The following is a 115,343-nucleotide window of genomic DNA, read 5'->3' as shown; positions in this document are numbered from 1 at the left end:
GCCACGGCGGGGCGATCGTCAACGTCTCTTCCGTCGCGGCGCGCCTGGGTTCGCCGAACGAATACATCGACTACGCCGCGTCGAAGGCGGCGATCGACACGCTTACCGTCGGACTGGCGAAGGAAGTCGCTGCCGAAGGCATCCGCGTCAACGCGGTGCGGCCGGGCTCGATCTACACCGACATCCACGCCAGCGGCGGCGAACCCGGACGCGTGGACCGGGTGAAGGCGCGCATCCCGATGCAGCGCGGCGGCGAGGCGGAGGAGATCGCGCGGGCGATCGTGTGGCTGCTGTCGGACGAGGCGTCGTACATGACAGGAAGCCTGGTGGATGTGGCGGGCGGGTTGTAGGTGCCTCGGATCGCATCGCCCTGAACGATTGCGCCAGCCCCTCCATCCCGTCATCCCGGCGAAGGCCGGGACCCAGGCCGACACGCCCTCCGACGTCTTTCCCGTCATTCCAGCGAAAGCTGGAATCCATTTTGATCTGCGTAGCGTTCGGCATGCAGGTGCGGAGAGTGATGGCGAGCGCGTGCCTCGACACTCCGCCGCCCCTCACCCCAACCCCTCTCCCGGTGGGAGAGGGGCTCAAAAGCGGATCAGCGGCGGGCTAAATACAGCCCGCCTTCCCCTCCGCCACCGGCGCCTTCATCCGGTACAGGTCCATCTTCCCTGCGCGCGGCGCCTTGGCCGTGCCGCTGACGATCAGCTCGCCCGGCTTGTTCCAGTCCACCACCGGCCCGAGCGTGGTTCCCTCGGCCGTGTTGAACGACAGGGCCAATGGCCCCGCGTCGTCGTAGCGCGCGCCGTCGCAATGGGCGAGGAACAGCCGGACCGGCTTCGTCGCCGGGTCCTGCGAACGGGCGTACACCAGCGTGCGCCCGTCGCCGAGCCAGGCGGCGTCGAACTCGTCAGCCTTCGTGTTCACCCCCGGCACCGGCTTCGGATCGACGAACGCCTTCCCGTCCCAGCGCGCGACGAACAGGTCGTGCCCGCCCGCGCCACCCTGGCCGTCGCTGGCGAACAGCAGGCGCGTGCCGTCGCGGCTGGGCGTGGGCGCCCATTCGTCGCCGCGCGTGTTCACGCCGCGGCCGAGGTTCTCGACGGGGCCGAAGCTGCCATCGGGCTTGATCGCGGCGCGGTACAGGTCGTCCCCGCCGATACCGCCGGGGCGGTTGGAGAAGAAGTACAGCCAGCGGCCATCGCCGCTGAACAGCGGGTCGAAGTCGTTGGCGGGCGAGTTGATCGCCAGCGGACGGGCGTCCTGCCAGCGGCCGCCCTTCAGTCTTGCCTGCCACAGATCCCAACCGCCCGCGCCGCCTTCACGATCGGTGCTGCCCCAGACGATATGCTGGCCATCCGGGCTGACGCTGCCGCGGATTTCGCTGGCCTTGGTCGATACCACGTTCATGCCTTCGATGCCGAACTCGGACAGGGTCATGCCCGATGAAAGCGACGACGCCGGGCCGGACACCGCGACACCGCCCACGATGAGCGCCGCCAGTACACTCGAAAGCCTGCAATGCCTGCACGCCAAGGCCGGGCTGCGTTGCATCGTGCGTCTCCTGTCTTTGTGAACCCCAGTCTATTCGAGGCCCGCCCGTGTCCAACTTCGCCTCCGTCGCAAATCCGGCCGTGGTCAAACGGTTCGCTGTCATCGGCCACCCGGTCGCGCACTCGCTGTCGCCGCGCATCCATGCCTCCTTCGGCCGGCAGACCGGCGTGGCGCTGCAGTACACCGCGATGGACGCGCCGCCGGAGCTGTTCGACGCGATCGTCGCGGAGTTCGCTGCGGAAGGCGGTGTGGGCGCGAACATCACGCTGCCGCACAAGAACCGCGCGGTCTCGATCTGCACGACGCTGACCGAGCGCGCACGCCGCGCCGGCGCGGTGAACACGCTCGTGCGCACCGCCACCGGCTGGGAAGGCGACAACACCGACGGCGCTGGTCTGGTGCGCGACCTCACCGAACGCCAGGGCCTGGACCTGCGCTCGCGCCGCACGCTGCTGATCGGCGCCGGCGGTGCCGCGCGCGGTGTGGCGCCGGCGCTGCTCGATGCCGGCATCGGCGATCTGTACATCGTCAACCGCACGCCCGAACGCGCCGATGCGCTGGCCGACGCACTCGCCATGCCGGGCCGCGTGCATCCGCGCTATCTGCGCGACATCGACACGCTCGGCACCTTCGACCTGATCGTGAACGCCACCTCCGCCGCACGCGCCGACGGCCTGCCCTCGCTGCCGATGGCGCTGGCGAATCCGCGCACCGCCGCCGTGGACCTGAGCTACGGCGAGGTCGCCATCCCCTTCCTCGCCTGGGCGCGCGCGGCCGGTTCGCACGACTGCATTGACGGGCTGGGCATGCTGGTGGAACAGGCCGCCGAAAGCTTCCTGCGCTGGCACGGCACGCGCCCGGAAACGGACGAGGTGTACGAAGAGCTGCGCGAGCATCGCGCCGAACTCGTCACCGCCGACTGACCGGCCACGACATCGAACCCATGGACTGCCGCGCCCATTGCGGCGCGTGCTGCATCGCGCCGTCGATCACCTCGCCCATTCCCGGCATGCCGCACGGCAAGCCGGCGGGTGTTGCGTGCGTGCAGCTGGATGAGGACCTGCGCTGCCGGTTGTTCGGAAAGCCCGAGCGGCCGGCGTTCTGCGCGTCGTTGCGACCCGGTCGCGAGATGTGCGGCGATTCACGCGAGGACGCCAACCTGTTCCTGCTCGAACTGGAACGGCTGACGCACCCGCATGCGGTGCCGGTTCCACCTTGATCACGTGCATTGCGGATGTGCGGTCGCGCGATCGCGACACTGCACTTCGCGCGTGACCGGCGGCAATGCTCCGCCCCGTTTGAAGTAGGCACGCTTTCGGTCATCAACAGGGCCGCACGAAATGCCCACTCGCCGCCCAACTGGAGACTGACATGTCCCGCTCGCGTTCCGTGGCACGAGTCCTGTTCGTTGCGATGCTGCTCGCCGCGCTTCCCGTGCTGCACGCCGCTGCCGAGGTGCGACCCTTCCCTGCCGACTTCCGCGAAAGCCAGATGACGGTGAGCGGTGGCACGCAGTATGTCCGCATCGGCGGAAAAGGCCCTGCGGTGGTGTTGCTTCATGGCTTCGGCGACACGGGCGACATGTGGGAGCCGCTGGCGGCCAGGCTCGTCAAGGACCACCTCGTCATCGTGCCTGACCTTCGCGGCATGGGGCTGTCGTCGCATCCGGAAGACGGCTACGAGAAGGCGGCCCAGGCGCGCGACCTCGTCGGCATCCTCGACAAGCTCAAGGTCGGCAAGGTGCAGCTGGTGACGCACGACATCGGCAACATGGTCGGTTACGCGCTCGCCACGCACTATCCGGACCGCGTCACGGCCTGGGTGGTGATGGACGCGCCGCTGCCCGGCATGGGCACGTGGCAGGCGCAACTGGTGAATCCGAAGGTGTGGCACTTCAACTTCCGTGGCCCCGACGTGGAACGCCTGGTGGCCGGACGCGAGCGCATCCTGCTGGACCGCTTCTACAACGACCTCGGCGGCGACCCCAGCCGCATCGACGAACCCACGCGCCAGCACTACGCCGAACTCTATGCGCGGCCGAACGCGATCCACAACGCATTCGGCGGGCAGTTCGAGGCGTTCTCGCGTGATGCGGAAGAGAACAAGGCCACCTTCGCCAAGTCGGGCAAGCTCACCATCCCGGTGCTCGCAATCGGCGGCGAGCAGTCGTATGGCAGCTCGATGAAATCCGAGATCGATTACGTCGCATCAAACGTCGAAGGCGCCGTCATCCGGAACTCGGGGCACTGGATCATGGAGGAGCAACCGCAGCAGGCGGTCGACCTGATCCTGCCGTTCCTTGCCAGCCACTGAGGATTGCGCCGGCACGAAGACGCATGTGATGTCCGATTACGGCCGCCGCGCGCCCAGCGTTCGCGCTCCGCCGACAGCGAACGTTCGCATCACGAATGCCCCGGATGAAAACCGCCCTCGACCTCGGACGTGGGCTGCTTGAACTCGCCCCAGAGCGATTCGAGGATCTGATGCGCGCTCTCTGTCGGGTCCAGGCCGCTTCTCTCCTCAAGTGCATTCGCTACGTGGCGGATCACGTCTGCCAGCAGGATGCCCCAGGCTGCCGTCTCGTTTCTCCCCTGCGCCTCCCACAAGCCGACATTGAGGCTGCAGTGCAATCCCTTCTCGGCGATCCAGCCGCTGATCATCTGGATCGAATTTCCGTCGCGCTGTGCAGCGGGCGGAATGACGAGCGGCTTCATGCGGGTCGGTCCTTGTAATGTCGGAGCTCAATGTCTGACGGTGTCCGCGAAGGATTGAAAGCAGCCCGCGAGATCGCCGCGCTACAGCAACCCGTCGCGCTTGACCGCCAGGTAACGTTCCACCAGCGACGCAGCGAGCTGATCGCATGCCACGTCCAGCACCATCACGCCGTGATTGCGCAGCGCCTCGTGCGCGGCGTTGCGCTGCGCGAGGTAGTGCGCGGTGGCGCCGGCACGCACGGCGCCGGGGAGGTCCTGCACGGGTTCGGCCAGCGCCGCGTCGAGCGAGCCTTCGCGCAGGCTCGCCACGCACACCAGGTGGCGCTTGCGCAGCATCGTCACCGCGGCGAGCAGGTCGTCCATGTCTTCATCGCGCAGGTTCGTCACCAGCATCACCAGCGAACGCCGACGTTGATGCACCGACAGGCTCGTAGCGGCCGCGAGGAAATCCGTCGCCACCGGTTGCGGTTGCAGCGCGTAGGTCGCGCGCAGCAGTTCGTCGATGGCGCCCACGCCCCGTCGGGGCGGCACCCACGCGCCCGCGCCGCCGCTGGCCAGCAGGCCGACCGCGTCGCCCTGACGCAGCGCGAGGTACGCCACCACCAGCGCCGCATCCAGCACGTGATCGAAATGCGCCAGCGCGCCGTCGCGCGCCATCAGGCGGCGGCCGGTGTCGAGCAGCAGCACCAGTTGCTGGTTCTTCTCGTCCTGGTATTCGCGCGAGATCAGGCGGCGTGCGCGCGCGGTGGCCTTCCAGTCGATCTGGCGCAGGCTGTCGCCGATGCGGTATTCGCGCATCTGATGAAAGTCCGTGCCCTCGCCGCGCCGGCGGCGCAGGTGCGCACCGACCAGTCGCGACGCCTGGTCCGCACTGAACATCGCAAACTTCGCCAGCGGGGCGAAGTTGGGGAACACGCCGACGCCCTGCGCCTCGCCGGCCACGCGCAGCTGCCACCACAGGCGCAGCGGCGAATGCAGCCGCAACTGCACGCCGTCGAAGCGGAAGTCGCCGCGCTCGTTCGCGCACAGGTGGTAATCGAATGCGGCTTCCTCGCCGCGCCGCAATGCCAGCCGACGCGGCAGTCCCTGCATGCGCCAGCCGCCGGGGTGCAGGTCGAACACGTCGACGCGCTGTCGGCGCGCGCTTTCCAGGCTCAGCGTGACGGGACGCTCGATGCCGATCGGCCAGGTGTCGGCGAGGCGGCGCTCGACGCGCGGCGTCGGCGCCCACCACAGCAGCGCGGCGTCGAGCAGCAACAGCATCAGCAGCGCCGCACCCGCCGCGTACCACGACGGCTCCGCCGCGACGCCGAACGCCACCGCCAGCCCGTGCAGCGACCACAGCACGAGCAGGACGATCGCGACGGGCGCGGGACGCGGCACGCTGCGCATCACTTGCGCGGCGCCTCCACCTTGGCCAGCAGCGCATGCAGCACGTCGTCGGGCTCCTGCCCTTCGATCTGCAGTTCCGGCGCCAGCGCGATGCGGTGACGCAGCGCGGGCTTGGCGATCTCGCGCACGTCGTCCGGCGTGACGAAATCGCGGCCCGACAGCACGGCCTGCGCGCGCGCCGCGCGCACCAGCGCCAGGCTGCCGCGCGGGCCGGCGCCGAGCGCGATGCCCGCCCAGTCGCGCGTGGCGGCCACGATGCGCACGGCGTAGTCGATCACCGCATCGTCCACCGCCGTCATCGCGGTGCCGGCCTGCATGGCGACGATGTCCTGCGGGCCGAGCGCGCGCGCCACCTGCGACAGGTCGAAGTCCGATGCGGCGCGACCCTGGCTCACCGCCGCCACCATGCGCTTCTCGTCGTTGCGCGACGGATAGCCGATGAGCACCTTCAGCAGGAAACGGTCGAGCTGCGCCTCGGGCAGTGGATAGGTGCCTTCCTGCTCCACCGGGTTCTGCGTGGCGAGCGTGAGGAAGGGCGGCGCGAGCTGGAAGCTGTGGCCTTCGATGGTCACCTGCATTTCCTGCATCGCTTCCAGCAGCGCGGACTGCGTCTTGGCCGGCGCGCGGTTGATCTCGTCGGCCAGCAGCAGGTTGGTGAACACCGGGCCGCGGCGGATGTTGAACGTCTCCGTCTTCGGGTTCCACACCGCGTGGCCGCTGATGTCGCTGGGCATGAGGTCGGGCGTGAACTGCACGCGCGCGAAGCCGCAGTCGATCGCCCGCGACAGCGCGCGCACCAGCAGCGTCTTGCCCAGTCCGGGCACGCCTTCGATCAGCACGTGGCCGCCGGCGAGCAGCGCGATGAGGATCTGGTCGAGCACGGCTTCCTGGCCGATGAAGGCCTTGCCGACTTCATCGCGCACGGCGGCGGCGCGGCCGGCCAGCGCTTCGCCGGTGATCGGAACGATGGGAGCGGGTGCGGTGTCGGCGTTCATGTCGGTGGTTTCCGGTTCAAAGTGAATTGCGCATGCGCATCAGCAGCGCGACGCGGTGGCGGAAGGCGGTGTAGTCGCGCGCGATGGGGGTGGCCAGCGCGTCGCGGATGTCGGAAGGCGGCAGGCTGAAACGTTCGGCGAGCATCGCGGCCTGCGCCTCGCCTTCCAGCGCGGCGGCCTGCGGGTCGCGCCGGCGCAGTCGCGCGAGGAAAGCCTGCCGCGCGGCGTCGTGCAGCAGATGGGCGTAGCCGTAGCGGTAGACATGCTCGCCGCTGGCGGTGATGTGTTCGAGCAGCGATCGCCGCTCCACCGCCGCCGCCGGCAGCATCGGGCCGAAGCGCTGCATGCGGCGCCACAGCCACGCCAGCAGCGCCAACAGCAGCGGCGCCCACACCATCCAGTTGTCGAGCAGCAGCGCCATCCAGAACGAGGGCATCTGTGCGGCGTAGATCAGGTGGATCGTGCCGGCGCCGTAGTTGGGCGCCAGCAGTTGCCGCGCCAGCGCGATGTGCGGACCGTCCTTCAGCGAATCGTTGTCGAGGAAGTCGAAATCGCCGACGACGTCGATCGCGCCCTGTCCATGCGGCAGGCGCACGAAGACGTAACCGCGCTCCTCGTCGCCCCAGCGCAACTGCGTGGGCGGGGCGTCTTCGCCCACGTCGAAGCGGCGGCCGCGGCAGAACTCGATGTGGCCGTCCTCGCCGCGAACGTCCAGACCGGCGCATTCGGGGCCTTCGTTGCGCACCGCGATGCCCATGTCGTCCAGCAGCGCGATCGGCGCCTCGACATCCAGCGGGCCCGGCGGCGGCGTGCGCACCAGCAGGTGGCCGCCGCCCTCGACCCAGGCGAGCAGCGCCTTCGTGTCGGCCTTGGTCAGCGTGCGCGGGTCGTTGTAGAGCAGCACCGTGTCGCGCGCGGCCAGCGTCACGCGATCGCGCTGCAGGCGCGGACGCGCCTGCGCCTTCACGCCGTCGGCGCGCAGGGCGAGCTTGAGGACGTAGAGCGGATTGCGCTGCGCCTCGCCGGTGCGCGGCAGGTCGACCCATTCCTCGGTGCGTTCGTAGGTCGCCTTCCACCAGGCGAATCCGCCGGCGAGCAGCGCCGCGGCGGCGATCAGGCCCAGCGCGATGAGTCCGTGGCGTGAGGTGAGTTTCATGCCGGCACGCTCTCGTCGGAGCGCACATGACCGCTCCAGCCGAAGCGCGCGGCAAGATCCCTCAGCAGCGTCTCGAAATCGGTGGCGTCCGGGAACGCGTGCGCATAGGCCGCGTACTGCCACGTCCGAACCGCGCGTGCGAAGGCGTCGCGATCCTCGCCCAGCGGCAGGCGACGTGAGGCGCGCAGCACTTCGGCCTCGGTCGCGCCGGGCACCAGGATGGCCTGGGTGCGCGCGACCATCGTCTCCACGCTGGCGCGGTAGAGCATCGCCAACGCTTCGCGCTCGCGACCTTCGCGCCACAGGCGGCGGATCGCGGTGGGAATGTCGTCGGGCAATGGCGCCTGCATGGCGTCGGCGTCGCTGCGGCGGATTTCGTCGGCCTCGCGGCCTTCGCGCGCGAGGCCGCCGCGGAACCACTTCAACCAGCGCGGCGACGTCCACAGCAGGACGCCCGCGAGTGCGGCGACCAGGATCCACAGACCATACGAGCCGATGGTCGCCAGCACTTCGCCCACGCCCGCCAGCGGTGGTGGCTGGCGTCGCGGTTCGTCGGGCTTCTTCTTCACCTCGCGCTTCTTCCAGGTCACGACCTTGCGTTTGGGCGTGACCGTGGGATCGGCGTAGGCCTGCTTCACCGCGCGGCGCAGGCGCCCGTCGTCGGCGAGCGCATGCCCCGCGCCTGCGGTGCCCGTCGTGCCGCCACCCGGCGTGCCAGTGCCGGGTGACACCTCGACCGCAGGCGGTGCGGGCTGCGGCGTCTTCTGTGCATCGACGCCATCGCGCAGGCCCTGGTCGTCGGCGATCGTGCCGAAAACCTGTTCGAGCGTGACGCGGGCGATGTCTTCCTCGCCCTCGCTCTCTTCGGCGTCGTCTTCGGCGGATTGCGCCGCGGTGTCGTCGGCGTCCTGCGCGCGCACCGTCGTCGGCATCAGCGCCACGCCGAACGCGAACACGAGCAGCAACGGCGCCGCGCCGCGCAGCAGGCGGTCGCGAAGGCGGCGCAGGGCGAGTTCGATGTCCCACGCTTCCACTTCGGTGCGGCGGTTGAGGTACAGGCCAAAGCCGGCGCCGACGTAGAACGGTTCGATCAGGCTGGTTGCGATCCAGCCCAACGCATTGGACAGCAACAGAAACCACGGCGGGGCCTCGCGCAGCACGGCCCAGGCGCGGGTCAGCGCTTCCTTCACGTATTCGTCGGGCACGAACACCATCGCCAGCGACGCCGTGCCCAGGTACACCGCCACTTCGAAATGCAGGCACACCAGCGTGAGCAGGATGCCCACGCCGTTCACGGGCGCGCCGAGCGCGCGGCGGCGGTCGCGTGCCTCGCTGCCGTGCGCGCCTTCGAGCAGGTCCACGGGCAGGTTCAACGAACGCAGCGGGCTCAACCGCCGCCAGGTCAGGTAACCCAGCATCGACGACACGCCCCAGCGCCGCTGCGCCACCAGCGTCTGGCGGGGCGTTGGCACGTCGCCGAACACCGCGCGGGAGAGCACGAACAGCGGGATGCGGTCGAACGCCGGCTTGAGCCACCACATCGCCAGGCCCGCCAGCCACAGCACGTCGAGCGCCCACGCCGCCGCGTTGAGCACGGCGAACAGCGGCAGCGTCAGCAGCAGCCACGGCGTCCAGATCGCTTTCGCATGCCGACGCACGAGCGCGCTGCCGAGCTCCACGGCTTCCCACGCGGAGCGCGGGCGCAGCGCGACGGTCAGCGCTTCGATCTTCATGCGATGTCGTCCGCAGCGGGCAGGTTGCGGCCGCCGAGCAGCAGCCACGCCGCGGTGAGTGTCCACAGCACGCCGCCGACGCTGTACTTGATCCACGCCGGAATCCACGCGATCGACGACCAGAACGCTTCGACAAACGCCGCGAACACCAGCATCGCCAGCACGCCCACGCACAGCAGCGCGCCGCGACGTCCGCCTTCGATCAGCGAATCCACGCGCCGTCGCTGGCCGGGCGCGATCAGCGAAAGCCCCAGCCGCAACCCGGCGCCGCCGGCTATGACGATGGCGGTGAGTTCAGGCGCCGAATGCGCCGCGACGAATCGCCAGAACGGATCGCCATGCCCCACCGCCTGCAGGTGGCCTGCGACGCCGCCGATGATCACGCCGTTGACCAGCACGACGACGATCGAGCCGATGCCCGCGAGCAGGCCGCTGGCGAAGGTGCGGAAGCCGATGCTGACGTTGTTCCAGATGTAATGGCCGAACATCGCCACGTCGGTGCCGCTGTCGCGCCCGAGCTTGCGCGCCGGATCGGCCGGGTCGTACATCCGCTCGAACTCCATCAGCTGCACGGGATCGAACAGCGAGGACGACAGCTCCGGCTGGTGCTGGATCGCCGCGAACACGATCACCAGCGGCGCCCAGAACAGGAGGAAGGAGGCGATCATGCAGCCGCGTTCGGCGCGCACCAGGCGCGGGAATCCCGCGATCAGGAACTCCACCGCGCGCCGCCAGCGCGGCGCCGGCGTTCGATAGAGCAGGCCGTGGCCGCGCTGCATCAGCGCCTGCAGGCGGTCGGTCACCAGCGGGCTGTAGCCGCGGCGGCGCGCGAGGGCGAGCTGCTGGCACAGCCGGCGATAGCGCGCGGGCAGTTCGGCGTCCGACAGGCCCTGCCAGCTGCGCCGCTCCATGCGTGCCTTGCGCGCGCTTTCGCCGCGCGCGTCGAGCCAGTGCTCGAAGGCGATCCATTCGGCCTGGTGACGCTGGACGAAGTGCTCTTGCTTCATCGGGATGGCCGGGATTCGGGATTCGAGATTCGGGATTCGATGACGCGACCCGACTGGTTGACGGATTCACGCCGCGCAGATGCTGCGGCACGCGCCGCGCGTCGCGCCGCGCTTTTGCGAATCCCGAATCCCCAATCCCGAATCCCGGCCATCCTCATCGCCGCCCCAGCAACCAGTTTGCCATCCCGTACAGGCGCGTCACCGAGAGCGTGCCGCGCGCGCCGGTGAGCGGCTCGGCCAGGTCCGCCAGTTCCGCCTGCCGCGCTTCGCTCAGGCCCGGACCGCGCTCGGCGAAGGCCACCAGTGCGATCTGCTCGTGCGGACGCAGCACGATCGACGGTGCCAGCGGAGGGTCCGCGCGCGCCGCACGCGCGTCGCGCGGGCGTGCGTCGTGGACCACGAGCGTGCCGGCCACCATGTCGCCCAGCCGACGGCCCCAGGGATCGAGCAGGCTTGCGACCAGGCCGGTCGCGTACGCCAGCGGGAGCATGTCGACCACGCGCAGCAGGTTGCGCGTGAACGCGGCCAGCCAGCCCACGGGCGCACCGTTGGCCGCGATCACGCGCAGGCCGAGCGAACGCTTGCCCGGCGTGCGGCCGTCCCACATCGCCTCGAACACCACCGGGTAGAACCAGAACACGAGGAACATCACCACGGCGTACACGCCCATGCCCACGCGTCCGAACACGCCCAGCACCGTGCCCATCGCGATCATCACGCCGGCACGGATCAGGAAGTCGATCAGCCACGCCAGCGCGCGCGGTACGGGGCCCGCCGCCGGCAGATGGAGGGCGACGCCCTCCGGGGTGACGACTTCCCGATACGTGTCGAGCATCAGACGTTCACGACGATCGTGTCGGCGATGTGGTCATGCAGGCAGCGGCGTTCCTCGCCGAAGATCCACAGGATGTTCGCCAGCGAGAACAGCCCGCCCACGAACGGAATGGCGCCGATCACGGCCGGCACTACGATGCGCAGCCCCAGGATCCGGCCGACGCCGATGGGCTCGCCGCTGCTGCGCACGATGCGGATGCCCTGCTGGCGCTTGCCCCAGGTCTGGCCGTGGCGCGACAGCAGCGTGAGCTGGAAGACCAGCAGGGCCAGCAGCGCGAGGAATCCGATGACGATGAGGACGATGCCCACAACCCGCTTGTCGCCCTCGGCCAGCGTGACGCCGATGAACAGGGGAACCCAGGCGACCATCGCCAACAGGCCGTCTATCAGCGACGCGATTAGGCGCGTGGAACGCTCGGCCTTGCGCGCAGGCGACGACACGAGGGCCGCATCCACGGACAGGTCCGCGGTCGGGGCCGAATAAGGGTTGTGGTCCATTTCGCTCATTTCCCTGTTCCTGACGGTGTGGAGCCATCGACTCTGCATGGCGCGCCGTCGCCGGTGAATCGGACGATTCGCAAATTCCCGCCACTTCGTCGGCGGCCCGCGGGCCGCCGCGTCCGATCAGACGTTCACCACCATCGTGTCGGCGAAATGGTCGTGCAGGCAGCGACGCTCCTCGCCGAAGATCCACAGGATGTTGGCCAGCGAGAACGCCGCGCCGAGATACGGGATGCCGCTGATCAGGCCCGGCACGAAATAGCGCAGGCCGAGCAGGCGCAGCAGCCCGGCGCGTTCGCCGTCGGTGCGCACGATGCGGATGCCGATGACGCGCTTGCCGATGGTCTGGCCTTCGCGGGCCAGCAGGAACAGCGTGTAGACCATCAGCGCCAGCATCGCGATCACCGACAGTCCGATGAGCGAGCCGCCCAGTTCGCCGATGCCGCGTTCGGGCTTGAAGCGCAGGATGCCGATGAAGGCCGGCGCGAGCAGGACCAGGTTGATGCCCAGGTCGATCAGATAAGCCAGCAGGCGCGGCAGGCGCCCTGCTTTCACCAGGCCGTCGTCGTAGTGTTCGATCGGCGCGGTCGGCACCTGCGCGGCGGGCGCCGCGTAGGGATTGCGGTACTCGAAACCTTCCATGTGCTTCCCCGTTCCTGGGACGCCGCTCCGGGCGTCCTGTGGTGCGGTGACCGCGGCCCCCTGCCGCGCCCTGCCGCCCCGTTACCCGGCCATGCCGAGGTAGCGGTCCTTCAATCGTACATAGTGCGCGGCGCTGTAGTGCAACTGTTCGATCTCGCGATCGTCGAGGCGACGCACCAGGCGCGCCGGGTTGCCCACCCACAGCTCGGCCTCGCCGACCTGCTTGCCCGGCGCGACCACGGCACCGGCGCCGACGAAGCCGTGCTTGTGCACGCGCGCGCCGTCGAGGATGCGCGCACCCATGCCGATCAGGCAGAAGTCGTCGAGCGTGCAGGCGTGCAGGATCACGCCGTGGCCGATGGTGACGTCGTTGCCGACCACGGTCGGCAGGCCGCCCGGGCGGGTGAACGGGCCCTCATGGGTGACGTGGACGATGGTGCCGTCCTGCACGTTGCTGCGTGCGCCGATGTGGATCGAGTTGACGTCGCCGCGGATCACGCAGCCGGGCCAGACGGACACGTCGTCGCCCAGGGTCACATCGCCGATCACCACCGCCGACGGATCGATGTAGACGCGCTCGCCCTGGACGGGAAAGGTGTCGAGGTAAGGTCGCGTGGTCATGCTCCGGAGTTTAGCGCGCGAGGCACCTCACCCGGCTTCCGCGCGGCCGCGACGCCCCCCGGACCGCGCCGGTTTGGCCCCTGCGGCGGTCGCGGCCCGGGTCTACACTCGACCGTATGGACATCACCGCCGACACGCCGCTCGACGAACTCGCCACCACCCGCGACGGCCTGCGCCGCGCCTGGCTGGCGCGCAAGCCAGACTTCGCCCAGCGCCGCGCCGACCTGCTGCGCCTGCGCAAGGCGTTCCGCGAGCGCATCGGCTCGATGGACGAGGCGATCCGCGCCGACTTCGGCCACCGCAGCGAGCACGAGAACCTCCTGTCGGAGGCGATGATCGTGCTCGCCGAACTCGATCACGCCATCAAGCATCTGCGCCGCTGGACGAAACCGCGCCGCGCCGCCGTGGGCTGGCGCTTCTGGCCGGCCAGCGCGCGCATCGTGCCCGAGCCGGTGGGCGTGGTCGGCATCCTCTCGCCCTGGAACTACCCGGTGAACCTGGCGCTGGTGCCGCTGGTGTCGGCGATCGCGGCCGGCAACCACGTTTACCTAAAGCCGTCCGAACACACCCCGCGTACCAGCCGCTGGCTGCGCGAATTGGTGTCGGAGGTGTTCCCGGCCGACCGCGTCGCCGTCGCACTCGGCGGACCCGAGGTCGGCGCCGCGTTCGCCGCACTGCCCTTCGACCACCTGCTCTTCACCGGTTCCACCGCGGTCGGCCGCAAGGTGATGGCCGCCGCCGCGCCGAACCTGACGCCGGTGACGCTGGAACTGGGCGGCAAGGCACCGGCGGTGGTGTGCCCGGATTTCCCGCTCGACCGCGCCGCCGCGCGCATCGCCACGGGCAAATGGTTCAACGCGGGCCAGACCTGCATCGGGGTGGACTACGTGCTGGTCGACGAAGCGCGCGTGAGCGCATTCGTCGAGGCAGTGCAGTCCGAACTGCGTGCGCGTTATCCCGACTTCGAAGCCACACGCGACTACACCCGCATCATCAACGACGGCCAGTACGCGCGACTGCGCGGCTACGTCGACGATGCCCGCGCGCGCGGCGTGGTCCCGGTGGAACCCGTTACCGCCACGCTCGACGACGCCGCACGCGAGCGCCTGGCGCGGGAACGACTGTTCCCGCCGACGCTGCTGGTGGAACCTCCGGCGGACAGCGAGGTCATGCGCAACGAGATCTTCGGCCCGATCCTGCCGGTGATTTCCTACCGCGGCCTCGCCGATGCCATCGCGCGCATCCGTTCGATGGACCGGCCGCTGGCGCTGTATCCCTTCAGCAACGACGCGCGCGAGGTGAACAGGATCGTCGAAGCCGCGCTCGCGGGCGGTGTCACCGTCAACGACACGCTGCTGCACTTCGGTGCGCACGACCTGCCCTTCGGCGGCATCGGCCCCAGCGGCATCGGCGCGATCCACGGCCGCACCGGATTCGACACCTTCAGCAAGCTGCTGCCGGTGTTCCGCCAGCGCCGCTTCGCCGGCAGCGATCTGCTGAAGCCGCCGTACCGGGGTTTCGTCGACCGCATGGTGCGCTTGCTGGTGCGTTGACGCCTCAGCCGGCGGCGAACGCGCGCAACGCCTGCACCGTGCGCTCCACGCCCCCGTCGTCCACGTCCAGGTGCGTCACCAGCCGGATCGCCGGCGTATAGCCGATCGACACGCGGATGCGCGCATCGTCCAGCGCGCGGCGCAGGGCATCGTGGCGTTCCACCGGCACGTCGATGAACACCATGTTGGTGTGCTGCGCGACGACGTGGATGCCGTCCGCGCCGCGCAATCCTTCGGCGATGCGCGCGGCGCGCGCGTGGTCGTCGGCCAGGCGCGCGACGTGGTGATCCAGCGCGAACGACGCCGCGGCCGCGAGCATGCCCGCCTGGCGCATCCCGCCGCCGACGACCTTGCGCCAGCGCCTCGCGCTTTCGATCAGCTCGCGCGTGCCGAGCAGCACCGAGCCGACCGGCGCGCCGAGCCCCTTCGACAGGCACACCGACACGCTGTCGAAGTGCCGCGCGATCTCGCGCGGCGCCACGCGCAGCGCGACGGCGGCGTTGAACATGCGCGCGCCGTCCAGGTGCAACGACAGTCCGCGGCGATCGCACAGCGTGCGCGCATCGGCGAGGTAGGCCAGCGGCAACGCGCGGCCGTGCCAGGTGTTTTCCAGGCACAGCAGGCGCGTGCGCGCGAAGTGCGGGTCGATCGGCTTGATCGCGCGCTCCACCGCGTCCAGCGGCAGCGTGCCGTCGGGCGCGTGCACGAGCGGCTGCGGCTGGATCGAGCCCAGCACTGCCGCGCCGCCGCCTTCGTACTTGTAGGTGTGCGCGTCCATGCCGACGACGTACTCGTCGCCGCGCTGGCAGTGCGCCATCAGGCCGATCAGGTTGGACTGCGTACCGCTGGGCACGAACAGGCCGGCCTGGAAGCCAAGATCGTCGGCCAGCCGCGCCTGCAGCGCATTCACCGACGGGTCCTCGCCGTAGACGTCGTCGCCCACCGGCGCGCGCATCATCGCCTCGCGCATGGCGGCGGTGGGCTGGGTGACGGTGTCGCTGCGCAGGTCGATCCAGTGCATGGCGGGGTCGGCTTCGGGAACTCCATCGAGTATGCCAGCGCACCGCGGCGGACTGGCAGTGCGCGGCCGGGCGGCTACACTTCGCGCCATGAAGATCGCCAGCTGGAACGTCAACTCCCTCAACGTGCGCCTGCCGCACCTGGAACAGTGGCTTGCGCAATCGCAGCCGGACATCGTCGCGCTGCAGGAGACCAAGCTGGAAGACGCACGCTTCCCCGATGATCCGCTCATCGCGATGGGCTACCGCAGCGTGTTCGCGGGGCAAAAGACCTACAACGGCGTCGCCGTGCTCTCGCGCGAGCGTGCCAGCGACGTGCAGGTCGGCGTGCCTGGCTTCGAGGACGAGCAGAAGCGCGTGATCGCCGCGACCGTGGGCGATCTGCGCATCGTCAACCTGTACGTGGTGAACGGGCAGGACGTGGGCACCGACAAATACGCCTACAAGCTGCGCTGGCTGGAGGTCGTGCACGATTGGCTGGCGCAGGAACTCCTCACCCATCCCCGGATGATCGTGCTGGGCGATTTCAACATCGCCCCGGACGACCGCGATGTGCACGACCCGGCGGTGTGGAACGACGACCACATCCTCACCTCGCGGGCCGAGCGCGATGCACTGCGCAGGCTGTATTCGCTGGGGCTGCACGATGCCTACCGCGCGCTCAACCCCGAAGAGGGGCAGTTCAGCTGGTGGGACTACCGGCAGGGCGGCTTCCGCCGCAACCTCGGCCTGCGCATCGACCTGACCCTGGTGTCCGAAGCACTGCGCCCGCATGCGATGGCTTCGGGCATCGACCGCGAGCCGCGCACGTGGGATCGACCGAGTGATCATGCGCCGGCGTGGGTGGAGCTGGGTTGAGAGGGCTTGCGGTTGTAGCTGTCGCTTGAGCTTGAGCTTCTTGCTGTTGCTGTTGCTGTTGCCTTCGTCTTCTTCCGCAAAGGCCCTGGAGCCAAATCAAAATGGATTCCAGCTTTCGCAGGAATGACGTGACGGAGCGGAATGCGTGACGGCGTGGGTCCCGGCCTTCGCCGGGATGACGGGGAGTTCGGGTTCCCGAGAAAAGCGAAGGCCCGGCAAGCCGGGCCTTTCGCCTTGCACATCGCGTACGACGCGCCTCAGCGCACGCGACCTCGCCGGAACAGATTCACGATCGCCAGCAGCACGATCGCGCCGACCAGCGACATCAGCAGCCCGCTCAGGCTGAAGTCGCCGCTGTTGATATCGCCGCCCAGCCCGAACATCCCACCGAGCCATCCGCCGATGAAGGCGCCCACGATGCCCACGATGATGTTCAGGAACAGGCCCTGCTGCGCGTCGGTGCGCATGACCAGGCTGGCGATCCAACCGATCACGCCGCCGACAATGAGCCAGATCAGGATGCCCAACATGCTCGCGCCTCCTGCGATGAAGGGGGTGCCCCGCGCGGGGCGACGCGAGTCTGTGCCCGCCGATGTGACGGACGCGTGCAGCGACGTGCTCAGGCCGGCGCGTGCGGCTCGTGTGCGTGCAACAGCACTTCCAGCGCGTGGCGCGGGAGCTTGCCGGTCTCGTTGCGCGGCAAGGCGTCCACACGGCGCAGCGGACGCGGCAGGAACACCGGATCCAGCTGTTGCCGCAGCGCGTGGTGGATCGCCGCCTCGTCCAGCGTCGGCGCGACGACCAGCGCGGCGATGCGCCGCACGCCGATGGCGTCTTCCTCGTCGAGCTGGAACATCACGCCGTCCTCGACGCCCGGCACCGCCAGCAGCTTGCGCGTGAGGTCGCCCAGCGAGGCGCGCTTGCCGGCGATCTCGAGCAGGTCGGCGTTGCGTCCGCGCAGCTCGAAACGGCCATCGGCGTGGATTTCCATCAGATCGGCGAGCACCACCGGCTCGGCCAGGTGCGGTGCAAGCACGGCGGTCCCGTCCGGCTGCGGCGCCAGGCGCACGCCCGGCAGCGGCGTCCAGGCGATGTCGCGCGCCGTACGACGGCGCGCGAACACGCAAGTTTCGGTGGAACCGAAGACTTCGCGCACTTCGCAGGCGTAACGGGCTTCGGCCTGCTCGGCGAGCTCCGACGGCAACGGCGCGGTCGCCGAGACGATGCCGGCCAGTGGCGGCAGGTCCAGGCCCGAGGCCACCAGCGCGCGCAGGTGCACGGGCGTGGTGATCAGCAGAGGCGGCGTCGGCGAATCGTGCAGCGCGCGCGCGACGTCGGCCGGGAACAACGGCCGCGCCGCATGCACGGCGACCGGCCCCAGCAGCGGCAGCAGCACCGACATCTCCATGCCGTACATGTGCTGCGGCGGCACGGTGGCGATGACGTGGGTGACGTCCTCGCGCAGCAGGCCGTCGAAAGCGGCGAGGTTCTGCGCGGTGCTGGTGCGGAAGCTGTCCCAGCGCTTGGTGTAGGCGCGCGGCTGGCCGGTGCTGCCGGAGGTGAAGCCGATCGCGACGAGCGCCTGCGCATCCAGGGCCAACGGCGGGCCGTCGAGCTCCTCCAGCTCCGCGGGCATGCGCACGCAGTGCGGCGGAGCGGGCGAGAGTTCGACGTCGGTCAGGCAGTAACTGTCCGGGTAATGCGTCAGCACCTGCTCGACCACGCCCGGCGCGCGCGAGGACGGCATCAGCGTCGTCTGTCCGCGCACCGCCACCGCGCAGAAGGCGACGAGGTAGCGGTAGCGGTCTTCGCACAGGTTCAACGCGTGGCGCGCGGCCGGAAGCCGGGCGGCCAGCGCGCGCACGTGGCGGGCGAACGCGGCGCGGTCGATGGCGTGGCCGCCTTCGTCGAAGGCGATGGGAAGCGATGGCGCACCGTGCATGAGCGGCACGGGCGAGGACGGGACGATGGTGGATTCGACGACCGCGGACATTTGGCGTTTGGCTGTGTTCTGCGGCGACGCCGCTTCCCCTGGCGTTACTTTACGCTGGCGGCCGCCACGGCTCCCCAACGACTGTTTCATGTCCCTGTCCGAACCCGCAACGAAGTGCCGGACCCCGGTGCGCTGGGCCTGGCGGCCGCACCCGCCGCGCGCCCCGGCCGAGCCGCTGGCGCGCGAATGGCTGGCCGCGGAGCTGGGCGTGCCGCCGCCGGCCTTGCCGCTGGGTCGCGACGCGCGCGGCCGGCCGCGGCTGGGCGGCGCCCTGGGCGCCTGGGACTGCAATTGGAGCCACAGCGGCGACGGCCTGCTGATCGCGCTGGGTCACGGCGTGCGGGTCGGCATCGACCTGGAACACCTGCGCCCGCGAGCGCGTGCGCTCGATCTGGCGCAGCGCTACTTCACCGCGCCGGAGCTGGCCTGGCTGCACGCCGCGCCGTCCGCGGCGGTGCGCGACCACGGCTTCCTGCGCCTGTGGTGCGCGAAGGAAGCGGTGCTCAAGGCGCACGGGCACGGCATTTCCTTCGGCCTGCACCGCCTGCGCTTCGCCGAGTCGCCCGACGGTCTGCGCCTGGTCGAATGCGACCCCGCGCTGGGAGCGCCGGGCGACTGGTCGCTGCTCGAATTGCAGCCGGAGCCGGATTACCTCGGTGCGCTGGCGTGGCGAAGCCGGGATTCGTGATTCGTCAGGAGCGGCACGGCGGCCCCCAAGGTACCCTGTGCGCGCTTTTGCGAATCCCGAATCCCGAATCCCGGGCGTTCCCATTCCCCATTCCCGTTCCACCGCATGAACACCCCCGCTCCCTTCGACCCCTCGCTGCGCCGCACCCTGGACGATGGCCTGCGCGCGCTCGCGCTGGACCCGGCCGCGGCCGCGCCGCTGCTGGACTACCTCGCCCTGCTGCTGCGCTGGAACAAGACCTACAACCTCACCGCCGTGCGCGATCCGCACGAGATGGTGGTCAAGCACCTGCTCGATTCGCTGGCGATGCACCCGTACCTGGACGAGCTGGCCGCGCGCGGCGGGCACCTGGCCGACCTGGGCACCGGCCCGGGGCTGCCGGGGATTCCGCTGTCGATCGTCAAGCCGGGCCTGAAGGTCACGCTGGTGGAAAGCAACGGCAAGAAGGCGCGCTTCATGCGCGAAGCGATCCGCCAGCTGGGCCTGCCGGGCGCGCGCGTGGCCGAATCGCGCATCGAAGCGGTGGACGAGCCCGGCGCGTACGACGCGATCACCGCCCGCGCCCTGGCCACGCTGCCGCTGATCCTGGAACTGGGCGGCCACTTGCTCAAGCCCGACGGTCGCCTGCTGGCGATGAAGGGCGTGCACCCGGCCGACGAGATCGCCGCGCTGCCGCCGGGCTGGCGGGTCGAGGGCTCCCATCCGCTGCGGGTCCCGGGGCTTGACGCGGAGCGTCATCTGATCGTGATCGCCCGGGCAGGTTCGTAAACCGGACGCAACCGTCGGTCTACCGGGACCGTCGCAAGTGCTTGATCCGGCGCAGCCCGCGCCCGCAGGCGCATGGCCGGAGCCCATACAGCTACCGGCGAAGGCGCGCGCGAGTTCCCATCCGGGCATAATCACCGGTCCGGCCCCACGCCGGCCTCATTCCGCGCCTTAACCATTACCAGCCCAGGACGAGCCGCATGGCCCGCATCATCGCCGTCGCCAACCAGAAAGGCGGGGTCGGCAAGACCACCACCGCCGTCAACCTGGCCGCCGCGCTCGCGCGCACGCCCAAGCGCGTGCTGCTGGTCGACCTGGACCCGCAGGGCAACGCGACCATGGGCAGCGGCATCGACAAGCGCGAGATCGAGACTTCGATCTGCGACGTGCTGCTGGGCGAAGCCGAGGCCCCGTCGATCCTCAAGCGCACCGCCGAGGAATTCGACCTGCTGCCGGCCAACATCGAGCTGACGGCGGCCGAAATCAGCCTGATGAGCGCCACCGACCGCGAGCAGCGCCTCAAGGCCGCGCTCGCCCCGCTGCGCGCCAACTACGACTACATCCTGATCGACTGCCCGCCGGCGCTGTCGCTGCTCACGCTCAATGCGCTGACCGCGGCGGACTCGATCATCGTGCCGATGCAGTGCGAGTACTACGCGCTGGAAGGCATCAGCGCGCTGCTGGACACCATCGAGGCGCTCAAGGCCAGGCTCAATCCGGCGCTGGAGATCGAAGGCGTGCTGCGCACCATGTTCGACGTGCGCAACAACCTCGCCAACGCGGTCTCGGCCGAACTCACCAAGCATTTCGGCGATCGCGTGTTCCGCACCATCGTGCCGCGCAACGTGCGCCTGGCCGAGGCACCGAGCTACGGCCAGAGCATCGTCGGCTACGACCGCGCCAGCCGGGGCGGCATTGCCTACATGGGCCTGGCCGGCGAAGTGCTGCGCCGCCAGCGCGAGCGCGACACGGCAGCCAAGTCCGCACGCGCCGAAGTTAAGGAGACGACGGCATGAGCGTAGCCAACAAGAAGCGCGGCCTGGGCCGCGGTCTGGAAGCATTGCTCGGGCCCAAGGCCGCCGCCGAGGCGCCGGCCCTGGAGGCCGTGGAAGGCGACGTGCTGCGCCACCTGCCCGTGGACGCGCTGACGCCCGGCAAGTACCAGCCGCGCAAGCATTGGGACCAGGAGAAGCTGGCCGAGCTGGCCGAGTCGATCAAGGCGCAGGGCGTGATCCAGCCCATCGTCGTGCGCGACCTGGGCGGCAAGCGCTACGAGATCATCGCCGGCGAACGCCGCTGGCGTGCGACGCAGCTGGCCGGGCTCAACGAGATTCCGGTCGTCATCCGCGAAGTCGACGACCGCACCGTGGTCGCGATGGCGCTGATCGAGAACATCCAGCGCGAGGACCTCAATCCGCTGGAAGAGGCCACCGCGCTGCAGCGCCTGATCGACGAATTCGACCTGACGCACGCCCAGGCCGCCGAGGCCGTCGGCCGTTCGCGCGCCGCCGTGTCCAACCTGCTGCGCCTGCTGGAACTGCCGGCGGAAATCCGCGTCCTGCTGGAAACCCATTCGCTGGAAATGGGCCACGCCCGTGCCCTGCTGGCGCTGACGCCGCAGGCGGCGATCGCCCTGGCGCGCCAGGCCGCCGAACACGGCTGGTCGGTGCGCGAGGTCGAACACCGCGTGCAGCAGCTGTCCGCCGGCCAGATCCCGACCAGCAGCGCCGCCAAGCCCAAGGCCGCCAAGGCCCGGCCGCAGGCGGACATCGCCGCGCTGGAACGCGAGCTGTCGGAGTCGCTCAACACCAAGGTCAACGTGTTGCACGGCCGCGCCGGCAAGGGCCGGCTGGTGATCCACTACACCGACCTCGACTCGCTGGAAGGCGTGCTCGAGAAGCTGCGCGGTACCGTCACCGAGTAAGGACGAGGCGGCCGGCATGAATCCGTACCGCTACAAGGTTTCCCTGCGCGCGATGCACCCGCGCGACGACCTGCGCCCCCTGTTCGACCAGCTCGGCCTGGCGCCGGTGCGCACCTGGCGCGCGGGCGAGCGTCGCGCCACGCCGTCCGGCGCCGCCCTGAGCGGCGTGTACCGCGAAAGCTACGCCTACACGAATCTGACACATGGATCGCGAAACTGGTCGGATGAGGACCTCCAGGACTACCTGAAGGGCGTGCAGCAGCGGCTGGCGATGCATCGCGACACCCTGCACACGTTCTACATCCGGGGCGGACGTTGCGGCCTGTCGATCGGACTGTCGGGCGAAAGCGGCTTCGGCTTCGAGCTCGATCCGGCATTGGGCGCGGGACTGGCGGACCTCAAACTGACCCTGGGTTTCGATTTCCACGCCGAACCCGACTGACCTCCACCCCCACGGGACCCCGATGGCTGACATTTCCTCCGGCACCATCCTCGTCACCGGCGCCGCCGGCTTCATCGGCGCATACACCTGCCGCGCACTGCAGGCACGCGGCGAGACCGTCATCGGTCTGGACAACTACAACGACTACTACGACCCGAAGATCAAGCGCGACCGCGTGGCCGCGCTGTGCCCGGACGTGGACATCCGCGCGCTCGACCTGACCGACCGCGACGGCCTGGCCGCGCTGTTCGACGAAGTCCGCCCCACGCGCGTGGTGCACCTGGCCGCGCAGGCCGGCGTGCGCTATTCGCTGACCAACCCGCACGCGTATGTCGACAGCAACCTGACCGGCTTCGTCAACATGCTGGAGTTGTGCCGACACCGCGGCGTGCGGCACCTGGCGTACGCGAGTTCGTCTTCCGTGTACGGCGATTCGGCGACGCCGCCGTTCTCCGAAGACCAGCGCATCGACCAGCCGCGTTCGCTGTACGCCGCCACCAAGGCCGCCAACGAACTGATGGCCCACACCTACGCGCACCTGTACGGCCTGCGCGCGACGGGCCTGCGCTTCTTCACCGTGTACGGCCCGTGGGGCCGGCCGGACATGGCGCCGCTGCTGTTCTCCCGCGCGGTGCTGGCCGGACGGCCGATCGACGTGTTCAACCACGGCAAGATGCAGCGCGATTTCACCTACGTCGACGACATCGTCGCCGGCGTGATCGGCGCGCTCGACCACCCGCCGGAAGGCGAAGTGCCGCACCGCGTCTTCAACCTCGGCAACCACACGCCGGTGGAGCTGGAGCGTTTCATCGCCGTGATCGAGGCCGCCGCCGGCGTCACCGCGCAGAAGGTGTACAAGCCGATGCAGCCCGGCGACATGATCCAGACCATGGCCGACACGCAGCGCGCGCACGACGCCTTCGGCTTTGATCCGGCCACCTCCATCGAAACCGGCCTGCCACGCGTCGTGGCCTGGTGCCGCGACTACTTCGGCCAGAACGCATGAGCGCATCCCCGCACTTGTCCGTCGTCGTCCCGGTGTTCAACGAGCGCGACAATGTGGCGCCGCTGGTGCACGAGATCACCGCGGCGTTGCGCGGCCGCGCGCCGCAGGACGGCGGCGATTTCGAGATCGTCTACGTCGACGACCAGTCGCGCGACGACACGCTCGACGTGCTGCGCGCGCTCAAGGCCGACGTGCCCGAACTTCGCGTGGTGCACCACGTCACCCAGAGCGGCCAGAGCACCGCGATCCGCAATGGCGTGAAGGCCGCGCGCGGTCAATGGATCGCCACGCTCGATGGCGACGGCCAGAACGATCCGGCGGACATTCCGAAGCTGCTGGCCGAGCGCGCGAAGTCCACGGGCGAGGTGAAGATGTTCGCCGGCTGGCGCGTCAACCGGCGCGACAGCGGCAGCAAGCGCTGGGCGTCGAAGTGGGCCAATGCGATCCGCGCGCGCATCCTGCGCGACGACACGCCCGACACCGGTTGCGGGATCAAGCTGTTCGAGCGCGCCGCGTTCCTGGAACTTCCGCACTTCAACCACATGCACCGCTACCTGCCCGCACTGATGCAGCGCGCGGGCTACAAGACCGTGAGCGTGCCGGTGAACCACCGCGCGCGTTCGACGGGCGTGTCCAAGTACAACAATCTCAACCGTGCGCTGGTGGGCATCAGCGACCTGCGCGGCGTGGCCTGGCTGATCCGACGCGGCAAGGTCACGCGCACTGAAGAAGTCTGACCAGGGGGTTCCAATGGAATACGACTTCATGAACCACCCCATCGCGTGGCTCGAATGGACCGGGCTGCACATGTCGCCGTGGAAGATCATCGGCCTGACCGGCGCGCTGATGTTCGGCGGCCGCTGGCTGGTGCAGTTCGTCGCCTCGCGCAGGCACGGGCGGCCGGTCATCCCGCGCCTGTTCTGGTACATGAGCCTGATCGGCAGCGCGATGACGCTGGCGTACTTCGTGTTCTCGCAGAAGCAGGACTCGGTGGGCGTGATCCAGAACCTGTTCCCGGCCTTCACGGCGGCCTACAGCCTGTACCTGGACATCAAGCATCGCGGGTGGAAGCGGGATCGCGCGACGCATTGAGCGGGTTCGGGAATCGGGAATCGGGAATCGGGAATCGGGAAAGCGTCTCCGAAGCCGTCATCCCGGGGAAGGCCCGGGATCCAGGCTGTCACGCGGTCCGACACTTCCCGTCATTCCAGCGAAAGCTGGGTCTCTTGGGCCGCCGCCTGGCGGCACTATCCATTTTGCTGTGCTGCTCACAGGCATCGGGAAGGCGTGAAAAGTCCCTGGATTCCCGCCTACGCGGGAATGACGGTGGGGCGGTTTGCCGGAGAGGAAGTGCCCGTACGCCATAAGGTTGCGGACCTACGTCCCGGCCTCCGCCGCGATGACGGCAACCTTTGGGGTGCGCCACCACCCCGCCCCCTGTGCCAAATGTGTCCATCCGCCCCGCCACCGCGGCCTTCGTCGCGCTCCCGCTTCCGGCCCATGCCATCGCCCCATCCGCGATGCGATCATCCGGCGATCCATCGCCCGGGGAATTCCGTGAAACGCCTCCTGCTCGCGGCCGCGCTGTCGGCCCATGTCGCCCTTGTCTCGTCCGCCGCCCTCGCCGGGCCCGTCGACGACCGCTTCCAGGCCATCTACAACAAGGAATGGACCTGGCGGCAGGCCGAGACCGGAGCCGCCGACGAGGACAATGACGGCTCCAGCGACCGCCACACGCTGCCGTCGATCGACGCGGCCAGCCAGAAGGCGCGGCTGAAGGTGTGGGAAGACGTGCTGCGCCAGCTGGACGGCGTCGACGTCGCCCAGCTCGGCGAACAGAACAAGGTCAACTACGCCGTCTACCGCGCACAGGTGGAGAACCTCGCCGCCGACGTGCGCCTGCGTTCGTACGAGATGCCGTTCAACTCGGACTCCTCGTTCTGGTCGAACCTGGGCTTCATGACGCGCCGGCCGCTGCGCACGACCGCCGACTACGAGGCCTACATCGACCGACTGCGCGACGTGCCGCGCTACTTCGACCAGAACGTCGCCAACATGCGCGCCGGCCTGTCGCGCGGTTTCAGCGTGCCGCGCGCGGTGCTGGACGGACGTGACGTGTCGATCGCGGGCGTCGCGGAGGTGAAGGACCCGCAGCAGTCGAACTTCTACGAGCCGTTCAAGCGCATGCCGGCGTCGATTTCCGCAGACGACCAGGCGCGCCTGCGCGAAGCCGGCGCGGCGGCGATCCGCGATCGCGTGATCCCGGCGTACGCGAAGCTGCTGACGTTCTTCCGCAACGACTACGTGCCGCACGCGCGCAAGACGCTGGGCGCGGAGCAGATGCCGGACGGCCAGGCGTTCTATCGCCAGCAGATCCGCGAATACACCACGCTCGACCTGAGCCCGGAGGAGATCCACCAGATCGGGCTGACGGAAGTGGCGCGCATCCAGGCCGAGATGGACGCGATCATCAAGCAGGTCGAGTTCAAGGGGAGCTTCGCGGACTTCCTGAAGTTTCTGCGCACCGACAAGCAGTTCTACGCGACCACGCCGCAGGAGTTGCTCGACAAGGCCGCGTGGATCTCCAAGCGCGTCGACGGCGAGATCGGCAAGTTGATCGGCACGCTGCCGCGCGGACGGTTCACCATCGTGCCGGTGCCGCCGGACATCGCGCCGTTCTGGACCAGCGGCCGCGGCGGCGCGGGCACGTACTGGGTGAACACCTACAACCTGCCCTCGCGCCCGCTCTACAACCTGCCGGCGCTGACGCTGCACGAATCCGCGCCAGGCCACGCCCTGCAGGGTTCGCTGGCGAAGGAACAGGGCGACCTGCCGGCGTTCCGTCGCGAGACCTACATCTCCGCCTACGGCGAGGGCTGGGGCCTCTACAGCGAGAAGCTCGGCGTGGAGATGGGCATCTACCAGACGCCGTACGAGGACTTCGGTCGCCTGACCTACGAGATGTGGCGCGCGTGCCGCCTGGTCATCGACACCGGCGTGCACCACAAGGGCTGGACCCGCGACCAGGCGCTGGCCTATCTGCGCGACCGCACCGCCCTGAGCGAGCACGAGGTGACCACCGAGGTCGACCGCTACATCTCCTGGCCCGGCCAGGCGCTGAGCTACAAGCTGGGCGAGATCACCATCGTCCGCCTGCGCGCCGAGGCCGAGAAGGCGTTGGGGCCGAAGTTCGACGTGAAGGCCTTCCACGACGCCCTGCTCAGCGAGGGCTCGGTGCCGCTGCCGGTGCTGGAGGAGCAGGTGCGGGCGTTCATTGCGAAGTCGGCCGGGGCCAAGACGGGCTGACCGCCGGCCGCGTCTGGCGGGAGGCGGGCTCCCCGCCTCCCAGCGCGTTCGGCCTGCCCCGCGCGGCGGCGCGCTCGACGCACGGGCTGGCAAATCGTGCCGCGGCGCGGCATAATGCCCGGCTCGCTGCGTCCGGTCTGTCCGTCAGGACTCGACCGGGCGGGGTCCGGAAGCACGATTCCGTCCCGCCGCCGGCAGCCAGGATTCACCACCCGCATCGTGCATCGCTTCCGGAGGTCCGGACGCGGAGGGGCCGCCGCCTCCCTGGCCAAGGGAGACACCATTTACCTTTCGAGGTGCGTATGGCCCGTATTTGCCAAGTAACCGGCAAGCGAACGACGACTGGCAACAACGTCTCGCATGCTATGAACAAGACCCGCCGCCGCTTTCTTCCCAACCTCCACGAGCGCCGCTTCTGGGTCGCTTCGGAGAACCGTTGGGTGAAGCTGCGTGTTTCCAGTGCCGCCCTGCGCACCATCGACAAGAATGGCATCGATGCCGTCCTCGCCGACCTGCGTGCTCGCGGCGAGAAGATCTGAGGAGAACTGACCCATGGCTTCCAAGCGCGACAAGATCCGCCTGATCTCCTCGGCCGGCACCGGCCACTTCTACACCACCGACAAGAACAAGAAGAACACGCCGAACAAGATGGAGGTCAAGAAGTACGACCCCGTCGTTCGCAAGCACGTGATCTACAAGGAAGGCAAGATCAAGTAAGCCGCCTTCCGGCTTGTTGGTTGCAATACCGAAACCCGCCGAAAGGCGGGTTTCTTTTTGCATGCACGAAATTTCTGCCCCCGCCACCATGCCGCTGCGCGTGGAGCCAAAAAAGCTACGGCCCCTTTCGGGGCCGTAGCTTTTTTGCTTGTTACTGGGCAACAACGAGTATCAGAAGCGCTGACGATACTGCAGGTAGTAGAACGCACCCGGCAGGTCGTACTGCGGATCGAACTGGTTGTACGGCGCCTTCAGTGAGAGCGGTGGCTCCTTGTCGAACACATTGTTGGCGCCTAGCGCGACAGTCGCATTCCACGGCGTGTTGTAGCGCACCTGGATATCGTGGTACGTCACGGCGCCCAGGTGGTTGCGCGGCTCCGGACCGTCGGCAGTGACGCGGTCAGGGTCAGAGCAGTAAGCCCTGGCGTCGTTGCTGCCGCCCGCGTACGGGCACTCTTCTTCCAGACCGGACTTATATCGCATGCCCCACGTCGCGCCCCAGTCGCCCATCGTCCAATCCAGGGAGAGGTTCGATTTGATGCGCCAGTACGGGTCACGCGCGAAGTACAACCCTTGCCGATGCTCCTCAACCGAGTCGGCCGTGGCCTGGGTGGCCCAGTCGGAGATGTAGGAGCTATCCCAGGTGATCGAGAACTTACCGAACGAGGTTTCCGGCAACTTGTAGTGAACCGTCATATCCCAACCCTCGACGTTATACGACGCGAGGTTCAGCAGCGGCATCCTCAGATGCGTGATGATGTTCGGATCGCCTGGATATGCGGGATCTCGAGAATAGAGGCCACAGTAAACAGCCTGCTCACCCGGCGTTCCCGCGTAGCACTTGTCCAGGATGAACTCCGCATCGGGACGAATGATGGCGTTGTCGATCTCGACCTTCCACCAATCCAGCGAGATGTCGAAACCCTCCAGCCAGCTCGGGTTGTACACGAAGCCCAACGTGCGGGTCTCCGAGGTTTCCGGTCGCAGCTGCTGGTTCGACGCCCAAGTGAAAGGCTCCAGCGTCTGGCGCGAGGAACCGTCGCCCGGCTGCTCGAACGTGATCGGAACGCCCTCTGCATTGCATCGGGCCGCGATCTGCGGATTGCCGCGCATACCCGAGTGCGAGGAGCACGGGTCGATATAGCTCTCGAACGAGTCGGAGTCGCCCGCGAACAGATTGTTGATCGTCGGAGCGCGGAAGCCCTGTGACCAGTTTCCGCGGATCAGCAGGTCGTTGATCGGCTTCCAGCGGAAGCCGAACTTGCTGTTCAGCGTATCGCCAAAGTTCGAGTAGTCCGAATAGCGCGTAGCCAGCGAGAAGTCGAGCAACTTAGCGCCAGGCATGTCCGCCAGCACGGGCACAGCCAGCTCGAGATAGGCCTCGTCCAGCGAGTAGCCACCGGCCGTAGGCTTGGTGCCGTTGCCGGTACTTAATCCTGCGGCGATGAATGCGTCCGGATCGAACTGACCGCTCTCGGTGCGATGCTCGTAACCGGTGGCGAACGCAAGCGGGCCGGCCGGTAGGTCAACGATGTCGCCGCTGACGTTGGCGTAGTAGCTCTTCGAAGTGACGCGGCTGGAATCATGCGCAGTGAATCCGGTGAAATCCAGCGCCCCCTGCGAGAGGCCGCCCAGCCCAGCCAGAGGGTCCATCGGCACGCAGCCTGCGATCACATTGCCTGCGCTTCCGCACTTCACGATGCCGTCGGCGTCGCGGAATGACGGACCATAAGCGGCCTCAATCGCCCCCACATTGAACAGACCATAGGTCAGATCGTTCTCGTCGGTGCGGTCGTACCGGTATCCCATGTCCCAATCGAATGGGCGGTCAGCGACATCGAAAGAACCTTCGAAGCCACCGTAGAAATGCCAGTTCTTGACGTTCTGATTGAAAGATCGACCACCGGACTCTTGAAAGCGGCGGTTGACGCTTCCCACCAGATCGACCGCGCCACCTGGCACGCTCCCATTGTACTTACCGTTCGGGTTCGTCGGGTTGTAGTAGCTGTCCGCCGAAAGTGTCATGCCCGTGACCGGCATTGCGGCGAGCAGTTGCTCCGAAATGCGTTCGTTGTAGAGCATCTCGGTCTTGAAGCGCACATCATCTGTGATGTCGTAGTTCGCCTGGGCGAACAGAGACGTACGCTCCTGAGGTGTCAAAAGGTAGTTGTCGGGCGCCGTGTTATAGCCATCTACCGACGAAACATACCGGACCGGTCGGCCTTGTGCGTTCAGGACATAGCGCTTGTTGTCGGCCGGATTCACGAACGATCCCGGAAAGCCCGTGCCCGATTGGCCACCGAAGAACGGGGGGCCGCCAGCGGAGATCTTGCGATCGCCAGCCATCACGGCCTCTTCCTTCACATACGAGGCTCCGATCATCACGTTGCCGCGATCATTGCCCGTGCCGATGGTGAAGTCGTACGCCTGGCGCTCGCCGTCACCCTGTTGGTATTGGCCAACGTAGGCACCGGCCTCGGCGCCTTCGTAGTTCTTGCGCGTGATGATGTTCACCACGCCGGCGATTGCGTCGGAACCGTAAATCGTCGAAGCGCCGTCCTTCAGGATCTCCACGCGCTCGATCATCGCCACCGGAATCGTGTTGAGATCGACAGTGCCTGACATGTCCTGAGTCCAGCGACGGCCATTGACCAGCACGAGAGTACGACTCGCGCCGAGGTTACGAAGGCTGATCCCCGAGGAGCCGTCACCGCCGTTGTTGAACGTCGAGTTCAGCGCGGCGCCGTTGCTCGAGATGCGCTGGAGCACGTCGGCGACCGAGGTCACGCCCTGTTTCTGGATCTCAGCGCGGGTCAACGTGAGGATCGGCTGCGAGGTCTCGACGTCGGCGCGCTTGATACGCGACCCCGTCACCTCGATCTTGTCCAGCGTGGTCGCGTCCTTGCCAGATTCCTGCGCCATGGCGAACGCCGGCGACAGCGCGATCGCGATGCCCGCCGGCAGCAGGCCGACGCGCACGGCGGTGCGCAAACTACGATGCTTCATTTCTCTCTCCAGATATCTGTTATGGGCGCGTTAAAGCGCTACGAAACCTTATGGCCCGAGTGCGCCGCGACGGTTTCCCGTGCGTAGCGGACGCGCTCGCGACTCGCGGCAATGTGGTTTGCGCGCGAAGGGGCGCACATTTGCGCAGTGGGCTGTTCGCTGTGTGCGATCGAGTTTCGGTAGTCCGATGCGGTCATGCCGAAATGCGCGCGGAAGCTGCGGGCGAAGCTGCAGTTGTTGTCGAAGCCACTGGCGATGGCGACCTCGCCGATGGTCATCGGTGTGGTCGACAGCAGGTTCGCCGCGTGTCGCAACCTCAGGTTGGCGCAGGCGGCCTGCGGGCTTTCGCCGTACAGGCGGTGGAACACCTTGGAGAAGTACCACATGGAGAACTGGGTGCGTTCGGCCAGTTCGGAGACGCGGATGATGCGGTCGCAGTTGCCTTCCATGAACAGTCGCGCGCGCTGCATGCGCTCGAACACCTGGCGCTTGCGGGCCAGCGAGGCCCCCGGGCACTGCGGGATGCGGCTGCGGTCGTCGCCCTGCATGGCCTCCAATGCCAGCAGCAGCGAGCGCACGCGCGCCTGGTAGCCCGTCGCGCCGGCCGTGGCTTCGGTGTGGCGTGCGGCGCGGTACCACGCGCGCGCGATCGACCGCGCCTGCGCCGCCGGCACCTGCCCAAGGCCGACGTGAAGGTCGAAGCTGCCGAAACGCGTCATGGCCTTGAGCGCTTCGTCCGACACGGCAATGCCGATGCACACGCCCTGCGCGTCGGCCTGGACGAGCGGGGCGGAATCGCGGGCGAAGGCGATCCAGTCGCCGGCGCGCAGGTAGAAGCGGCCTTCCTTCGCCTCGACCCAGGCGCTGCCGCGCATCTGGATCCAGATCGACAGCTCCTGCCCGTGGAACTCCACGCTGCCCAGGCGCGAGGCGCCGACGCAACGTGTCCACTGGCCTTGCGCCGGGCCGATGCGCAATAGGTGTCCCCGGTCAGCCCACTTTGCCTTATCCATGAATCTTCATGTCGTGTGAGGGTCCCGCAGGCTGATCGAGCAACGCGAAGGCCGCCACGTGAGAAATTCGCAGGCAGGATCAGCACGTTTTCCGGCCCGATGCGGGCATCCCGGTCTCATGCTCCAATGCCGCCCATGGGCATCGAACTGCACCCGGGCTATTGGCTGTTGCTGCTCGACTGGCTGATCCGCCTCGCCGCACTGGCGTGGATTCCGGTGAAGAGTCCGCCCGCGGCGGCGCGCACCTGGCTGCTGCTGGTCGGCTTCCTGCCGCTGTTCGGGCTGCCGCTTTATCTGCTGCTTGGCCACCCATGGCTGGCGAAGCAGCGCCGGCAGCGTCAGGCCCTGGCGTCGCAGCTGATCCGCGACCGCCAGCGCGACCTGTCCATGCTGCGTTGGACGCCGGCGGCGCACGGCATGTCGGCCGACATCGCGCGACTGGCCGAACGCCTGGGCGATTTCATGCCGATGCACGGCAACACGGTCGCGCTGCTGGACGATTACGACGCGTCGCTGGCTTCGCTCATCGCCGATATCGACGCCGCGCAGGACGAAGTCCACCTGCTCTACTACCTGATGTTCGACGACCACGTCGGCCAGGCGGTGACGGCGGCACTGATGCGCGCCAGTGCGCGCGGCGTGCGCTGCCGGCTGCTGCTCGACGCCGTGGGCGCCAAGCCCGGCCTGCGCGCGTTCGCCCGGCCGTTGCGCCAGGCCGGCGTCGACGTGCGCGCGATGCTCGCCGGCGGACTGCGCTGGCGCAGCCTCTCGCGCATGGACCTGCGCAACCATCGCAAGCTCGCCCTGATCGACCGGCGCATCGGCTACATCGGTTCGCAGAACCTCGCCGACGCGGAGTTCGTGCGCGAGCGTCCGAATCGTGAGCTTGTCGCGCGCGTGCAAGGCCCGGTGGTGCGGCAGATCGCGGCGCTGTTCGCCAGCGACTGGCTGATCGAGACGGGCGATCGGCTGGTGATCGGCGAATTCCCCACCCTCGTCGAAGGCAGCACACCGGCGCAGTTGCTGCCGAGCGGCCCGGCGTATCCGTTCGAGAACGCACGCAACGTGGTGGTCGCGCTGGTGCAGCGCGCTCGCAAGCGCGTGGTGCTCGTCACGCCCTACTTCGTACCTGACGACATGACGCTGGGTGCATTGCGCGTGGCGGCGCTGTCGGGCATCGACGTGCAGCTGGTCCTGTCGATGAGCAACAACCAGCGCATGACGCGCTGGGCGCAGCGTTCGTACTACGACGAGCTGCTCAAGGCCGGCGTGCGCATCGCGCTGTACCGGCCGCACTTCCTGCACGCCAAGCACCTGAGCGTGGACGACGAGGTGGCGCTGATCGGTTCGATCAACCTCGATTTCCGTTCCTTTGCGCTCAACGCCGAGGCCGGCCTGCTGTGCTACGACCCCGCCGTGGTGGCGCGCCTGCACGAGGTGGAGCGCGATTACCTCGCCGACGCCCAGTGGCTGGACCTGCACGACTGGCGCCGCCGGCCGCGCTGGCACCGCAGCGTGGAGGGCATGGCGCGGCTGGCCGATTCGCTGATGTAGGGCGGCCGGGCGCCGGGGCCGCGCCTGGCCGACGCCGGCGTTCTACACTCGCCATGTCTACCTGCGAGGCGGGCCTTACGTGATTCCGGGCTGGATTCTGCTGCTGGTGTCGGCGGGCTACGTCGGCGTGCTGTTCGCGGTCGCCTATTTCGGCGACCAGCGCGAGACCACGCCGCGCGCGCGCTGGCTGCGGCCGGCCGTCTATTCGCTCGCGCTGGCGGTGTACTGCTCCTCGTGGACGTTCTACGGCGCGGTGGGCACGGCCGCGCGCACGGGCCTGGGCTTCCTGCCGATCTACCTGGGGCCGCTGCTGATGCTGGCCTTCGGCTGGCGGATCCTGGAGCGGCTGGTGCTGATTTCCGGCGAGCACCGCATCGTTTCCATCGCCGACTTCCTCTCCTCGCGATACGGCCGTGCACCGGGGCTGGCGGCGCTGGTCGCGTCGGTGGCGTTGACCGCGGCTGTCCCGTACGTCGCACTGCAGTTCAAAGCGGTGGCGATGAGCGTGGAGGTGTTGGCCGACGTCCCCAGCGATGCGGGGCTGCTCTCGGACCCCGCGTTCTACGTGGCGCTGCTGCTGGCGGCGTTCGCGATCTTGTTCGGCACACGCCAGATCGACGCGACCGAGCACCATCGCGGCATGGTCCTGGCGATCGCGCTGGAATCGCTGGTGAAGCTGCTGGCCTTCCTCGCCATCGGCCTGTTCGCGCTGATGCACCTGCCGGGCACGGGCAACCTGATGGAACGCATGGTGCAGGCCGCGCCGGTGGTGATGGCGCCGGGGCTGCCGGCGGGATTCGTCGCGCAGACGCTGCTGGCCTTCACCGCCATCGTCTGCCTGCCGCGCCAGTTCCACGTCGCGGTGGTCGAATGCCAGGACCCGTCCGACCTGCGCCCGGCCCGCTGGCTGTTCGGCGGTTACCTGGTGCTGATCTCGCTGCTGGTGGTGCCGATCACGCTGGCGGGGCAATCGCTGCTCGCCGGCAGCGGTGCATCGCCGGACACCTACGTGCTCGCCCTGCCGCTCGCGCTGCAACAGGAGACGCTGGCGCTGATCGTGTACATCGGCGGGTTCTCCGCGGCCACGGGCATGGTGATCGTCGCCAGCGTGGCGCTGGCGACGATGGTGAGCAACGATCTGGTCATGCCGCTGCTGCTGCGCGGCGGTGCACTGCACGAGAGCCAGGGCATCGACAAGCAGGTGCTGTGGGTGCGTCGCATCACGATCTTCGTGCTGGCGATGATGGCCTACGGCTATCACCGCGGCTCGGCCTACTACGCCGAAGGCGAGGACACGCTCGCGCAGCACGGACTGCTGGCGTTCGCGGCGGTGGCGCAGTTCGCGCCGGCGCTGATCGGCGGCCTGTACTGGCGGGGCGCGAGCCGTTCGGGCGCATTCGCCGGTCTGTTCGCGGGCACGGTGCTGTGGCTCTACACGCTGCTGTTGCCGGCGCTGGCGCGCGGTGGCTGGTTTGGCAGCGGCTGGATCGAGCAGGGCCCGCTCGGCGTGGACTGGCTGCGGCCGGAGCAGCTGTTCGGTCTGCACGGGTGGGATCCGCTCACGCACGGTACGTTCTGGTCGCTGCTGTTCAATGTCGGCGTGTTCCTCTTCGTGTCGGTGCGACAGCGCCCGCGACTGCAGGAGCAGCTGCTCGCCGCGCCCTTCCTCGATCCCTACGTGCAGCGCCCCGCGCTCGGTCCCGGTGGCTGGGCCGGCAGCGTTCGCGGCGGCGAACTGCTCGCGCTGGCCGAGCGCATCGTCGGCGAGCGCCATGCGCGTCGTGCATTCGAGGAATACGCCCAGCAACAGGGCCGCGCATGGCAGCCCGAACAACCCGCCGACCGCGCGCTCGCGCAATTCACCGAGCGCCTGCTCGCCTCCGCGATCGGCGCGGCGTCGGCGCGCCTCACGCTCACCACCGCGTTGCGCGGCTCGGGCATGGAGCTGGGCGAAGTGGTCGCGCTGCTCGACGAAGCGAACCAGGAGCTGCGCTTCAACCGCCAGATCCTTTCCACCACGCTGGAAAACATCAGCCAGGGCGTGAGCGTGGTCGACGCGGAGATGCGCCTGGTCGCCTGGAACCGGCGTTATCAGGAGCTGTTCGAGTACCCCGACGGCATGCTCTATGTCGGACGGCCGGTGAACGACCTCATCCGCTGGAATGCCGAGCGTGGCGAAATGGGACCGGGCAGCATCGAGGACCAGGTGCGTCGTCGCCTCGCCCACCTGCGCGCCGGCGCGCCGCATGTGTTCGAACGCGTGCGCGCCAACGGACAGGTGATCGAAATGCGCGGTCGCCCGCTGCCCGGCGGCTACGTCACCACCTACAGCGACGTCACCGACTACAAGCGCGCCGAACAGGGCCTGCGCGAAGTCAACGAAACGCTGGAGCAGCGCGTGGAACTGCGCACGCGCGAAGCCGAAGCGGCGCAGCAGTCCAAGACGCGCTTCCTCGCCGCGATCAGCCACGACGTGCTGCAACCGCTAAACGCCGCACGGCTGTTCGCAAGCGCGCTTCGCGAGACGCCGGACGCCGTGGAGCAGGCGCACCTGGCCGAACGCGTCGACGCCTCGCTGCGCGCCGCCGAGGACCTGCTCGACGGTCTGCTCGACATCTCGCGCCTGGATGCCGGCGCACTGCGCATCGAGATCACCGACTTCGACGTCAACGAGCTTCTGCGCGAGCTCGTGGCGCAGTACGCGCCGGTGGCCGCCAGCCGTGGTCTGCAACTGCGCGTGCGCGCGCCGGACACACCGCGTCCGGTGCGCAGTGACCGCCGCCTGCTGCGGCGTGCGCTGCAGAACTTCCTGGCCAACGCGTTGCGCTACACGCGCGAAGGCGGCGTGCTGATCGCCGCTCGCGTGCGCGATGGCGCGGTGGAATTGCAGGTGTGGGATACGGGGCCCGGGATTTCCGAGCATCACCTGTCGCAGATCTTCGACGAGTTCCGCCGCTTCGAGCAGCCCAGCACTGCGGGCGAGCGCGGCCTCGGCCTGGGCCTGTCGATCTGCCAACGCGTCGCGCGCACGCTCGAACACCCGTTGCGCGTGCGATCGCGCGTCAACATCGGCAGCGTGTTCTCGATCACCGTGCCCTTCGGACGCGCGATGTACGCCGCGCCGACGCCCGAGCCGCACCTGGTGATGGGCGGCGATTCATTGGCCGGACTGCGCGTGCTGTGCGTGGACAACGATCGCGAGATCCTCGACGGCATGCGCAGTCTGCTGCAACGCTGGGGCGTGGTGCCGCTCACCGCCGCCAATGCCGACGAAGCGCTGGCGCTGTTGTCCGAGCATCCGGACGTGGCGCTGGTGGACTATCACCTGCACGACCGTCTCGATGGGCTCGGCGTGATCGATGCGCTGCGTTCGCAATGCGGACGTCCTCTGCCCGCCGCGTTGCTGACCGGCGACGGCAGCGACGCGCTCAAGCTCGCCGCGCGCGAGCATAACTGCCGCGTGCTCACCAAGCCCGTGAAACCGGCCTCGCTGCGCGCCTTCCTCGCCGCGCAGCGTCAGGCCGTGCAGGTGTGACCCTCAGCGCGAAGCACTCACGCGCCACACGGCGTTGCCGACGTCGTCGGCGACCAGCAGCGCACCGTCGCGTGCGATCGCCACGCCGACCGGGCGACCGCGCGCGTTCTCCTGCGCATCGAGGAAGCCGGTGAGCACGTCCACCATCGTGCCGCGGGGTTGTCCATTCGCGAACGGCACGAAGACCACCTTGTAGCCCGACAGCGGTTTGCGGTTCCAGGAGCCGTGCAAGCCGACGAAGGCGCCGTCGGCGTAACCGTCGCCCAGTTTCTGCCCGCGCGCGAAGGTCAGCCCCAGCGGCGCCACGTGCGAACCCAGCGCGAGATCCGGCACGCGCGCACGCGCCACCAGGTCCGGCTTCTGCGGCTTCACGCGCGCGTCGACGTGCTGGCCCCAGTAGCTGTAAGGCCAGCCGTAGAACGCATCGGCATCCACGCGCGTGAGGTAGTCGGGCACCAGATCGCTGCCCAGTTCGTCGCGCTCGTTCACCACGGCCCACAGGGCGCCGGTGTTCGGCTCCCATGCCAATCCAACGGGATTGCGCAGCCCGCTCGCGAACACGCGCCGCGAGCCCGTGGCCGGATCGATGACGAGCACGGCGGCGCGGTCGATCTCCGCCTCCATCCCGTTGTCGGCGATGTTGCTGTTGGAGCCCACCCCGACGAACAGCTGCTTGCCGTCCGCAGAGGCCACCAGGCTCTTGGTCCAGTGATGGTTGAGCTGGTCCCCGCTGCCGGGCAGGTCGAGCACCTTCTGCGGGGCGGCGCTGGCCTGCTGCTGCCCCGTGGTGTACGCGAATCTCACCAGCGCATCGGCATTGGCCACGTACAACGTGTCGCCGACGAGCGCCATGCCGAAGGGCGAGTTGAGTCCCTGCGCGAAGACAGAGCGCGTTTCCGCGACGCCATCGCCGTCGGCATCGCGCAGCAACGTGATTCGGTTCGCGCTGGGCACGCCGGAGCCGGCACGCTTCATCACCGATCCCATCACCTTGCCCTTGATCCCGCCGATGCCACGCTTGCCCGGCGGTGCGTTGCTCTCGGCGACCAGCACATCGTCGTTGGGCAGCACGTACAGCCAGCGCGGGTGATCCAGGCCGCTCGCGAATTCCTTCACTTCAAGGCCCGCGGCCGGCACCGGCATCTCGCCCACGCCCCATCCCTTCGCGGGCGCGATGTGCACGGTGGGAATCGCGGAGGATTCCGGCGCCGCGAGCGTCGGCTTCTTCCCGGTGTCTTCGCCGCCACGCAGTTGGGCCTCACCGCCGCAGCCGGCCAGGCTTGCAAACAGTGCGAAGGCGATGGCTTTTCTCACGGCATTCACGGCGCGCATCCGCTACGGAATCGGTCTGCAGCAGTACGCCAGACGGCGTGGATCGGACGTGATCGGTGCAGGCTGCGGTTCAGCGGGATGCGTGGGTCAGCACGGCTCGGTGAGCGCGACGAAACGCCGCTGCATCTCCTGTGCGGTCACGTCCTCGATGCTGTGGCCGATGTTCCAGCGATGGCCCGCAGGGTCGCGCACCACGCCGGAGCGCTCGCCGTAGAACTGGTCGCGCGCAGGCATCACCAACTCGCCGCCGCGGGCCAGGGCGCGCGCGATCACCGCATCGGCGTCGTCCACATGCACATGCAATGTGACGCACGACGGTGCCGACGCCTGCGGCGGCGCGATGCCGTACTCGGGGTACGGCTCGCACAGCATCAGCGTGGTGCCGGCCAGCGTGACTTCGACATGCCCCACGCGTCCGCCGCTGTCGACCAGGCGCAGTGTTTCCTGCGCGTCGAAGACCTCGCGATAGAACGCGACGGCCGCATCGGCATCGGGCACGCACAGGTACGCGAACAGCTCACGGGTGCTCATGGTCGGTCTCCGCAATGAAGGTGGCCCACGCTATCGCGCGGTTCCGCTACGGTCTTGAAGGAAATTGACCTCAACGTGGCGGCCACCGGCCGGATTGCCGGCCCGGTATGTCTGCGGCGTAAGTCCCGAGAGCGCACGGAATTCGCGCCCCAGGTGCGCCTGATCGCTGTAGCCGGCGGCGAACGCGACGTCGGCGAGCGCGCGCTCCGGCATCAGCGCGAGCGCGCGCCGGAAGCGCAGGACGCGCGCGTACTCCTTCGGCGACAGCCCCGTCGCGGCGCGGAAGCGCAGGAGGAAATGGCGATGGCTGAGGCCGCTGTCGGCCACGGTCTCGCGCACGAGCCGACCTTGACGCAACGTCTGCATCGCGCGGGCGATGGCCGGATGCATGGCGCGGATCGGCCGCACCTGCGCAAGCAGCGCCTGCTGCAGCACGATCGCCCGGTGCTCTGCACCGTCCGCGCACGCCAGGCGATCGCGCAGGCGCTCCACGTCGAGCGGATTCCACAGGTCTTCGAGCGCGACGTGTTGCCCTTGCAGTGCATCGGCATCGCAACCGAACAGCGCCTGCATCGCACCGGGACGCAGTACCGCGCCGACGGACGCAGCGCCATCGACGTGTTTCGCGTAGAAGCCGTCGCGTGCCCCGGCCAGCGTCGCCGTACCCGCGCATCGGCCGTGCGCATCGGACGCATCGCGATAGAGCCGCAACGGCGCGTCGAGGCGAACCGACAGGTGCATCGTGCCGGACGGCAGTACGTGTTCGCGATGCGGCGCCACATGCAAGGAAGCCTCACGCGACCAGACGGCCTGCACGAAGGGGCGCAATGCGGCGATGGGGCGCGACGGGCGCATGGTGCGGAGCCTACACCCGGGGCGGGCAAGGCGCCGTCGCGGAGCGGGTCAGTCGACTTCTTCGGGCGGGGGCACGATCGCGCTGGGGTCCAGCGCGAGGCGGCCTGCGATCAGCACCGCCTGGGTGCGGTTGCTGGCGCCGAGCTTGCGCAGGATCGCGGTGACGTGCGCCTTCACGGTGGCCTCCGACACGCCCAGCTCGTAGCCGATCTGCTTGTTGAGCAGACCCGCGCCGAGCATCTGCAACACGCGGAACTGCTGCGGCGTGAGGTCGCGCAGGCGTTGCGCGGCGTCGTGCTCGTCGGCATGCGCGGCCGGCGCGGACAACGCCACCGCCGGCGCCCAGCGGTCGCCGTCGAGCACGCGCGTGATGGCTTCGCCCAGCGTCGCCGCGTCGGCGGATTTTGGAATGAAGCCGACCGCACCGTGGTCGAGCGCGCGACGCATCACCGTGGGTTCCTCGCGCGCGGACACCACCACGATGGGCAGCTGCGGATGCAGCGCGCGCAGGTGCACCAGCGCGCTGAAGCCCTGCGCGCCGGGCATGTTGAGGTCGAGCAGGAGCAGGTCGGCGTCCGGCTCGGCTTCGACCAGCGTGTAGAGCGCCTCGACGCTGTCGGCCTCGCGCAGCTGCGCGTCGGGCAGCACGCGCGCGACCGCGCCGCGCAGGGCTTCGCGGAACAGCGGGTGGTCGTCGGCGATGAGGAGTGTGGGCATGGGGTTGGCTCGTCATTCCCGCGAAGGCGGGAATCCAGGTATCAGAGTCGACTCCGCTCTCCGGCGGGTGTGACGCGGTTCGAGTTGGATCCCCGCCTTCGCGGGGATGACGCAGCGTGCCAGATACGCTGTCTGCGCAGAATCGTCAGCCGCGCCTCACGGCACGCGCCGTTCCTTCACCAGCGATTCCACCACGCTGGGGTCCGCCAGCGTGCTGGTGTCGCCCAACTGATCCGGCGCGTTCTCGGCGATCTTGCGCAGGATACGGCGCATGATCTTGCCCGAACGCGTCTTCGGCAGGCCCGGCGCCCATTGCAGATGGTCCGGCGTGGCGATGGGGCCGATCTCCTTGCGCACGTGCGCGATCAGCTCCTTGTGCAGTTCATCGGTCGGCGCCTCGCCGGCGATCAGCGTCACGTAGGCGTAGATGCCCTGCCCCTTGATGTCGTGCGGGAAGCCGACCACCGCCGCCTCGGCGACCTTCGGATGCGAGACCAGCGCGCTTTCCACTTCCGCCGTGCCGATGCGGTGGCCGGAGACGTTGATGACGTCGTCCACGCGGCCGGTGATCCAGTAATAGCCGTCGGCGTCGCGACGGCAGCCGTCGCCGGTGAAGTACGTGCCCGGGTACGTGCGGAAGTAGGTATCGATGAAGCGTTGATGGTCACCGTAAACGGTGCGCATCTGGCCCGGCCAGGAATCCAGCAGCACCAGGTTGCCCTCGGCCTCGCCTTCCAGGCGCGTGCCGTTGGCGTCGACCAGCGCGGGCTGGATGCCGAAGAAGGGCTTGGTCGCGGAACCGGGCTTGAGGTCGATCGCACCCGCCAGCGGCGTGATGAGGATGCCGCCGGTTTCCGTCTGCCACCACGTGTCGACGATGGGGCAGCGTGAATCACCGACCACTTCGTAATACCAGCGCCACGCCTCCGGATTGATCGGCTCGCCCACGGTGCCCAGCAGGCGCAGCGAGGCGCGCGAAGTCTTCTGCACCGGCTCGTCGCCGTCGCGCATCAGCGCGCGGATCGCGGTGGGCGCGGTGTAGAAGATCGTGACCTTGTGCTTGTCGATCACTTCCCAGAAGCGCGACACGCTCGGGTAGTTCGGCACGCCTTCGAACACCAGCGCGGTGGCGCCGTTGGCCAGCGGGCCGTAGACGATGTAGCTGTGGCCGGTGACCCAGCCGACGTCGGCGGTGCACCAGTAGATGTCGTCCTCGCGCAGGTCGAACACCGTCTCGTGCGTGTAGCTGGCGTAGGCGAGATAACCGCCGGTGGTGTGCAGCACGCCCTTGGGTTTGCCGGTGGAACCGGAGGTGTAGAGGATGAACAACGGGTCTTCCGCGTTCATGCGTTCGGGTGCGCATTCGGCCGGCTGGTCGTCGACGACAGCGTCATACCAGCGGTCGCGCGGCATCTGCATGTCCACCGCCGAGCCGGTGTGGCGCACGACGAGCACGGTCTCGACCGTGTTGGTGCCGGGCATCTTCAACGCAGCGTCCACATTCGCCTTCAGCGGCACCTTCTTGCCGCCGCGCAGGCCTTCGTCGGCGGTGATGATGAGCTTGCTCTGGCAGTCGGCGACGCGGTCGGCGATGGACTGCGGCGCGAAACCGCCGAACACCACCGAGTGGATCGCGCCGACGCGTGCGCAGGCGAGCATCGCCACCACGGCCTGCGGGATCATCGGCAGGTAGATCGTGATGCGATCGCCCTTGCGCACGCCCAGCGAGCGCAGCGCGTTGGCGAGCTTGCACACGCGCTCGTGCAGCTGGCGGTAGGTGACGTGCTCGGCGGGCTTGGCCGGATCGTCGGCCTCGAAGATCAGCGCGGTCTTGTCGCCGCGTTCGGCGAGGTGGCGGTCCAGGCAGTTGACGCTGGCGTTGAGCTCGCCGTCCTCGTACCAGCGGATGTGGAAATCATCGAGGTTGTAGCTGACATCCTTGATCTTCGTGGGCGCGACGAACCAGTCCAGCCGTTTGGCGACCTTGCCCCAGAACGCCTCCGGATCCTTCACCGATTCGGCGTACTGGCGCTCGTAGTCCTCGCGCGTGACGCGGGCCTTGGCGGCGAAGTCCGGATCGATCGGATAGACGGTGGCGGGGTGGTTCATTGGCGTGCTCCGGGACAGCGTCGAAGTCATGGGCGAAGGGCATTCCCGCCGCCGCGCGGGCGGCCGGCACGCCAGTGTGCCGCATTCGCTGTTAAGCCTCATCCGGCGGGGTTTAGACGTTAGTCGTAAAGCACCGCGCCGGGGCTGCGTCTACGACCAATGGGGAATGGTTGTGCAGTGCGATGGCCCAGCAGGCTCGCTGGAGCCGAGCATCGGGCCCGGCGTTCCTTTGGGAGGGGAATCATGTCCGCAAGCATTGCCACGACGTCGAAGGCCGCGACGCCCCGTCGCCGCCCGCTCGCCGCCGCATTGCTGGTCGCGCTGGCGTTGCCGGGGATGGCCTTCGCGCAAACGGCGAAAGAAAAGGAGCTGGAGGCGCGTGTCGCCCAGCTCGAAGCGATGGTCCAGCAGCTGGTGGCGCAGCAGCAACAGCAGCAGAGCCAGATCAGCGAAGTGAAGACCGCGCAGGCCGCCGCGCCGGCGACACCGGCCGCACCGGCCACGGCAACGGCGGGTGCTCCGAAGGTGCAGCCGATCCAGACCACGACGATCACGCCGAACGCGAACCCCGGGACGCGTTTCTACTACGGCGGCTTCATCAAGCTGGACGCCTCGGTCACCGACACCAACGACGGCGACATTCCCGACGGCACGGTCGGTCGCCTGTTTTACGTGCCCAAGGCGATTCCGGTCGGCGGCGGGCATCTGGCCGAAGGCGGCACCGACACCGACATGGGCGTGAACTTCTCGCGCTTCTGGTTCGGCGCCGACACCGACCTGGACAGCGGCGACAAGCTCAAGGCGTACCTGGAGTTCGACCTGTTCGGCGGCGGCAGCACTGCCTTCACCGGCAACGAGATCGCCACCAACACCTACGCGCTCACGCTGCGCCAGGCGTACGTGCAATGGAACAACTGGCTGGCCGGCCAGACCTGGAGCAACTTCCAGGACACCGCCGCGCTGCCCGACACGGTCGACTTCCTCGGCCCGACGGAAGGCACGGTGTTCGTGCGCCAGGCGCAGGTGCGTTACACCAACGGTCCGTGGTCGTTCTCGATGGAGAACCCGGAAACGGTGTTCACGCCGTTCAACGGCAACATGGCGCAGGTCGCCGGCGACGACGGTCCGATGCCCGATTTCACCGGGCGCTACACGCTCAAGGGTGATTGGGGCCACTTCGGCATCGCGGGCCTGGTCCGGCAGCTGAAGTACCAGGCCGCCGGCGTCGCCGCCACGCCGACCGCGCCGGCGCGTCCGGCCGTGGAAGACGAGAGCACCGGCTACGGCCTGAGCGTCTCGGGCAAGTTCAACCTCGGCAAGAACGACGACATCCGCTACATGATCACCGGCGGCAGCGGCATCGGCCGTTACCTCGGCCTGGCGCTCAACAACGACGCCGTGCTCGATGCGCCGGACACCAACCCGAACCGCGGCCTGGACAACATCGACGTCATCGCCGGCTTCGTCGGCTGGCGCCATGTCTTCAGTCCGAAGCTGCGCACGAACCTGTTCTACTCGCGCGCCGAGTACGACCAGGACACGGACTTCACTGGCCTTGGCATCACCAAGGGCGCGCAGTCGGCGCACTTGAACCTGATCTACACGCCGCTGCCCAAGCTCGATGTCGGTGCGGAGCTGATCTGGGGCCAGCGTGAACTCGAGAACGGCGACCGCGGCGACCTCAATCGCCTGCAGACGCACGTGAAGTACAACTTCTAAGGGGCAACGACCGTGTCCACCATCACCGCAAACAGCTCCAAAGACGTACCGCTGACGCAAGGGCACAAGAAGGTCATCTTCGCGTCCAGCCTGGGCACCGTGTTCGAGTGGTACGACTTCTATCTGTACGGCTCGCTCGCGGCGATCATCGCCAAGCAGTTCTTCAGCGGCCTGAACGAAACCAGCGCCTTCATCTTCGCGCTGCTCGCCTTCGCGGCGGGCTTCGCGGTACGCCCGTTCGGCGCGATCTTCTTCGGCCGCATCGGCGACATGATCGGTCGCAAGTACACGTTCCTGGTCACCATCGTCATCATGGGCCTGTCGACCTTCCTCGTCGGCATCCTGCCCAACTATGCGTCGATCGGTTTCGCCGCACCGGCCATCCTCATCGTCCTGCGCTTGCTGCAGGGCCTGGCGCTGGGTGGTGAGTACGGCGGCGCGGCGACGTACGTGGCCGAGCACGCACCGCACGGCAAGCGCGGCCTGTATACGAGCTTCATCCAGACCACCGCGACGATCGGCCTGTTCCTGTCGCTGCTGGTGATCCTAGGCGTGCGCACCTACCTGGGCACGGAAGAGTTCGAACGCTGGGGCTGGCGCATTCCGTTCCTGCTGTCGATCATCCTGCTAGGCGTGTCGGTGTGGATCCGCATGCAGCTCAACGAGTCGCCGCTTTTCCAGCAGATGAAGGCCGAGGGCAAGCAGTCCAAGGCGCCGATCACCGAGAGCTTCTTCTCCAAGAACGGCAAGATCGTGCTGCTGGCGCTGCTGGGTGCGACCGCCGGCCAGGCGGTGGTGTGGTACGCGGGCCAGTTCTACGCGATGTACTTCCTGACGCAGTCGTTGAAGGTGGACGCCACTACCACGTGGCTGCTGATCGCCGCCGCGCTCGCCATCGGCACGCCGTTCTTCATCGTGTTCGGCTGGCTCAGCGACAAGATCGGGCGCAAGAAGATCATCATGGCGGGCTGCCTCATCGCCGCGCTGACCTACTTCCCGCTGTTCAAGGCCCTCACGCACTACGCGAACCCGGCCATCGCCGAGGCCAGCACCAACGCCCCGGCCGTGGTGCATGCCGATCCGGCGACGTGCTCGTTCCAGTTCGATCCGGTGGGCAAGAAGGTCTTCACCAACTCGTGCGACATCGCCACCGCTGCGCTGGCCAAGGCCGGCGTGCCGTACACGATCCAGCCGGCGCCGCAGGGCAGCGTCGCGCGGATCACCGTCGGCGCGGTGGAAGTCGGTGGCTTCGAAGGCGCTGGGCTCTCCAAGGAAGACAGCAAGGCCAAGACCGATGCCTTCGGCGCGGAACTGAAGAAGGCGCTGACGGCCGGCGGTTATCCGGAGAAGGCCGATCCGGCGCGCATCAACAAGCCGATGGTGCTGTTGATCCTGGTCATCCTGGTGCTCTACGTGACGATGGTCTACGGGCCGATCGCCGCGTGGCTGGTGGAGCTGTTCCCCACGCGCATCCGCTACACCTCGATGTCGCTGCCGTACCACATCGGCAACGGCTGGTTCGGCGGCTTCCTGCCGACGATCGCCTTTGCCCTGGTCGCGGCCACCGGCAACATGTATTACGGCCTGTGGTACCCGATCATCATCGCGCTGATGACGTTCGTGATCGGCTCGCTGTTCCTGCGCGAGACGAAGGACGTGGACATCACCGCGAACGATTGAGGGTGGTGGTTGGTTGAAATGCGACAACGCCGGCCTTGCGCCGGCGTTGTTGTTTATGGCGTTTGGAGCCAGGCATCCTCGCCTCCGTTCACCTCGCCCTTCTCTAACGTCATCCCGGCCTTCGCCGGGATGACGGTGCGAGGTGCGTGCGCGGCCAGCCCTCTTCCGAGGCCTCCTCACCCACCAGCTCCCGTCGCCGCTTCCTGCTCAGCGTTCCAAACGCACGCTGATACGACCACGTCACCAGCTCGCGCAGATAGTCCTCCGGCACGCGGCGCACATCGACGACCGTCACCCAGTACCAGCGCCCCATCCATCGCGCGGGTTTGATACCCGGCTGGTCGGTGAGTTCGACGAAGCGCTCGGGCGTGGCGCGGAAGCTGAAGCGCCAGCGTTCGGGCTGGCTGGTCTTGAAGTACGCGAACGTCTTGCCGCCGACCGAATAGACGAGGATGTTCGACGGCTCGCCGTGCAGGACCTCCTTCGCCGCGGGGAAGGAGGCGCAGAAGCGTTTCAGACGCGCAGTGTCCATGGGCGCATTGTCGCGCGCGGGCTGCTGACAGCGCAGTGTCAGCAGAGCTGAAGGCCCGGTGCGGGCCCATTGCGAAGCCACGCATGAAGAGCCCTGGGATGTAGCCCGGGTGAGCCGAAGGTGCACCCGGGGCAGGTTTGCGGCGGCCGCCGTCCCGGCTGCGCTTACCCGGGCTACGAGACTTGCGTTCGCGGCGACGCAAATGAAAAACCCCGCCGAAGCGGGGTCCTTCACGCATGCGCCGGCGCATCACGCCACGCCTTACGCCACCTTCACGATCCGCAACGGATTGCTCCATTCCTTCAGCAGCTCCGCTTCGCGCGCCTTGGCCTTGTGCAGGTGGTCTTCCTTGACGTGGCCGTAGCCGCGGATGTGCTCCGGAATCGACGCGATCTCCGCCGCGAGGTCCACGTTGGAACGGTCGAGCTTGCCGAGCAGGCCTTCGATCGTCCTGAAGTAGTCCTCGATCAGCTGGCGCTCCATCTTGCGCTCCTCGGTCTTGCCGAAGATGTCGAACGTGCCGCCGCGCAGGAAGCGCAGCTTCGCCAGCCACTTGAACGCGGTGAACACCCACGGGCCGAATTCCTGCTTGATCAGGCGGCCCTGCGCATCCTTCTTCGCCAGCAGCGGCGGCGCGAGGTGGAACTTGAGTTTGTAGTCTCCGTCGAACTGCTGCTCCAGCTTCCGCTGGAAATCGCCACTGGTGTACAGGCGCGCGACCTCGTACTCGTCCTTGTAGGCCATCAGCTTGAACGCGTAACGCGCGACGGCCTCGGTGAGATCGGTCGTGCCGGCGACGTTGCGCTCGGCCGCGTGCACGCGCGCGACGAAATCGCTGTAACGCTTGGCGTACGCGGCGTCCTGGTACTCGGTGAGGAACTTGGTGCGACGCTCGACCACTTCGTCCAGCGAACGCGACAGGCGCGCATCGTCCAGCGGCAGGAAGGCGACGTTGTCGGCGCTGCCGTGCGCGGGCACGTGGCGCAGTTCGTCTTCCTTGCGCGTGGAGCGCGGCGCGGAGGTCGCGCCCCACTCGGTGCTTTCCCACGGGCCCGGCGAGAGCATCGGCAACTCGTGCGGCGTGGCCTCGGCCTGCGTCGGCGCGTTGCGGATCAGGCCGGCGGCTTCGGCGACGGCGTTCGGATCGATCACCGCCAGGCGGCCCCACGCGAACGCGGTCTTGTTCATCTCGATCGCGGCGCCATTGAGCTCGATGGCGCGCATCAGCGAATCCATCGACAGCGGCACCAGGCCCTGCTGCCACGCGTAGCCGAGGATGAACAGGTTCGTCGCGATGGCATCGCCCATCAGCGCGGTCGCCAGCTGCGTCGCATCGACGACGTGCGGATCGTTGCCGCCCAGCGCGACCTTCACCGCGGAGATGATGTCGGCCGCCGGGAACTGCATGTCCGGACGCGTGGTGAACGTGCCCGGCATCGCTTCGTAGCTGTTGAGCACGACGTTGGAACGGCCCGCGCGCACCTTCGACAGCGCCCAGTAGTCGTTGACGACGACCATGTCACAACCGATCACCAGGTCCGCCTCGCCCGCGGCGATGCGCACGGCGTGGATGTCGTCCGGCGACTTCGCGATACGGATGTGCGTGGTGACCGCGCCGCCCTTCTGCGCCAGGCCCGTCTGGTCGAGCACGGAAGAACCCTTGCCTTCCAGATGGCCGGCCATGCCGAGCAGCGCGCCGATGGTGACCACGCCCGTGCCGCCGACGCCGGTGATCAGGATGTTCCAGGGCTGCGAGAGATCGGTGGCGACCTTCGGCATCGGGAGATCGGCGAGGCGATCCTTCGCGCCGGAGCCCTTCTTCTTGCGCAGGCCGCCGCCTTCCACCGTCACGAAGCTCGGGCAGAAGCCGTTGACGCAGCTGTAATCCTTGTTGCAGTTGCTCTGGTCGATCTCGCGCTTGCGGCCGAACTCGGTTTCCTTCGGCAGCACGGAAACGCAGAACGACTTCTTGCCGCAATCGCCGCAGCCTTCGCACACGAGCGAGTTGACCATCACGCGCTTCTGCGGATCGACCATCTTGCCGCGCTTGCGGCGGCGACGCTTCTCGGTGGCGCAGGTCTGGTCGTAGATCAGCACGGAGGTGCCCTTGATCTCGCGCAGGCGCTTCTGCACGTTGTCCAGTTCCTTGCGGTCATGGAATTCCATGTCGCCCGGGAAGATCTCGCGCTTGCTCCACTTCGCGATGTCGTCGGAGACGAGGATGATCGTCTGCACGCCTTCGCTGCGCACCTGGTGCGCGATCTGCGGCACCGACAGCGTGCCGTCCACCGGCTGGCCGCCGGTCATCGCCACTGCGTCGTTGTAGAGAATCTTGTAGGTGATGTTGACGCCGGTCGCGACCGACTGGCGGATCGCCAGCGAGCCCGAATGGAAGTACGTGCCGTCGCCCAGGTTCTGGAACACGTGCGGCGTTTCGGTGAACGCCGCCTGGCCCGACCACGTCACGCCTTCGCCGCCCATGTGGGTGAAGGTGTCGGTGCTGCGGTCCATCCACGTCACCATGTAATGGCAACCGATGCCGCCCAGCGCGCGCGAACCTTCCGGCACGACGGTGGAGATGTTGTGCGGGCAACCCGAGCAGTAATGCGGCACGCGCGGGAACTGCGCGCGCGGCAGGGCGAGTTCGGATTCCTTCTCCGCCATCCATGCCATGACGTTGCGGATGTGTTCGGAATCGTGGAAGCGCTGGATGCGACGGCCGATGACGCCGGCGATGGTCGCGGGCGTGAGTTCGCCGGTGGAGGGCAGGATCCACTCGCCGCTTTCGTCGTACTTGCCGACGATGGACGGGCGCTGGCCGCTCCAGTTGTACATGTACTCCTTCATCTGGCGCTCGATGAAGGCGCGCTTTTCCTCGACGACGACGATGTCCTCAAGGCCCTGCGCGAACTTGGTGATGCCCACCGGCTCCAGCGGCCAGGTCATGCCCACCTTGTAGACGCGGATGCCCAGGTCCGCGCACGCCTGCTCGTCCAGGCCGAGGTATTCCAGCGCCTGCAGCACATCGAGGTAGGACTTGCCGGTGGTGACGATGCCAAGGCGCGCACGCGGCGAATCGATGACGACGCGGTCGATGTTGTTGGCCCGCGCGAACGCCTGCGCGGCCTTCACCGCGTACTTGTGCAGGCGCATTTCCTGGTTCATCGGCGGATCCGGCCAGCGGATGTTGAGCCCGCCTTCCGGCATCTCGAAATCTTCCGGCAGCACGATGCGCGTGGCCATGGGATCGACGTCGACCGAGGCCGACGACTCCACGGTTTCGGCGATCGTCTTGAAGCCGACCCAGCGGCCGGTGTAGCGCGACATCGCCCAGCCGACCAGGCCCATGTCGAGGATGTCCTGCACGCCGGCCGGGTTGAGGATCGGCATCATCGCGCTGACGAATTCGTCTTCCGAACCGTGCGGCAGCGTCGAGGAACGGCAGGCATGGTCGTCCGCCGCGAGCGCGAGCACGCCGCCGAACTGCGAGGTGCCGGCCGCATTGGCGTGCTTGAACACGTCGCCGGTGCGGTCCACGCCCGGGCCCTTGCCGTACCACATGCCGTAGACGCCCTGCACTTTCGCGCCGGGGAACAGGTTGGTCTGCTGCGTGCCCCAGACCATCGTCGCGCCGAGGTCTTCGTTGAGACCGGGCGTGAACTTCACGCCGGCGTTCTCGAGGAACTTGCGCGCGCGCCACAGCTCCAGGTCGAAACCGCCCAGCGGCGAACCGCGATAGCCGGAGATGAAGCCGGCGGTGTTCAGGCCCAGCGCTTCATCGCGCAGGCGCTGCATCAGCGGCAGTCGCACCAGCGCCTGCACGCCGGACAGATAGATGCGGCCCTTCTCGCGGCTGTACTTGTGTTCGAGCGTGTAGTCGGCGTCGAGCACGGAGTTGGTGAGCGCGGTGTTCGCCGAGGACGGCGAGCTGAGTTCGGCGGTGCTGGTCATGCGTGGCTCCGGCGCGGCGGGGACCGCGGAGGTGGCTGCGAACGCCCGGCGCCGGGCCTCACGGCCGGCGGGCCGCGAGGTCGAAAGTGCCGAGCAAAGACTCGGAATTATAGCAGCCCGTCCCAGTCCGGCCCGGACGCGGGGTGCCGGAGAGCGTCGGGAGGTGACGTTGCCTGTTCAGCATGGACGCCACACTCCCGAACAAGTAGCCCGGGTAAGCGGAGCGCACCCGGGGCGCGGCAGGCAGAAATCCCCGGGGGCGGCTTCGCCTTACCCGGGCTACGGGATCACTGGATTCACGCCTTCCCGGCAATCCAGGTGCCCTGCACCTTCAGGTCCTCGTCGAGCACGACCAGGTCCGCCCGGTAGCCCGGCGCGATCCGCCCCAGCTCGCCGCCCAGGCCGATGAAGTCGGCCGGGTACTGCGACGCCATGCGGCACGCCTCGTCCAGCGGCAGGCCGAGGCGCTGCACGGTGTTGCGCACGGCCGAGGCCATGTCGAGCGCCGAGCCGGCCAGCGTGCCGTCGGCGGTGGTGCACTGGCCGTCGCGGCAGATCATCTCCACGCCGTACAGCGAGAACGCCTCGCGCTCGCCGCCCACCGGCGGCATCGCGTCGGTTACCAGCATCATCTTTCCGCGCGGGCGCGCGGCGATGGACACGCGCAGCGTCGCGTCGTGCACGTGGAAGCCGTCGACGATCAGGCCGCACCACGCGTCGGCGTTCTCCAGCGCCGCGCCGACCGCGCCGGGTTCGCGCGAGTTCATCGGCGTCATCGCGTTGAACAGGTGCGTCACGCCGGTGATGCCGTGCGCGAACGCGTCGCGCAGTTGTTCGTAGGTCGCAGCGGTGTGGCCGGCGGCGATGATGACGCCGCGTGCGGCCAGTGCCTGCAACGTCGCGGCATCGAAGCGTTCCGGCGCCAGCGTGACGAGCGTGATGCCGTCGTTCCCGAGCGAGGCGACCAGATCGAGTTCGCCCGCATCGGGCGTGTGGAACTTCGACGGATCGTGCACGCCCTTGCGTGCGGCGTTGAGGTACGGCCCTTCCAGGTGCACGCCGAGCACGCCCGGCACCTTCTGCGCGATCGCTTCGCGGGTGGCGTCGATGGCGCGGCGCATCACTTCGACGTCGTCGCTGATCAGCGTCGGCAGCATGCCGGTGGTGCCGTACTTGCGATGCGCGGCGGCGATGCGGCGCAGGCCTTCGACCGTGGGCTCGTCGTTGAGCAGCACGTCGCCGCCGCCGTTGACCTGCGTGTCGATGAATCCCGGCACGAGATAACGACCCGCAAGATCCACCACCTGCGCGTCCTTCGGCGGCGGGCCGGGGAGCACAGCGACGATGTGGCCGTCCTCGACGAGCACGCTGAGGTCGGTCTCGAAACCGCGTTCGGTGAGGATGCGGCCGTGGGTGAAGGCAATCGTGGTCATGGCGATCTCGGGATTAGAGATTCGGGATTCGGGGCGCGCTGATCGGCCTTCGCCTGACCAATCGCGAATCCGGAATCACGGTTTCACACCGTCTCCGTCACCTTGTTCAGATGCGGCGGCACGTCCGGATTGTGGCCACGCGTGACCGCCAGCGCATTCACCGCCTTGTAGAAACTCTGAACGGCCAGCAGCGGGGTGCACGCAGGGTGCGGCGCCAGCGGCATCGGCAGCACGCCTTCGCGTGCGACCGCGCCGGGCCAGGTCAGCCACACCGGCGCGCCGCGCGCGCGGAATTCCTCGGCGACCGCGGCGGTACCGCTGCCGGTGTCGTCATCCTGCGCGAAGGCCAGCACCGGGAAGCCCGGCCCGACGATCGCCATCGGCCCGTGCTTCACTTCCGCCGAGGAGAACGCTTCGGCGTGCAGGCCGCAGGTTTCCTTGAACTTCAGCGCCGCTTCCTGCGCCGCGCCCAGGCCCAGCCCGCGGCCGACGACGAACAGGTTGCGCGCGTCCTTCAAGCCTTCCACCAGCGGCGACCAGTCCTGCTTCCACGCTTCGCGCAGCGCATCGGGCAAGGCGTCGACCGCGGCGAGCAGCTTCGCGTCGCCGCTCCAGCGCGCGGCGAGTTGCAGCAGCGCGGCCAGCGAACACAGATAACTCTTCGTTGCCGCCACGCTCTTCTCGGGGCCGGCGCGCAGCGGAATCACCGTATCGGCGATCTGCGCCAGCGGCGAGTCCTCGACATTCACCAGCGCCACGACCAGCGCGCCACCGGCGCGTGCGATCTCGGCATTGCGCACCAGGTCCGGGCTCTTGCCCGACTGCGAGATCGCGATGAACAGCGCGCCCTGCAAATGCGGGCGCACCGCATACACCGAGCCCACGGACGGCGAGGCCGAAGCCGTCACCAGCCCCAGCGTGGTTTCGAACAGGTACTTCCCGTAGGTGGCGGCATGGTCGGAACTGCCGCGCGCGCAGGTGACGATGAACGCCGGCGGCGACTGCTTCAGGCGCTGCACCAGTGCGTCGATGACCGGCGCGTTCGCGGCGAACTGCCGCGCGATGGCGTCGGCGGCTTCCTGCGCCTCGACATGCATGCGCGTGGCCGAAGCGGTGAGTGCGACGCTTTCGTTCGACGGTTCGCTCAAGGGATTACTCGCTCTGGAGTTCGGCAACGAAGTCGTAGGCATCGCCGCGGTAGAAGGATCGGGTGTATTCGACGACGCGGCCGTCGTCGAGGAAGGTGCGCCGTTCGATGAAGAGGCCGGGACTGCCTTCGGGCAGGTTCATCAGCCGCGCCTGCTCGGCATCGAAGGCGATCGCGCGCAGGCGCTGCAGCGCGCGCGTGGGGCGCAGGCCCATCTTCTGGAAGGTCTCGTACAACGAGTTCTCGACCAGATTCGGATCCGGCAGCACGGTCTGCGGCACGACGGTGCGCTCCAGCGCCAGCGCCATGTCGTCGGCGATGCGCAGGCGGTAATAGCGCACCACCTGCGCGCCGGGCGACAGGTTCAGCGCCATGGCTTCATCGGGCGTGACTTCGCCGATGCCGCGCTCGATGAAACGCGACTTCGGATCCAGCCCGCGCGCGCGCAGATCGTCGGTGAAGCTGGTGAGCTTGGAGAACGACTTGACGATGCGCTCGGCCACGAACGTGCCCGAACCCTGGCGCTGCATGAGCAACCCGTCGGCAACGAGACCGGAGATGGCCTTGCGCACGGTGACGCGCGACAGGTCGAGCAGCTTGGTCAGCTCGCGCTCGCTGGGCAGGGCCTGGCCGGGCGTGAGTTCGCCGTTTTCGATCGCGTGCTGCAGCGTTCGGCGCAGGTGCTGGTAGGCCGGGGCGCGTCGGGCGTCCGCCTGGCGGTGGAACTCGTTGACCAGATAGTCCTGCATGGCCGGGGAGAATACCAGTCAGATACCAGTTACGGCAACGGATGCCACGGCGGGAGCAGACCGGCGGCACCTGGCGGTACGACCAAAGTCGAATGAAGGCCCGAGGCGCGCTCCCCGCAGTCGGATTTCGCGCCGCCGTAACTTCAACCGCATGAAATTGCAGGAATATCGGGTGAAGCCGCCCCGCGTCCCCGCCGTTCATCGCGGCCTTTAGCCCCATTTGCACCAGTGGTATCGGACTGGTATCTTCACTGGTATGCCTGTGGTCTTGAAAACCTACCCCTTCCGGAGCGCTCCGTGACCGCCTCCATCGCGCCGATGGCGCCTTTCGACCTGATCATCTTCGGCGGCACCGGCGACCTCGCCCTGCGCAAGCTGCTGCCGGCCCTGTTCCATCGCTACGTCGACGGCCAGATCGTCGCCGGCACGCGCATCTACGCGCTCGCCCGCGACAGCCAGAGCGACGAGGCGTACCGCGAGCGTGTACGCGAGGCGCTGCAGAAGCACCTCTCCTTCGACATGCGCGCGCCGACCGCGCTGGAACCGTTCCTGCAGCTGCTGCACTACCGCCGCATCGACCTGCAGGCCGATGGCGGCTGGGGCGAGCTGGCGGGCGAACTCAACGACGAATCGCGCGTGCGCGTGTTCTACCTCGCCGTCGGCCCCGACCTGTTCGGCAGCGTGGGCGCACGGTTGCAGGCGCACGGACTGACCGGCGCGAACACGCGCGTGGTGGTGGAAAAGCCCATCGGCCACGACCGCGCCAGCGCCGCCGCCATCAACGACGCGCTCGGCCAGGTGTTCGCCGAGTCGCAGATCTATCGAATCGACCATTACCTGGGCAAGGAAACGGTCCAGAACCTCACGGCGCTGCGCTTCGGCAACGCGTTGTTCGAGCCGCTGTGGAAGGCCGAGCACATCGACCACGTGCAGATCACCGTGGCCGAGACCGTGGGCCTGGAGCGCCGCGCCAGCTACTACGACAAGTCCGGTGCGCTGCGCGACATGGTGCAGAACCACATGTTGCAGCTGCTGTGCCTGGTCGCGATGGAACCGCCGTCCTCGCTCGCCGCCGATGCGATCCGCGACGAGAAGCTCAAGGTGCTGCATTCGCTCAAGCCCATCGAGAACGGCACGACCTCGCACGTCACCGTGCGCGGCCAGTACCGCGCCGGCGCGGTCGAAGGCCGCCCGGTGCCGGGCTATCCCGAGGAACTGGGCGCCACCGATTCGCGCACGGAAACCTTCGTCGCGCTCAAGGCCGAAGTGCGCAACTGGCGCTGGGCCGGCGTGCCGTTCTATCTGCGCACGGGCAAGCGGCTGGCCGAGCGCATGTCGGAGATCGTGGTGACGTTCCGCAAGGTCCCGTATTCGATCTTCGGCGATGAACCCATCTCGCAGAACCAGCTCGTCATCCGCCTGCAGCCCGACGAAGGCGTGAAGCTGTGGCTGATGAACAAGATTCCTGGCCCGGGCGGACTGCGCCTGCGCCGCGTGCCGATGGACCTGAGCTTCGCCGAGACCTTCGGCGGCCGCCAACCCGAAGCGTACGAGCGTCTGCTGATGGACGTGGTGCGCGGCAATCCGATGCTCTTCATGCGCCGCGACGAAGTGGAAGCCGCATGGGCGTGGATCGATCCGATCCGCGCCGCGTGGGAAGCCAGCGCCGAAGCACCCAAACCCTATACCGCGGGCAGCTGGGGACCCAGTGCAGCCGTGGCCCTGATCGAACGCGACGGAAGGACGTGGCATGAGGACGCTGTCTAAAAGCGCATTGGCGGAGCGATTGACCGTGCTGACACCTGATCCGTTGCCCGTTCGCGAACACCTCTTCGACGACAAGTCGGAACTCGCCGTCGCGCTGGCGAAAGCCGTCGCCGCCGACCTGCGCGGCGCGATCGCGCGCCGCGGCGCCGCGCGCCTGGCGGTGTCCGGCGGCACCACGCCGCGCGCGTTCCTGAGCGAGCTGTCGAAGCAGACGCTCGACTGGGCGCATGTCACCGTCGTGCCGGTCGACGACCGCTGGGTCGCACCCGACCATCCGCGTTCGAACGAACGCCTGCTGCGCGAGACGCTGTTCCAGGGCGCCGCCGCGCAGGCGCAACTGCTGCCCTTGCGGCGGCCGACGTCGACGCCCGAGGCCGCACTGCTTCCCGTGCTCAGCCAGGTCGCCAACGAGGCGCTGCCGCTCGACGTGGTCGTCCTCGGCATGGGCGAAGACGGACACGTCGCTTCCTTGTTCCCCGATCTCGCGCGTCGCGATATCGGCCTGCAACCCAGCGGCCGTGCACCCGTGCTGGCCATCCGCAGCGCCGCCGCGCCGGAACCGCGCATGACGCTCACGCTCAGCGCGATCTTCACCGCGCCGTCGCTGTACCTGCACATCGAAGGCGCGAAGAAGCGCGACGTGCTCGACAACGCCGCACGCGATCCGCGTTCGACGCTGCCGATCCGCTCGGTGCTGTCCGGTGCGCCGGTGGTGCCGCTGCTGTACTGGAGTCCGTAGTTCGATGTCCAACCTGCATCCCGTCATCGCCGACGTCACCGAGCGCATCCGCAAGCGCAGTGCGCAGCGTCGCGCCGACTACCTGGCGCGCATCGATGCCGCCTGCGGCCGTGGCCCGCACCGAGCCACGCTCTCGTGCGGCAACCTCGCCCACGGCTTCGCCGCGTGCGGCAGCGACAAGGACGCGCTGCGCGCCGGCCATTGCGCGAACATCGGCATCGTCAACGCCTACAACGACATGCTCTCCGCGCACCAGCCGCTGGAGCGCTTTCCGTTCCTGATCAAGAACACCGCGCGCAGCGTCGGCGCAACCGCGCAGGTCGCCGGCGGCGTTCCGGCGATGTGCGACGGCGTGACGCAGGGCCGCGCCGGCATGGAGCTGTCGCTGTTCTCGCGTGAAGTGATCGCGCTGTCCACGGCGGTCGCGCTCTCGCACGACATGTTCGATGCCGCGCTGTACCTGGGCGTGTGCGACAAGATCGTTCCGGGCCTGCTCATCGGCGCGCTGAGTTTCGGCCATTTGCCCGCGATCTTCGTGCCCGCCGGCCCGATGACGTCGGGCCTGCCGAACGACGAGAAGTCGCGCGTGCGTCAGCGTTACGCCGTCGGCGAAGCGACGCGCGAGGAACTGCTCGAAGCCGAGGCGCAGAGCTACCACGGCCCAGGCACGTGCACGTTCTACGGCACGGCCAATTCCAACCAGATGCTGATGGAACTGATGGGCCTGCACCTGCCCGGCTCCAGTTTCGTCAATCCCGACAACCCGCTGCGCGATGCGCTCACGGCCGAGGCCACGCGCCGTGTCGTGCAGATCACGGCGCTCGGCGACGACTACCGGCCGATCGGCCGCATCGTCGACGAGCGCGCGATCGTCAATGGCGTGATCGGCCTGCACGCCACGGGCGGCTCGACCAACCATCTGCTGCATCTCATCGCGATTGCCGCGGCCGCGGGCATCGAGCTGCGCCTGGAAGACTTCGACGCGCTCTCCTCCGTCGTGCCGCTGCTGGCGCGCGTGTATCCCAACGGCAGCGCCGACGTGAACCATTTCCACGCGGCGGGCGGCCTGGGCTTCCTCATCGGCGAACTGCTCGACGCGGGCCTGCTGCACGGCGACGTCGAAACCGTCGCGGGCCCGGGCCTTGCGCGCTATCGCGTGGAAGCCAGGCTTGCGCCGGAACAGCGTGTCGATTTCGTACCGGCCACCGGACGCAGCGGCGATCCCACGGTCCTGCGTCCGGTGGCCGAGCCGTTCCGTCCCGACGGCGGCCTGCGCGTGCTGCACGGGCCGCTCGGCACGGCGGCGATCAAGGTGTCGGCGGTGCCGGAAGATCGCTGGATCATCGAAGCACCGGCGCGCGTGTTCTCCGATCAGCCGCAGGTGAAGGCGGCATTCGAGCGCGGCGAGCTCGATCGCGACGTGGTGGTGGTCGTGCGTTTCCAGGGCCCGCATGCGAATGGCATGCCGGAGCTGCACCAGCTCACGCCCACGCTCAGCGTGCTGCAGAAGCGCGGTCATCGCGTCGCACTGGTGACCGACGGCCGCATGTCCGGCGCGTCGGGCCAGGTGCCCGCGGCGATCCACATCAGCCCGGAAGCCGCCGTGGGCGGGCCGCTGGCGAAGCTGCGCGATGGCGACATCGTGCGCGTGGACGCAGTCGCCGGCACGCTGGAAGTGCATGTGCCGGCGGAAGAATGGGATTCGCGCGAGAACGCCACGACCGATCTCACGCCGAGTCATTTCGGCATGGGGCGGGAGTTGTTCGCGGTGTTCCGCCAGGCGGCGGCGCCAGCGCATCTGGGGGGCGGGATTTTCAATCCTGGTGCTTAGTTTTTTGAACTCCCTCCCCTGCTTGCAAGGGAGGGTTGGGGAGGGGTTGCGAAGCCGCACCGCGGCGAGCTCAGCGCTGTCGCGCCTCACACCCCTCCCAACCTCCCCTACACGCAGGGGGAGGGGCAAGAAGGCTTCATCCGACACAACACACATACCCAATTGGAGAAGAGAAGTGGGCCTGCTGGAATCCGTATTGCACGTCGCCCCGGTGATGCCGGTGGTGGTGATCGAAGACGCGAAGCACGCCGTGAAGCTTGCGCGCGCGCTGGTGGCCGGTGGCATTCCCGCCATCGAGATCACGCTGCGCACGCGCGCGGCTCTGGATGCAGTGCGCGCGATCGCCAATGAAGTCGACGGCGCCATCGTCGGCGTCGGCACCGTGCGCAAGCCACAGGATCTCCTGGATGCGCAGGCCGCGGGCGCACGCTTCGCCGTTTCGCCGGGCTCGACGCCCGACCTGATCGCCGCCGCGAAGGACGGCCCGCTGCCGTGGCTGCCCGGCGCAGGCACCGCCAGCGAGGCGATGACGCTGTCCGAGCACGGCTTCATCTTCCAGAAGTTCTTCCCCGCCGAAGCCGCCGGCGGCGCGCCGGCGCTGCGTTCGCTGCACGGCCCGCTGCCGGAGATCCGCTTCTGCGCCACGGGCGGCATCGGCGCGCACAACGCACGCGATTACCTGGCCACGCCCAACGTCGCCTGCGTCGGCGGTTCGTGGCTGACGCCGTCGCGCCTGGTGGCGGCGGAGGAATGGGGCGCGATCGAAGCGCTCGCGCGCGCGGCGACGCTGCTGCGCGCCTGAGGGCGACACCACACGACGGCGGCGAAGGCGTCCCTGCCTTCGTCGCGCGTCGACGCCGTTACTTCTTCAGCTCGATCACGAGCGTCCTGACGGGCTTGCCGCTCTCGTTCAACGTGTCGTGCGTGACGGGGCCGCTCCAGACCACTTCGCCCGGTTTGCGCTCCATCTCTTTCGTGGTGCCGTCCTCGTTCGTCTGCTTGGCCTTGCCGCCGGTGAGGAAGACGACGAGCTGGTCCGTCGTGTGCGTGTGCACACCTGTGCTGGCGCCGGCCGGCATGTTGAGTTCGATCACGCGCACTTCGTCGTTGTCCAGGACGACCTTGGCGTTCTTGCCTGCGGCCGTGACGAGGTCCTGCGCCGACACGGCCGATACGCACAGTGCGGCGCAAGCGACGGCGAGGGCCGTCGCGGTGAGATGTTTCATGATTGGAACCTCCCTACTCGTGGAAGCGAGCGGGGCGTCCGGCTTCAGGGCATGTCGCGGGGCATGTCGGGGATGGCCGTCGGGCGCTCGCCAGAAGGCCCGACGTTGGGGGATCCGCAGCGTGGGTCGGGTGGCCGCGCCGGGCTTGGATGCAAACGCGGGGCCGTCGCGAGGCAGGCCATGTGGCCCGGATCGCACGGGCCGCCATGCTGGGGATCACGGTATTCCTGATTCCTCGATCAGCTCGTCCTCGAACGCCACGAAGCGCTGCAGGTCCAACCGGTCCAGGCGCAGGCGCTGCACCGCGGTGGAGAAGGCCATCGTCGCCAGCACGCGTTGCGGGTCGCGCGCCCACGGCGGCACGTACAGCGGCGGCGCGATGAGGCCGTTGTCGCGGTAGGGCGCCAGTTCGATCACGTCGGCGGTGGTGAGGCGGCCGGCGAACAGCATCGGCAGCAGGTCGGCGCGGCCTTCCTGCAGCGCCTTGCGCACGAAGACGTGGATCAGCATCACGCCTTCCAGATACGCACCGTCCTTGGTGAAGCACACGCCGCCGCGCACGTCGCCGCCGCGGAACACGCGCTGCGCGCTGCAATAGCTCTCGCGCTCGGTCTGCCCGGCTTCGAGGAAGCCCTTGAACACTTCGATGAAGTCCGCGCCGTCCAGCGCCTGCTTCACCATCACCACGCGCAGCGCGATGCGGCGCAGGCGCGCGATGTCGAGCGCGCCGGTGACGATCTCGGAGAAGGTCGCCAGCCCTTCCTGCACGCGCGTGGTGCGCGGCGCGCCGATGCCAAGTGCATGCAGGTGCGGCTGGTGGATGCCGTTGAGCAGCGTCGCGGTGTGGATGAAGGCTTCGTGCTCGACCAGCTGGTTGAGGTCGCGCTCGGAGAACATCGCGGTGGAGCGCAGGGTGATGCGGCGGCTACCGGCCGTGGCCTTGGAAGGCAGCTCCGGGTCGAGCACCACCTTCACTTCGTCGTGATTGAAGAACGGATCGATGCGCGCGCGCAGACGCTGCGCGAAGTCCTCCGCCGGAATGTCGGCCGGCACGTCGGGCAGCAGGCGGCTGTCGATCAGCTCGTCGGTGATGGTCAGCACTTCGCGCGCGCCGTCGACGTTGGTGATGTCCTGGCTGCGGTAGCGGTAGTCGGGCCGCCCGTACAGCAGCGCCGAGCAGCGCGTGAACTCCGGCGTGCCGATCGCGCCGAGCATGCGCGCGGCGACGGCGTAGCTCCATGCGGTCTTGTACAGCCAGCGGCCGACGGGATGGCGGCGGTCGATCTCGTGCATGAGCGCGTGCAGGCCGGCGATGGTGTCCGACAGGTCCACCGGCACGGTGGTCGGCTGCGGCAGTTCCGGCCGGCCCTGGCGCCACTGTTCCAGGAACCGCGTCTCCATCGAGGCGGGCCAGCCGATGGCCTTGAGCACGCAGACCTTGCGGCCGAGGGCGACCAGCGCCTGGTCCTGTTCAAGCAGCCGGGCGATGCCCGGCTCGTGCAGCACGGATGCGAACTGCGGACTCGCGTTCATGGTCGGCCCCAATCGATGCGCCCGGCTGCGTAGCAGAGCATTGGGGTCGTTTCGCTGCCGTGAGGCCGGTTGCTGGAGCCCCTCTCCCGCCGGGAGAGGGGTTGGGGTGAGGGGCAACGCAGCGGGAACGCCAAACCACCGGAATGGCACTGCGCTGCGAGAGTGAACGATGCCGCTTCGTCCCCCCTCATCCGCCCTTCGGGCACCTTCTCCCGGAGGGAGAAGGAATCACCTCACACCTTCGGCCGCGGCGGCGCGGTCGATCCGCGTACCACCAGCTCCGGGCTGAAGCCCTCGTTCGGCACGGCCTTGGGCGCGTGCTCGCGGATCTCCTGCAACAGGCGCAGTGCCGCGTGGCGCGCGATTTCCTGCGTGGCCTGCTTGGCCGTGGTCAGCGCGGGCCAGCTCTGCTTGGAGAACGGGCTGTCCTCGAAGCCGGCGATCGACAGGTCGTAGGGCACGTTCATGCCACTGGACTTGGCCGCGGCGAGCACGCCCGCCGCGATCTCGTCGTTGCTGCCGAAGATGGCCGTCGGACGATCCGGCAGCGCCAGCAGGCGGCGTGCGCCGCGGAAGCCGTCGTCGAACGAATAGTCGCCTTCCACCACCAGATCGGCGTCGAGCGGGATGCCGTACTCGCGCAGCGCGTCCTCGTAGCCCTTGTAGCGTTCCCACGAAGAGCCGTGCGACTTGCCGCCCCACAGGAAACCGACGCGCGTATGGCCGAGCTGGATCAGGTGCTCGGTGATGTCGTAGGCGGCGTCGCGGTCGTCGACGTACACGCAGGCGCTGCCGTCCTGCGGATCGGCCGCAGCGGAGACGATGCGCACCAGATGGATGCCGTGCGCGACCAGTTCGGTGACCAGCTCGTTGCGTTCGGACATCGGCGGCGCGAGCACCAGCCCGGCCAGGCGCGAGTGCTGCACCAGGTCGATGAGCTCGGCAGCAAGGTTCTTCGACGAGGAGTCGCAGGGATGGATCTGCAATCCGTAGCCGGTTTCGCGGCACACCTGCAGCACGCCGTTCTGCACGGCGATGACGTAGTACGGGTTCGGGTTGTCGTACACCAGCCCGAGCGCATACGGCTGCGCGCTGCGCAGGCTGCGCGCCGAGGGATCGGGCTGGTAGCCCAGTTCGGCGATCGCCACCCGCACGCGTTCGCGCGTGCTGGCCTGGACGCTGGGTTCGTCGTTGATGACGCGCGAGACGGTCTTGAGCGACACCTCGGCGCGCTCGGCGACGTCTTTGATCGTGGGTCTGCGCACCTGGGCCTCGCGTGGTTCCGACATCACTGCCGTCGGGAAAGTGCGACTAGCCTAACCACCGGCACCGTCGAAGTGAATGACGTGCGGTGGCGTGTGGTTGGGCGGTCGGCGTGGTTTTGTCGTTGCGCAATCAACTGTGCTGCGATGCCGCCGCGCCGTTGACCACGTCGTGCCGCTGCCCGGCACGGTGCCCGCGCATCGCGAAATACAGGATGTACAGGTAGCACGGCACCATCAGCACGACGAACACCAGCTGGAAGTCGTAGACCTGCTTGAGGTGCACGAACAGCTGCGGGATCACCGCGCCGCCGGCGATGCCCATGATCAGCAGCGCCGAGCCGTACTCGGTGAAGCGGCCCAGCCCCTGGATCGCCAGCGGGAAGATCGCCGGCCACATCATCGCGTTGGCGAATCCCAGCGCGGCGACGAAGCCCACCGAGACGTAGCCCTTGGTGAGGAACGCGCCGATCGCCAGCAGTGCGCCGAGCACGGCGGAGAACGTGAGGTAGCGCTCCTGCGAGATGAAGCGCGGGATCGCGATCAGGCCCACCACGTAGCCCAGCAACATGCCGAACAGAGTGAAGGAGGTGAAGAACTTGGTGCTGTCCGGCGGCAGGCCGAAGCCCAGGCCGTAGGTGCCGATCGCATCGCCGGCCATCACTTCCACGCCCACGTACACGAAGATGCACAGCGCGCCCAGCCACACGTGCGGGAACTGGAACAGGCTGGTCTTGCGCGTGGCGCCGGTGTCGCTGTCGGCGTTGACTTCCTCGGCTTTGATTTCCGGCAGCGGCGAGAACAGGATGCCCACCGCCAGCAGCGCCAGCAGCCCCGCCATGAACATGTAGGGATCGTGGATGCGCGAGGCGAACTCGTTGAGCAGCTGCTCCTTCGTCGCCGCATCGGCGTTGGCCACCTGCGCCGACAGGTCGCCCATGCCGTGCATCACCAGCGTGCCGATGACCAGCGGCGCGAGGATGCCGGCCACCTTGTTGCAAATGCCCATCACCGCGATGCGCTGCGCGGCGCCCTCGATCGGGCCGAGGATGGAGATGTAGGGATTCACCGCGGTCTGCAGGATCGCCAGGCCCGCGCCGATCACGAAGATGCCCGCGACCGCGCCGCCGTACACGCGCTGCGTCGTGTACTGGCCGAACACCACCGCGCCCACCGCCATCAGGAACAGGCCCAGCGCCATGCCCTTCTTCATGCCGGTCTTCTTGAGGATCCAGGACGACGGCAACGCAAGGCAGAAGTACGAGATGTAGAACGCGCTGGGGATCAGGAACGCCAGGCTTTCGCTGACGTTGAAGGCCAGCTGCGCGAACGCGATCAGCGGGCCGTTGAGCCAGGTGACGAAGCCGAAGATGAAGAACAGCGCGCCGATGATCGCGATGGAGCCGTAGTGGCTGCGCGAGGCGGCGGTCGTGGACATGGACATGCGGATTCCCCTCCCAAGGAATGCGTTCGGGGATGGCGTGGGTTGACCTGCACGACATCCGTTGGCGCAACGTTGTCACAACTCGTGTCCGCAAGCCAGAGCACGGGCCAAAAGTCATAAGGACGGCCCTGCGCAAGCGTTTTCTTCCTGCTGCGACGCAGCAAAATCTGCCGTTCGTCGGAGCCGTTATTGGTGTTTCTGACAATTTCATAACTTTCGGTTGACAACGTTGTCAGGCCCGCGCCAATCTCGGCCGCGTCGGTGGGAGCCGGCGGTGAGCGGAGGAACCATGCAGTGGGATACGAAGGAAGCACCAGCCCGGCCATGCCTGTCCGCGAGCGCGCAGTCCCTGCGCGGCGTCTGCGGGTGAGCGCCGTGCCGCCGCTGACCCAGGTGGAACCCCGCTTCCTTGCCGCCGACGTGGGCGGCACCCACACCCGCGTCGGCCTGGTCCGTCCGGGCGGGCAGGACGAATCCGCCGTCGTGGTGCTGGCGCACCGCAAATACGTGTGCGCCGACTACCCGAGCCTGGCCGCGATCCTGGCCGACTTCATCGGCAGCCATGGCGCATGCGCGGGCATCGACCGCGTCACGATCGCCTCGGCCGGCGTGGTGCTGGACGACGTCGTCGTCAACGCCAACCTGCCCTGGCGCATCTCGCTGTCGCAGTTGCGCAGCGAACTGCACCTGACCGAACTGCACTACATCAACGATTTCCAGGCCGCCGCCCACGCCGCACAGTGCATGGATCCGGCCGATTCGCTGCTGCTCACGCCCGGCGTGAGCGCCGCCACGCACGGCCCCGTGCTCGTGGTGGGCCCGGGCACCGGCCTGGGCGCGGCCGTTCGCATCCCGCACCACGGCGGCACCGTCGTGCTGCCGACCGAAGCCGGACAGATCGCCTTCGCGCCGGGCAACGCGCGCGAGACAGCGATGCTGGAATGGACGCGCCAGCGCGGTTTCTCGCACGTGCCGACCGAGCGTTTCGTCTCCGGCCCGGGCCTGGTGAACCTGTACGACGCGATCTGCGCGCTGGATGGCCTGGAAGCGGGCCTGCGCGCACCGGCCGCGATCACCGACGCCGCGCGTCACGGCGATGCGCCGGCACGCGAAGCGGTGCTGACGTTCTGCGCATTGCTGGGCAGCGTGATCGGCGACCTGATCACCGTGAGCAGCGCGAAAGCGGTGTTCATCGCCGGCGGCATCCTGCCGCAGCTGAAGGATTTCCTGCCGCACAGCGCGTTCCATGCGCGATTGCTGGACAAGGGCGTGATGCACGCCGCGCTCGAGCGCGTGCCGGTGCGCCTGATCGAGAACGAGCGCCTGGGCGTGATCGGCGCAGCCACCTGGTACCTGGAACACCTGTCGCAGGACGGCGCGTGAGCGTCGTGGGACATCGCACACGAAATACGGCCGCGCGTTCATGCGCGCAGGCCAGGAAACGGGCTCTGTAACGCCGGCGAGCAAGAACCGGCACTGCGGAGTCGTATATCAACCCGTGGGAGGGAGAGCAATGAAACTTCGCAAGACCGCACTATCGGCCAGCATCGTGTTCGCACTGAGCTTCGCCGCAGGCGTGCAGGCCCAGGAGGCCGCACCGCAGACCACCGCTTCACAGGACGCCACCGACCTGGACTCCGTCGTCGTCCGCGGCATCCGCGGGGCGATCGAGCAGTCGCTTGAGACCAAGCGCGATGACGTGGGTCGCGTGGAAGTCATCACGTCCGAAGACATCGGCAAAATGCCCGACAAGAACGTGGCTGACTCCCTCTCGCGCGTGTCCGGCGTGAACATCAGCGCCGCGAGCGCGAACGAGGGTGCGTTCGACGAGAACGATCGCGTCAGCATGCGCGGCACGAGCCCGAGCTTCACCCAGACGCTGATCGACGGGCACAACATCGCCAGCGGCGACTGGTTCGTGCTGAACCAGACCGGTACCGTCGGTCGCAGCGTCAGCTACTCGTTGCTGCCGTCCGAGCTGGTCGACAAGGTCGTGGTGCGCAAGTCGTCGGAAGCCAAGCTGGTGGAAGGTGGTGCCGTCGGCACCGTCGACCTGATCACGCGCAACCCGCTCAATTTCGACACCGGCTTCAGCATCTTCGGCTCCGTTGGCGCCGTGTATGCCGACAACCCGAGCAAGACGGACCCGCAGATCTCGGTGCTGGGCAACTACAAGAACCAGGACGGCAGCTTCGGCATCACCGTCCAGGCCTTCAGCGAAGAGCGCCACCTGCGCCGCGACGGACAGGAGCTGCTGGGCTACGAGCAGATCGCAGCGGGCTCGCCGGTCGCACTTAGCAACCCCGACCTGGCCGGCGTCTACTACCCGACGCTGATCGGCTCGGCGTTGTTCGAGCAGGAGCGCAAGCGCACGGGCGGCATGGTGTCGCTGCAGTTCAAGCCGACCGACTCCACCGAGATCGAGGCCAACTACTTCCGTTCCGACCTGGAAGCCGACAACTACAACCGCAACTACATGCTGTGGGGTGCACGCATCCTCGGCCAGGGTGCCGGTCGCGCTCCGCTGCCAGGCTACGTGGTGCGCAACAACACGCTGGTGAACGCACAGTTCGCTCCGACTCCAGGCGCGGATCCGGCCAACGTCTCGGGCATCTACGACCAGATCTCGCGTCCGGGTGCCGAGTCGAACACGGAGTACTTCTCCCTGGGCGGCAAGTGGGACGTGAGCGAGCGCTTCAAACTGTCCGCCGAGGCCGGCACGTCCGAGGGCCACGGCAAGACGCCGGTGCAGGACGTGGCTGAGTGGGATACCGCGCTCAACAGCGCCGCTGGCTGGACCATCTACGGACCGGGCGCGGCTTCGTGGAATCTTGGCGCGACCAACACCGCGGCGCCGGGCGTTCCCAACGTCGACTACCGCCTGGACTGGATCTTCGGCTTCCAGGACATCGACGTGGAAGACAAGGAGGATTGGGCGCAGATCGACGGCACCTACTTCTTCGACGGCGGCGTGCTGAAGTCGCTCGAATTCGGTGTCCGCGACGCGAAGCACGAGCGCAACCTGGACCAGGTCACCGCGCAGGGCCCGGCATGTCTGGTCAACGGCCAGGTCGACCCGTCGTGCCCGCCGGGCTCGCAGTCGCCGTTCGACGCGGCCAATTGGCCGCAGGGGTTCTCCAACTATCCCAGCGACTTCGCCCAAGGCATCGGTGCCAACTTCCCGCGCGACATCTGGTACTTCTCGCCGGGACAGCTCGCCGATTTCAACCGTTTCACCAACCGCGATCCCGTCACGCGCTTCTACTTCCCGGGCGCTTACGGCCTGGAAGAGCGTAGCTCCGCGGCCTACGCTCAGCTGAACTTCTCCGGCGACCGTTGGGACGGCAACTTCGGCATTCGTTTCGTGCGCACGGAGGACGAAGTCACCAACTACGTGAACACCTCGGCCAACGACCCGGAAGCCATCACCACGTCGCTGTTCGGTCCGTTCAAGACCGTGCTCACGAAAAACACGTACAACGACTGGCTGCCCAGCGCGAACATCAAGTACAACCTCAACGACGAGATGGTGCTGCGTGCAGCTGCCTCGCGCACGCTGACGCGCCCGGATTACTCCGCGCTGGCCGGCGCCGTGTCGCTGCTCCCGCCCGCCACCGTCGGCGGCGTCGGCAGCGGTACGGGCGGCAATCCGAACCTGGAGCCGATCCTGTCGACCAACCTCGACCTCACGTTCGAGTGGTACTACGGTGAGCGTTCGTTGATGTCGGCCGGTGTGTTCTACATGGACATCGACAACTACGTCGCGCTGACGCGCGTGCGTCAGCAGTATCTGACGATCGACTCCAACAACCCGCCTCCGGGTCGCATGGTCGACTACGACGTCACGATCCCGTTCAACTCCGGCGCCAAGGTCAAGGGCTTCGAGCTGGCGTGGGAGCAGCCGCTGAGCGACTACTTCGGCATGTTCGCCAACTACACCTACGCCGACGGCGACACGGACGCTGAAGACAACTTGGGCAACCCGCAGCCGATGCTGGGCACCTCGGAGAACACCTTCAACATCGGTGGCTGGTTCGAGAACGAGAAGTTCAACGCCCGCGTGAACTACACGTGGCGTGACCAGTTCTTCAGCGGTCTGGACCGTGCCTCGGCCTTCTGGCAGGACAGCATTGGCAGTCTCTCGGCCTCGGTGGGCTGGACGATCAACGAGAACCTGTCGCTAAGTCTTGATGCGATGAACCTCAACAACCCCAAGACCACCTACTTCGCCGAGAACCGGGACCGCCCGCGTTCGGTGTACGAGAACGGTCGCCAGTACTATCTGAATTTCAGGTTCAAGTACTAACGGCCAAGTACTGATCTACCGTGCGGTAGAGGTGTGATCCACAAGCGGGCCCGGTCATTGCCGGGCCCGTTTGTTTCCGGCGTCGCGAAGACGCCAGCCGAATGAAAGTGAGGGATCGATGAAACGGCAATTCGTACTGGGCGCCGCGAGCGTGGCGCTGGTGATGGGAATGGCGGCCTGCCAGCGCGATGGCGCTCCGGCACCCGAGGCGGCCAAGCCCGCGACGGCGGCGCCGGCTGGTGGTGAAGCTTCGACGACGGCCCTCTCGGCCAGCGCCGCCGCGACGCCGGTGATCCCGCGCCCGGCGAAGGTGGAAGCGCGCGAAGGCCGCTTCGTGTTCGGTCCGCAGGCGCGCATCGCGGTCGCAGGCGACAACGCCGAAGCGACCCGCATCGCCCATGATTTCGCGGCGCGCGTGCAGCAGGCGCGCGGCTTCACCCCGCAGGTCGGCGGTGCGGGCGACGGCGCCGCCGTCGTGTTCGCGATCGACCCGGCCATCGCGCCCGCGGGCGACGAGGCCTACGTGGTCGACATCACGCCGCAGGGCGTGAAGGTCAGCGCACGCGCGCCGGCCGGCCTGTTCTACGGCGCGGTGACGCTGTGGCAACTGCTCGCCGATGGCGCGCAGGGCGAGGCGTCCATCGCCGCGCAGCGCATCGAAGACGCACCGCGCTTCGGCTGGCGTGGCGTGATGCTCGATGTCGCGCGCCACTTCCGCACGCCCGACGAAGTGAAGGAAGTGCTGGACCAGATGGCGCTGCACAAGCTCAACACCTTCCACTGGCATCTCACCGACGACCAGGGTTGGCGCATCCAGATCAAGCAGTACCCCAAGCTCACGGAGGTCGGCGGCTGCCGCATTCCGGCCGGCGCGGCCGGCGTCGATGCGAAGGGCAAGCCGAAGCCGTATTGCGGCTTCTACACGCAGGACGAGATCCGCGACGTCGTGAAGTACGCCGCCGATCGCTACATCACCGTCGTGCCCGAGATCGACCTTCCCGGCCACGCGCAGGCCGCCATCGCGTCGTATCCCGAGCTGGGCGTGACCGGCAAGGCGCCGTCGGTGTCGCCGGACTGGGGCATCCACACGTGGTTGTTCAACGTGGACGACGGCACGTTCAAGTTCCTGGAGAACGTGCTGGATGAAGTGATGCCGCTGTTCCCGGGCAAGTACATCCACCTGGGCGGCGACGAGGCGGCGAAGGACCAGTGGCAGGCGTCGCCGGCCGTGCAGGCGAAGAAGAACGAGCTGGGCCTCAAGGACGAGATGCAGTTGCAGACCTGGTTCATGGGCCGCCTGGGCAAGTACATCGAAGGCCACGGCAAGCGCCTGCTGGGCTGGGACGAGATCCTCGAAGGCGGCCCGCCGGCCGATGCGACCGTGATGTCCTGGCGCGGCACGGACGGTGCGATCGAAGCGGCGCGTGCCGGTCACGACGTCGTGCTGTCGCCCTCGCCGGCGCTCTACCTCAACCACATCCAGAGCGACGCCGCCGATGAAACGCCGGGCCGCGCGGACGTGATCTCGCTCAAGAGCGTGTACGACTTCCAGGTCGTGCCGGTGCAGCTCAATGCGGAGCAAGCCAAGCATGTGCTCGGTGCGCAGGGCAACCTGTGGACCGAGCACCACCGCACGCAGCAGCGCGTGGAACGCGGCCTGTTCCCGCGCGCCGCCGCGCTGGCCGAAGCGACGTGGACGCCGGACGACCGCAAGGACTGGAACGATTTCCTGCAACGCATGGCCTTTGAAACGCAGCGCTACCGGCTGACCGGCTTCGACGCGGCCGACAGTGCGTTCGCCGTGCGCTTCACCCCGCAGCCGGCGGCCGACGGGAAGGCGACGCTGGCGTTGTCGAACCAGACCAACTTCGGCGTGCTTCGTTACACGCTGGACGGCAGCGAGCCGACCGCGCAATCGCCGCAGTACACGCATCCGCTGGAACTGCCGCTGCCGACGACGGTGAAGGCGAACGCCTATGTCGACGGTCGCGCGCTGGCGGCGACGCGCACGTTCGCACTCGATACGCGCAGCGTGCTCGCGCGCAGCAGCAACCGGTTGCGCGCGTGCAAGGGCGATCTGCTCCTGCGCATGGAGGACGACGCACCGGCGCAGGCGGACGGCGAGCGCCAGCTGCTCACGGCCGACGTCTTCGACCCGTGCTGGATCTACGACGACGCGCCGCTGGACGGCATCGCCACGCTGCAGGTCCGCGTCGGCCAGCTGCCGCACAACTTCCAGCTCTGGAAGGACGCCAAGCTGGTGGTGACGCGTCCGGCGAAGATCGAAGGCGGCGCGCTCGAAGTCCGCCTGGGCAGCTGCGAAGGCGAGCCGATCGCCGTCCTGCCGCTGGCCCCGGCTCGCAAGTCCGCCGGCCTGACCACGCTGGAGGCGCCGCTGCCGACGCAGGCCGGCCGCCACGACCTGTGCTTCACCTTCGCCTCGGGCGAGTACAACCCGATGTGGGTCGTGGACGAGGTGACGCTGCTGCCGGCGGCGCGCTGAGCGCCTCCCACAAGTCCTACTCCCTCCCCTGCGTGCAGGGGAGGGTTGGGGAGGGGTACGCGAAGCCGCAACGCGGCGAGCTCGGCGCGGTCTCGCCTGACTACCCAACCTTCCCCTGCACGCAGGGGGAGGAGCAAGAGCACGGCGGGGGCGGGGCTTCGGCTTTCCCCCGCCCGGCCGATAACCCTAATCGGCAAGTTCAAACGCCTCGATCCCGGCCCAGTACGGGTTAGGATTGCTGCGTTGCACAGGGGGATCCACCACATGTTCAGTCGCACTCTTTTCGCGACGGCCCTGCTGGCCGTCACCGGCGCCGCGTCGGCGCAAAGCCTGCCGCGTCCGGCGGAGTTCTACTTCGACGCCGACGCCAACACGCTCAAGCCCGTCGTCGCCGTGCGCGAAACGGGCGATGTTGCCGCGCAGAAGCTGGCCAAGGCCATCGAGCGCAACCCGCACGCCAAGGCCGAAGTCGCGCAGCTCGCGCATCTGGCGATGGCCGCCGGTCGCATCGACCTGGGCAAGCAGCTCTACGCGCGCGCTCTGTCGGCGATCGACCGCAGCGACAGCCTGTGGCGCGCCGTGGTCTGGAACTACGGCTGGGACCTGTACCGCACCGGCGACTTCGAAGGTGCGTTCGCACAGTGGCGTGCGCTGGTGGAATCGCGCAGCGTCACCGCGTCGTGGATGCCGCCGACGCTGGCGCTCTCGCTGTGGTCGATGGGCCGCAAGGACGAAGCCGTGCAGTGGTACGCCGCCGCCGTGCGCAGCGAGCCGCAGCAGTGGAACACCACCGCGCAGTTCGCCCGCCTGCTGCCGGACTGGAGCGACGCCGACCGGACCCTCCTGTCCGAAGTCCAGGCCGCCTGGGCCGCGAACCCGCCCCGCTGGCCCTGATACCGCGCCCGCGTCCATACACCGCCGTACCTTTGAACCCCTCTCCCGCGAGAGGGGTTCTTCGTTGTGGGACAGCCTTTGCCGCTGCGGCGCGTTGACGGCCGCCCCGCCTTCCGGCACGCCCCGCCGCGTGAAGGCCGCGTTAGGATGCGACTTCGTCCCAAGAAGCACCGTCCATGCGCCTGCTGTTCACCGCTGCCCTGCTGAGCCTGCCGTTCACCGCCATGTGCGCCGATCGCATCACCGGAAAGCTTTTCGCTACCCGCAGCGAGGTGTACGCACCGCATGCGATCGCCGCCACCTCGCACCCGCTGACCACGCAGATCGCGCTGGACGTGATGAAGGCCGGCGGCAGCGCGGTGGACGCGGCCATCGCCGCCAACGCCGCGCTCGGCCTGATGGAGCCCACGGGCAACGGCGTCGGCGGCGATCTGTTCGCGATCGTGTGGGACCCGAAAACGAAGAAGCTCTACGGCTACAACGGCTCGGGCCGTTCGCCCAAGTCGCTGACGCTGGCCGAGTTCCAGCGCCGCGGCCTGAAGGACATCCCGCCGCACGGCCCGCTGCCGGTCACCGTGCCGGGCACGGTCGACGCATGGTTCGCCCTGCACGACCGCTTCGGCCGCAAGCCGATGAAGGACGACCTCGCCCCGGCCATCCGCTACGCGCGCGAAGGCCATCCGGTGCACGAGGTCATCGCGTACTACTGGGGCCGCAGCGTGCCGACGCTGTCGAAGTGGCCGGGCTTCACCGAGCAGTTCACGGTCGACGGGAAGCGCGGCCCGCGCACCGGCGAGATGTGGAAGAACCCCAACCTCGCCAGCACCCTGGAAAAGATCGCCAACGGCGGCCGCGACGCGTTCTACAAGGGCGACATTGCGCGCACCATCGACGCCTACTTCAAGGCCAACGGCGGTTTCCTGAGCTACGACGACCTCGCCTCGCACAAGGGCGAGTGGATCGAGCCGGTCAGCACCAACTACCGCGGCGTCGACGTGTGGGAACTGCCGCCCAACGGCCAGGGCATCGCCGCGCTGCAGATCCTCAACCTGCTCGAACCCTACGACCTGAAGTCCTACGGCTTCGGAAGCCCCGAGCACGTGCACCTGTTCGCCGAAGCCAAGAAGCTCGCCTTCGCCGACCGCGCCGCGTCCTACGCCGATCCGGATTTCTACAAGACGCCGGTGGCCAGGCTGATCTCGAAGGACTACGCACGCGAGCGCGGCAAGCTGATCTCGATGGACAAGGCCGCCAAGGCGGTCGAGCCCGGCGTGATCCCGCAGCTCAACGAAGGCGACACCATCTACATGACCGTCGCCGATGCGGACGGAATGATGGTCTCGCTGATCCAGTCCAACTACCGCGGCATGGGCAGCGGCATGGCGCCGCCCGGACTGGGCTTCATCTTTCAGGACCGCGGCGAGCAGTTCGTGCTGAAGGAAGGTCATCCCAATTCCTTCGCGCCGGGCAAGCGTCCGTTCCACACCATCATCCCCGCCTTCGCGACGAAGAACGGCAAGCCGTGGCTGAGCTTCGGCGTGATGGGCGGCGCGATGCAGCCGCAGGGCCACGCGCAGATCATCATGAACCTGGTCGATTTCGGCATGAACCTGCAGGAAGCCGGCGACGCGCCGCGCATCCAGCACGACGGCAGCACGGAGCCGGCGGGCCAGGCGACCGCGATGGAAGATGGCGGCGAACTCGATCTGGAAACCGGCTTCCCGTACGAGACGGTGCGCGCGTTGATGGGCATGGGCCATTCGGTGCGTTTCGCGCTCGGCCCGTACGGCGGCTACCAGGCGATCATGGTCAATCCGAACGGCGGCTACATCGGCGCCAGCGAATCGCGCAAGGACGGCCAGGCCGCGGGCTACTGAGATGGAGGCGCTGACGTGAGCGGCGCCGACGTCACCGCCCTGCTGCGACGCGCGTGGCTCGCGCTGCAGCAGGGACAACCGGCGCCCGCGCGCGCCGACTGCGAAACGGCGTTGCGCCACGCGCAGGATTCCTTCGATGCATGGCGCCTGTACGCGATGTCGCTGCAGGCGCTGGGCGATGCGGCCGGTTGCCGCGCCGCGTTGCAGCGCGCCCTCGCGCTGCGACCCGACGACGGCGCCACCGCGCTCGACCTGGGCACGATGCAGTTGCACGCGGGCGAGCACGGCGCCGCGATGGCCTCGCTGCATCTGGCCATGCAACGCTTGCCGCAGGAACCGCGCGCGGCGTTCCGCTACGGCACCGCGGCGTTCCTCGCGGGCGATCACGCGCAGGCGGCGCAGGGTTTCGAAGTCGCCGCGCGACTCAAGCCGGACTGGACCGAAGCCTGGAACAACCTCGCCGCCGCACACGGCAAGCAGCAGGACTACGTCGCCGCGATCGCTGCTGCGCGCAACGCGCTGGGCCTTCGCCCGAACGATGCGAGCACGCACCAGGCGCTGGCCGCACTGCAATCCAACCTGTTCGATCGCGAATCGCTGCAGGAGGGTCTGCAGCATGCGCTGCACGCGTTACGGCTCGATCCGTCACTGGCCGAAGCCCATCGCAACGCGGCGATCCTTGCGCGCAAGCTCGGCGACGCCGCCGGCGCCGAAGCCTACGCGCGACGCGCGCTGGAACTCGCACCGGGCGACGTCGAAACCGTGAACACGCTGGGCGAGCAGTTGCAGCTCAATCGCAAGACCGATGAAGCGGTGAGGGTCTACGCGCACGCGCTCGATGCCGGCGTCGAGTCGCCGCTGCTGCGCCGCCAGCACGGCATCGCGCTGCTGCACGACGACCGCGCGGACGCGGCGCGCACGACGCTCGCCCATGCGCTTCGCCAGGCGCCCGACGACCAGCGCGCGATCGCGCACCTGGGCGTTGCGATGGCGCAGGACGATGCGGCGCGCGCGACGCAGTGGCTGGGCCTGCATCGTCATGTGCACGCGATCGCGCTGCCGACGCCGGAGGGCTTTGCAGACGCGGACGCCTTTCACGTCGCGCTCGCCGACGACATCCGCCGCCACAGCCAGCAGCGCTGGGAACCGGCGGGGCTGGCGGCGCGCAATGCGTATCTCAGCGGTGATCTGCTCGCCGATCGCACGCCGGCCATCGTCGGTTTCGAGCAACGGCTGCGCGAGGCGATCGATGCGTTCCTCGCGCGCTGCCGTGAAGCGCGCGCGGGCGACGCCGCATCGGGTGAGGAGGATGTGTTCCTGCGCAACGTGCCCGCGCGCTATCGCATGCACGTCTGGGCGACGCAGGCCGCCGAACGCGGCTTCATCGACACGCACATCCACGAGGATTCGTGGCTCTCCGGCGCGTATTACGTCGAACTGCCGCCGGCGATCGGCGACGACGACGCCACGCACGCGGGCTGGATCGAATTCGGCCGACCTTTCGCCAACCTCCCGTCGCCGCCCGACACCGCGCTGCGCCGCGTGCGCCCGCAGGTCGGCACGCTGCTGCTGTTTCCGTCGTACCTGTTCCACCGCACCCTGCCCTATGCCGGCGAAGGCGAGCGGATCAGCATTTCGTTCGACCTTGCGGCGGTGTGATCAGCCTTCGCCCTGCTCGATCGGCTGCCCTTTCGCTTCCCGGTACGCCGCATCGGTGAAGGGCTGCGTCCAGTAGCGATCGAACCAGCGCGTCAGCCAAGGGTCGTCGCCGACGAACACCGCGCGGTCTGCCGAGAGGTCGACGCGCTTCTTCGCTTCTTCCATGCTCGTGCCCTGCTTCGCCAGTGGTGCTACTGCGTCGCGCGTGTGGCCGATCAGCGCGATGACGCGCCCGGCGTACGCGCTGTCGCGCATCGGCGCACCGTGGCCGGGGATCCACACCGCCGGCCGCTTCGCTTCCAGCGCGCGCAGCGTGGCCTGCCAATCCGCCGGATAGGCGTTGAAGCCGAAGGGAATCGGCGCGACGAGCAGATCGCCCGTCGCCAGCACGCGCTGGCGCGGCAGCCACGCGACGAGATCGCCGTCGGTGTTGCCGCGGCCCGGGTGCAGCAGCTCGACCGGACGCAGGCCGTCGTCCAGCCGCAGCGAATCGCCGAACGTGCGCGTCGGCAATGCGAGCACGAGGCCGCGCGTGTCCTGGCGGTACTGCGCGAACAGGCGGTGCGAGGCTTCGAAACCCGCGCGCTCGCGCTCGGACAGGCCGGGCTTGGCGAGCGTGTCGCGCAGGAAGGTCTCGGCGCCGTCCAGGCGCGCGTCGAACGCAGCCTGCAATGCCGCATCCGGCGCGCCTTTCGGATAGGCCTTCATGGAGCGCCCGCGCAAATGCGCATCGGTGACATCGGTGGCGACGATCTCCGTCGTCGGCCACGCCTGCGCGATCGCCGACAGACCGAGCACGTGGTCGCCATGCCAGTGGGTGATCGCCACCGCCTTCACTGGCTTGTCGCTGACCGAGCGCACCAGCTCGACGATGCGCCGGCCCGCGCCGGGCGAACCGCCGGCGTCGACCAGCACCAGACCATCGGACTGTTCGATGACCACGACGTTGCCGATCGGCTGTATGTGGAACGGCTGCGGTTGCGCGATCAGCCAGACACCGTCGTCGACGCGGACGATCGTCTGGAAGTAGCCGTCCTCGGCCGTGGGGCGCGCGGGCACGTCGGCGGACGGAGCGGCGGACAGCGCGCCCGCCAGCACCAACGCGGCGGCAAGCAGGCCGGCTTGGAATCCCTGGATCGGTCGCATCGACGGAGCTCCGCGTGGACTGCCGCCATGCTGGAGCGCGCCGGGGCCCGCTCGCGCGGCCCGTAGGTCATGCTCAGTCCGCCGGAACCGTCCTTCCCTGCGCCCACTCGCGCAGCTCGTGCACGCGCTCGGCCATCAGCACCGAGAGCGGACGCGTCTGCTTCAGTTCCGCGCGCAGCAGGAAGTCGTTGAGCGGCGCCTTCGCCGCATGCGCGGCATAGAGCGAGGCGACGATGGCCTGCTCGATCTCCGCGCCGGAGAAGCCATCGCTCGCGGCCGACAACCCCGACAGGTCGAACGACGCTGCATCCAGCGCGCGGCGACGCAGGTGCAGTGCGAACAGCTGCTCGCGCGCGGCGGCGTTGGGCAGGTCGACGAAGAAGATCTCGTCGAAGCGTCCCTTGCGCAGCAGCTCGGGCGGCAGCGCGTCGATCTGGTTCGCGGTGGCGACGAGGAACACGCGCGACTTGCGTTCGGCCATCCACGTCAGCAGATAGCCGAGCACGCGCCGCGAGACACCGCCGTCGCTGTCGCCGCCGTCGCCGGCCAGGCCCTTCTCGATCTCGTCGATCCACAGCACGCACGGTTCCAACTGTTCGGCCGAGGACAGCGCGGCGCGCAGGTTCTTCTCGGTCTCGCCGTGGAACTTGTCGTACAGCGTGCCGAAGTCCAGCCGCACCAGCGGCACGCCGAAGCCGGCGGCGACCGCTTTGGCGAGCATCGACTTGCCGCAGCCCTGCACGCCGAGCAGCAGCACGCCCTTCGGCGGATCGAGGCCCGCCGGCGCGTCGCCGCTGACGAACACGTCGCGACGCTGCTGCACCCAGCGCTTGAAGCGCGAGGCGCCCGCTACGTCGTCCATGCGCGCGGTGTCGTATTCGTAATGCAGATGGCCGCTGCGGTTGAGCAGCTCGAACTTCAGCTTCGCCAGCGCGGGAAGGTCGTCCGGGCCGAGCGCGCCGTCGCTGAAGATCAGCTGGCGCGCGATGCGGCGCGCGTCGATCGGATCGAGGCCGCGCAGATTGCGCACGATCTGCTTCACCGCCTCGCCGTCCACTTCGACGCGACGGCCGCCGTTCTCGCGCGCGTAGTTCTCCGCTTCCTCGCGCACCAGCTTGAGCAGCGCGTTGGCGTCGGGCAGGCGCGGCGTGTAGCGAACGGCGAGCGAATCCAGTTCCGCCGGCAGTTCGACCTTGTGGCCCACCAGCACCAGCACATGCGGCTGACAGTCGCGGCGCTGCAGGATGTCGCGCAACTGGCGCTGCGTGCCGGCGTAGCCCAGGTACGGGTGGAAATCGAGCAGCACGTAGATGCCGCGCTGGTCGGCGTTGCGGATCGCCTGCAGCGTGTTGGAGGCATCGGGCGCGATCTCGGCCTCGTCCTCGCGGTCCAGGTCGATGCGTCGCAGCCCTTCGGTGATCGACCAGCGGTGCAGCGCGCGCCACACGTGCATGAGCGCCTGACGGAACAGCTCGACCACGCGGGCTTCGTCGCGGGTCTCGATGACGATGAGCGGGGTGTTGGCGCGGATCAGCGCGGTGAGGTCCTGCAGGTCGGTCATCGTGCTTGAGGGCGTCCGTGTCGGTGCGTGGATGATAGGGGATGGGGCGGCGCGGGCCGGGTTCGGGAATCGGGAATCGGGAATCGGGAATCGGGAATCGGGAATCGGGAATCGGGATTCGGGATTCGGGATTCGGGATTCGGGATTCGGGATTCGGGATTCGGGATTCGGGATTCGGGATTCGGGATTCGGGATTCGCAAGAGCATGTCATTCCCGCGCAGGCGGGAATCCAACTGCGGGAGGCTCACACTCTCCGGAGAGCATGTCGCGGCTGACCTGCGCGGGGATGACGGCATTACGTAGGGCGATCCACCCGCCATTCCTTATCCCCGCCGCCGCTTTTACAGTGGTCGCCCCCGCAATGCGCCCCACCCCATGGCTTTCGACGCCTTCGCCCTCGTGCTGCTCATGCTCGCGCTGGGCTACCTCTTCCAGCGCCTGCGCGTGCTGCCCGGCGATGCCGCGCGCACGCTGAACCTGGTCGTGCTCTATGTCTGCCTGCCGGCGGCGGTGCTGCGCTACGTGCCGCAACTGCATCTGGAACCGGCGCTGCTGGGCGTGATCGCCGTGCCGTGGCTGCTGCTGGGCGTAACCGTGGCGGCGGTGGGCGCGCTGTCGCGCTGGCTGAAGTTCCGGCGCGACGAGACCGCCGTGCTGATGCTCACCGTCGCGCTGGGCAATACCAGCTTCCTCGGCTATCCGCTGACGCGTGCGCTGATCGGCGAGCATGCGCTGCCTTACGCCGTGGTCTACGACCAGTTCGGCACCTTCCTGGTGCTGTCCACCTTCGGCTTGTGGACGCTGGCGCATTACGGCGGCGAGCACGCGCCGTCATGGCGCGAGATGGCGTTGCGCGTGGCGAAGTTCCCGCCGCTGTGGGCGCTCGGGGCGGGTTTCACGGTGATGCCGGCCGACCCGCCGGGCTGGCTTGCGAACGGACTGCAACGCCTGTCCGATGCCCTGCTGCCGCTGGCGATGCTGACCATCGGCCTGTCGGTGCGCTTCGCCCTGCCGCGCGACGAACTCAAGCCGCTGGCGGTCGGCCTCGTACTGAAGCTTGCGGTGATGCCCGCGCTGGCCCTGCTGCTGGTGCCGCTGCTGGGCCTGCACGGTCCGATGGCGCGCGTCACCGTGCTGGAGGCCGCGATGCCGTCGATGGTCACCGCCGGCGCGCTGGCCATCGTCCATGGGCTGGCGCCGCGCCTGGCGGCGGCGATGGTCGGGTACGGGCTGCTGCTGTCGCTGGCGACATTGCCGCTTTGGGCCGCCTGGGGCGCCGGGGCCTGACGCCCGGGCGCGGGCTTCACCCACAGCTGAACCTGCCGCGGCGGAGGGCGCACCCGGCCGCACCACGCATGGTTCCGTCGGCCCACCCCGTGTACGCTGCGGCTTCCATCCAGAGGGGAGTCCGCATGAAGACCGTGCTGGTGGCCAGTTCCAAAGGTGGCGTGGGCAAGACCACGATCGCCACGCACCTCGCCGCACAGTCGGCACTGGAAGGCCTGCGCACCGCGCTGGTCGATGCCGATCCACAGGAATCCTCCACCCGTTGGGCCCAGCGCCGGGCCGGGCTGGAAAGTGCCGTGCTGCCGCTCGACGGCACCCGCCGCAAGGCGTGGCGCAAGCAGTTGCCCGACGACACCCAGCGGCTCGTGATCGATGCGCCGGCGGGCTCGATGGCCGACGATCTCGACGTGTTCCTCGAAGAGGCCGACGCCGTCATCGTCCCGGTGCAGCCCTCCGCGCTGGACATCGAGGCGACGGTGCCGTTCCTGGACTCCCTCGCGCGGCACCCGCGGGTGCGCAAGGGCCAGCTGCGGGTCGGACTGGTGGGCAACAAGCTCAAGCCGTGGACCAACGCCTCACAGCAGGCGCTGGAACTGCTGGCCGCCTGGCCGTACCCGGTCGTGGCGCAGCTGCGCGACAGCCAGGCGTACGTCGTGCTGACCGGACTGGGAAAAAGTCTGTTCGACTACCACTCCGTGCAGGTGCGCGAGCACCAGGACGATTGGCAGCCTTTGCTCAAGTGGTTGAAGAAAGGCTGAGCCATCACGTCGTTACGTGATAATGGCGGTCCTTGAACCCGCCTCACCCCAGCGACCCGGAGCCGCGCGCGCATGCGTGAACTGATCCTGCTACGACACGCCCACGCCGAACCCGCCAGCAATGGGCAGGCCGACCTGGACCGCCCGCTCTCCGCCGAAGGCCTGGCCGAGGCCGAGGCGGCCGGCCGCTGGCTGGCGGAGAACAATCTGATCCCCGACTGCGTGCTGTGCTCGCCCTCGCGGCGCACGCGCGAGACGCTGGAAGCCGTGCTGGCCGCCATCGGCTACGTCGACCAGCGCATCGAACCGTCGATCTACGAGGCCACGCCGGGCACGCTGATCTCGCTGGCCGATGCGCACGGCGAGGTCGAGCGGCTCATGCTGGTCGGCCACAATCCCGGACTGGAGCGGCTGGCAGCGCTGCTGCACAGCGGCCAGTCCGGCGACTATCGCGGCATGCCGCCGTCCGGGATCGCGGTGCTGAGCGTGCCGGCCGGCGTCAGCCTTGAGCCGGGCGTCGCCCAGCTCAGCGCCTTCTGGTGGCCGTGAGGGAACGCACGCCGCGCATAGCCTGTCTACTGCTGCTGTGCCTGCTGGCCCTCTGGCCGGCCTGGGCACAGGGGCCGGCCGATGTCGCCGAAGTGACGGGCAAGCGTTCGTTCGACCCGGCCTACACCCGCTTCGGCTTCGAACTGCGCACGCGCTGGGGTCAGCGCGTGTCGGGCGTGTTCCCGCAGTACGAGGGTGAGGTCAGCACCCTGGCCGACGGCCGTCACCGCGTGCGCATCGTGCTGCGCACCGCCGAGGTGATCGTCGCCGGTTCCGATCGTTACACCGCGCTCGCGCGCGGCCCGAGTTTCTTTGATGCGCAACGCTACCCCTACATCGAATTCGTCTCCGACCCGCACCCCGACACGCTCATCCAGACCGGCGGGCGCATGCGCGGGCGGCTTTCGATGCACGGCGTGACGCGCATGGAGACGTTCTACCTCTCCGACGCGAACTGCGAGCGTCCCGGCACCGATTGCGACGTCCTCGCCAGCGGCAGCATCAGCCGCGACGACTACGGCCTGGACGGCTGGCAGTTCGCGCTCGTCGACCGGGTGCGTTTCATGCTGCGGGTGCGCCTGGTCGAGGCGACGACGCCGTGAGAGCGATTGTGCGGATCGGCGTGGCCGTGCTGTCGCTGGCGCTTGGCGCCTGCGCCTCGCTGTCCGGCGCCCAGCGTGACCGCGCCACGGAAACGGTGGTGCAGGCGCGCTCCACCCAGGTGGATGGCACGCGCATGGACGCGTGCGCCCAGCGTTCGCCACTGCGCGACCTGGCCGCTCGCGCCTTCGCGCAGTCCACTCCAGAGGCGCCGGTGCATTACGCGCTGATCCTGGACCGCGGCCCCGACGCCCTGCTCGCGCGCGTCAACCTGATCCGCAGCGCGACCACCGCCATCGACCTGCAGACCTACATCTTCGACGAGGACGACGCCGGCCGGCTCGTGCTGGACGAACTCCTCGCCGCCGCGCGCCGCGGCGTGCGCGTGCGCGTGCTGATCGACCAGCTCGCCGCGCTTAAGCACGTGGAAACCCTGGCCGCGCTGGCCGGCGCGCACGTCAATTTCGAGTTGAAGCTGTACAGCCCCGTGTTGGGTCGTGCGCAGATCAGCTACCCGCAATACGCGCTGGCGGCGGCCTGCTGCTGGCGCACGCTCAACCAGCGCATGCACACCAAGCTGCTGCTGGTGGACGGCGCGGTCGGCATCACCGGCGGGCGCAATTACCAGGACGACTATTACGACTGGGACGACGAGTACAACTTCCGCGACCGCGACCTGCTCGTCGCCGGCCCCGTCGCGCACGTCATGCGCGATGACTTCGCACTGTTCTGGAACGACCGCCGCAGCACGCCGGTGGAACGCCTCGACGACGTCGGCGGCTGGCTGCTGACCGCCGGCGTGCCGGCGCTGCCGCCTGCGCATTTCGAGCGCCCGCAGCGCGCGCAGGCGATGCTGCGCGATGCCGCCGACAGTGCGTTGATCGAACAGCGCCTGGTGTCGCAGGCGATCCGCGTGGGCCACGTGCGCTACATCTCCGACACGCCGGAGAAGCACCAGGCCGTCAACGCCGACCAGCAGGCGGTGGCTTCGGGCTCGCTGCGCAGCCTGATCGAATCGGCGCGCGAGGAAGTGGTGCTGCAGACGCCGTACCTCGTTCTCTCCGACGCCGCGCAGGACATGTTCCGCCAGCTGCACGAGCGCCCGTTCGACGAGCGGCCGAAGATCATCGTGTCCACCAACAGCCTGGCGGCGACGGATGCGTTCATCGCCTACGCGCTGTCGTACAAGTACAAGCGCCGCTACCTGCGCGAGTTCGGCTTCAACATCTTCGAGTACAAGCCGTTCCCGGAAGATGCGCCGATCGACATCGCCGCCACCGGCGCGGAACTGCCGGACCTGGGGTTCGACGAGGATTCGGCCGCCGACCCGGCGTCCCTCTCCGCCAGCCGCGCGCTGAAGGGCGAAAGCGGCGGCACCGTGGCATCTGCGGCAAGTCCGTCGCAACCGCCGCCGCAGGACCTGAGCCAGACCCACCGCGAACTGCGCGAGCGTTACGACCGCCGCAGCGCGCTGGAGCGCGACCAGTACCGCCGCGCCCTGTCGCGCGAGTACAGCGCGCTGCGCTACAGCTCGCGTGGCGCGAACCAGCCGGTGCCGCTGCAGCGCGCGGGCGTGCGCATCGGCCTGCACGCCAAGTCGATGGTGATCGACGGCCGCATCGGCGTGGTCGGTACGCACAACTTCGATCCGCGCGGCGATCACTACAACACCGAGAGCGCGGTGGTGATCGAGGACCGCGCGTTCGCGCAGGCACTGCGCGCGAGCATCCATCGCGACATCGCGCCGGCGAACTCGTGGGTGATCGCGCGGCGCGACAAGCCGCCGGTGTTTTCCGGGCTCAACTATTCGATCGGCAAGATGTTCGAGGCGATGCCCGTGCTGGACCTGTGGCCGATGCGCTACGCCACCAGCTACGAGTTCGTGCCCGGGCCGGACTGCCCGCAGCCCCTGCTGCCCAGCAATCCCGATTTCCGCGCGTGCTACCAACCGGTGGGCGACTTCCCCGAAGTGTCGACGGGCCTGAAGGGCATCACGACGCGGATCTTCACCGCGTTCGGCGCGGGGCTGGCGCCGATCCTCTGATCGGCGATTGAGGGGCTCGCCGCCCCCGGACAACGGGCGGAATCCCCTTCCTCGCGTGCTCGCGCCGGCCCCCGGGCTCGGCCGCCCGGGGCGTTTTTGCGCACTGGCCGCTCCGCCCCCCATGCGGACGAGCGCAGTCACCTTCCTGAATGTGACGGTCTTCACCCTCCCTCTCGTCCCAGCTGGCGACCGCGAGGCGTGTCCGCGTGGGCCCAGGCCGCACCCCTGCCATCAGTCATGGCAACGGTAGCGCCGAAATGTCCATCTATATCAGCAAGTTCCGGCTCCGGCCGTGCCCCGTCAGATAGGTCTTCGGTGGGGTGACTTATGGCCCATGGCGGAATAGATCTGGTGTTGTACTTTACCAACACACCGAGGCAGTAACCCACCCCCACGAAGGACCCCGCCATGAACGCCCTCACCACTTTCGCCCCGTCCGCCAAGTCCGCTCCGGTTTCCCCGCTGGCCCTGATGAACGCCCCGTCGCGCAACCACCGCGAACGCGATTTCGGCGTCGGCTACGGCACCAGCAGTGGCTATGCCAGCAACCGCCGCTACACGACCGAGTGGGCGCCGCCGCGCTTCCGCTTTGCCTGATTCACCACGCAGTACCGAATTCCAGGACACCGCCATGAACGCCTTCCGTGCCATCCCGACCTCCCCCTCCGCCCCGCGCGCGAACGTCGTCATTCCGCTGCCGGTGCGTCACGTCCATCGCGAACGCGACTTCGGCGTGGGCTACGGCAACAGCAGCGGCTACGCCACCAGCCGCCACTACGCCCAGGACTGGATGCAGCCGCGTTTCCGCTGCGCATGACGGCGTCCTCCAGGCCCAGCGCCTGACCGCGCTTCCCCCGGCGCCAAGAACAACTCGTCCGGCAACACCTCGTCTCCCGTAGCAGGACCCATGCAGGAACCGATCGAACCCCAGTCCATCGAAACCATCCCCCATTCCCCCTGGCCCGGAGCCGGTGCGTCGGATTCTCTCCGTAACGACGCACTGACTGCCGGGCCCCTTTTATTCCCCGGCCTCGCTAAAGTGGCCGCATGAGCGACGCCCCCACCGCCCCCCGTTCGCCGTTCCGCACTCCGCCGGATCTGGCCGCCCTCAACGCGATGTCGCGCAACACGGCGATGGAGCCGCTGGGCATCGTGTTCACCGAAGTCGGCCACGACTTCATCCGCGCCACCATGCCGGTCGATCACCGCACCCATCAGCCTTACGGCCTGCTCCACGGCGGCGCCTCCGTGCTGCTCGCCGAAACGCTGGGCAGCAGCGCCGCGATGCAGTGCGTGGGCGAGGACGAGGCCTGCGTCGGCATCGAGATCAACGCCAACCACCTGCGCGGCGTGCGCGAGGGCCATGTCACCGGCACCGCGCGGCCGCTGCACGTGGGCGGTCGCACGCAGGTGTGGGAGATCCGCATCGAGGACGAGCGCGGCAAGCTGGTGTGCATCTCGCGGCTGACGGTGGCGGTGATCGCGCGCCCGTGAGTCGTGTCGCGAAGGCGCATGCGCGCGGCGCATTGCGGAACCTGTCTGGACGCATCGACGCATCCCGCTCATGGCGCTGGTCGCCGCGGCGGTGCTTAGGTATCGTGCATCAATGAATGCGCCGTCTCCCCACGCCGGCGCGACGGCGCCGACCACGGCGCCCGCCGCGCGCGCGCTCCGTTACCTTGTCCGCGTGCCGCTGCTGCTGTGGCACGTGTTCGTCGACCTGCCGCTGACGCTGCTCACCGCCGTGCCGTTCCTGGAGAACGTGCGCGTGGGCGATGAGCCGCTGGAGCATCGCGCCATCCGCGCCTGGTCCGCCGGGCTGATGTGGATCTTCGGCTTCCGCCTGCGTCGCGTCGGCACGCCGCTGCCGGGCGCGGCGATGTTCGTCGCCAACCACGTCAGCTGGATCGACATCGAGACCCTGCACAGCCAGCGCATGATGGGCTTCGTCGCCAAGCGCGAAATCGCCAGCTGGCCGGTCGTGGGCTGGCTGGCCTCACGCGGCGAGACGATCTTCCACGCGCGCGGCAGCACCGAATCGCTCGGCGGCGTGCTGCACGAGATGCTGGGCCGGCTGCGTGAAGGCCGCTCGGTCGGCGTGTTCCCCGAAGGCGGCACGCGCGGCGGACGCGAGATCGGCCCCTTCCACGCCCGCATTTTCCTGGCCGCCGTCGAGGCCGGCGTGCCGGTGCAGCCGGTCGCGCTGCGCTACGGCGAGCACGGCGATGCCCAGCACGTCGTGGCCTTCCAGCCGGGCGAGAGCTTCCTGGCCAATTTCCTGCGTCTGCTGGGCGAACCGCCACGGCTGGCCGAGGTGCATTTCCTCGAGCCGATCCTGCCCGGCGAGACCGACGGCCGTCGCCGCATCGCCGAGACTGCGCGCTCGCGCATCATCGCGGCCATGACGAGCTGAACTTCACGTTCTTGGGTGTAAGGCACTAGTGCGAGCACTCGATTCCGTACGGCTATGGTCCCAGGCATGCTGACCGCCTCCGACTACTCTCCGCCCCGCTGGCTGCGCAATGCGCATGTCCAATCGGTGCTGGGTTCCAGTCCACTGCGTCGCCGACATGGCGAGCGCAGTCTCGCGGACCTGAATGCGGTCAGCACCCTCCACACCGTCGACGCCGGCGAAGGCGTACGCCTGCAGGGCGTGCATTCCACCCTGCCCGAGCGTCCCTCGCGCGGCCTGGTGCTGCTGCTGCACGGCTGGGAAGGCAGCGTCGATTCCAGCTACATGCGGCTCACCGCGGTGCAGCTGCTGCGCGAAGGCTTCGAAGTCTTCCGCCTCAACTTCCGCGACCACGGCAATACGCACCATCTGAACGAGGGGCTGTTCCACTCCAACCGCATCGACGAAGTGGTGCGGGCGGCGGCGGCGGTCGCGAAGCTGTATCCGGACCGGCCGATGGCGGTGGCCGGTTACTCGCTCGGCGGCAACTTCGCGCTGCGCCTGGCGCTGCGCGCGCCCAGCGCCGGCGTGCGCCTGGAGCACGTCGCGGCCGTCTGCCCGGTGCTGGATCCGGCACGGACGATGGAGTCGATGGAGCAGGGGCTGCCGGTGTACCTGTGGTACTTCGAGCGCAAGTGGCGCGGCTCGCTGGCGCGCAAGCGCGAGCTGTTCCCGCAGACGCACGCCTTCGACGACCAGGTGCTGGGCCTGCGCATGCGCCCGCTCACGCAATGGATGGTCGAACGCCACACCGAATTCGGCACCCTGGAGAGTTACTTCGACGGCTACTCCATCGCCGACCACCGCCTCGCCTCGCTGCAGGTGCCGGCAAGCATCCTGATGGCCGAAGACGACCCGGTGATCCCGGTGGACGGCTTCCGCAAGCTGCAACTTCCGGACAGCGCCCAGGTGGAGATCTCGCCCTGGGGCGGGCATTGCGGCTTCCTGGAAAGCGCGAAGCTGGATGGTTTCGCGGAACGCTGGATCGCGCGCCGCATCGGCAAGGCGCTGGCCTGATCGCGAAGTGCGTGTGTCGTGGATGACACAAAAATGCCCGGTTGCCGACAGCGCGCATTCAAGCGCGCGTTGATAGCGTCGAAGTCGGCGACGCGTCGTTCGCCCGTCCATCGAGACCTGCCATGAAGCGCTCCCCCCTGCGTGCCGTCCTGTTCGCGACCGGCCTGAGCCTGTGCACGGCGGCGATGGCGCAGGACGATGTCGATGCGGCTGCGCTGGACCTGAGCGTGCCGCAGCAGCGCATCGGCTTCACCAGCACCGATCCGGACGTGAGCTATCGCAACGATCCGCCGGGCAGCTGGTACGGCGACCACGGCCGACGCACCACGCTTCGGAGCGCGCAAGGCGACGACCCCAACGACTGGCGCGTGCACGGCAGCGTCGAGGCCGGCATCGGTTACTCCAGCCGGACCGGCAACGCCAACTGGCAGGCCGCCAACATCAACCTCGACAAGACCTACATCGATGACGAAGGCGACGCGAGCCACGTCAACATCGACATCAACGTCGGTCGCAGTGAGGGAGCCCTGTTCGGGCCGGGCTACTACCCTGCCTGGGAGGGCTACGGCCCGATGGGCCCGGGTCCGCGCATGCAGGCACGGCCGCCCTTCATTCGCTGACGCCTGCCCCGCCGTGCGCGGGGCTGCGGACACCGCCCAGCACACAGCGGCGGGCACGGTCGGACATACCGCTACAATCGCGGTTTTCGCCTGATCCGAGCCGTCCATGCACGAATCCATCATCGAGGCCCTGCGCCGCGGCGACGCCGCCGACGCAATCGCCACCGCCCGCGAGGCCATCGCCGCGCAGCCGCAGGACGCCACCTCGCACCGCCTGCTGGCCGCCGGCCTGCGCCTGGGCGGTGACCGCGAAGGCGCGCTGGCCGCGATCGACCAGGCCATCGCCCTGGCGCCGGAAGACGCCACGCTCCACCTCGAACGCGCCGGCCTGCTGCTGCACGAGCGCCAGCTCGACGAAGCACAGGCGGCGCTTGCCCGCACCACCGGCCTGGACCCGAACCAGTTCCCGGCCTACATCATCCAGGGCCACCTGGCGCTGGCGCGCGGCGATCTGGACGAAGCCGCCCGCCTGTCGCGCACCGCCTCGCGCATCGCGCCGGACCATCCGCACATCGCTGCGCTCGAAGGTGGCCTGGCGATTCGCCGCGGCGACGCCGACCGCGCCCTGTCCATCATCAGCGCCGCCGCCGAACGCGCACCGGGCGACGCGCAACTGCGCCATGCGCTGGGCTTCGCCTACCTCGCCAAGGGCCATTTCGCCTTCGCCGAACAGGCCTTCCGCGGCCAGCTCGAACAGGACCCGACCTCGCGCCCGCTGCGCTTGCTCGTCGCCGACCTGGTCCGTCGCCAGGGCCGTCCGGCCGATGCCGCCGACGAACTCGCTCCGCTGCTGGAAAGCGGCGACGTCACCGTGGCGATGCAGCGCATGGTCGGCGAGCTGGAGCTGGAAGCCGGCCGCAACGAGCGCGCCCTGGAACTGCTGAGCCAGACCTTCGCCGCCGACCCCCAGGATCGTCGCAACGTGCTGCCGCTTCTGGAGGCCTGGCGCCGCACGGAGCGCTTCGAGGAAGCGCGCACGACGCTGGATGCCGCACTGGAAGAACACGTGGCGTCGGCGGACCTGTGGCGCGCGCGACTGCTGTTCGAGGAATTCGCCAGCGAGGAATCGCGCAAGGTGATCGAGCGCTGGCGCGCGGCGATGCCGGATTTCGTCCCCGCGCTCGAAGCGCAGGCCACGCTGCACGATCGCGTCGGCGAATCCGAACAGGCCGAGGCCATCGCCCGCCGCATCGCCGAACTGCAGCCGGGCCACACCCAGGCCGAGCTGCGCATCATCGACGCCCTGCTGCAGCGCGATCCCGACGCCGCCGTGGAGCGCGTGGAAAGCCTGCTCGCGCAGGCGCCGGATGCCGGCGTGAAGCGCGCGCTGCGACAGCTGCTCGGTCGCTGCTTCGACATCGCCGGTCAGCCCGATGCCGCCGTTGCGACCTGGGCCGAGCTGCACGCCGAAGTCGTCGATCAACGCCTGCCTTTGCCGGAGATCAGCGTCGGTGCCCCGCAGTGGCCCGACATGGCGCCGCTGCCGGACCCGGCCGGTGCGGTGCTGCTGCTGTGGGGTCCGCCGGGTTCGCTGGTGGAGCGCATCGCGCTCACCTTCGACCAGGCCGGTGCGCCGCTGCGTGCGGACCGCTTCGGCGCGCAGCCGCCGAACGACCCGCTGCAGCGCTACACGACGGTGCCGGGACTTCTCGACGGCACGCTCGACCCGGCGTACATGATCAGCCTGTGGCGCGCCGCGCTGCCGAGCCGCGGCATCCAGGACGGCAACGTCTTCGACTGGCTGCTGTGGTGGGACAACGCGCTGCTGCTCGCCCTGCGCGCGCACCTGCCCGAGGCCGTGTTGATGGTCGCGCTGCGTGACCCGCGCGACATGCTGGTGGACTGGCTGGCCTTCGGCTCGCCGGTGCCGCTGGCGCTGCCCTCGCCCGACGAGGCCGCGCGCTGGCTCGCCGCGAACCTGGCGCAGATCGCCGATCTGCACGAGCAGGACCTGTTCCCACACCGCCTGATCAAGCTCGACGACATCGCGCAGGACGCCAATGGCATCGCCCAGGCGATCGCCGACGCGCTGCAGATCGGCGTCGCGGTCGCGCGGCAGAACGAGTTGGGCCCGGTGCGCTTCGAGCCCGGCCACTGGCGCCGCTTCCGCGACACGCTGGCCAACGAGTTCGAGCTGCTCACCCCGCTCGCGCAGCGGCTGGGCTATCCGGCGGAGTAAGTCCGGGTTCCCCCCGGATGCGCGGGGGACTCACCACCCCCGCGCCACGCTACCGTTCGATGCGTCACCCGGAGAAACCCATGCAGATCCGCAGCAACAGCTTCCAGCACCGCGAGCGCCTGCCGGCGGAGTTCGCCGCCGGCCAGCCCACCGCCGACGGCTTCGGCTTCGCGCCCAACCGCAATCCGCACCTGGCCTGGGACGGCGTGCCGGCCGGCACGAAGTCCTTCGCCCTGCTGTGCATCGACCCGGACGTGCCGACGGTTGCCGAGATGGTCGGCAAGCCGGGCGTTGAAATCCCCGCCGACCAGCCGCGCGCGGACTTCACGCATTGGGCGATGGCGGACATCCCCGCCGATGTGCGCGAAATCTCCGCCGGCAGCTGCAGCGACGGCGTCGTCCCGCACGGCAAGCAGAACCCGTCCGGCCCGGCCGGCGCGCGCCAGGGCCTGAACGATTACACCGGATGGTTCGCCGGCGATGCCTCGATGGCCGGCGACTGGCGCGGCTACGACGGCCCGTTCCCGCCGCCGAACGACCTGCGCCTGCACCGCTACTTCTTCCGTCTGTACGCGCTCGACGTCGAACGCCTCGACTTGCCGGAACGCTTCACCGCCGGCGACGTGCAACGCGCGATGCACGGACACGTGCTCGACGAGGTGGCGATGTACGGCACCTATTCGCTCAACGCGTCGGTCACGGGCTGAGCGCCCGCGCACCTGGCGTGTGACCCGGGCGCAACGCGCCGGGTCACACGGCACGCCTCAAGGGCGAGGCGCCTCGGACACGTCGCTCTCCACCACCATGTCGAGCACATACGCCTGCGACGGCGCGTCGGCCGGCGGGTTCTGGATCGCATAGCGCTTCACGCGCACGACGTTGCGCGTGCCGGCGACGTGCTCGAAACCTTCGATGTCCTGGAACAGCGGCTGCCAGTCGCCCGGCGTGCCCGTGCGCAGGCCCTTCTCGTCGAAGTGCACTTCGCGCACCTGCAGGCACTGCTTGTTCGGAATCAGCGGGTGGCTGCACGGCTTGGGCTGCGCGGCGACTTCGAGGAACACCGTTTCGCCCGGGCCACCGAAGCGCGTTTGCGCGGTGGGTTCACCGCGCAGGGTGAAGGCGTCGCCGTTCGCGCCGGTCAGCGTCAGCACCGGTGTCGCGCCGGATTGCAGCGCGGCCGTGAGTGCGCCCTTCAGGTGCTCGCCAACCGCGCCGTCCAGCGCCATGAGCTTCGGGTCGGTGCAGGCCATCATCGTCGAGGCCATGTCGCCCAGCGTCAGCGTCGCGCCGTCGAGCGTGTAGCGCCCGCTCATGCGGTTGCAGCTGTTCTCCACCGCGACGCGTCCGTCGACGAAGTTCAGGCGCAGTGGCTTGTCGGCGCGGGCGAACAGGGCGTCGATGCGCTGGCCCTTTGCATCGACGGCGTTGTCGAGCACCCAGTGATGGCCGCCGAGCACGGCGGTGTCGATCGCGGCCGTCGGTGCGGCAGGCGTGGCGGGCGTGGTCGCCGCCGGCGTGGCGGCGGGCGAGGCCGGCGGTTCCTGCGGCGCGCGCGCGCAGGCGGCCAGCGCGACGGACAGGGTCAACAGGGCGAATCGCTTCATGGGGCTCTCCTGAAAAAAGGCGACCCATGGAAACGGACCGGCGCTTAGGACGGGGTGAAGCTTCTCCACCCCGGAAACACACCCCGTTCAGAAAACCCCGTCAGCTTCCGGCCGGCATCAGGTACAGCAGCACCGCGCCGAGGATGAAGCGGTAGATCGCGAACGCCGTGAAGCGGTGGCTCTGGATGTAGCGCAGCAGCCACTTCACCGAGATGAAGGCGGTGATCGCCGAGGCGACGAAGGCCACGCCCAGCGCGGCCCAGTCCTCGTGCGCGGCTTCGCCGTTGTGCAGCACGCTCACCAGCTCGTAGGCGGTGGCGGCGAACATCGTCGGGATGCCGACCAGGAACGCGAACTCCGTCGCCGCCGCGCGCGAGGTCGTGCCGGCCAGCAGCGCCACGAAGATCGTCGCGCCCGAGCGCGACGTGCCCGGGAACACGCCCGCCACCACCTGCGCGATGCCGACCAGGATCGCCACCGTCCAGGTGATCGTCGTGCGCTCGCCCAGCACGGCCGCGCGCTTGGCCGCGAAATGCTCGGCCGCGATCATCCACACGCCGCCCAGCACCAGCGCCCAGGCGATCGGCGTCACTTCATCGGGCAGCTCGAAGCCGAGCTTCTTCACGATCACGCCCAGCACCGCTGTCATGCCGAAGGCCACGGCCAGCTTGAAGGCGTAGTCGCGCGCTTCGGCCGCGTCCATCGGCATGCCCGCCGGGCTGTGCTCGGCCAGCGCGCGCTTGCCCAGGAAGCCCATCGCCAGGTCCCACAGGCGCTGGCGGTAGATCAGCACCACCGCGAGGATCGCGCCGGCCTGGATGGAGATGTTGAACAGATCGCTGCGATGCCCGAGCCAGCGCTCGGCGATGAGCAGGTGGCCGGTGCTGGAGATCGGCAGGAACTCGGTGATGCCTTCGATGATGCCGAGCAGCAGGGCGGCGAGCAGGTCTGTCATGGGGCTGGGGGATTCGGGATTGGGGATTCGCAAAAACGCGGTGCGTCTCGCTGACGGCGAGCGCGGAACGGCGCAGCATACCGGATGGCCATGGACGCACCACCTTGACGCAACCGTCACACCGGTTGCATCGATTTGGTGCAAACAGACGCCCGGTCGGAGCCACGCTCTAGTTGAATCAAGGTGTTAGCCGATCGTAGAAGTTGGCACGACCCATGCGTAAGTAATCCCGTCACCGCCCGCGCGGCCGGCTTTTTCCAATCCCGAATCCCGAATCTCAAATCCCGGAGTCCCCATGTCGATCGAACACGTAGAAAAGCTCATCAAGGACCATAAGGTCGAGTTCGTCGACCTGCGCTTCGTGGACATGCGCGGCGTGCAGCACCACGTCACCTTCCCGAAGTCGATCGTGGAACCGAGCCTGTTCGAAGACGGCAAGATGTTCGACGGCTCGTCCATCAGCGGCTGGAAGGGCATCAACGAGTCCGACATGGTGCTGCTGCCCGATGCCAGCACCGCCTTCCTGGACCCGTTCACCGCCGATCCGACGCTGGTGCTGACCTGCGACATCCTCGACCCGGCCACCATGCAGGCCTACTCGCGCGACCCGCGCGGCGTCGCCAAGCGCGCCGAGGCCTATCTCAAGGCCAGCGGCATCGCCGACCAGGCGTTCTTCGGCCCCGAGCCGGAGTTCTTCATCTTCGATTCGGTCCGCTTCGCCAACGACATGGGCCACACCTTCTTCCACATCGACTCGGAAGAAGCGCACTGGAATTCCGGCCGTGAATACGACGGCGGCAACACCGGCTACCGTCCGATGGTGAAGGGCGGCTACTTCCCCGTCGCGCCGCTGGACACGCTGCACGACATCCGCGCCGAGATGTGCAAGACGCTGGAACAGGTCGGCATGGAAGTGGAAGTGCACCACCACGAAGTGGCCAACGCCGGCCAGTGCGAGATCGGCACCAAGTTCAACTCGCTGGTGAAGAAGGCCGACGAGCTGCTGACGATGAAGTACGTCATCAAGAACGTCGCCCACCGCAACGGCAAGACCGCGACCTTCATGCCCAAGCCGATCGTCGGCGACAACGGCAGCGGCATGCACGTGCACCAGTCGCTGGCCAAGGGCGGCGTGAACCTGTTCTCCGGCGACGGCTACGGCGGCCTGTCGCAGATGGCGCTGTGGTACATCGGCGGCATCTTCAAGCACGCCCGTGCGATCAACGCCTTCGCCAACTCGACGACGAACTCGTACAAGCGCCTGGTGCCGGGCTACGAAGCGCCGGTGATGCTGGCCTACTCGGCCCGCAACCGTTCGGCCTCCTGCCGCATTCCGTACGTGGCCAATCCGAAGGCGCGCCGCATCGAGATCCGTTTCCCGGATCCGATGAACTCCGGCTACCTGGTTTTCGCCGCGCTGATGATGGCCGGCCTTGACGGCATCAAGAACCAGATCGACCCGGGTGCACCGAGCGACAAGGACCTGTACGACCTGCCGCCGGAAGAAGAGAAGAACATCCCGACCGTCTGCCACAGCCTCGACCAGGCGCTGGAAGCCCTCGACAAGGATCGCGACTTCCTCAAGGCCGGCGGCGTGTTCACCGACGACTTCATCGACGGCTACATCGCGCTGAAGATGCAGGAAGTCACGCGCTTCCGCGCCGCGACGCACCCGCTCGAGTACCAGATGTACTACACGATCTGATCCAGCCGCGGCCCGGGGCGAATGCTCCGGGCCGCGTTCGTTCGGCAGTACCGCTTTCGGCAACACCGTCCTTGGCAACACCACGGTCCGAAGGAGATTCGCGATGGAGATCCGCACCGGCGGTCTCGATCATCCCGCTGTCGTCGCGCTGCTGCAGGAGCACCTGCAGGGCATGGCGCAGCTGTCTCCGCCGGAAAGCATCCATGCGCTCGACCTCGACGGCCTGAAGACGCCGGACATCACTTTCTGGTCGGCATGGCAGGACGATGAACTCGTCGGCTGCGGCGCGTTGAAACAGCTCGACGGCACGCACGGCGAGATCAAGTCGATGCGCACCGCATCCCGGCACCGCCGCAAGGGGGTGGCGGCCGCGATGCTGGCGCACATCGTCACCGAGGCCGATCGCCGCACCTATCGACAACTGAGCCTGGAAACCGGCTCTATGCAGGGCTTCGAGCCGGCGCGACGCCTGTACGCGCGCTTCGGCTTTCAGTCGTGCGGTCCGTTCGCGGACTACAAGGACGATCCGAACAGCGTCTTCATGACGCGGGCCGTGTAGCACCCACGACAGCAGCACCGCACCACCACCACAACCAGTGAGGGAAACCAAAACGACGGGCCGCGCCCGCCGCAAGGCGAGTTCGTCCCGGAAAACACGCGGGAATCGACCACACACGCCCGCGTGGCAAGAGCACGAAGCAATGACCGGGGAGGGGCCACCGCTTATGAGGAGCCTGCGTCATGTCGTCTCGCATCCATGCAAGCAATACCGCTGCATCGCTCGTCTCCATCGTCCTGGCTGGCGCGATTTCGTTCGCCCTGCCGAACGATGCGATCGCCGGCGTGTCCGGCTCGGTCGCACTGACCAGCGACTACATCTTTCGCGGCATCTCGCAGAACAACCAGGAACCGGCGCTGCAGGCCGGCGTTGAATACGCCGCCGACAGCGGCTTCTACGTGGGCTCATGGGGCAGCAACGTCAGCTGGCTGTCCGACACGCCCGTCGTGGACAACGACATCTCCAACAGCGTCGAGCTCGACTTCTACGGCGGCTATCGGGGCAAGTTCAACGACACCGTCGGCTTTGACGTCGGCGCGCTGTACTACTGGTATCCCGGCGACTATCCCTCCGGCTTCAACAGCCCGGACACGGGCGAGCTCTACTTCGGCATCAGCGCCGGCGTGTTCTCCGCCAAGTACTCCTATGCACTCACCGATCTGTTCGGCTACGCCGACTCGGACGGCTCGGGCTATCTCGACGCCGCGGTGAACTGGGAGTTCGTCCCCACCTGGACGCTCAACGCGCACGCCGGCAAGCAGTGGATCGAGAACAACGAAGACTTCGAGTACGTCGACTGGAAGCTCGGCGTGACCAAGACCTTCGAAGGCGGCTTCGCCATCGCCCTGGCCTACACCGACACCGACGCCGAAGAGGCCCTCTACACCAACGTGCACAACAACTACCTCGGCGACGACACCGTGGTGCTCACGCTCACCAAGACGTTCTGACCCACCCTTTTTTGAAGCCCCATCCACACGGAGCTGCGAGATGAAACTGATCACCGCGATCATCCGGCCGTTCAAGCTCGACGAGGTGCGCGAAGCGCTCACCGAAGTCGGCGTGTCCGGCATCACCGTTACCGAAGTGAAGGGATTCGGTCGCCAGAAAGGCCACACCGAGCTTTATCGCGGCGCCGAGTATGTCGTCGATTTCCTGCCGAAGCTGAAGGTGGAGTGCGCCGTCGCCGAGGCCACGCTCGAGGCCGCGCTGGAAGCGCTGGCGAACGCGGCACGCACCGGCAAGGTCGGCGACGGAAAGATCTTCGTGCAACCGCTCGAGCGCACGGTGCGGATTCGCACCGGCGAGCTCGATGACGATGCGCTGTGAGGTGGCCGACATGAGCCATCTCCCGACCCTTCCGGCGCCCGATCCGTCATTCCCGCGAACGCGGGAATCCAGCGACTTCGATCCACCCATCCATGCATCCGAAGGGAGACACGACGTGACACGCATCAAGGCACTGGATCCCCGCGTGCGCGGGGATGACGAGATGGGCACTGCGGCGATGTCGGCAACCGACCGCCGTCGCGCCGTCGACATGTTCCGCGGGTCTCGCCTCGCGGCCTGCCTGTCCATGCTCTTCGCGCTCGCCACACCCGCGCTCGCCCTCGCCCAAGACACCGCAGCTGCCGCCGCGCCGACGGCCAACAAAGGCGACGTCGCCTGGCTGCTCGTCTGCGCGGCACTGGTGATCTTCATGACCCTGCCCGGGCTCGCGCTGTTCTACGGCGGTCTGGTGCGCAGCAAGAACGTGTTGTCGGTGCTGATGCAGTGCCTGCTCGTGTTCTCGCTGGTGGCGGTGCTATGGGCGCTGTACGGCTATTCGCTGGCCTTCACTGCGGGCAATCCGTTCATCGGCGGCTTCGACCGCGTGTTCGCGAAGGGACTGGACGCCACCGCGATGGGCGCGACGTTCACCAAGGGCGTCTACATTCCCGAGCTGGTGTTCTTCGTGTTCCAGGGCGCGTTCGCGTGCATCACCTGTGCGCTGATCATCGGCGCGTTCGCCGAACGGGTGAAGTTTGCCGGCGTGATGCTGTTCACCGTGCTGTGGTTCACCTTCGCCTACACGCCGATGGCCCACATGGTGTGGTTCTTCCCGGGACCGGACGCGTTCACCGACAACGACGCCGTGCCGGGCGTGCTGGCGCAGTCGGGCTTCCTGTTCGCGAAGGGCGCGCTCGACTTCGCGGGCGGCACCGTGGTGCACATCAATGCGGCGATCGCGGGCCTGGTCGGCTCATACGTGATCGGCAAGCGCGTGGGTTACGGGCGTGAGGCGATCAAGCCGCACAACCTGACGCAGACGATGGTGGGCGCCTCGATCCTGTGGGTGGGCTGGTTCGGCTTCAACGCGGGCTCCGCGCTGGAAGCCAACGCGGTGGCCGCACAGGCGTTCGTCAACACGTTCCTGGCGACGGCCGCGGCGGTGCTGGGCTGGACGGCGGTGGAGTGGATCAGCAAGGGCAAGCCGTCGATGCTGGGTGCGGCGTCGGGCGCGGTCGCGGGGCTGGTGGCGATCACGCCCGCGGCCGGCTTCGTCGGTCTGTGCGGTGCGCTGATCATCGGCGCGCTCGCTGGCGCGGTGTGCCTGTGGGGCGTGAACGGGCTCAAGCGCCTGCTCGGCGCGGACGATGCGCTGGACGTGTTCGGCGTGCACGGCGTGGGCGGCATCCTCGGCGCGTTGCTCACCGGCGTTTTCGCTTCGCCCTCGCTGGGCGGCGCGGGCATCTGGGATTACGTCACCGAAACCGCACTGCCCGAATACAGCATCGCCTCGCAGGTGTGGATCCAGTTGCAGGGCGTGCTGGTGACGGTGGTGGTTTCCGGCGTGGTCGCGCTGGTCGCGTTCCTGATCGTGAAGTACACCGTCGGACTGCGCGTGCCGGAGGAATCCGAACGCGAGGGCCTGGACATCACCTCGCACGGCGAGTCCGCCTACGAGAACTGATGCAGTAGAGCACCGAGGCAAAGTGGCGTGCGTAACCCCTCCCGCGCACGCCACGGCAGCGCGCGACGGCTCACCCCGTCGCGCGCTTTTTCCGGTAACGCCGCGCCAGTTCACTCGCCAGTGCGATGCCTGCGGTGAGCGCCGCCATCGACAGGAACTGCGCGCGCGTATCGGCCGACGACAGCAGTAGCGCGAAGATCAACGCCAGGATCGCCAGCGCGGCGACCGTCAGCCACGGAAAGCCGCGCATGCGGAACGGCAGCGGCGTACCGGCGCGATCCGCACGGCGACGCAGGATCAGCTGCGAAAGCAGTGAGATCGTCCACACCAGCAGGCACGTCGAACCGACGACGTTGAGCAGCACCGGCAGCACGCGGTTCGGGTACCACAGCTCGAACACGGTGGCGACGAAACCGAACAGCACGCACGAGAGCACCGCGAGCACGGGCACCTGGCGGCGGTTCAAGCGGGCCAGCCAACGCGGCGCTTCGCTGCGCTGGGCCAGCGAGAAGATCATGCGCGAGGCGCCGTAGAGGTTGGCGTTGAGCGCCGACAGCAGCGCGATCACCGCGATCAGCGTGATCGCCGTCGCCGCGCCCGGAATGCGCGCCGCTTCCAGCACCGCCGCGAACGGCGAGCGCAGCGCCTCGCTGGTCCACGGCACCACCGCGATGATCACGCTCAGCGAGCCGATGTAGAACACCAGGATGCGCCACGCGACCGTGCGGATCGCACGCGCCAGGCTGCGCGAAGGATCGGCGGTTTCCGCAGCGGCGACGGCGACGATCTCCGTGCCGCCGAAGGCGAACACCACCACCAGCAGCGCCGTGCCGATGCCGGCCCATCCCTTCGGCGCGAAACCGCCGTGGCCGGTGATGTTCGAAAGCCCCGGCGACGCCACGCCCGGCAGCAGGCCCAACACCAGCGCTGCGCCGATGAGGATGAAGGCGACGATCGCCGCGACCTTCAGGATCGCGAACCAGAATTCGAACTCGCCGAAGTTCTTCACGCCCATCAGGTTGATGGCGGTGAACATCAGCATGAACGTCAGCGAGGCCAGCGGCACCGACAGTTGCGGCCAGACCGTCGCGAGCAGGCCCGCCGCGCCTACGGACTCGGCGGCGATCACGATCACCAGCTGCGCCCACCACAGCCAGCCGACGGTGGCGCCGGCGGTCGCGCCCATCGCATCGGCTGCATACACCGAGAAGGCGCCACTGGCCGGCTTGGCGGCGGCCATCTCGCCCAGTGCGTTCATCACGATGATCACCAGCGCACCGGCGACCAGGTACGACACCAGCACCGCCGGACCGGCCGCCTGCACGCCCACTCCGGAACCGAGGAAGAGGCCGGCGCCGATCGCGCTGCCCAGGCCCATCATGATCAGCTGTCGCGGCTTGAGGGCGTGTCCAAGCTCGGGGGCCGGTGAGGCGGTGGGTGCGGGCATCGGGTCGCGTTGAGATTTTTTCGGGGGCGCCACCATACCGCGTTGCGACGGTCCGGCCGCGTGCCGAAGCGGGCGGGCCCGGGCCGGTCGCACCGCCTTCGATGCACGCCGGCGAACATGGGCGCGCCTCACGCCCGGCTCTCGTGCGCCGCGCTAACGTGATCGCATGGATACACGCACCCAGACCCTGCCGCCGGGCTGGCGGATCGACGCGACCGGTCCGTTCCCGGGCAGCCGCGCCTGCGTACTGCGGCTGAGTCGCTCGGACGGGCTCGAAGCCGTCTGGCAGCTCGATGGAGACGCGGTGCAGTGCGAGGCGGTGCGGCAGCTGGCGGCCGCCATGGCCCTCACCGGCGAAAGCTATCGCGACGAGGACGAGGACCGTCCGGGTCCCCTGCTGGCGCCTTGATCGGGCTGGATTCTTGCCCCGGCGCCGGGAAGCAGCCGATGGGTATTCGGAAGGGGAAGTTCCGAGGGGATGGGCGTCGGCCTCGACGCCGGGGCCTGTTCAGTTTGAGCCGGTCCCCGCCAGAAGGCTTGTCAGGAAAAACAGAAGCCCCCGTCGGAGCAACCCTGACAGCACCTGCTGCCGGCTTCGGACACACAACCGCCCGATTCCCCGATTCAACCGCCGAAAGCGGCAACCTACATTAGCCCCATGACCCTCCAGACCCTGCTCGGCCTCTCCGTTCCCGTCGTCCAGGCGCCCATGGCGGGCGTGCAGGACAGCGCGCTGGCGATCGCAGTGACGCAGGCCGGAGGACTGGGTTCCCTGCCCGCCGCCACCCTCGGCGCGGAGGCGTTGCGGCGCGAGCTGGCGACGATTCGCGAACGCACCGCAGGCCCGGTGAACATCAACTTCTTCTGCCATGCCCCGCCCACACAGGACGCCGCGCGCGAACGCGCATGGCGCGAGCGGCTCGCGCCTTACTACGCCGAACTCGGCGTGGATCCCGATGCGGTCCCGGCGGGACCGGCGCGTGCACCTTTCAGCCATGAACTGGCCGATGTCCTGGCCGAGCGGCCGCCGGCGGTGGTCAGCTTCCACTTCGGCCTGCCGGCGCCGGAGTTGCTGGCGCGCGTGCGTGCGACCGGCGCCCGGATCTTCTCCTCGGCCACCACGGTGGACGAAGCACGCTGGCTGGAAGCCCGCGGCGTCGACGCGATCATCGCGCAGGGGCTGGAGGCGGGCGGGCACCGCGGCCATTTCCTCTCCGACGACCTGCAAGCGCAGTCGGGCACGTTCGCGCTGCTGCCGCAGATCGTGCGCGCGGTGCGCGTGCCGGTGCTGGCGGCGGGCGGTATCGCCGATGCGGTCGGCGTCTCGGCCGCTCGCGCGCTCGGCGCGGCGGGCGTACAGGTCGGCACGGCCTACCTGCTGTGTCCGGAAGCCACGACCAGCGCCGTGCATCGGCAGGCGCTCACCGACCAGGCGGGCGAGGCCACCGCACTCACCAACGTCTTCACCGGTCGCCCCGCGCGCGGCATCTACAACCGGTTGATGCGCGAGATCGGCCCCCTGCGCGAGGACGCACCCGCGTTCCCACTGGCCGCGGCGGCGGTGACACCCCTGCGGTCCAAAGCAGAGGCGCAAGGACGAGGGGATTTCTCTCCGCTGTGGGCCGGCCAGAACACCAGCGGCTGTCGTGCCGTGCCCGCAGCCGAGATCACCCTCGCCCTGGCCCGCGGCCTGTAATCGACGCCGGCGCAGTAGCGACGTCGCCCAGCGGCTGATTGCGCGCGGCAGCTCCAGATCGAGCGGACAGGCCATGCGCCGATGCGCCGCGCTTATCCTGCCCCTTCTCCTCCATCCCGGTTCCGATGCCCGACTGCTCCGCCCTGCTGATCGACTTCGACGGCGTGCTGCGTCATTGGCCGCAGGACGATGCCGTGATCGAACGCGACTCCCGGCTGCCGCACGGTGCGATCCGCGCAGCCGCGTTTGCCGCGCCCCGCCTGGTCCCTGCGATCACCGGGCGCGTTGACGACAGCGCATGGCGCGAGGGCATCGCCGCCGACCTCATCGCACGTTTCCCCGACGCCGATGTCGCGCAGGCGATGCGCCGCTGGTCGCAGCCGCCGGGCCGTATCGACGAAGAGGTCCGCTCGATACTCGACTCCGTGCGCACCCGGCTTCGCGTCGTGCTGGTCACCAATGCGACCTCACGCCTCCCGCAGGATCTGGCCGCATTGGGCCTCACCCCCTTCTTCCACGGCGTCGCCAACTCGAGCGCGCTCGGCACGGCCAAGCCCGACGCGGCGATCTTCCACGCCGCACTCGCCCTGGCGGGCGTGGCCGCCCACGAGGCGCTGTTCGTCGACGACTCCTCGCGCAATGTCGCGGCGGCGGGCGCGCTGGGAATCCACGCACGCCGATTCGAAGGCCCCGCCACGCTGCGGGCGCTCCTGCACGAGCACGGCGTTACGGGCGTCCCACGCTGGCGCTGAGGCGCGCCGAACACGCGCACGTCACGGCCGCTCCTCACGCGGCATCGCGGTAGCCGTCGGCACAATGCCGGCCTGTCCCACGTCGCGGTACTGCATGGCCTCGATCAACGTCCTCACCCTCAACATGCACATGGGGTTCAACCTGCTCGGCCGGCGCTTCGTGCTGCCCGAACTGCGCGAGGCGATCCGGGCCGTGTCCGCCGACATGGTGTTCCTGCAGGAGGTGCTCGGTGAACACGCGCATCACGCACGGCGCCACGCCGCGTGGCCCGCAGGACCGCAGTACGAATTCCTGGCCGACACCCTCTGGACGCAGTTCGCGTACGGCCGCAATGCGGTGTATCCGCACGGCCACCACGGCAACGCGCTGATGTCGAAATTCCCCATCGCCTCGTTCGAGAACCGCGACGTCTCCGTGCAGGGCCACGAGCAGCGCGGCCTGCTGCACGCGATCGTGCGGGCGCCCGAAGGCCCCGAGGTCCACACCGTGTGCGTGCATCTGGGCCTGCGCGAGTCGCATCGGCAGAAGCAGATCGGCCTGCTGTGCGGCATCGTCGCCGACGAGATTCCCGCCGACGCCCCGCTCGTCGTCGCCGGCGATTTCAACGACTGGCGCGTTCGCGGCCATGCGCTGCTGCGTCGCTGCGGGCTGGTGGAAGCTTTCGAACACACGCGCGGCCGACTGGCGCGGACCTTCCCGTCGCGCTGGCCGACCCTGCCGGTGGACCGCATCTACCTGCGCAACGCACGCGTCGCACAAGCGCAGGTGCTGTCCACGCAACCGTGGTCGCACCTGTCCGACCACGTACCTCTGCTGGCGAGGATCGACCTGTGAGGTGGTCGCGGGGCATCGATTCGTGCTGGCGCCGCGGCCATCGCGTGCGCCTGCTGGAGAACGGCGAGGACTACTTCGCGCGCGTGTTCGAGGCGATCGATGCAGCGCAGCGCGAAGTGCTGCTGGAAACCTTCATCTGGTTCGAGGACAAGGTCGGGCTGCAACTCAAGGACCGCCTGGTCGCGGCGGCGCAACGCGGTGTGCGCGTGCACTTCCTCGTCGATGCCTTCGGCTCGCCCGACCTGTCCGAGGACTTCGTGCAGGCGCTCACCTCCGCCGGTGTCGAACTGCGCATGTACGACCGCCAGCCGACGCTGTTCGGCATCCGCATGAACGTCTTCCGCCGCATGCACCGCAAACTGGTGGTGGTGGACGAGACGATCGGGTTCGTCGGCGGGATCAACTACTCGGCCGACCACCTGGCCGATTTCGGGCCGACCGCGAAGCAGGACTATGCGGTGGAGGTCGAAGGGCCGGTGGTGGCCGACATGGTGTCGTTCCTGCGCCAGGCGATGGTCACGCGCGGCACCGGCGAGCGCTGGCAGCCCGATGGCGCCGCCGACGCGCGCCAAGCCGCCGGCAGCGCGGACGTGTGCTTCCTGCCGCGCGACAACGGGCGGCGCTCGCGCAGCATCGAATGGGCGTACCGGCAGGCCTTCCGCGAGGCGCGGCGCGAGATCGTCATCGCCAATGCCTACTTCTTCCCCGGCTACGGCTTCCTGCGCGACCTGCGCGACGCCGCGCGGCGCGGCGTGAAGGTGCGCCTGATCTTCCAGGGCGAGCCGGACACGCCGCTGGCGCTGATGGCGGCGCGCGCCTTGTACCGGCACCTGGTCGACGCCGGGGTATGCATCTTCGAGTACTGCGAACGGCCGTTCCACGGCAAGGTCGCGGTGATCGACGAGGAATGGTGCACCGTGGGATCGAGCAACCTGGATCCGTTGAGCCTGTCGCTCAACCTGGAAGCCAATGTCTTCATCCGCGATGCCGACTTCGCGCGCGAACTCCACGGCCGCCTGCAGGCACTGATCGACCGGCATTGCCGCGCGGTGGATCCGGCCGGCGTGCCGCGCGGGCGCTTCTGGCAGCCGCTGACGCGTCCGTTGCTGTTCCATGTGTTGCGCCGCTTTCCGAGCTGGGCCGGCTGGCTGCCGGCGCACACGCCGCGCACGAAGCTCGTGACTCCGCCCGAGGACGCGTCGCCACAAGGCACGGAACCGCCCGCATGAGCACCTCGCGCCGGCGCTGGCGTCGGGTGCGACGCATCGCCCTGTTCGTCTTCCTGGCGCTGGTGGCGTTCCTGCTGCTGCGCTACGCGCGCTCGGTCGACTGGGCGCAGGTGGGCGCGACGCTGGCGGCGTATGCGCCGAGCACGCTCGCACTCGCCGTCGCGATCACCCTCGCCAGCTACCTGCTGTACGCGTGCTACGACGTGGCCGCGCGGCGCTACGCGCACCACGCGTTGCCGGTGCCGCGGGTGATGGCGATCTCCACCGTCGCCTACGCCTTCAGCCTCAACGTCGGCGCGCTCGTCGGCGGCGCGGGGTTCCGCTACCGGCTGTACTCGCACGCGGGGCTGGCGCTGGGGACGATCAGCCGCATCGTCGCCTTTACCGTCAGCACGAACTGGGTCGGCTACCTGCTGCTGGCCGGCGCGCTGTTCGCATCCGGACGCGTGCGGCCGCCGCCGCACTGGCCGGTGAGCGGCGCCAACCTGCCGTGGCTCGGCGCCGCGATGCTCGTGACCGTGGCGGCCTACCTCATCGCCTGCCACCTCACGCACGGGCGCGTTTTCCACGTGCGCGGTCATCACTTCCGCCTCCCTTCGGTGCCGCTGGCGCTGTTGCAGCTGGGACTGGCGGCGACCAACTGGGCGCTGATGGCGGCACTGCTGTTCGTGCTGATGCCGGCGGGCGTGACCTACACGGCGGTGCTCGGCGCGCTGCTGGTCGCGGCCGTGGCGGCGGCCATCGCCCACATCCCGGCGGGCATCGGCGTGCTGGAGGCGGTCTTCATCGCGCTGCTCGGCCACGAGGTTCCGCAACCCCAGATGCTGGCCGCGTTGCTGGCCTACCGCGCCTGCTACTACCTGGGGCCGCTGCTGCTGGCGATGGCCGGCTACGCCGTGCTCGAAAGCCGCGTGCGAGGCCGTCAAAGTCCGCCCATCGCAGCCCCCGGCGACGACGGGAACCGCCAACGAACGTGAACATTCCGTCATCGCCGCTGCGATAAGCTCGGGCGATTTTCCGAAAGACGCCGCAGGGCATGGGGGATGTCGGGTGAGCACGGAAACCAAGTCGCGCCGTTCGCAATCGGCGCGCAAGGCGACGCCATCGCCTGCGAAAGCCGTAGCAACGGCAGCGAAGCGGCGTGCAGGGGCCGAGGCCCCGCGCGAGCCGCTGGACATCATCATCGAAGCCATGGACGCCGTGCGCGCCGGCGACTTCTCCGTGCGCCTGCCGCTCAACTGGCAAGGACAGGAAGGCCAGCTCGCGCAGATCCTCAACGAGATCGTCAGCCATAACCGTCGCCTCGCCGCCGAGCTGGCTCGCGTGGGCGAAGCCGTCGGCCGCGAAGGCCAGACGCGCCAGCGCATCAACCCGGCCAACCGCGAAGGTCAGTGGTCGGGCATGGAGGAATCGGTCAACGCGCTGATCGACGACCTGGTCCGCCCGGTCGAGGCGATGGGCGAGGCGATGGCCGGCGTCGCCAAGGGCGACCTCACCCGCACCGTGCCGCTGGAGGCCGACGGCCGCCCGCTGAAGGGCGAATTCCTGCGCTCGGCGAACATCGTCAACCGCATGATCGAGCAGATGGGCGAGTTCAGCTCCGAGGTCACGCGCGTGGCCCGCGAGGTGGGCACCGAAGGCAAGCTCGGCGGCCAGGCGAAGGTGAAAGGCGTGTCGGGCGTGTGGAAGGACCTGACCGACTCGGTCAACCAGATGGCCTCCAACCTGACCGCGCAGGTGCGCAACATCGCCGACGTGACCATCGCGGTCGCCAACGGCGACCTCTCGCGCAAGATCACCGTGGACGTGCGCGGCGAAATCCAGCAGCTGAAGGAAGCCATCAACACGATGGTGGACCAGCTGCGCGGCTTCGCTTCGGAAGTGACGCGCGTGGCGCGCGAAGTCGGTACCGAAGGGCGACTGGGCGGCCAGGCGATCGTGCCCGGCGTGGCCGGCACATGGAAGGATCTGACCGACTCCGTCAACGCGATGGCGTCCAACCTCACCTCGCAGGTGCGCAACATCGCCGAGGTGACGACTGCCGTGGCGAAGGGCGATCTCTCGCGCAAGATCACCGTGGACGTGCGCGGCGAAATGCTGGAGCTGAAGAACACCATCAACACGATGGTCGACCAGCTCAACGGCTTCTCCTCCGAAGTCACGCGCGTGGCGCGCGAAGTGGGCACCGAAGGCAAGCTCGGCGGTCAGGCGCAGGTACCCGACGTCGCCGGCACGTGGAAGGACCTCACGGACCACGTGAACTCGATGGCGTCGAACCTGACGCTGCAGGTGCGCAACATCGCCGAAGTGACCACGGCGGTGGCGAAGGGCGACCTCTCGCGCAAGATCACCGTGGACGTGCGCGGCGAAATCCTGGAACTGAAGGACACCATCAACACGATGGTGGACCAGCTCAACGGCTTCTCCTCGGAAGTCACGCGCGTGGCGCGCGAAGTGGGCACCGAAGGCCGACTGGGCGGCCAGGCCGTCGTGCCGGGCGTCGCCGGTACGTGGAAGGACCTGACCGACTCGGTCAACGCGATGGCCTCCAACCTCACCTCGCAGGTGCGAAACATCGCCGAGGTGACCACCGCCGTGGCGAAGGGCGACCTCTCGCGCAAGATCACCGTGGACGTGAAGGGCGAAATCCTCCAGCTGAAGGAAACCATCAACACGATGGTGGACCAGCTCAACGGCTTCGCCGCGGAAGTCACGCGTGTGGCGCGCGAAGTGGGCACCGAAGGCAAGCTCGGCGGCCAGGCGCAGGTGCCGGGCGTCGCAGGCACGTGGAAGGACCTCACCGACAACGTCAACTCGATGGCGTCCAACCTCACCGCGCAGGTGCGCAACATCGCCGAAGTGACGACAGCGGTGGCGAAGGGCGACCTCTCGCGCAAGATCGCGGTGGACGTGAAGGGCGAAATCCTCCAGCTGAAGGAAACCATCAACACGATGGTGGACCAGCTCAACGGCTTCGCCGCGGAAGTCACGCGCGTGGCGCGCGAAGTCGGCACCGAAGGCAAGCTCGGCGGCCAGGCGCAGGTGCCGGGCGTGACCGGCGCGTGGAAGGACCTCACCGACAACGTCAACTCGATGGCGTCCAACCTCACCACGCAGGTGCGCAACATCGCCGAAGTGGCGACGTCCGTGGCGAAGGGCGACTTGTCGCGCAAGATCGCGGTCGGCGCGGAGGGCGAAATCCTTCAGCTGAAGGAAACGCTCAACACGATGGTGGACCAGCTCAACGGCTTCGCCGCGGAAGTCACGCGCGTGGCGCGCGAAGTCGGCACCGAAGGCAAGCTCGGCGGCCAGGCGCGCGTGCCCGGCGTGGCCGGTACGTGGAAGGACCTCACCGACAACGTCAACTCGATGGCGTCCAACCTCACCACGCAGGTGCGCGGCATCGCGGCGGTGGTGACGGCGGTGGCGAACGGCGACCTGCACCGCAAGCTGACGGTGGAGGCCAAGGGCGAAGTCGCCGAACTAGCCGACACCATCAACAACATGACCAACACGCTGGCGATCTTCGCCGACCAGGTGACCACGGTCGCGCGCGAGGTCGGCGTGGAAGGCCGTCTGGGCGGCCAAGCCAAGGTGCCGGGCACGGCCGGCATCTGGAAGGACCTCACCGCCAACGTGAACCAGCTCGCCGCGAACCTGACCAACCAGGTGCGCGCGATCGCCGAAGTGGCGACCGCGGTGACGCAGGGCGACCTCACGCGTTCGATCCAGGTGGACGTGCGCGGCGAAGTGTCGGACCTGAAGGACAACATCAACGCGATGATCGCCAACCTGCGCGCGACGACCGAGTCGAACCGCGAGCAGGACTGGCTGAAGACCAACCTCGCCAAGTTCTCCTCGATGATGCAGGGCCAGCGCGACCTGCTCACGCTCGGGCAGATGCTGTTGTCGGAACTGGCGCCGCTGGTCGACGCACAACAGGGCCTGATGTACATCGTCGAAGAAGGCGATGGCGAATCGCCGCGTCTGCGCCAGCTGGCCGGTTACGCCGACACCTCGCCCGCGGTCAGTCGCACACTCGCGTTCGGCGAAGGCCTGATCGGCCAATGCGCCGCCGAGGCGCGCCTGATCCTGCTGGAGGACATCCACGGCATCGACGACGACGCGCAGCGCGTGCGCATCCAGTCGGGTCTGATCGAAGCCACGCCGCGCAGCGTGATCGTGCTGCCGGTGCTGTTCGAGGACCAGGTGAAGGCGGTGATCGAACTGGCGACGCTGCACGAGTTCACGCCTTCCCAGCGCGCGTTCCTCGAACAGCTCTCCGGCAGCATCGGCATCGTGCTCAACACGATCGAAGCGACGATGCGCACCGAGCGCCTGCTGTCGCAGTCGCAGCAGCTGGCCGGTGAACTGCAGACGCAGCAGAACGAGTTGCAGCAGACCAACGAGGAAATCGCGCTCAAGGCCTCGCTGCTGGCCGCGCAGAAGTCCGAGGTGGAGCAGAAGAACCTGCAGATCGAGCATGCCCGTCGCGCGCTGGAAGAGAAGGCGGCCGAGCTGGCGCAGACCTCGCGCTACAAGTCCGAGTTCCTGGCCAACATGTCGCACGAGCTGCGTACACCGCTCAACAGCATCCTGATCCTGAGCCAGCAGCTGGCGGAGAATCCGGAAGACAACCTGAGCGAGCGCCAGGTCGAGTTCGGCCGCACCATCCACGCCGCCGGCACCGACCTGCTGCACCTGATCAGCGACATCCTGGACCTGTCGAAGATCGAATCCGGCACGGTGACCATCGACATCGAAGCCATTAGCTTCGCGCACCTGCGCGAGAACCTGGAGCGCGGATTCCGCCACGAGGCCGAGCGGCGCAAGCTCGATTTCGTCGTGGAGATGGCCAAGGAACTGGGACCGACGCTGCGTTCGGACCCCAAGCGCCTGCAGCAGATCCTCAAGAACCTGCTGTCGAATGCGTTCAAGTTCACCGAGCACGGCAGCGTGCGACTGAGCGCGCGTCCGGTCACGCGCGGCTGGAACGACGAGCACCCGGTGCTGTCGCGTGCGCCGGTGGTGGTCGCCATCGAGGTCACCGACACCGGCATCGGCATCTCGCCGGACAAGCAGCGCATCGTGTTCGAGGCCTTCCAGCAGGCCGACGCAGGCACTGCGCGCAAGTACGGTGGCACGGGCCTGGGGCTGGCGATCAGCCGCGAGATCGCGGGCCTGCTCGGCGGCGAGCTCAAGCTGCACAGCGTGGAAGGCGAAGGCAGCACGTTCACGCTGTACCTGCCGCTCAACTACGTCGGCAGCGGCGACGCCCGCGATGCCGCGCGCGATGCCACGCGCATGTCCAGCCGCGTGCGCGTGGAAGTGCCGGTGCCGGCCGAACACGTGGCCGGCGTGGATGCACCCGCGGCCGAGCGGATCGACGACGACCGCGACGTGCTGATGGCGGAAGTGCCGACCTTGCTGATCGTCGAGGACGACACGCACTACGCCTCCGTGCTGCGCGACCTGGCGCGCTCGCGCGGCTTCCAGGTGCTGCACGCCAATCGCGGCGACGAAGCGCTGCGACTGGTGCGCGAATACCGCCCCACCGCCATCACGCTCGACATCTTCCTGCCGGACATGCTCGGCTGGACAGTGCTGGCGCGACTGAAGCAGGACGCGGCGACGCGGCACATCCCGGTGCAGATCGTCACGGTGGAGGAGAGCCGCCACCACAGCATCGAGCGCGGCGCGTTCTCCTACCTCGCCAAGCCGTCCACCTCGGAAACCATCGGCGAGGCGCTTGAGCGCATCAAGGAATACGCCACGCCGCGCGTGAAGCGCCTGCTGGTGGTGGAGGACGATGCCAACGAGCAGATGAGCATCGTCGAGCTGCTGCGCCACGACGACATCGTGATCGACACCGTCGGTTCCGGCGAGGAAGCGCTGGCGGCGCTGCGCGACGGCAAGTACGACTGCGCGGTGCTCGACCTGCGCCTTCCCGACATGAGCGGCTTCGACCTGCTCGACCGGATCCATGCGGACAATGCATTGAAGCGCGTTCCGATCGTGGTGTTCACCGGCAAGGACCTCAGCGCGGACGAGAGCGATCGCCTGCGCCGCGTGGCGCGCAGCGTGGTGCTCAAGGGCGTGGAATCGCCCGAGCGCCTGCTCGACGAGACGGCGTTGTTCCTGCACCGCGTGATCGGCGACCTGCCCGCGGCCAAGCAGCGCATGGTGCGCAGCCTGCACGAATCCGACGACGGCCTGCGCGGCAAGAACGTGCTGGTGGTGGACGACGACGTGCGCAACATCTTCGCGCTGTCCAGCGTGCTCGAGCGCCACGGCATGCACGTGCACACCGCCGGCAACGGCCGCGACGCGATCACCAAGGTCGGCGACATGCCCGAGCTCGACCTGGTGCTGATGGACATCATGATGCCCGGCATGGACGGCTACGACACGATGCGCGAGATCCGCACGCGCGGCGATCGCCGCACGCTGCCCATCGTCGCGCTCACCGCCAAGGCCATGAAGGGCGATCGTGAAAAGTGCCTGGAGGCCGGTGCCTCCGACTACCTGGCCAAGCCGGTCGTCACCGACCAGCTGCTCGGAGTCCTGCGTCAATGGCTGCAACGCTGAACGATGCCGCGGCCGCCACGGCGGCCGCACCGGTCAAGATCCTGCTGGTCGACGACCAGCCCGGGCGCCTGTTGACCTATCGCACCATCCTGGAGCCGCTGGGCGAAGAGCTGGTGGACGCGCGTTCGGGCATGGAAGCGCTGAAGCTGCTGATGGAGGACGAGTACGCGGTCATCCTGCTCGACGTGAACATGCCGGTGATGGACGGCTTCGAAACGGCGACGCTGATCCACCAGCATCCGCGCTTCGAGAACACGCCGATCATCTTCGTCACCGCCGTGAACCTGAGCGACCTGGACCGCCTGCGCGGCTACAAGCTCGGCGCGGTGGACTACGTCATGGTGCCGGTGATCCCGGAGATCATGCGCACCAAGGTCTCGGTGCTGGCCGAGTTGTACCGCAAGCGGCGCGAGCTGCAGGTGCTCAACGCCAGCCTGGAGAACAAGCACCGCGAGCTGGAGCTGGAGAAGGCGCGCGAGCTGGAACGCCTGAACGCCTCGCTGCGCGTCGCCAACACGGAGCTGGCGCTGCGCAACCGCGAACTGCTGGCCGAGAACAAGGAACGCACGCGCGCCGAGCGCCAGTTGCGCGAGGCCGATCAGCGCAAGGACGAGTTCCTCGCCACGCTGGCGCACGAACTGCGCAATCCGCTGGCGCCGTTGCAGAACGCGCTCGCCGTGCGACGCCTGCGCGCGCCGGACGACCACGACCCGCTGCTGACGATGATGGAGCGTCAGCTGTCGCTGCTGGTGCGCATGATCGAGGACCTGCTCGACATCGCCCGCATCACGCGCGGCAAGCTCACGCTGCGGCGCGGAACGACCGTGCTGCAGGACGTGATCGCCGCCGCCGTCGATACCGCGCGCCCGCTCATCGACCAGGGCGGCCACAGCCTGCACCTGCAATTGCCCGAGGCGCCGGTGCCGCTGGATGCGGACCATGCGCGTCTGGCCCAGGTGTTCGCGAACCTGCTCAACAACGCGGCGAAGTACTCCGATCCCGACGGCCGCATCGAACTGGGCGCACAGCTCTGCGACGCGGAAGTGCAGGTCTGGGTGCGCGACACCGGCATCGGCCTGACGGCGGAGCAGATGGAAACCGTGTTCGAGATGTTCCGCCAGGTGGACACCACGGTGGAACGCTCGCGCGGCGGCCTCGGCATCGGCCTGACGCTGGTGCAGCGCCTGACCGAGATGCACGGCGGCCGCGTGGAAGTGCAAAGCGAAGGCCCAGGTCACGGCTCGACGTTCCGGGTGCACTTGCCGCAGGCGGGCGTGACCGAAGTGGTGGCGCCTGCGCTGCCGGCCACGCGCGGCATCGCTTCGGCGCCGCGTCGCGTGCTGGTGGTGGACGACAACCGCGACGCCGCCGACACGCTGGCGATGATGGTGCGCCTGCTCGGCCACGACACGCGCGCGGTATACGACCCGCAGACGGTGGAAGCCGAAGTGGCGGGCTTCGTACCGGAGATCGTCTTCCTCGACGTCGGCATGCCCGGGCGCAGTGGTTACGACGTGGCGCGCGCATTGCGCGACGCGCACGGCGCCACGCTGGTGATCGTCGCCGTCACCGGCTGGGGCCAGCCGGAAGACAGGCAGCGCACGCTGCAGGCGGGCTTCGACCATCACCTGGTCAAGCCGCCGGACATCCAGGCCATCATGGACATCTGCAGCAAGGGATTGCGTCCGCTCGCTGAGGACACACCGCAATGAACGGCACCAGCCCACACTGGATGAGCAAGTGGGCGCACGACCTGCGCGGCCCGCTGTCACCGATCCAGTCCGCCCTGTTCCTGCTGCGGCACGGTTCGGCCGACGGGCCCGAGCGCGACGAACTGTTCGAGCTGGTGGACCGGCAGATTCGCCGGCTCACCGGCATGATCGACGAGATCGGCGACTGGGTGCGTTCCGACCAGGGCCGCCTGCTCACGCGCAGCGGGCCGATCGACCTGGCGCTGATCATCGAAGCCAGCCGCGGCATCGGCGCCAACGCGGTGGAGGTCAGCTACGAGGACGGCGCCGACAACGTCTGCCTGGAAGGCGATGCCTCGCGCCTGGCGAACCTGCTTTCCACATTCTTCTGGCTGGTGTCGACGCCGCTGGACACGCCACTGGAAGCGGGCGTCGCGAACGCAACCAAGGGCACGGTGACGGTGCGCCTGGACGACGGCGGCGTTTGGTTGGCCGGGCCGCTGAGTGCGGCGCTGCGTGCGTCGAGCAACGTGGACACGTTGTTCACCGAGCCGCAGCCCGCACCGGCCGGCGACGGCCTGGGCCTGCGGCTGCTGATCGCCAGTGCGATCGCGACGGGGCACGGCGGCGAGCTGGCCACGCGCGCGACGGACGACGGTGGCGTCGACGTCGTGCTGCGGTTGCCGTATCGGCCTGCGTGAGCTTGCGCGTTGGACCCTCTCCCGCGTGCGGGAGAGGGGTTGGGGTGAGGGCGCTTCGCGGCACCTTCTCCCGCGAGGGGAGAAGGAAGAACTCCCGTCACCGCGGCGCCAACCGCTCCGCATTGCCGTACGGCTCGGCGCGCAAGGCGCCATCGCGGATCCAGTCCACCAGCATTGCGTAGTAGCCATCGGCGTAGCGCGTCGCGGTGCGCTCGCCGTCGGCTCCGGTGTCGAACTCGATGATGCCGTGGTCGGTGCCGGGGAACTCCACCACCTCCACGTTCGCGTTCTCGCGCGCGACCGACAGCAAGCGGCGACGCGATTCTTCCGGCGGCGCCTCGGCGTCGCTGCCGGCGATGATCCACAGCAGCGGCACTTTCGTCGCGCGCAGCGGCGGCATCGGATCGTGGCTCCACGTGGTGCCTTCGTCGTGCAGCGGACCGAACAGGCGCAGCATCAGCGGCGAATGCTTGACCAGATCGCCGGTGTACTCGCCCTGCATCGCGCTCCACCACGGCTCCTTGCCGTACTTCGCCTTCACCGCTTCCAGCCGATCGAAGCCGTCCTTGAAGCCCGAGGCCATCACCGCGCCGGTGGCGTCGCTGACTTCGCGCGCCTTCACCAGCGCATCGCCGTGGAAGCCGGCCTTGATCAGGTCCAGCTGCACCTGGTCGCGGTCTTCGGCCAGCGGGCTGTCGGCCAGGCCGTAGCTCACCGCGACGAATGCCGGATCGCTGCGCTGCGCGGCGAGCGGTTCGATCCAGCCCGCCTGGCTGCCGCCGCTGTAGCCCACGCGGCCCGCGCGCGAACCGGCGAGGCGACGCGCTTCCTTCAATGCGGCCGCGGCGTCGTCGGCGAGCAGGTGGAAGTCCTGCGAGTAGCGGCCGGTGCTCTCGCCCGTGCCGCGCTTGTCGTACACGAACACGCCGATGCCGTGCGCCGGGAAGATGCGCTGGAACGCGTTGAACGTGCGCGCCGAATAACGCTCCGAGCCGTGCACCATCACCGCGATCGGCACCGGCCCATCGCCCGGCGGCATCACCAGCCGGCCCGCCAGCGTTTCGCCGTTGCCCTGGAAGCGGGTTTCCACGGCCTTGAATTCGAGCCTCGTCCCGCGCTGCCCCTCGAACGAGAACGCCGGCGCTTCGCACGTGCCCAGCGACACCGGCGTGGGATCGGCGCGATCGCTCCAACCGACGGTGCCGGTCCACTTGCCCGCGGCGTCCTGCACCACCTTACCGGTGCGTCCGTCCATCAGGCGCCAGCGCAGTCCTTCGCCCGACACGGGCGCGAAGTCCACCCAGCGCCCGTCGTCCAGGCGATAGAGGCCGACGTGGCAGGCCATGCGCGGATCGGGCGGTGGGTCGCGCTGCGGGCGCATCCACCAATAGGCGGCGCCGGCCAGCAGCGCGATCAGAACCAGCACGGACACGAGCACCTTGCGCATGAGCGATCTCCCTTCGACGGCGCGAACTGTAACGGCATCGCAGCGATGCCCACATGTGCAGGGATGCACGGTAGACCGGCAGGGTTTGGACGCGTGTTCATCTCGCGCGCGAGGGGCCGCATTGTTGCGCCCGGCTCAACACGAAGCGTCCCCGCGCGGGGCTACCTGCGCGTGGGGGTGCTTCCTAGACTCCTTGCGCCGAAGGCCCGCGACGTCACGACGCCTCGCCTTCATCACCACTCTCGCCGTGCCCAGTACGGCGGACACCGGAGTTTCCCCCATGCGCATCTACCACTCCCTCGGCCTGACCATCGCGATGCTATCGGTCGGCGCCGTCGCCCACGGCCAGCACCACAGCGCGGCCCCCGGCCCCGTCGTCACGCCGGTCCTGACCCAGCCGCTGCCCGACTACCCGGGTAAGGAAGGGCACGTGCTCACCGTGACGTATCCGCCGGGCGGCTCCTCGCCGCTGCACCATCACGATGCATACGCGTTCGTGTACGTGCTGGAGGGTGCGGTGACGATGGCCGTGGAAGGCGGCGAGGAAGTCACGCTGAAAGCGGGCCAGGCCTGGACCGAGAAGCCCGGCGACATCCACGCCGTCAGCCGCAACGCCAGCAAGACCGAGCCGGCGAAGTTCGTCGTGTTCTTCCTGAAGGATGCAGGCAAGCCCGCGGTGATGCCCGGGCGCTGAGCGCGCGCCTCAATCGCCCACGGCCAACGCGCCCGGCAGGCTCATGCCGGGCGTCCAGCCGCTGCGCGCCAGGAACGCCTTGGGATCGTCCATCTCGAGGATGTCCTTCACCGCCTGCCTGCGATCGTCCGCGCGCAGGTAATACGCCTTCACGATGCGATAGCCGACCCAGTAGCCCAGGTCGTACGGCGCATCCGATCCGCTGCGGTAGTCGTAGAACCACGCCGACAGGTCGGTGCTGTCCATGTCGCGCGCGAAGGCCGATTCGATCTGCGCTTCCTTGCCCCGCGTCCATCCGGCGTGGCGCGAATTACCGACGTTGCCCGAGACGAGTTCGGCGATGAACTCGGCCGTGCCTTCGGCCAGCGCCAGGCGCAGCACCGTGGCCTGCGGATCGCCCGGTTCGAACTCGGTCGGCGCGGTCTGCTGGATGTGCGCGTACTCGTGCGCGATGACATGCACGAAGCGGTCCTGCACGTTCGGATTCATGAAATCCGCCGCGCACAGCGCCTCCAGGCCCAGCGTGACGCCGCCCGGATGCGTCATGCCCACCGGCCGACCGCGACCGACGACGATGGCGACCGGCGGGAATTTCGCTTGCGGATACACGCTCGCCAGGCGCGCGAACGTGTCGGCGAGCCTTCGTTCGACCGCCGGCAGTTCGGCCAGGCATCGCTTCGCATTGGCATAGACGGCCGGATCGCTCGCCATGCGATCGGCGATGCTCTGCGCGGTGACGCGTCGCAGACGCGCGAACTCGGCCAGGCTCGGCGTGCCTTGGGCGATGTACTCCTGTTGGATCTGTTGCACCGTCGGCTTGCCGTCGGTGGCGTCGTAGAGCGCGTAGAAACGCGTGACGTCCTGCGTGTGGATGTCGGGCCCGCCTGCGAACGCGCAAGTCGGAACCAGAAGCGCCGCGAGAAGCAGCGTGAAGCGCGAACGTGCAGGCATGGATCAATCCCTGAATGAATGCCGCGGAGGATGCAGCGCGAGGCCGCCGATCATGCCAAGGTCCCTGCGGCGATGGCAGTCCCACACGTCACACCTCGTGAGCGGGGCCTGAGCGCTTGCGCGTGCGCGTCGGCGGCTTCGTCGTCGACGCGTCAGTCCTTCCTGGGCTTTTCAGGCGTCGGCTGCGCGGGCGTCTCCGGTTTGGATGGCACGATGGGCGGTGTCGCGCCTGGGATACGCGTCATGGGGGGCACGCCCGCTGCCTTTCGCACACCATCGTCGATGATGATCTTCACATTGGGCCGTGGTCCTTTGTCGTCCTTGTTGAAAGACATGGAAGCCTCCTTCGCATTGATGGCGATGAACGCGGTGGTGAGGAAAACGGCAAGACAGAACGCGGAGCCAGAGGCCCAGTTGAAGATCTCGGTCAGGAGGGCAGGCGTGTTGGGTGAACCCCATGCGCTGGTGTTCTGCTTCAGGTAGTAGTCGTCGGCGATCTCCAAATGCCGTTTCAGCGCAAGCTGTGCCAACAGGTAGGACGCGATCGTAAGCGTGATGCACAGGGCGAATAGCAGCCACGACCCGTACAACAGATAGGCATGCGCAGCCCGGGTCAGCGGCACGAAGTCCTTGAGGAATCCGAGCGAAAGGGCGAGCGCGCCGCTTGCGTAGGTCAGGATTGACCTATCGAAGTTCTCTGAATTTGAAAGCTGCCGCCTGAAGGTTTCTTCCTTCAACTCGGAGAACAGTTTGACGGGCTCGACGGTGGACATCATGGCCTCCCGGTATCGATAACGGGAAAGCCCGAGAGGCCGGTCAGAGTGAGGGGCTCGACCGATCAGCGCGCCCCAGCTTTTGCACTAACATGGTGCAATGCCCACCCCCACCCCGCCCGACACCGCCCGCCCCGAGCTCGACGCGCTGACCACGCCGGTCGCGTGGAGCGATGAGGAAGGGGCGATCGTCGGGTGCAACGCGGCGTTCTCGCGCTGGCTCGG

Annotated in this window: 99 protein-coding genes (2 of these 99 only partly in view); 61 read left to right on the top strand and 38 right to left on the bottom strand. The window is 68.4% G+C overall.

All coding sequences use genetic code 11. The features are described from left to right. Positions 1–350: the 3' end of an SDR family oxidoreductase gene (locus tag AAFF32_RS04380; RefSeq protein WP_216964618.1), read on the top strand. 397 nt of this gene lie to the left of the window's left edge; 350 of the gene's 747 nt are visible here — the last part of the coding sequence; its start codon lies off the left edge, out of view; the stop codon is at positions 348–350. A 259-nt stretch (positions 351–609) separates the two neighbouring features. Here the strand turns inward: AAFF32_RS04380 and AAFF32_RS04375 are convergent, their stop codons facing one another. Continuing rightward, the gene (locus tag AAFF32_RS04375; protein ID WP_342317217.1) at positions 610–1,440 is read right to left on the bottom strand and encodes a TolB-like protein; all 831 of its coding nucleotides are present in this window, start codon (positions 1,438–1,440) and stop codon (positions 610–612) included. Between the two features lie 194 nt (positions 1,441–1,634). Between AAFF32_RS04375 and aroE the strand changes: the two genes are divergently transcribed. From aroE to AAFF32_RS04360, 3 genes are all read left to right on the top strand, one after another. Beyond that, positions 1,635–2,477, top strand: coding sequence for a shikimate dehydrogenase (gene aroE, locus AAFF32_RS04370; protein ID WP_216965342.1), 843 nt, complete (start codon positions 1,635–1,637; stop codon positions 2,475–2,477). A 20-nt stretch (positions 2,478–2,497) separates the two neighbouring features. Next, positions 2,498–2,773 carry a YkgJ family cysteine cluster protein gene (locus tag AAFF32_RS04365; RefSeq protein WP_216964621.1) on the top strand — a complete coding sequence of 92 codons (276 nt, stop codon included), beginning with the start codon at positions 2,498–2,500 and terminating at the stop codon, positions 2,771–2,773. A 152-nt stretch (positions 2,774–2,925) separates the two neighbouring features. After that, on the top strand, positions 2,926–3,867 hold the full coding sequence (locus tag AAFF32_RS04360) for an alpha/beta hydrolase (protein ID WP_342316593.1): 942 nt from the start codon (positions 2,926–2,928) through the stop codon (positions 3,865–3,867). Positions 3,868–3,956: 89 nt separating this feature from the next. Here the strand turns inward: AAFF32_RS04360 and AAFF32_RS04355 are convergent, their stop codons facing one another. From AAFF32_RS04355 to AAFF32_RS04310, 10 genes are all read right to left on the bottom strand, one after another. Beyond that, a complete protein-coding gene (locus AAFF32_RS04355; protein ID WP_342316592.1) occupies positions 3,957–4,268 on the bottom strand; it encodes a DUF5076 domain-containing protein in 312 nt (103 codons plus the stop codon). Positions 4,269–4,349: 81 nt separating this feature from the next. Beyond that, positions 4,350–5,660 carry a DUF58 domain-containing protein gene (locus AAFF32_RS04350; protein WP_342316591.1) on the bottom strand — a complete coding sequence of 437 codons (1,311 nt, stop codon included), beginning with the start codon at positions 5,658–5,660 and terminating at the stop codon, positions 4,350–4,352. Next, complete coding sequence (locus tag AAFF32_RS04345; protein WP_342316590.1) at positions 5,660–6,655, bottom strand: MoxR family ATPase; 996 nt, start codon at positions 6,653–6,655, stop codon at positions 5,660–5,662. The genes AAFF32_RS04350 and AAFF32_RS04345 overlap by 1 nt, the downstream gene beginning before the upstream one ends. 16 nt (positions 6,656–6,671) lie before the next feature. Further along, positions 6,672–7,811, bottom strand: a complete 1,140-nt coding sequence (locus tag AAFF32_RS04340; RefSeq protein ID WP_342316589.1) for a DUF4350 domain-containing protein — start codon at positions 7,809–7,811, stop codon at positions 6,672–6,674. Next, positions 7,808–9,544, bottom strand: coding sequence for a DUF4129 domain-containing protein (locus AAFF32_RS04335; protein WP_342316588.1), 1,737 nt, complete (start codon positions 9,542–9,544; stop codon positions 7,808–7,810). Before AAFF32_RS04335 ends, AAFF32_RS04340 begins: the two co-directional genes overlap by 4 nt. Beyond that, complete coding sequence (locus AAFF32_RS04330) at positions 9,541–10,551, bottom strand: stage II sporulation protein M (RefSeq protein WP_216964633.1); 1,011 nt, start codon at positions 10,549–10,551, stop codon at positions 9,541–9,543. Before AAFF32_RS04330 ends, AAFF32_RS04335 begins: the two co-directional genes overlap by 4 nt. Positions 10,552–10,705: 154 nt before the next feature. Next, positions 10,706–11,386, bottom strand: a complete 681-nt coding sequence (locus AAFF32_RS04325; RefSeq protein WP_342316587.1) for an RDD family protein — start codon at positions 11,384–11,386, stop codon at positions 10,706–10,708. Continuing rightward, positions 11,386–11,892, bottom strand: coding sequence for an RDD family protein (locus AAFF32_RS04320; protein ID WP_216964637.1), 507 nt, complete (start codon positions 11,890–11,892; stop codon positions 11,386–11,388). Before AAFF32_RS04320 ends, AAFF32_RS04325 begins: the two co-directional genes overlap by 1 nt. A gap of 117 nt (positions 11,893–12,009) precedes the next feature. Beyond that, the gene (locus AAFF32_RS04315) at positions 12,010–12,528 is read right to left on the bottom strand and encodes an RDD family protein (RefSeq protein WP_216964639.1); all 519 of its coding nucleotides are present in this window, start codon (positions 12,526–12,528) and stop codon (positions 12,010–12,012) included. Between the two features lie 81 nt (positions 12,529–12,609). After that, a complete protein-coding gene (locus AAFF32_RS04310) occupies positions 12,610–13,149 on the bottom strand; it encodes a gamma carbonic anhydrase family protein (protein ID WP_216964641.1) in 540 nt (179 codons plus the stop codon). 116 nt (positions 13,150–13,265) lie between these two features. On the opposite strand from AAFF32_RS04310, the gene AAFF32_RS04305 reads away from it, so the two are divergent. Continuing rightward, entirely contained in the window at positions 13,266–14,702 is a 1,437-nt protein-coding gene (locus AAFF32_RS04305; RefSeq protein ID WP_342316586.1) for a coniferyl aldehyde dehydrogenase, read from the top strand. A gap of 4 nt (positions 14,703–14,706) precedes the next feature. On the opposite strand, the gene ltaE is transcribed toward AAFF32_RS04305, so the two are convergent. Continuing rightward, the gene (gene ltaE, locus AAFF32_RS04300; RefSeq protein WP_342316585.1) at positions 14,707–15,723 is read right to left on the bottom strand and encodes a low-specificity L-threonine aldolase; all 1,017 of its coding nucleotides are present in this window, start codon (positions 15,721–15,723) and stop codon (positions 14,707–14,709) included. A gap of 88 nt (positions 15,724–15,811) precedes the next feature. Here ltaE and xth point away from each other — a divergent pair, with 88 nt between their 5' ends. Further along, the gene (xth, locus tag AAFF32_RS04295; protein ID WP_342316584.1) at positions 15,812–16,579 is read left to right on the top strand and encodes an exodeoxyribonuclease III; all 768 of its coding nucleotides are present in this window, start codon (positions 15,812–15,814) and stop codon (positions 16,577–16,579) included. Positions 16,580–16,836: 257 nt separating this feature from the next. Here the strand turns inward: xth and AAFF32_RS04290 are convergent, their stop codons facing one another. Both AAFF32_RS04290 and AAFF32_RS04285 read right to left on the bottom strand, forming a co-directional pair. After that, entirely contained in the window at positions 16,837–17,106 is a 270-nt protein-coding gene (locus AAFF32_RS04290; RefSeq protein ID WP_216965346.1) for a GlsB/YeaQ/YmgE family stress response membrane protein, read from the bottom strand. A 92-nt stretch (positions 17,107–17,198) separates the two neighbouring features. Continuing rightward, positions 17,199–18,521, bottom strand: a complete 1,323-nt coding sequence (locus AAFF32_RS04285; protein ID WP_342317216.1) for an AMP-binding protein — start codon at positions 18,519–18,521, stop codon at positions 17,199–17,201. 139 nt (positions 18,522–18,660) lie between these two features. On the opposite strand from AAFF32_RS04285, the gene AAFF32_RS04280 reads away from it, so the two are divergent. From AAFF32_RS04280 to rpmG, 11 genes are all read left to right on the top strand, one after another. Continuing rightward, positions 18,661–19,260, top strand: a complete 600-nt coding sequence (locus AAFF32_RS04280; RefSeq protein WP_216964650.1) for a 4'-phosphopantetheinyl transferase superfamily protein — start codon at positions 18,661–18,663, stop codon at positions 19,258–19,260. Positions 19,261–19,365: 105 nt separating this feature from the next. Then, on the top strand, positions 19,366–20,028 hold the full coding sequence (gene rsmG / locus AAFF32_RS04275) for a 16S rRNA (guanine(527)-N(7))-methyltransferase RsmG (RefSeq protein WP_342316583.1): 663 nt from the start codon (positions 19,366–19,368) through the stop codon (positions 20,026–20,028). A gap of 197 nt (positions 20,029–20,225) precedes the next feature. Beyond that, positions 20,226–21,041, top strand: a complete 816-nt coding sequence (locus tag AAFF32_RS04270) for an AAA family ATPase (RefSeq protein ID WP_216964654.1) — start codon at positions 20,226–20,228, stop codon at positions 21,039–21,041. Further along, positions 21,038–21,949 (top strand): ParB/RepB/Spo0J family partition protein, encoded by a 912-nt coding sequence (locus AAFF32_RS04265; RefSeq protein ID WP_216964656.1) that lies wholly within the window; start codon positions 21,038–21,040, stop codon positions 21,947–21,949. Before AAFF32_RS04270 ends, AAFF32_RS04265 begins: the two co-directional genes overlap by 4 nt. A gap of 16 nt (positions 21,950–21,965) precedes the next feature. Further along, on the top strand, positions 21,966–22,391 hold the full coding sequence (locus tag AAFF32_RS04260; RefSeq protein ID WP_342316582.1) for a hypothetical protein: 426 nt from the start codon (positions 21,966–21,968) through the stop codon (positions 22,389–22,391). Between the two features lie 22 nt (positions 22,392–22,413). Then, entirely contained in the window at positions 22,414–23,397 is a 984-nt protein-coding gene (locus AAFF32_RS04255; RefSeq protein WP_342316581.1) for an NAD-dependent epimerase/dehydratase family protein, read from the top strand. After that, on the top strand, positions 23,394–24,134 hold the full coding sequence (locus tag AAFF32_RS04250; protein ID WP_342316580.1) for a glycosyltransferase family 2 protein: 741 nt from the start codon (positions 23,394–23,396) through the stop codon (positions 24,132–24,134). The genes AAFF32_RS04255 and AAFF32_RS04250 overlap by 4 nt, the downstream gene beginning before the upstream one ends. Before the next feature lie 13 nt (positions 24,135–24,147). Continuing rightward, positions 24,148–24,489, top strand: coding sequence for a lipid-A-disaccharide synthase N-terminal domain-containing protein (locus AAFF32_RS04245; protein WP_216964664.1), 342 nt, complete (start codon positions 24,148–24,150; stop codon positions 24,487–24,489). A 477-nt stretch (positions 24,490–24,966) separates the two neighbouring features. Then, complete coding sequence (locus tag AAFF32_RS04240) at positions 24,967–26,703, top strand: DUF885 family protein (protein ID WP_342317214.1); 1,737 nt, start codon at positions 24,967–24,969, stop codon at positions 26,701–26,703. Between the two features lie 302 nt (positions 26,704–27,005). Further along, positions 27,006–27,242 (top strand): 50S ribosomal protein L28, encoded by a 237-nt coding sequence (rpmB, locus tag AAFF32_RS04235; protein ID WP_216964667.1) that lies wholly within the window; start codon positions 27,006–27,008, stop codon positions 27,240–27,242. A 13-nt stretch (positions 27,243–27,255) separates the two neighbouring features. Further along, positions 27,256–27,420, top strand: a complete 165-nt coding sequence (gene rpmG, locus AAFF32_RS04230) for a 50S ribosomal protein L33 (RefSeq protein WP_115842766.1) — start codon at positions 27,256–27,258, stop codon at positions 27,418–27,420. Between the two features lie 171 nt (positions 27,421–27,591). Here the strand turns inward: rpmG and AAFF32_RS04225 are convergent, their stop codons facing one another. Together AAFF32_RS04225 and AAFF32_RS04220 are read right to left on the bottom strand one after the other, a co-directional pair. Further along, the gene (locus AAFF32_RS04225) at positions 27,592–30,426 is read right to left on the bottom strand and encodes a TonB-dependent receptor (RefSeq protein ID WP_342316579.1); all 2,835 of its coding nucleotides are present in this window, start codon (positions 30,424–30,426) and stop codon (positions 27,592–27,594) included. Positions 30,427–30,464: 38 nt separating this feature from the next. After that, positions 30,465–31,403, bottom strand: coding sequence for a helix-turn-helix transcriptional regulator (locus tag AAFF32_RS04220; protein ID WP_342316577.1), 939 nt, complete (start codon positions 31,401–31,403; stop codon positions 30,465–30,467). Between the two features lie 162 nt (positions 31,404–31,565). On the opposite strand from AAFF32_RS04220, the gene cls reads away from it, so the two are divergent. Together cls and AAFF32_RS04210 are read left to right on the top strand one after the other, a co-directional pair. After that, on the top strand, positions 31,566–32,993 hold the full coding sequence (cls, locus tag AAFF32_RS04215) for a cardiolipin synthase (protein ID WP_216964671.1): 1,428 nt from the start codon (positions 31,566–31,568) through the stop codon (positions 32,991–32,993). A 79-nt stretch (positions 32,994–33,072) separates the two neighbouring features. Beyond that, positions 33,073–36,528 carry a PAS domain-containing hybrid sensor histidine kinase/response regulator gene (locus AAFF32_RS04210; RefSeq protein ID WP_342316576.1) on the top strand — a complete coding sequence of 1,152 codons (3,456 nt, stop codon included), beginning with the start codon at positions 33,073–33,075 and terminating at the stop codon, positions 36,526–36,528. Between the two features lie 3 nt (positions 36,529–36,531). On the opposite strand, the gene AAFF32_RS04205 is transcribed toward AAFF32_RS04210, so the two are convergent. The 5 genes from AAFF32_RS04205 to acs form a co-directional block, all read right to left on the bottom strand. Further along, positions 36,532–37,860 carry a sorbosone dehydrogenase family protein gene (locus AAFF32_RS04205; protein ID WP_342316575.1) on the bottom strand — a complete coding sequence of 443 codons (1,329 nt, stop codon included), beginning with the start codon at positions 37,858–37,860 and terminating at the stop codon, positions 36,532–36,534. 87 nt (positions 37,861–37,947) lie between these two features. Further along, on the bottom strand, positions 37,948–38,391 hold the full coding sequence (locus tag AAFF32_RS04200; RefSeq protein ID WP_216964677.1) for a VOC family protein: 444 nt from the start codon (positions 38,389–38,391) through the stop codon (positions 37,948–37,950). A 30-nt stretch (positions 38,392–38,421) separates the two neighbouring features. Then, positions 38,422–39,246, bottom strand: a complete 825-nt coding sequence (locus tag AAFF32_RS04195) for a helix-turn-helix transcriptional regulator (protein ID WP_342316574.1) — start codon at positions 39,244–39,246, stop codon at positions 38,422–38,424. Positions 39,247–39,294: 48 nt separating this feature from the next. Beyond that, positions 39,295–39,963 carry a response regulator transcription factor gene (locus tag AAFF32_RS04190; RefSeq protein ID WP_216964681.1) on the bottom strand — a complete coding sequence of 223 codons (669 nt, stop codon included), beginning with the start codon at positions 39,961–39,963 and terminating at the stop codon, positions 39,295–39,297. A gap of 156 nt (positions 39,964–40,119) precedes the next feature. Next, positions 40,120–42,072, bottom strand: a complete 1,953-nt coding sequence (gene acs, locus AAFF32_RS04185; protein WP_342316573.1) for an acetate--CoA ligase — start codon at positions 42,070–42,072, stop codon at positions 40,120–40,122. A gap of 243 nt (positions 42,073–42,315) precedes the next feature. Between acs and AAFF32_RS04180 the strand changes: the two genes are divergently transcribed. Beyond that, on the top strand, positions 42,316–43,791 hold the full coding sequence (locus AAFF32_RS04180) for a DcaP family trimeric outer membrane transporter (RefSeq protein ID WP_216964684.1): 1,476 nt from the start codon (positions 42,316–42,318) through the stop codon (positions 43,789–43,791). A gap of 12 nt (positions 43,792–43,803) precedes the next feature. Next, positions 43,804–45,471 (top strand): MFS transporter, encoded by a 1,668-nt coding sequence (locus tag AAFF32_RS04175; RefSeq protein WP_216964686.1) that lies wholly within the window; start codon positions 43,804–43,806, stop codon positions 45,469–45,471. Positions 45,472–45,580: 109 nt separating this feature from the next. Here the strand turns inward: AAFF32_RS04175 and AAFF32_RS04170 are convergent, their stop codons facing one another. From AAFF32_RS04170 to AAFF32_RS04150, 5 genes are all read right to left on the bottom strand, one after another. Next, positions 45,581–46,003: an MmcQ/YjbR family DNA-binding protein gene (locus tag AAFF32_RS04170; RefSeq protein WP_342316571.1), complete on the bottom strand. Its 423-nt coding sequence runs from the start codon at positions 46,001–46,003 to the stop codon at positions 45,581–45,583. Between the two features lie 261 nt (positions 46,004–46,264). Continuing rightward, a complete protein-coding gene (locus tag AAFF32_RS04165; protein ID WP_342316570.1) occupies positions 46,265–49,954 on the bottom strand; it encodes an indolepyruvate ferredoxin oxidoreductase family protein in 3,690 nt (1,229 codons plus the stop codon). A gap of 296 nt (positions 49,955–50,250) precedes the next feature. Next, entirely contained in the window at positions 50,251–51,387 is a 1,137-nt protein-coding gene (gene nagA, locus AAFF32_RS04160; RefSeq protein ID WP_342316569.1) for an N-acetylglucosamine-6-phosphate deacetylase, read from the bottom strand. An 83-nt stretch (positions 51,388–51,470) separates the two neighbouring features. Beyond that, the gene (locus AAFF32_RS04155) at positions 51,471–52,484 is read right to left on the bottom strand and encodes an SIS domain-containing protein (RefSeq protein ID WP_342317213.1); all 1,014 of its coding nucleotides are present in this window, start codon (positions 52,482–52,484) and stop codon (positions 51,471–51,473) included. Between the two features lie 55 nt (positions 52,485–52,539). Then, on the bottom strand, positions 52,540–53,283 hold the full coding sequence (locus AAFF32_RS04150; protein ID WP_216964696.1) for a GntR family transcriptional regulator: 744 nt from the start codon (positions 53,281–53,283) through the stop codon (positions 52,540–52,542). A 318-nt stretch (positions 53,284–53,601) separates the two neighbouring features. Here AAFF32_RS04150 and zwf point away from each other — a divergent pair, with 318 nt between their 5' ends. From zwf to eda, 4 genes are all read left to right on the top strand, one after another. Next, positions 53,602–55,050 carry a glucose-6-phosphate dehydrogenase gene (gene zwf / locus AAFF32_RS04145; protein WP_254200847.1) on the top strand — a complete coding sequence of 483 codons (1,449 nt, stop codon included), beginning with the start codon at positions 53,602–53,604 and terminating at the stop codon, positions 55,048–55,050. Beyond that, the gene (gene pgl / locus AAFF32_RS04140; RefSeq protein WP_216964705.1) at positions 55,034–55,789 is read left to right on the top strand and encodes a 6-phosphogluconolactonase; all 756 of its coding nucleotides are present in this window, start codon (positions 55,034–55,036) and stop codon (positions 55,787–55,789) included. The genes zwf and pgl overlap by 17 nt, the downstream gene beginning before the upstream one ends. 4 nt (positions 55,790–55,793) lie before the next feature. After that, on the top strand, positions 55,794–57,620 hold the full coding sequence (gene edd, locus AAFF32_RS04135; RefSeq protein WP_342316568.1) for a phosphogluconate dehydratase: 1,827 nt from the start codon (positions 55,794–55,796) through the stop codon (positions 57,618–57,620). Between the two features lie 175 nt (positions 57,621–57,795). After that, the gene (eda, locus tag AAFF32_RS04130; protein ID WP_342316567.1) at positions 57,796–58,422 is read left to right on the top strand and encodes a bifunctional 4-hydroxy-2-oxoglutarate aldolase/2-dehydro-3-deoxy-phosphogluconate aldolase; all 627 of its coding nucleotides are present in this window, start codon (positions 57,796–57,798) and stop codon (positions 58,420–58,422) included. A 58-nt stretch (positions 58,423–58,480) separates the two neighbouring features. Here the strand turns inward: eda and AAFF32_RS04125 are convergent, their stop codons facing one another. The 4 genes from AAFF32_RS04125 to AAFF32_RS04110 form a co-directional block, all read right to left on the bottom strand. Then, entirely contained in the window at positions 58,481–58,846 is a 366-nt protein-coding gene (locus tag AAFF32_RS04125; RefSeq protein WP_216964709.1) for a hypothetical protein, read from the bottom strand. A gap of 216 nt (positions 58,847–59,062) precedes the next feature. Further along, positions 59,063–60,379 carry a flavohemoglobin expression-modulating QEGLA motif protein gene (locus tag AAFF32_RS04120; RefSeq protein WP_216964711.1) on the bottom strand — a complete coding sequence of 439 codons (1,317 nt, stop codon included), beginning with the start codon at positions 60,377–60,379 and terminating at the stop codon, positions 59,063–59,065. A gap of 233 nt (positions 60,380–60,612) precedes the next feature. Then, positions 60,613–61,644 (bottom strand): LacI family DNA-binding transcriptional regulator, encoded by a 1,032-nt coding sequence (locus AAFF32_RS04115; protein WP_216965358.1) that lies wholly within the window; start codon positions 61,642–61,644, stop codon positions 60,613–60,615. 130 nt (positions 61,645–61,774) lie between these two features. Then, the gene (locus AAFF32_RS04110; RefSeq protein WP_216964714.1) at positions 61,775–63,085 is read right to left on the bottom strand and encodes a sugar MFS transporter; all 1,311 of its coding nucleotides are present in this window, start codon (positions 63,083–63,085) and stop codon (positions 61,775–61,777) included. Between the two features lie 32 nt (positions 63,086–63,117). Here AAFF32_RS04110 and AAFF32_RS04105 point away from each other — a divergent pair, with 32 nt between their 5' ends. The 7 genes from AAFF32_RS04105 to AAFF32_RS04075 all read left to right on the top strand — a co-directional run bounded on the left by AAFF32_RS04105 (position 63,118) and on the right by AAFF32_RS04075 (position 74,324). Next, a complete protein-coding gene (locus AAFF32_RS04105; RefSeq protein WP_342316566.1) occupies positions 63,118–63,309 on the top strand; it encodes a hypothetical protein in 192 nt (63 codons plus the stop codon). A 151-nt stretch (positions 63,310–63,460) separates the two neighbouring features. Beyond that, positions 63,461–64,468 carry a glucokinase gene (locus tag AAFF32_RS04100; RefSeq protein WP_342316565.1) on the top strand — a complete coding sequence of 336 codons (1,008 nt, stop codon included), beginning with the start codon at positions 63,461–63,463 and terminating at the stop codon, positions 64,466–64,468. A 130-nt stretch (positions 64,469–64,598) separates the two neighbouring features. After that, positions 64,599–67,391 carry a TonB-dependent receptor gene (locus AAFF32_RS04095; RefSeq protein WP_342316564.1) on the top strand — a complete coding sequence of 931 codons (2,793 nt, stop codon included), beginning with the start codon at positions 64,599–64,601 and terminating at the stop codon, positions 67,389–67,391. Positions 67,392–67,509: 118 nt separating this feature from the next. Beyond that, positions 67,510–69,894 carry a family 20 glycosylhydrolase gene (locus AAFF32_RS04090; protein ID WP_342316563.1) on the top strand — a complete coding sequence of 795 codons (2,385 nt, stop codon included), beginning with the start codon at positions 67,510–67,512 and terminating at the stop codon, positions 69,892–69,894. Between the two features lie 264 nt (positions 69,895–70,158). Next, positions 70,159–70,788 carry a tetratricopeptide repeat protein gene (locus tag AAFF32_RS04085; protein WP_216964723.1) on the top strand — a complete coding sequence of 210 codons (630 nt, stop codon included), beginning with the start codon at positions 70,159–70,161 and terminating at the stop codon, positions 70,786–70,788. A 176-nt stretch (positions 70,789–70,964) separates the two neighbouring features. Next, entirely contained in the window at positions 70,965–72,665 is a 1,701-nt protein-coding gene (ggt, locus tag AAFF32_RS04080) for a gamma-glutamyltransferase (protein WP_342316562.1), read from the top strand. A 15-nt stretch (positions 72,666–72,680) separates the two neighbouring features. Further along, entirely contained in the window at positions 72,681–74,324 is a 1,644-nt protein-coding gene (locus AAFF32_RS04075) for a putative 2OG-Fe(II) oxygenase (RefSeq protein ID WP_342316561.1), read from the top strand. Here AAFF32_RS04075 and AAFF32_RS04070 read toward each other — a convergent pair whose 3' ends face one another. Together AAFF32_RS04070 and AAFF32_RS04065 are read right to left on the bottom strand one after the other, a co-directional pair. Beyond that, positions 74,325–75,470 (bottom strand): MBL fold metallo-hydrolase, encoded by a 1,146-nt coding sequence (locus AAFF32_RS04070; RefSeq protein ID WP_342316560.1) that lies wholly within the window; start codon positions 75,468–75,470, stop codon positions 74,325–74,327. A gap of 73 nt (positions 75,471–75,543) precedes the next feature. Then, positions 75,544–77,031: an AAA family ATPase gene (locus AAFF32_RS04065; RefSeq protein ID WP_342316559.1), complete on the bottom strand. Its 1,488-nt coding sequence runs from the start codon at positions 77,029–77,031 to the stop codon at positions 75,544–75,546. A 376-nt stretch (positions 77,032–77,407) separates the two neighbouring features. Between AAFF32_RS04065 and AAFF32_RS04060 the strand changes: the two genes are divergently transcribed. The 13 genes from AAFF32_RS04060 (at position 77,408) to AAFF32_RS04000 (ending at position 89,245) form a co-directional block, all read left to right on the top strand. Then, on the top strand, positions 77,408–78,319 hold the full coding sequence (locus AAFF32_RS04060; protein WP_216964733.1) for an AEC family transporter: 912 nt from the start codon (positions 77,408–77,410) through the stop codon (positions 78,317–78,319). Positions 78,320–78,444: 125 nt separating this feature from the next. Then, the gene (locus AAFF32_RS04055) at positions 78,445–79,077 is read left to right on the top strand and encodes a ParA family protein (RefSeq protein WP_216964735.1); all 633 of its coding nucleotides are present in this window, start codon (positions 78,445–78,447) and stop codon (positions 79,075–79,077) included. Positions 79,078–79,149: 72 nt separating this feature from the next. Beyond that, positions 79,150–79,626, top strand: coding sequence for a histidine phosphatase family protein (locus AAFF32_RS04050; protein ID WP_342316558.1), 477 nt, complete (start codon positions 79,150–79,152; stop codon positions 79,624–79,626). Then, positions 79,617–80,228 (top strand): YceI family protein, encoded by a 612-nt coding sequence (locus AAFF32_RS04045; protein WP_342316556.1) that lies wholly within the window; start codon positions 79,617–79,619, stop codon positions 80,226–80,228. The genes AAFF32_RS04050 and AAFF32_RS04045 overlap by 10 nt, the downstream gene beginning before the upstream one ends. Beyond that, on the top strand, positions 80,225–82,270 hold the full coding sequence (locus AAFF32_RS04040) for a phospholipase D family protein (RefSeq protein ID WP_342316555.1): 2,046 nt from the start codon (positions 80,225–80,227) through the stop codon (positions 82,268–82,270). The genes AAFF32_RS04045 and AAFF32_RS04040 overlap by 4 nt, the downstream gene beginning before the upstream one ends. A 408-nt stretch (positions 82,271–82,678) precedes the next feature. Continuing rightward, positions 82,679–82,867 (top strand): hypothetical protein, encoded by a 189-nt coding sequence (locus AAFF32_RS04035; protein ID WP_216964742.1) that lies wholly within the window; start codon positions 82,679–82,681, stop codon positions 82,865–82,867. Between the two features lie 34 nt (positions 82,868–82,901). Beyond that, positions 82,902–83,087, top strand: coding sequence for a hypothetical protein (locus tag AAFF32_RS04030; protein WP_216964743.1), 186 nt, complete (start codon positions 82,902–82,904; stop codon positions 83,085–83,087). 230 nt (positions 83,088–83,317) lie between these two features. Then, entirely contained in the window at positions 83,318–83,764 is a 447-nt protein-coding gene (locus tag AAFF32_RS04025; RefSeq protein ID WP_216964745.1) for a hotdog fold thioesterase, read from the top strand. 112 nt (positions 83,765–83,876) lie between these two features. After that, entirely contained in the window at positions 83,877–84,683 is an 807-nt protein-coding gene (locus AAFF32_RS04020; RefSeq protein WP_216965360.1) for a lysophospholipid acyltransferase family protein, read from the top strand. A 66-nt stretch (positions 84,684–84,749) separates the two neighbouring features. Continuing rightward, a complete protein-coding gene (locus tag AAFF32_RS04015; RefSeq protein ID WP_216964747.1) occupies positions 84,750–85,739 on the top strand; it encodes an alpha/beta fold hydrolase in 990 nt (329 codons plus the stop codon). A 122-nt stretch (positions 85,740–85,861) separates the two neighbouring features. Beyond that, positions 85,862–86,359, top strand: a complete 498-nt coding sequence (locus AAFF32_RS04010; RefSeq protein ID WP_254200757.1) for a hypothetical protein — start codon at positions 85,862–85,864, stop codon at positions 86,357–86,359. Positions 86,360–86,465: 106 nt separating this feature from the next. Further along, positions 86,466–88,538 (top strand): tetratricopeptide repeat protein, encoded by a 2,073-nt coding sequence (locus AAFF32_RS04005; RefSeq protein ID WP_216964749.1) that lies wholly within the window; start codon positions 86,466–86,468, stop codon positions 88,536–88,538. Positions 88,539–88,618: 80 nt separating this feature from the next. After that, positions 88,619–89,245 (top strand): YbhB/YbcL family Raf kinase inhibitor-like protein, encoded by a 627-nt coding sequence (locus AAFF32_RS04000; protein WP_216964751.1) that lies wholly within the window; start codon positions 88,619–88,621, stop codon positions 89,243–89,245. 57 nt (positions 89,246–89,302) lie between these two features. On the opposite strand, the gene AAFF32_RS03995 is transcribed toward AAFF32_RS04000, so the two are convergent. Together AAFF32_RS03995 and AAFF32_RS03990 are read right to left on the bottom strand one after the other, a co-directional pair. Then, a complete protein-coding gene (locus tag AAFF32_RS03995) occupies positions 89,303–90,142 on the bottom strand; it encodes an META and DUF4377 domain-containing protein (protein WP_342316554.1) in 840 nt (279 codons plus the stop codon). A gap of 100 nt (positions 90,143–90,242) precedes the next feature. Then, on the bottom strand, positions 90,243–91,097 hold the full coding sequence (locus tag AAFF32_RS03990; RefSeq protein WP_216964756.1) for an undecaprenyl-diphosphate phosphatase: 855 nt from the start codon (positions 91,095–91,097) through the stop codon (positions 90,243–90,245). A 295-nt stretch (positions 91,098–91,392) separates the two neighbouring features. On the opposite strand from AAFF32_RS03990, the gene glnA reads away from it, so the two are divergent. The 5 genes from glnA to amt all read left to right on the top strand — a co-directional run bounded on the left by glnA (position 91,393) and on the right by amt (position 96,314). Next, on the top strand, positions 91,393–92,802 hold the full coding sequence (gene glnA / locus AAFF32_RS03985; protein WP_216964758.1) for a type I glutamate--ammonia ligase: 1,410 nt from the start codon (positions 91,393–91,395) through the stop codon (positions 92,800–92,802). 103 nt (positions 92,803–92,905) lie between these two features. Then, a complete protein-coding gene (locus tag AAFF32_RS03980; protein WP_216964761.1) occupies positions 92,906–93,361 on the top strand; it encodes a GNAT family N-acetyltransferase in 456 nt (151 codons plus the stop codon). 182 nt (positions 93,362–93,543) lie between these two features. Further along, complete coding sequence (locus tag AAFF32_RS03975) at positions 93,544–94,311, top strand: TorF family putative porin (RefSeq protein WP_216964763.1); 768 nt, start codon at positions 93,544–93,546, stop codon at positions 94,309–94,311. Between the two features lie 40 nt (positions 94,312–94,351). Continuing rightward, positions 94,352–94,690 carry a P-II family nitrogen regulator gene (locus AAFF32_RS03970; protein WP_216964765.1) on the top strand — a complete coding sequence of 113 codons (339 nt, stop codon included), beginning with the start codon at positions 94,352–94,354 and terminating at the stop codon, positions 94,688–94,690. A gap of 247 nt (positions 94,691–94,937) precedes the next feature. Continuing rightward, complete coding sequence (amt, locus tag AAFF32_RS03965) at positions 94,938–96,314, top strand: ammonium transporter (protein ID WP_216965362.1); 1,377 nt, start codon at positions 94,938–94,940, stop codon at positions 96,312–96,314. Positions 96,315–96,384: 70 nt separating this feature from the next. Here amt and AAFF32_RS03960 read toward each other — a convergent pair whose 3' ends face one another. Continuing rightward, positions 96,385–97,761, bottom strand: coding sequence for an amino acid permease (locus tag AAFF32_RS03960; protein WP_254200760.1), 1,377 nt, complete (start codon positions 97,759–97,761; stop codon positions 96,385–96,387). A gap of 166 nt (positions 97,762–97,927) precedes the next feature. On the opposite strand from AAFF32_RS03960, the gene AAFF32_RS03955 reads away from it, so the two are divergent. The 9 genes from AAFF32_RS03955 to AAFF32_RS03915 all read left to right on the top strand — a co-directional run bounded on the left by AAFF32_RS03955 (position 97,928) and on the right by AAFF32_RS03915 (position 111,253). Then, positions 97,928–98,170: a hypothetical protein gene (locus tag AAFF32_RS03955; RefSeq protein WP_216964769.1), complete on the top strand. Its 243-nt coding sequence runs from the start codon at positions 97,928–97,930 to the stop codon at positions 98,168–98,170. A gap of 249 nt (positions 98,171–98,419) precedes the next feature. Beyond that, positions 98,420–99,457, top strand: coding sequence for a nitronate monooxygenase (locus tag AAFF32_RS03950; protein ID WP_342316553.1), 1,038 nt, complete (start codon positions 98,420–98,422; stop codon positions 99,455–99,457). A gap of 125 nt (positions 99,458–99,582) precedes the next feature. Beyond that, positions 99,583–100,209 carry an HAD-IA family hydrolase gene (locus AAFF32_RS03945; RefSeq protein ID WP_342316552.1) on the top strand — a complete coding sequence of 209 codons (627 nt, stop codon included), beginning with the start codon at positions 99,583–99,585 and terminating at the stop codon, positions 100,207–100,209. A 94-nt stretch (positions 100,210–100,303) separates the two neighbouring features. Then, positions 100,304–101,044: an endonuclease/exonuclease/phosphatase family protein gene (locus tag AAFF32_RS03940; protein ID WP_343224057.1), complete on the top strand. Its 741-nt coding sequence runs from the start codon at positions 100,304–100,306 to the stop codon at positions 101,042–101,044. Beyond that, on the top strand, positions 101,041–102,273 hold the full coding sequence (gene clsB / locus AAFF32_RS03935) for a cardiolipin synthase ClsB (RefSeq protein ID WP_342316550.1): 1,233 nt from the start codon (positions 101,041–101,043) through the stop codon (positions 102,271–102,273). Before AAFF32_RS03940 ends, clsB begins: the two co-directional genes overlap by 4 nt. After that, positions 102,270–103,250 carry a lysylphosphatidylglycerol synthase domain-containing protein gene (locus AAFF32_RS03930; protein ID WP_342316549.1) on the top strand — a complete coding sequence of 327 codons (981 nt, stop codon included), beginning with the start codon at positions 102,270–102,272 and terminating at the stop codon, positions 103,248–103,250. The genes clsB and AAFF32_RS03930 overlap by 4 nt, the downstream gene beginning before the upstream one ends. A gap of 73 nt (positions 103,251–103,323) precedes the next feature. Continuing rightward, complete coding sequence (locus AAFF32_RS03925) at positions 103,324–108,861, top strand: HAMP domain-containing protein (protein WP_216964778.1); 5,538 nt, start codon at positions 103,324–103,326, stop codon at positions 108,859–108,861. Continuing rightward, positions 108,846–110,573, top strand: a complete 1,728-nt coding sequence (locus AAFF32_RS03920; protein ID WP_342316548.1) for a response regulator — start codon at positions 108,846–108,848, stop codon at positions 110,571–110,573. Before AAFF32_RS03925 ends, AAFF32_RS03920 begins: the two co-directional genes overlap by 16 nt. Beyond that, positions 110,570–111,253, top strand: coding sequence for a HAMP domain-containing sensor histidine kinase (locus AAFF32_RS03915; protein ID WP_216964782.1), 684 nt, complete (start codon positions 110,570–110,572; stop codon positions 111,251–111,253). The genes AAFF32_RS03920 and AAFF32_RS03915 overlap by 4 nt, the downstream gene beginning before the upstream one ends. A 97-nt stretch (positions 111,254–111,350) precedes the next feature. On the opposite strand, the gene AAFF32_RS03910 is transcribed toward AAFF32_RS03915, so the two are convergent. Next, positions 111,351–112,700 carry an alpha/beta hydrolase gene (locus tag AAFF32_RS03910; protein ID WP_342316547.1) on the bottom strand — a complete coding sequence of 450 codons (1,350 nt, stop codon included), beginning with the start codon at positions 112,698–112,700 and terminating at the stop codon, positions 111,351–111,353. 280 nt (positions 112,701–112,980) lie between these two features. Between AAFF32_RS03910 and AAFF32_RS03905 the strand changes: the two genes are divergently transcribed. Further along, positions 112,981–113,394, top strand: coding sequence for a cupin domain-containing protein (locus tag AAFF32_RS03905; protein WP_216964786.1), 414 nt, complete (start codon positions 112,981–112,983; stop codon positions 113,392–113,394). A 9-nt stretch (positions 113,395–113,403) separates the two neighbouring features. Here the strand turns inward: AAFF32_RS03905 and AAFF32_RS03900 are convergent, their stop codons facing one another. Together AAFF32_RS03900 and AAFF32_RS03895 are read right to left on the bottom strand one after the other, a co-directional pair. Next, complete coding sequence (locus tag AAFF32_RS03900) at positions 113,404–114,345, bottom strand: DUF2268 domain-containing putative Zn-dependent protease (protein ID WP_342316546.1); 942 nt, start codon at positions 114,343–114,345, stop codon at positions 113,404–113,406. Positions 114,346–114,497: 152 nt separating this feature from the next. Continuing rightward, positions 114,498–115,118: a hypothetical protein gene (locus AAFF32_RS03895; RefSeq protein ID WP_216964789.1), complete on the bottom strand. Its 621-nt coding sequence runs from the start codon at positions 115,116–115,118 to the stop codon at positions 114,498–114,500. Between the two features lie 100 nt (positions 115,119–115,218). Here AAFF32_RS03895 and AAFF32_RS03890 point away from each other — a divergent pair, with 100 nt between their 5' ends. Further along, positions 115,219–115,343: the beginning of an ATP-binding protein gene (locus AAFF32_RS03890; protein ID WP_216964791.1), read on the top strand. 940 nt of this gene lie beyond the right edge of the window; only the first 125 of its 1,065 coding nucleotides appear in the window; it begins with the start codon at positions 115,219–115,221; its stop codon lies beyond the right edge, outside the window.

Source organism: Lysobacter sp. FW306-1B-D06B, from assembly GCF_038446665.1.
Lineage (GTDB): Bacteria > Pseudomonadota > Gammaproteobacteria > Xanthomonadales > Xanthomonadaceae > Lysobacter_J.
Note: the sequence above shows the minus strand (reverse complement) of the source record. Positions and strands in the feature narration are given on the sequence as shown.

Coding starts and splice junctions, on each gene's coding strand:
- AAFF32_RS03905 (WP_216964786.1), top strand. CDS start 112,981: ATGCGCATCTACCACTCCCTCGGCCTGACCATCGCGATGCTATCGGTC.
- AAFF32_RS04250 (WP_342316580.1), top strand. CDS start 23,394: ATGAGCGCATCCCCGCACTTGTCCGTCGTCGTCCCGGTGTTCAACGAG.
- AAFF32_RS04345 (WP_342316590.1), bottom strand. CDS start 6,655: ATGAACGCCGACACCGCACCCGCTCCCATCGTTCCGATCACCGGCGAA.
- AAFF32_RS04025 (WP_216964745.1), top strand. CDS start 83,318: ATGAGCGACGCCCCCACCGCCCCCCGTTCGCCGTTCCGCACTCCGCCG.
- ggt (WP_342316562.1), top strand. CDS start 70,965: ATGCGCCTGCTGTTCACCGCTGCCCTGCTGAGCCTGCCGTTCACCGCC.
- AAFF32_RS04305 (WP_342316586.1), top strand. CDS start 13,266: ATGGACATCACCGCCGACACGCCGCTCGACGAACTCGCCACCACCCGC.
- AAFF32_RS03940 (WP_343224057.1), top strand. CDS start 100,304: ATGGCCTCGATCAACGTCCTCACCCTCAACATGCACATGGGGTTCAAC.
- AAFF32_RS04285 (WP_342317216.1), bottom strand. CDS start 18,521: ATGCACGGTGCGCCATCGCTTCCCATCGCCTTCGACGAAGGCGGCCAC.
- AAFF32_RS04120 (WP_216964711.1), bottom strand. CDS start 60,379: ATGAACGCGAGTCCGCAGTTCGCATCCGTGCTGCACGAGCCGGGCATC.
- AAFF32_RS04105 (WP_342316566.1), top strand. CDS start 63,118: ATGGCGTGGGTTGACCTGCACGACATCCGTTGGCGCAACGTTGTCACA.
- AAFF32_RS04155 (WP_342317213.1), bottom strand. CDS start 52,484: ATGCATGTCGAGGCGCAGGAAGCCGCCGACGCCATCGCGCGGCAGTTC.
- AAFF32_RS04265 (WP_216964656.1), top strand. CDS start 21,038: ATGAGCGTAGCCAACAAGAAGCGCGGCCTGGGCCGCGGTCTGGAAGCA.
- AAFF32_RS04335 (WP_342316588.1), bottom strand. CDS start 9,544: ATGAAGATCGAAGCGCTGACCGTCGCGCTGCGCCCGCGCTCCGCGTGG.
- AAFF32_RS04070 (WP_342316560.1), bottom strand. CDS start 75,470: ATGCGACCGATCCAGGGATTCCAAGCCGGCCTGCTTGCCGCCGCGTTG.
- AAFF32_RS03900 (WP_342316546.1), bottom strand. CDS start 114,345: ATGCCTGCACGTTCGCGCTTCACGCTGCTTCTCGCGGCGCTTCTGGTT.
- AAFF32_RS03995 (WP_342316554.1), bottom strand. CDS start 90,142: ATGAAGCGATTCGCCCTGTTGACCCTGTCCGTCGCGCTGGCCGCCTGC.
- AAFF32_RS04320 (WP_216964637.1), bottom strand. CDS start 11,892: ATGAGCGAAATGGACCACAACCCTTATTCGGCCCCGACCGCGGACCTG.
- nagA (WP_342316569.1), bottom strand. CDS start 51,387: ATGACCACGATTGCCTTCACCCACGGCCGCATCCTCACCGAACGCGGT.
- AAFF32_RS04005 (WP_216964749.1), top strand. CDS start 86,466: ATGCACGAATCCATCATCGAGGCCCTGCGCCGCGGCGACGCCGCCGAC.
- AAFF32_RS04260 (WP_342316582.1), top strand. CDS start 21,966: ATGAATCCGTACCGCTACAAGGTTTCCCTGCGCGCGATGCACCCGCGC.
- AAFF32_RS04365 (WP_216964621.1), top strand. CDS start 2,498: ATGGACTGCCGCGCCCATTGCGGCGCGTGCTGCATCGCGCCGTCGATC.
- AAFF32_RS04015 (WP_216964747.1), top strand. CDS start 84,750: ATGCTGACCGCCTCCGACTACTCTCCGCCCCGCTGGCTGCGCAATGCG.
- AAFF32_RS04165 (WP_342316570.1), bottom strand. CDS start 49,954: ATGACCAGCACCGCCGAACTCAGCTCGCCGTCCTCGGCGAACACCGCG.
- rpmG (WP_115842766.1), top strand. CDS start 27,256: ATGGCTTCCAAGCGCGACAAGATCCGCCTGATCTCCTCGGCCGGCACC.
- AAFF32_RS04245 (WP_216964664.1), top strand. CDS start 24,148: ATGGAATACGACTTCATGAACCACCCCATCGCGTGGCTCGAATGGACC.
- AAFF32_RS03950 (WP_342316553.1), top strand. CDS start 98,420: ATGACCCTCCAGACCCTGCTCGGCCTCTCCGTTCCCGTCGTCCAGGCG.
- AAFF32_RS04315 (WP_216964639.1), bottom strand. CDS start 12,528: ATGGAAGGTTTCGAGTACCGCAATCCCTACGCGGCGCCCGCCGCGCAG.
- xth (WP_342316584.1), top strand. CDS start 15,812: ATGAAGATCGCCAGCTGGAACGTCAACTCCCTCAACGTGCGCCTGCCG.
- rsmG (WP_342316583.1), top strand. CDS start 19,366: ATGAACACCCCCGCTCCCTTCGACCCCTCGCTGCGCCGCACCCTGGAC.
- AAFF32_RS03970 (WP_216964765.1), top strand. CDS start 94,352: ATGAAACTGATCACCGCGATCATCCGGCCGTTCAAGCTCGACGAGGTG.
- AAFF32_RS04355 (WP_342316592.1), bottom strand. CDS start 4,268: ATGAAGCCGCTCGTCATTCCGCCCGCTGCACAGCGCGACGGAAATTCG.
- AAFF32_RS03955 (WP_216964769.1), top strand. CDS start 97,928: ATGGATACACGCACCCAGACCCTGCCGCCGGGCTGGCGGATCGACGCG.
- AAFF32_RS03980 (WP_216964761.1), top strand. CDS start 92,906: ATGGAGATCCGCACCGGCGGTCTCGATCATCCCGCTGTCGTCGCGCTG.
- AAFF32_RS04150 (WP_216964696.1), bottom strand. CDS start 53,283: ATGCAGGACTATCTGGTCAACGAGTTCCACCGCCAGGCGGACGCCCGA.
- AAFF32_RS04340 (WP_342316589.1), bottom strand. CDS start 7,811: ATGAAACTCACCTCACGCCACGGACTCATCGCGCTGGGCCTGATCGCC.
- AAFF32_RS04360 (WP_342316593.1), top strand. CDS start 2,926: ATGTCCCGCTCGCGTTCCGTGGCACGAGTCCTGTTCGTTGCGATGCTG.
- AAFF32_RS03930 (WP_342316549.1), top strand. CDS start 102,270: ATGAGCACCTCGCGCCGGCGCTGGCGTCGGGTGCGACGCATCGCCCTG.
- AAFF32_RS03920 (WP_342316548.1), top strand. CDS start 108,846: ATGGCTGCAACGCTGAACGATGCCGCGGCCGCCACGGCGGCCGCACCG.
- cls (WP_216964671.1), top strand. CDS start 31,566: ATGCCGCCCATGGGCATCGAACTGCACCCGGGCTATTGGCTGTTGCTG.
- AAFF32_RS04030 (WP_216964743.1), top strand. CDS start 82,902: ATGAACGCCTTCCGTGCCATCCCGACCTCCCCCTCCGCCCCGCGCGCG.
- AAFF32_RS03895 (WP_216964789.1), bottom strand. CDS start 115,118: ATGTCCACCGTCGAGCCCGTCAAACTGTTCTCCGAGTTGAAGGAAGAA.
- AAFF32_RS04180 (WP_216964684.1), top strand. CDS start 42,316: ATGTCCGCAAGCATTGCCACGACGTCGAAGGCCGCGACGCCCCGTCGC.
- ltaE (WP_342316585.1), bottom strand. CDS start 15,723: ATGCACTGGATCGACCTGCGCAGCGACACCGTCACCCAGCCCACCGCC.
- zwf (WP_254200847.1), top strand. CDS start 53,602: ATGGCGCCTTTCGACCTGATCATCTTCGGCGGCACCGGCGACCTCGCC.
- AAFF32_RS04090 (WP_342316563.1), top strand. CDS start 67,510: ATGAAACGGCAATTCGTACTGGGCGCCGCGAGCGTGGCGCTGGTGATG.
- AAFF32_RS04350 (WP_342316591.1), bottom strand. CDS start 5,660: ATGCGCAGCGTGCCGCGTCCCGCGCCCGTCGCGATCGTCCTGCTCGTG.
- AAFF32_RS04095 (WP_342316564.1), top strand. CDS start 64,599: ATGAAACTTCGCAAGACCGCACTATCGGCCAGCATCGTGTTCGCACTG.
- AAFF32_RS04110 (WP_216964714.1), bottom strand. CDS start 63,085: ATGTCCATGTCCACGACCGCCGCCTCGCGCAGCCACTACGGCTCCATC.
- AAFF32_RS04280 (WP_216964650.1), top strand. CDS start 18,661: ATGTCCCTGTCCGAACCCGCAACGAAGTGCCGGACCCCGGTGCGCTGG.
- AAFF32_RS03915 (WP_216964782.1), top strand. CDS start 110,570: ATGAACGGCACCAGCCCACACTGGATGAGCAAGTGGGCGCACGACCTG.
- AAFF32_RS04190 (WP_216964681.1), bottom strand. CDS start 39,963: ATGCCCACACTCCTCATCGCCGACGACCACCCGCTGTTCCGCGAAGCC.
- AAFF32_RS04065 (WP_342316559.1), bottom strand. CDS start 77,031: ATGACCGACCTGCAGGACCTCACCGCGCTGATCCGCGCCAACACCCCG.
- AAFF32_RS04325 (WP_342316587.1), bottom strand. CDS start 11,386: ATGCTCGACACGTATCGGGAAGTCGTCACCCCGGAGGGCGTCGCCCTC.
- edd (WP_342316568.1), top strand. CDS start 55,794: ATGTCCAACCTGCATCCCGTCATCGCCGACGTCACCGAGCGCATCCGC.
- AAFF32_RS04035 (WP_216964742.1), top strand. CDS start 82,679: ATGAACGCCCTCACCACTTTCGCCCCGTCCGCCAAGTCCGCTCCGGTT.
- AAFF32_RS04170 (WP_342316571.1), bottom strand. CDS start 46,003: ATGGACACTGCGCGTCTGAAACGCTTCTGCGCCTCCTTCCCCGCGGCG.
- AAFF32_RS03910 (WP_342316547.1), bottom strand. CDS start 112,700: ATGCGCAAGGTGCTCGTGTCCGTGCTGGTTCTGATCGCGCTGCTGGCC.
- AAFF32_RS04330 (WP_216964633.1), bottom strand. CDS start 10,551: ATGAAGCAAGAGCACTTCGTCCAGCGTCACCAGGCCGAATGGATCGCC.
- AAFF32_RS04060 (WP_216964733.1), top strand. CDS start 77,408: ATGGCTTTCGACGCCTTCGCCCTCGTGCTGCTCATGCTCGCGCTGGGC.
- AAFF32_RS04255 (WP_342316581.1), top strand. CDS start 22,414: ATGGCTGACATTTCCTCCGGCACCATCCTCGTCACCGGCGCCGCCGGC.
- AAFF32_RS04125 (WP_216964709.1), bottom strand. CDS start 58,846: ATGAAACATCTCACCGCGACGGCCCTCGCCGTCGCTTGCGCCGCACTG.
- AAFF32_RS04055 (WP_216964735.1), top strand. CDS start 78,445: ATGAAGACCGTGCTGGTGGCCAGTTCCAAAGGTGGCGTGGGCAAGACC.
- AAFF32_RS04310 (WP_216964641.1), bottom strand. CDS start 13,149: ATGACCACGCGACCTTACCTCGACACCTTTCCCGTCCAGGGCGAGCGC.
- AAFF32_RS03945 (WP_342316552.1), top strand. CDS start 99,583: ATGCCCGACTGCTCCGCCCTGCTGATCGACTTCGACGGCGTGCTGCGT.
- AAFF32_RS04375 (WP_342317217.1), bottom strand. CDS start 1,440: ATGACCCTGTCCGAGTTCGGCATCGAAGGCATGAACGTGGTATCGACC.
- AAFF32_RS03990 (WP_216964756.1), bottom strand. CDS start 91,097: ATGACAGACCTGCTCGCCGCCCTGCTGCTCGGCATCATCGAAGGCATC.
- AAFF32_RS04020 (WP_216965360.1), top strand. CDS start 83,877: ATGAATGCGCCGTCTCCCCACGCCGGCGCGACGGCGCCGACCACGGCG.
- AAFF32_RS04225 (WP_342316579.1), bottom strand. CDS start 30,426: ATGAAGCATCGTAGTTTGCGCACCGCCGTGCGCGTCGGCCTGCTGCCG.
- pgl (WP_216964705.1), top strand. CDS start 55,034: ATGAGGACGCTGTCTAAAAGCGCATTGGCGGAGCGATTGACCGTGCTG.
- rpmB (WP_216964667.1), top strand. CDS start 27,006: ATGGCCCGTATTTGCCAAGTAACCGGCAAGCGAACGACGACTGGCAAC.
- AAFF32_RS04200 (WP_216964677.1), bottom strand. CDS start 38,391: ATGAGCACCCGTGAGCTGTTCGCGTACCTGTGCGTGCCCGATGCCGAT.
- AAFF32_RS04195 (WP_342316574.1), bottom strand. CDS start 39,246: ATGCGCCCGTCGCGCCCCATCGCCGCATTGCGCCCCTTCGTGCAGGCC.
- AAFF32_RS04000 (WP_216964751.1), top strand. CDS start 88,619: ATGCAGATCCGCAGCAACAGCTTCCAGCACCGCGAGCGCCTGCCGGCG.
- glnA (WP_216964758.1), top strand. CDS start 91,393: ATGTCGATCGAACACGTAGAAAAGCTCATCAAGGACCATAAGGTCGAG.
- AAFF32_RS04085 (WP_216964723.1), top strand. CDS start 70,159: ATGTTCAGTCGCACTCTTTTCGCGACGGCCCTGCTGGCCGTCACCGGC.
- AAFF32_RS04270 (WP_216964654.1), top strand. CDS start 20,226: ATGGCCCGCATCATCGCCGTCGCCAACCAGAAAGGCGGGGTCGGCAAG.
- AAFF32_RS04205 (WP_342316575.1), bottom strand. CDS start 37,860: ATGCGCGCCGTGAATGCCGTGAGAAAAGCCATCGCCTTCGCACTGTTT.
- AAFF32_RS04050 (WP_342316558.1), top strand. CDS start 79,150: ATGCGTGAACTGATCCTGCTACGACACGCCCACGCCGAACCCGCCAGC.
- AAFF32_RS03960 (WP_254200760.1), bottom strand. CDS start 97,761: ATGCCCGCACCCACCGCCTCACCGGCCCCCGAGCTTGGACACGCCCTC.
- AAFF32_RS03975 (WP_216964763.1), top strand. CDS start 93,544: ATGTCGTCTCGCATCCATGCAAGCAATACCGCTGCATCGCTCGTCTCC.
- amt (WP_216965362.1), top strand. CDS start 94,938: ATGCTCTTCGCGCTCGCCACACCCGCGCTCGCCCTCGCCCAAGACACC.
- acs (WP_342316573.1), bottom strand. CDS start 42,072: ATGAACCACCCCGCCACCGTCTATCCGATCGATCCGGACTTCGCCGCC.
- AAFF32_RS04010 (WP_254200757.1), top strand. CDS start 85,862: ATGAAGCGCTCCCCCCTGCGTGCCGTCCTGTTCGCGACCGGCCTGAGC.